Raw genomic sequence first — 102,500 nt, forward strand, 5'->3', positions numbered from 1 at the left:
TTGTTCAATGCCTTCTCCGTAGTTTCCCGGTGAATGGTGTTCTTAAACGCAACGAGCACCGCGTCGTCCGTGGCCGAAACCAGTTCGCCATCCGTAAACCAAGCATGAACGGTAATCTTGGTTTCCTTTACCCGCTGCAATGTCTTGCTCCACTGACCCAAGATCTTCTGTACATCCGGATGATCCTTCGCCAATACATACTCATCCAGTTTAGCCGTTCGCAGCGTACTCGGCGCAGATGCCCGAACCGTGGACCTCGGCTGATTCTTCGCCTCCGCGGAAGCGTTGCCGATATCCCCGCCCGCAAGCTTGACGCCGCTTTGCAGCAGTTGTTCAATCTTCTGCTCCAAGGCATTTACTTTAAGCTCAAGACGAGCCACTTCGCCTGCGCCGGCCGAAGTTCCAGCTTGAACATTGGAGCGTGCAGATGAGGCGCCTGGCTCCGGGAGGTCCAGACTGCAAAGCTTCATCATCGCGACTTCAAACAGTGTCTGGGGCTGAACGGAGTATTTCATCTCCGCCTGATAGTGATTCAGGATATCAATGTACCGAAAGATCCGCTCTTTATCATACAGGTCCAACACGTCCCCGAATGCTTCAACATTGAGGAGACGATCCGTCATTCGGGCCGCATTCGGCAGAAGCTTTAGCATTAGAATATCCCGATAGCAATAGATAAGATTCTCCAGCAGCTTCTCAGCGCTCTTCCCGTCTTGCATGAAGACGTCAATCTGCTCAAGCACATCGCCTATCTCCTGCCTGGCCACGGAGGCGGCAAGCTTGGCAAATTGCTCTGAGGCCACGCCCCCAGATACATCCAGCACGTCTTGATACGATATACGGTTTCCCGTGAATGAGATGATCTGGTCGAGCAAACTCACCGCATCCCGCATCCCGCCATCCGATAATCGCGCAATGTACTCGAGCGCATCCGCTGCCGCTTCGATACCCTCCTGCTTGGAAATCAGGCTTAGGCGGTCCACTTGATCCTGCAGCGAAATCCTCCGGAAATCAAATCTCTGGCAACGCGATATAATTGTAGCCGGCAGGCGGTGAGGCTCCGTAGTGGCCAGAATAAACATGACGTGCGCAGGAGGCTCTTCCAATGTCTTCAGCAGAGCGTTGAAAGCTTCTGTTGTTAACATGTGGACTTCATCGATAATGTAAACTTTGTAGCGCACTTCCGTTGGCGCGTACTTCACTTTATCGCGAATATCCCGAATTTCCTCCACGCCCCGGTTGGAAGCCGCGTCAATCTCAATCACATCCATGACGGAGCCCGATGTGATTCTGATACAGGCGTCACACTCATTACAAGGTTCCTCCGCAGGACCCCGCTCACAATTCACGGCTTTGGACAGAACCTTGGCGGCGCTCGTTTTACCGGTTCCACGCGGCCCGCTGAAGAGGTACGCATGCGTAACCCGGCCTTCCCGGAGCGCGTTCTGCAGCGTCTGCGTAATATGTTGTTGTCCTACAATTTCTTGAAACCGTTGAGGTCTCCAAGATCGGTATAGTGCTATGTGCGCCATAATAGTTACATCTCCAGAACGAATTAAAGCATGATTTTAACTTGATTGCTATTCCTAATTATACTATACATTGAAATACAAAAAAACAGCCACCCGAACAGCCGCTGTTTTATTGATCATTATAAGGGATACTGACGGTAAAGGTCGTGCCGTACCCTTTGGAAGAAACCCGGATGACGCCCCCGATATCATGGATGATGCGCTGACAGACGGAAAGCCCCAAGCCCGTCCCGTTCTCCTTGGTTGTAAAAAACGGATCAAATATTTTGTCCACGAGGAAAGCGGGTATACCCGGACCTGTATCATGGATATCGATGTTGACCCGGCGAACGTCATGATCCCGCTCTACCCGTTCGCTGATCGTCAAGGTCCCGCCCGATGACATCGCTTCAATGCCGTTTTTGCAAATATTCAGGAAAACCTGTTTCAGCAGTTCGCGGTTCGCAACCACCCTGGGAACGTCCAGGGTTGATTGAAACTGCACCGCCGCCCCGTGCAGAATCGCCTCATTATTAATGATGGGCAGAATTTCACGCAATACTGTAGAGACCTCGACCAAGTCAAACGATATATTCTTAGGCTTGCTCAACAGCAGGAATTCACTCACCAACTCATTAATTCGATCTATTTCGGAAAGCATAATCTCTGTATAGCTGTGCTCCTTGTCCATGCCTTTGTCTTGCAGGGTCTTTTTGAACATTTGCAGAAAGCCTTTAATGGATGTTAACGGATTCCGGATTTCGTGGGCCGTCCCCGCCGCAATCTGCCCGATCATGGCCAGCCGGTCGCTCCGCTGAACTTGCTCTTCCAGGGATCTGAGGTTAGACACATCTTTAAAGATCACATAGGCGCCAAGGATATTCCCCTCATTGTCTTTAAGCAGATTGGAGTCCATAAGCAATTCGTACCGCTTCTGATCATTCATCCAGGATACCGCGTGATTTCGCACAACCATTCCGTCCAAAATCGTCCTTTGCACCAGTTGATGACCCACCGGTACCGCCGCAAACACATCTTCCATCGTCTGGTTTAAGATAGCTTCCCTTTCGACACCCAGGATACTGCATGCTTTATCACTAATCTCAATGACTGAAAAATCCATGTCGAAAAGCATGATGCCCAGATTTACGGTCTTCATGAACGTTCCGGGAAATTGCTGCAATAAGATGGGCTCAAGCTCTTTCCTGACCTCTTTCAACACGAGCAAGTAAACTGTATCCTGACCTGAGTGTGTTCGGTAAATATAAACCTGCTTGCGCTCACCCTGTAACGTATCCACGATTAACATCGGCGGATTTGACTTGTTATCAGCACTTTTGAAAAACTCTTCATAAAGTTCCGGCACCGTTCCGCTCAAGGTCAAAATGTTTGTTAAGGGCCAGCCCACTAAATCCCCGGGCAGCATAGATGACGTATGTAATCGGGTAAACGATTCACTAGCCATCCTTATTCTTCCTTCCGTGTCCGTAACGACCATTGTCCCAGTCTGAATCTGGGTTATCAAGATCGCAAGCGCGTCCATCGGCTCCCGGAGTTCGTAAGCGGTCGTGTTCACTTCAACTCACCCCCTTCAATCCAACAGAAAAAAACGTATTTTATACCATTCTCTTACATTCGATTAAGGGCATTAAAAATCCTTCATAAAACAAAAACACTGAACACAAATTCCGAAAAAATTCGGAACATGTAGTCAGTGTTTATGTTGTACCTAAACTTAATAAAAGTAATAAGTACCGCGCACCTCTCATTGATCGTTGCGATCCGAGCGTTACTCCTATCGACGGCTCAAATCAGGCAACCCTCCGGCACATGGAACTTCCTGCTTACGGCTGCTTCCTTCCGGACCTGACCGGGTTCACAAGCTTCCATTGCGGAGGACCCGACTCTCAACACCACGTGTAAAAGTCGACCTCACATCACAAGACCTCTTCGAGGAATTGTGTCCCGCTGTAGCGGATTGCGGGTTACAGGGCACCGCTACCTCCCCACCTAGCACGGTAAACAATAGTATAGCCCAACGCATATGAAATAGCAACCACACGGTATGAATTGGCAACCTTAACGCAGGACATGGTCAAAATAGTTTAAATGACTTCGTTCCGGAGGTGACTTTGAATTCATATCTGGGCACATTAAAAGACAATAAGGAGTATGCCCTATTCTCGATCCGGCGCGTTTCTTCCGGCGAAAGCTGGTCTGCGATCTCCAAGTTTACAAAGGCATGGGGACCGTTTACCGTAATCTTGGCGTCCTTCACTTCCGGAATGGAAAAGATGGCTTGCCTCATCATATCCAGATCCCGCTCATTGGTCCGGGCCGTAGGGCTGATTCTTAAATTCGGATTGGCGCTGGACATACCCAGGTAACCATCATCCGCGTATCGCTTCGTATTCGAACTGGTGCCGGAACAGGATGCTGTAAACAACAAGGCCGCACCTGCCAACAATGCAAGTTTTCCACTGCGCATAGAAAAAAACCTCCCTCTCGGCGGCTTCGCTTTCGCGAATGCTGCCGTATCCATTAGGATGACCGAGGGAGGTTTGTTTATGCGGCACAGAGTACCTTAGATGTTGTATTTCTTTTTAAATTTATCCACGCGACCACCAACATCTGTAAACTTCTGCTTACCCGTGAAGAATGGATGGCATGCGGAGCAAATCTCAACACGAAGATTTTGCTTGATGGATCCAGTTTCGAACACGTTACCGCAAGCACAAGTTAGAGTTGTGATGTTGTAATTAGGATGAATTCCTTGTTTCATTCCATTCACCTCTTTCCGCCCTAAGCTTTCATGGAAGCCTAGAGTTATATAGACACATGATCGTAGTATATCACGAGCTCTTTATTTACGCAATATCCTGCGTCTTACAATTATTACAAAGCTTTGACAGGAGGAACATGCGTATACGATCCGATAACAACGCCCGGTAATTCCTCTTGAAAGATTTCAATCATCTGATTCATCCCCAAGATGTCGCCTTGCGCTTTAGGGATCAGGTTAAGATAGCTTTCCGGATCAATATTCAGATTACGCATCTGAATGAGTTTCAGATCCGTCCGGCGTGCGAATTCGATCATGGCTTCAATCTCTTCTTCCCGATCCGTTACGCCGGGGAAAATCAGATAATTAATGGACGTGTATACGCCTTTAGCGGCCGCGTAAATCATGGATTTCTCCACATGCGTTAAATTGTACCCGCGCGGTTTGTAGTACGCATTGTAGTGATCATCCAGCGCGCTGATGGTGCTCACACGCATCAAATCAAGACCTGCGTCCACAATGCCTCGGATATGATCAGTCAGTCCCGCATTGGTGTTGATGTTAATGTAGCCCAGCTTCGTCTGTTCCCTCACGGTCCGAATGGACTCGATAATGGTCTTCGCTTGCGTGGAAGGCTCGCCTTCACAGCCCTGCCCGAACGATATAATGCTCTCGGGTGTACGCAGATGCTCCAACATAATCTGGACCAGTTCGTCCACATGAGGCTTAAAGTTCATACGCGTCTGCGGCGCGGGAAAACCGCTGTCGTCCGGCTGCTCGGAAATACACCCAAAGCAACCCGCGTTACAAGAGAAGGATACGGGCACGGCGCCTTCCCAACGGCGCAAGAACGTGTTGGAAGCCGTCAGGCATTCATAACCTAACGCGCAATTGGACAAATGTGCGTACAACCGGTTATCCGGATACTTCGCTGTCAGCCGGTCAACTTCAATCTTGAGCTCTCCCGGGTCGCAATTCATCGGGTTCCACGGCTCGGGATCGTCGGTTTGGCGGGCTGCCACATAGAAAGCGCCGTCTTTCCAGACGACGGCCGTGTACCCGAACAAAGGGAATTTCTTCTCCTTGTCCGTCTTCACGTAGCTCGGTATGGACAATCGGGTAAACCCTTGCGGAAGCAGGGCGCCTACGGCATTATAATCACCCTGAAGCGGCACCATCTGCCCTTTCTTGGAGTCAAACCCGATGGCGCGCGTATCAGGAAGACTTACTAAAGTAGCTCCGTCCGGGAGCGGTATCAGCTCTTCTTCGAGCAGCTCTGTAATCATATCACCGCTGCGCCCCAAAGCCAGCAGCTCAGGGTGATCGAATACGTTCCCCTTCGGATCGGCATAGACTAAATGCATGTCTGTGTTCTCCTATTCATGTTGTTTCGATACTCTGTCATGATCCGTTATGGATTATGAGGCTGAATGATTCACTTTCTTGGATACAGAGTTGCTGCTGCTACTGCTGCGAGTCGCCGGCTTCTTCGCTGGCGCGGAGGCGGCAGGCGCCGTATCCAGACTGTCCAGGAACTCCTGATTCGTCTTCGTATCGCCAAGCTTCTTCAGGAATCCGTCTATAAACTCCAGCGAGTCATTCATATTCTTGCGAATGGACCACAATTTATCCAATTCCTCTTTTGTTAACAACATTTCTTCCCGGCGTGTTCCGGAACGACGGATATCGATCGCCGGGAAAATGCGGCGTTCCGCGAATTTACGATCCAGATGCAACTCCATGTTGCCTGTACCTTTAAATTCTTCATAAATCACGTCATCCATTCTGGAGCCTGTTTCCACCAAAGCTGTCGCCAAGATCGTGAGGGAACCGCCTTCCTCAATGTTTCTGGCCGAGCCGAAGAAACGTTTGGGACGATGGAACGCTCCCGGGTCAATACCGCCTGACAATGTTCTTCCTGTCGGAGGCACAACCAGATTATAGGCGCGCGCCAGTCTTGTAATGGAATCGAGCAAAATAACAACATCTTTCTTGTGCTCCACTAAACGCAACGCGCGCTCCAACACAAGCTCGGCCACTTTAATATGGTTCTCCGGCAATTCATCGAACGTGGACGCGATGACCTCACCATTAACTGAACGCTGCATATCGGTAACTTCCTCGGGACGCTCGTCAATGAGTAACACAATAAGTTCAATGTCGGGATGATTGTGAGAAATGCTGTTGGCGATTTCTTTAAGCAACAGGGTTTTGCCTGCTTTGGGAGGAGCAACAATTAGGCCGCGCTGCCCTAAACCAACGGGGGCAAGCATATCCATAATGCGGGTCGAAAGGCGATTAGGGGAAGTTTCAAGTACCATCTTTTTCTGTGGGTAAAGAGGTGTTAAAGCCGGGAAATGAAGCCGTTCAGCCGCTGTATCGGGATTCTCGCCGTTTACTGCATTAACTTGAAGCAGCCCGAAATAACGTTCATTTTCTTTAGGCGGCCGGCACTTGCCGGATACCAGATCACCGCTTCGCAGATCAAATCTCCGAATTTGGGAGGCTGATATATAGATATCCTCTGAACTCGGGAGATAGTTGATTGGGCGCAGGAATCCAAATCCTTCAGACAAGATCTCAAGTACGCCTTCCATAAACATCAGTCCGCTTTGTTCCGCTTGCGCACGAAGAATCGAGAAAATTAATTCTTTCTTCTTCATCTGGTTATACGAAGTAATTTGGTGCTTCTTCGCCAGTTTATACAGTTCTGTCAGTTTCATTGCTTCTAAATCGGCAATTTGTAAATCCATTAGTATATACCACCACACTATTCTATTTTCAAATCTATTAGGCTAGCTTAGCCAAACACGGTTCAATCTATTCGACTTTACTCTTATGAAGGTAAACCTCCGTCGAACCTGTCTCGGGAGGTTAACCGCCAAGCTGTTTACGAATCTTCCCGCCAAACTTCAGCGCCTAAATTGCGTAAATTATCCACAAGATAATCATACCCTCGGTCAATGTACTCGACACCGGTAATTTCCGTAACTCCCGAAACTGCTGTCAATCCGCCAATGACTAATGCAGCTCCTGCCCGTAAATCGGATGCTTTCACTTTAGCACCGTACAGAGGGCTGCCTTCTATAACTGCCGAGCGGCCTTCCACTTTAATCTTGGCCCCCATGCGTACAAGCTCGGGTACATGCTTAAACCGGTTATTGTATACATAATCGGTCAAGATGCTCGTCCCCTTGGCCTGGGTCAGCAATGAAGTCATGGGCGATTGCAGGTCCGTCGCAAAGCCCGGATACACCAGCGCTTTTACATCGATGGCCGTGTATTCCGGACGACCGATGACCCGAATCGCTTCATCCATCTCCACAATCCCGACACCCATTTCTTCCAGCTTGGCGGTAATGGCTTCCATGTGCTTAGGAATCACGTTATCAACAATCACGTCACCCCGGGTAGCGGCAGCCATAACCATGTAGGTTCCCGCCTGGATACGGTCGGGAATAATGGAGTGTCTGCAGCCGTGCATTTCCGAAACCCCTTCGATGCGGATCGTTTCGGTGCCGGCGCCCTTGATCTTGGCTCCCATGGAGTTCAACAATGTTGCTACGTCTATAATTTCAGGCTCTTTAGCCGCGTTTTCTATCGTTGTGAAACCTTTAGCTCTTGAAGCCGCAAGCATAATATTAATCGTTGCGCCCACACTGACAACATCAAGGTAAATTTTCGCGCCTTGAAGCTCTTTGGCCCGTATGTGTATACACCCGTGGTCATTCGTCACTTCCGCGCCCAGTGCTTCGAAGCCTTTAATATGTTGATCAATCGGTCTCGGCTCGAAATTACAGCCGCCGGGAAGTCCGATCACCGCTTCACCGAATCGTCCTAGCATCGCTCCCATCAAGTAATAGGAGGCTCTTAATTTCTTTACGTTTCCGTTAGGCAGAGGCTTGGATTTAGCCTTCGTCGGATCAATGACCATCTTGTCACCGAACCAGTTTACGGAGGTTTCAAGCTCCCCTAGAATCTCGGTTAAAATGCCTACATCGCTCAGCTTAGGCAAGTTATCCAGTGTTACAGGCGTTTCAGCCAGTATGGCTGCGGGAATCAGAGCTACCGCGCTGTTCTTCGCGCCACTGATCTGCACGGTCCCGCGGAGTGGTCTGCCGCCGGTTATCATCAATTTTTCCATGGATCTAGCAATCCTCCTACTTCAGCCGCAAAAGAAGTGAAAAGGAAAAACACCGCCGAAACGGTGTATTTTCCTTCTTGTCATGCGTTGCTATCATTCGGGATTAAGCTTGGTTGGAACTTCCGAACAAACGGATTTTCTCTTGAACGACTTCAACCATTGCGTTACGCGCAGGTGTCAGATATTTACGAGGATCGTAAACTTTACCGTCTTTATTCAAAACTTCGCGGATTGCGTTCGTGCAAGCCACTTGGTTCTCAGTGTTCACATTAATCTTACCGGCGCCAGCTAAGATCGCTTGGCGAATATCATCATCAGGAACGCCGGATCCGCCGTGTAATACAACCGGTACCGGAATAGCCTTAGCTACTTGCTGGATAATGTCAAACTTGATGTCCGGCTCGCCTGCGTACATACCGTGTGCGGTACCTACTGCAATCGCAAGACAGTCTACGCCTGTTTCTTCGTAGAAACGGATCGCTTCTTCCGGTTTAGCCAGGGAAGCATTCGCTTCGTCAACGGAGATGTCATCTTCCACGCCGCCGATTGTTCCAAGCTCGCCTTCAACGGAAACGCCCATAGCGTGAGCCGCTTTAACAACTTCCTTCGTCAGACGGATGTTCTCTTCCAGAGAGTAGTGGGAACCGTCGAACATGACGGAAGAGAAGCCCGCGCGGATACATTGCATAGCTACTTCAAAGCTGCTGCCGTGATCCAGGTGAAGCGCGATCGGCAATCCGGATTTCTTAGCAGCCGCCTGAGCGATTGCTACGGTAAATTCCATACCCATATATTTCAGTGCGCCTTCGCTGACACCATAAATAAAAGGGGAATTCTCTTTCATTGCGGCTTCAACGATCGCTTGCGCAAATTCTAAGTTGTTCATGTTGAATTGACCCACCGCAAACTTGTTCTCTTTCGCTTTCGGTAAAAACTCGTTCATGGAAACCAATGGCATGTCTTTCTTTCCTCCTGTATCCTTCAATTGTTTCTACTGTAGTTTGTTCAGCGTTATTATAACATATTAACTTCACAAAAAGGAAACAAGCTTAAGCTTGTCCCGTCCTTATGACTATAAAAAAAAGGATCCTGAACTCAGGATCCGAATGCAAATCGGCTTTGATCTTTGCCTAACTGGGTATTCACAGCTTGAATCATTTCATCAATGTCAAACGGCTTGGTGAAATGCATTAACGCGCCCAGCTCCGTGGATTCTTTAATCATATCCAACTCGCCGTAAGCCGTCATCATGATGACCTTGATTTCTTGATTCATCTGCTTGATGTGCTTCAGAATTTCCAGCCCGTCCATGCCCGGGATCTTCATATCCAACAGAACCAAGTCCGGTGATTCCTTCCGCACAATCTCCAAAGCCAGTTTTCCGTTCGAGGCTTGGAATGTGTTATACCCTTCACTGCTGAACACTTCGAGTAGCAGGACACGGATGCCGTTCTGGTCGTCAACAATCAGCACTTTCTTCTTATCCAAAACTATTCCCTCCCGAGAAATGCGAAACGCCGCCCTATCTCAAGGATTCTTTGCTGACTGAAAACTGCACGTTGGGGCTCATTCGCGAATGTAAGATGTAAAGTATGCGTTGCAACACCTTTCGGTATATAATTCGCTCTTGATTTCCAAATTCCTGCTGTTTCTCTCTATATTCCCAAATAAAAATTATTTGTTAAGATTGTAATCAAATGCCGCTTGCACAAACCCTCTGAATAATGGTTGCGGGCGGTTCGGTCTGGACGTGAATTCCGGGTGGAACTGCACCGCCAAGAACCAAGGATGATCCGGAAGCTCAACGATTTCCACAAGGCGTCCATCCGGGGAAGTACCCGAAATTTTAAGCCCTACGCTCTCGATTAACTCACGGTATTCGTTATTAAACTCGTACCGGTGACGGTGTCTCTCGTAAACCAGTTCATCGTCATAGCATTCCATGGCAAGCGAACCTTCGCTAAGTTTGCAAGGATACAGACCAAGGCGCATCGTGCCGCCGAGATTTTCAATATCCTTTTGCTCAGGAAGAAGGTCAATGACAGGGTAGGATGTTGTAGGGTTGATCTCCGAAGAGTTCGCTCCGTCCAGTCCGGCAAGGGAACGCGCATACTCGATTACAGCCACTTGCATGCCCAGGCAGATGCCGAAGAACGGAATTCGCTGCTCGCGGGCATAGCGGATGGCCGACACTTTACCTTCAATACCGCGATCGCCAAAACCGCCGGGAACCAGAATACCTTGTACGCCGCTCAACAACTCGCCCGCATTATGATCGTAGATTTCTTCGGCATTCACCCAACGAATTTTAATTTCGGAGTCACAGTCAATTCCTGCGTGTCCCAAAGATTCTACAATACTCAAATAAGCATCATGCAACGCGACATATTTACCGACAATGGCGATTTCCGTCGTGTGCTTCAACGATTTCACGCGCTCTACCATCGATCTCCATTCGGTCATATCCGGTGCCGGGGTTTCCAGCTTCAAGTGGTTCACAACGATCTCATCCAAGCCTTGTTCTAAGTACATTAAAGGCACATCGTATAACGTATCCGCGTCCAAACCTTCTATAACCGCGCCAGTATCGATGTCGCAGAACAAGCCGATTTTGCGTTTCATGTCATCGGTCAGTTTATGCTCTGTCCGGCATACGATCACATTCGGTTGTATTCCGATGCTGCGCAATTCTTTAACGCTATGTTGAGTCGGCTTGGTTTTCACTTCACCGGCTGCTTTTAAGTATGGAATCAGTGTAACGTGAATGTACATCACATTCTCGCGGCCTACGTCACTCTTAATCTGACGAATGGCTTCGAGGAAAGGCAAGCTCTCGATATCGCCGACCGTACCGCCGATTTCCGTAATGACGACATCGGAACCGGATTCCTTGCCCGCGCGGAACACTCTGTCTTTAATCTCGTTGGTGATATGCGGAATAACCTGTACCGTACCGCCCAGGTATTCACCGCGTCTCTCCTTGGTGATAACTGAAGAGTATACTTTGCCTGTCGTAATATTGCTGTTCTTCGATAAGTTAATATCAATGAAACGCTCGTAGTGACCCAAATCCAAATCCGTCTCCGCCCCGTCATCGGTAACAAACACTTCACCGTGCTGGTAAGGGCTCATCGTTCCCGGGTCCACATTAATGTAGGGGTCAAATTTCTGGATGGTTACTTTCAAGCCTCTGTTCTTCAACAATCTCCCCAGCGATGCGGCCGTGATTCCCTTCCCTAAAGAAGACACAACCCCGCCTGTTACGAAAATATACTTTGCCACTTCATTGTTCCTCCTCTAGAGTTATGGATCTATTTTTTCCTAATTCAAGCGATTCATGAAAAAACATGCAAAATAATTCCTTACCCACAAAATTACACACAAAAAAAAGAAAGCGCACCCGTCGAAACGGGGCACTTTACAGGGTATTTATATAAGAAAATTGTAAATGTAATTTTTTAGCCCGAAGCATAGTTTACCTCGTACTCCGAGTGATGTCAAGAAGAAGCCTTGAGGTCAAGAGAGTCTTGGATTACTTGTCTTCCTCTTCATCTAGATCCGCTTCTTCTTCATCTTCCTCCGCATCGTCTAACTCTTCATCGATTTCGGCGTCAGCATCTTCGTCTTCAATCTCCGCGTCCTCGATGGCTACGTCGTCTTCCGCTTCTTCGACGTCTTCATCTTCACCATAGAGCTCTTCGCCCTCTTCGTCGAAGCTGTCGTCTCCGCTGTATGCGTCTTCCTCTTCAGCGAACATGTCGTCGTCATCCAGATCGTCGTCCTCATCGTTGATGATCCGCGGACGCTTGGCTCCGCCGGTCACGTTGTCGTCACCTTTCTCGACAGGATACCAACGCTTCAAGCCCCACAGGTTGCTGCCTATGCAAGCGAAACGGCCGTCAATATTTATTTCCGTATATATTTGTGCGATGACCTGCATCACTTCTTCTTCGCTCAGACCTTTAATCTTGGAAATCTCCATCATCAGGTCACGATAATAAAAGGGAGTATTCGCCGCTTTCAGTACCTCGAAGGCCAAGTCGACCATAGGCATTTCTTTGGCTTGCTCCGGGTTGATTTTTAACGCGTAAGAGCTGCTCATCCCTGACACATCCTTTCACATTCACAATTAGGCATATTTATTAAACTATCCATTATCTCACTAAGTAAAACCTATTTTATACAAAAAATCAACTTTCGGGACAAAAAAAAAGATGCGAAGGAAAAATCCTTCGCAGGTGACTGTATCCTCTGCTATGGCGAACCCTGTTTCACCATAGCAGATTGCCTAGAAAGAGCATATGCCCTTACTCCATACTATGAGCGCCCGACAGGAATGACACGGTCCGGAGCCTATTTATTCCAATATCAGGCAGTGTCCCCAAGCCGGAATAATGCCCCCCACATAAGATAGGTTAAATTGTTAATTGTACAGGGGGTATTCCCATTGGACCATGTCGGGTTCTGGCATTTGTTGCATGATGAAATCAACGAGAGTCCGATCCAGCAGCCGCGACATATTATTCGCTTCCACAATCCAACGGAATATGCCCGGTGTATCGGACAACTTAAACGGCTTCAGCCCACCCTTGCCAAACTTGTTGAAGTTCAGGACATGAAGCTGATCCATGGCGTGTCCTGCAATCTTCATTCGGTTTCCCACATTATCAAAGCCCATAGCCGGCACCTATATGTTGAAGAGGATGTCGTCGCCAGGGTGCATGAATCGTCTCCGTTGACCTCCTTCAGCAATAAGCGCTTACCTTGGGGCGTGCGTCAGATTAAAGCCCCCGCGGTGTGGAACAAATCCACGGGCAGCCGCATCCGGGTAGCCGTTATTGATACAGGCGTTGATCATCAACACCCGGATCTTCGGCACTGCCTGTCCAAGGGTGTCAACCTGATCCAACGCCGGATGCTGCCCCATGACGATAACGGCCACGGCACCCACATCGCCGGAACCATTGCCGCAGCCGGACAGCAGCACGGCCTGGTCGGTGTCGCGCCGCGGGCAAGCATCCATGCCGTGAAATCATTCGACAAGAACGGCGCCGCGTTCATATCCGATATCATCCTTGGTATCGATTGGTGCGTCCGCAACGGCATCGATATCATCAATATGAGCTTCGGCATGAAAAGCCGCAGCGACTCGCTGCTTCAGGCGGTGCGCGGCGCCTATCAAGCCGGTGTTATCATTGTCGCGTCCTCCGGAAATGAAGGCAAAAAGCTGACCATGGACTATCCGGCCCGCTACCCCCAGACCATTTCCGTCGGCGCGATCGGCAAGGACAACCGCGTCGCTCCTTTCAGCAACCGAAGCAAAAAAATCGATATTTACGCGCCCGGCGAAAAGATCATGTCCACCTGGCTGCGGGGTAAATATCACGAGCTGAGCGGCACCTCCATGGCCACCTCGCATGTCAGCGGTGTCATCGCCTTGCTGCTATCGGCCAAACCGGGGCTCAAGCCTGATGAGATCCGCAAGCTGCTGAAGAAAGGTTCGATCCCGCTTCGCGAAGCGAGAATAAAAGGAACCGGGCGCATTGATGCCGCCCGGCTCTTCCGTGCTATGAGATAGCCGGTTTCGCTCCCGGCTGCTGCGTTAGTGTTGGGTGTTCCGCTCTTCTTCGGTGTCTGTTTCCGCCGTACTATTCGTCATCTGATCCGGCGCGGATACGCCGATCAAGCCAAGAACGTTACGAATCACAACTCGCACGGCATCCAGCAAGGCCAGTCGGGCTTGCGTCTGCTCTTGGTCATCCGTAATCGCCTTGTGCGCTTTGTAATAGCTATGAAGTTGTCCCGCCAATTCGTATACATAACGAACGAGGCGATGAGGCGCAAAACCTTGCGCGGCAACGGCAATCTCTTCAGGCAGCACGGCCATCTTAAGCAGCAAGTCATACTCGGCGTCAGCGGTTAACGCATGCAGATTCACTTCGCTAAGCGGAAGCAATTGAACGCCTTGCTCCTCCGCTTTGCGGAAAATACTGCAAATCCGGGCATGCGCGTATTGCACGTAGAACACCGGATTCTCGTTGGAAGTGGAAATCGCCAAATCCATGTCGAAATCCAGATGAGAATCCATGCTGCGCATCGTGAAGAAGTAGCGGATGGCATCCACGCCGACTTCATCCATAAGATCTTCCATCGTGACGGCTTTCCCCGTCCGCTTGGACATCTTGACTTTCTCGCCGTTCTGGAACAGGCTGACCATTTGCGCGATCAGCACGATGAGTTTATCCGGGTCGTTCCCCAGCGCCGACATCGCCGCTTTCATCCGCGGAATGTACCCATGATGATCCGCGCCCCAGATGTTGATGATTTGATCGTAACCGCGGGCATACTTGGTTTTGTGGTAAGCAATATCCGGCGTCAAATACGTATAACTGCCGTCGTTCTTGATCAGAACACGGTCTTTGTCATCCCCGTAATCGGTCGTGCGCAACCAAGTCGCTCCGCCGTCCTCGAAAGTCTGACCTTTCGCCTTCAGATCATCCAGCGCTTCAATGACTTGCCCGGACGTGTAAAGTGATGTTTCACTGAACCACTCCTGGAAATGCACGCCGAACCGGCCAAGGTCCCGTTTAATCTTATTCAATTCTTTCTCTAAACCGTATGTTCTAAAGAACTCAAGACGCTCTTCTTCAGGCATATCGGCGATGACATTACCCTTCTCGGCGATCAGGTCCTTGGCGAAACCCTTGATGTCCTCCCCGTGATAACCGTCCTCAGGCATATCCACTTCCTGGCCAAGCGCTTGCAGGTAACGCGCCTCAATGGATTTCGCCAGGTTCATCACCTGATTGCCCGCATCGTTAATGTAATACTCCCGGGTAACTTCATAGCCCGCGAAATCAAGCACGTTGCATAACGCGTCGCCTACCGCCGCCCCGCGGGCATGGCCCAAGTGCAAGCTGCCGGTCGGATTCGCGCTGACAAACTCCATCTGTACGCGTTGCCCTTCGCCCATTTGGACACGGCCGTAATTCTTTTGTGCCTCCGCGACTTCCTGCAAAACGTTGTACAGGTAGCTGCGGTCCATAAAGAAGTTAATAAATCCAGGTCCGGCAATTTCCGCCTTCTCGATTCCTGCCGAAGACTTATCCAAGTGTTCCAAAATGCTCTCGGCAATCTGTCTGGGATTCTTCTTCGCCAGCTTTGTCAGTTGCATGGCCGCGTTCGTGGAGAAATCGCCGTGCGCCTTCTCCTTCGGCACTTCCAGCGCAACTTCCACCGACGTTCCGGCTTCCACGATGCCTGATACGGAAATAGCCGCAGCAATAGCATCTTTCAAGCTTTGTTTCATTTGTTCCAATGCGCTCATTTAAGGTCAAACCTCCTGGTAATTCATCTTTATAGTATAATTCCCGGCAAGCTCGCCGTTCACATATAGATCATAGTTCAACTGCAGCTTCCCGGTATTCTCGGCAATATCCGCTTCTATGCGTTGGGTATCTGTCTCCAGGGACAGCGCGGTGAATGGTGTTCGGTACGTTCCCGGCAACTTTCGGCCTACCATGAACATCTGATCGGACTCCACTTCGCCATGACGGATAATCTTCACTTCCATCGGCACAATCTTCACAGTGGTCATCGTTCGGCCCATCGCCTCGTCCGTCTCCGGGTAGCGCAGATATACGGTGCCTTCCTTGCGGTAAAGACTGCCTTCCACCTGCTGTACATAGGTTTCCCCGTCATGCCTGCTCTCTACGGTCAGTTGCACGGTTGTCCCGGTAGCCATAACATTCTACTCTCCTGTCTCCATAAATCCTTACGACTATAATATACACTTCCCGTTTAACATTCAAGGAAGCGCAGCGAAATTGATAAGTGCATGATTCGCCGTTCGATAGCGCAAAATATGCCAATCTTAGATTATTTCGGGAGTTGAACCTATGAATGCCGCTTCAATGCCTACATCCGTTGATACCGACCTCAAGTTGAATGAGCAAACTTTACGCGCTAGAGTTCATCATACGGCCGACCTGGATATTAAGAAGTTTGCGCTCTCCGCATCGGATACTCCGGCGTTCGTCGCCTATATGAAAGGTGCTGTCGACGAACAGAAACTCTATAATTATCTGCAGCCTCTGTTATTAAACAGCTTCCCGACCGCTCATCCCCGAGGGGACGCAACGTTCGGTCAAATTAAACAATCCTCAGAATGGGAAGTTATCCAGTCCTCCCTGTTCGAAGGCATGTCCTGCGTATTCATTCAAGGCGAATCCCAGGTTATCCTCTTAGATACGACCTCGTGGCCCGTAAGCCCAGTCACGGAGCCGCAATCTGAGTTTACACTGAAAGGCGCTCGAATCGGTTTCAATGAGTCCGGCGCATCCAGCCTAGCCATGATTCGAAGCTATCTGCCCACATCTGATTTGCGAATTCGCAAGATGACCGTTGGCACTGCAACCAAAACCCAAGTCTATCTTCTTTCCATGAAGAATATCGCTGATGAGGAAGACATTGAAGTATTAGCGGACCGCATTGCCCGTACGGATACCGATGCGATTCTGAATACAGGAGAGCTCGTGGAGTATATTGAAGATCGGCGCTTTACCTTATTCCCTCAGTTTGTTCTCACGGAGCGTCCGGATTGGGTAGCGACCAACCTGTTAAACGGTAAAGTAGCCCTTGTGGTGGACCGCTCGCCGCATGTGCTCCTTGGTCCCGTCTCGTTCCTTTCCTTCTTTCATTCCGTCGACGATCACAACATGCGCTGGCCTGTCGCTACGTTCTTCCGATTGTTAAGATTCGCCGGCTTGCTTATTGCCGTATTGCTGCCTTCCTTCTATATTGCGGCCATCTCGTTTCATTATGAAATCATCCCTATTGATTTGGTTTATTCCATCGGCATTTCTCTGGAACAGGTTCCGTTTCCGCCGATTATTGAAGCGCTGTTCATGGAAATCACCTTGGAGATGCTGAGGGAGGCTGGCTTACGCCTGCCATCCAAGATCGGTCAGACGATCGGGATTGTAGGAGGTATCGTCATCGGACAAGCCGCCGTGCAAGCTAATTTTGTCAGCAATATTATGATTATCGTAGTCGCCCTGACCGCCATCGCCTCCTTCATCCAACCGAATCAAGATATGGGCTCCGCTCTGCGCCTGCTGCGGTTCCCTTTCATGTTGGCCGCTTACTTCATGGGCTTGATCGGCATCGTCATCGGCATCATGATCGTTGTCATTCATGTGCTCTCCCTTCAATCTCTGAATAAATCGTATACCGCTCCGTTATTTCCCGTCCGATTGGGCAAATGGAAGTCCGCTATCCTGCGTCTCCCCTTAACAACGTTGAAGAGGTCGTCCAAATGAAAATCATGAAGAGAGACGAAATGAACCTGACGCAGTATATCCTCTACATCTACAAGACGCAGATCGGTATCGGTATCCTGACGTTGCCGCGCCTTCTGATGGAGGAGGGGAATACAGACGGCTGGATCTCCATTATCATCAGCTATGTTATAACCATAGCCGTAAGTTACATGATCATCCGCATCATGGAACGTTTTCCGACTATGACGTTATTCGAGGTGCTGAATTGTTTGTTCGGCCGTTGGATCGGAGGATTGCTTCGGTGGGTTTGGGTCATCTATATGTTCTTGGCCGCCTTTACGGTGCTGTTCACAACGATTTTCATTATTCATGTCTGGATTTTGAGAAATACAGCCTCTTGGATCGTGATGGCCGCCTATCTGGTCCCCTTGTTTCTTGTGGCCCGCAGCCCCATGCAGATTCAGGGTCGGTATGCGGAATTTGTATTTATTTCATCCCTGTGGATGTATCCGATGCTGTTCTTCCCGTTGAATGACAGTCAATTGTTGAATTTGTTACCTGTTTTTAAGGAAGGACTTCTCCCCATTATGAAAGCAGTCAAGATCTCCATCCTGCCTTACCTTGGATTTGAGCTGGCCTTCTTCCTATACCCCTTCCTGATCCAGAAGAAATCCGCGTTCAAAGGCATTGTGATAGCCAACACCATGTCCTTAGCCCTCTATTTACTGGTTACCCTTGTGGCTTTCGTCTATTTCAGCAATGAGGGTCTGAAGGATTATTATTGGCCCACCCTACAGCTGCTGAAGACGATCAAGTTCACTTTCATTGAACGATTCGAGATCGTGTTTCTCTCCTTTTATTTAATTACACTGTCTCAAACCATCGCGCCGTATCTACATTTCTCTACCGTCGGCATGTCCTGGGGACCCCGATTCCGTTCCAATCAGGTATCTCTGGTGTGCTCCGCGGCAGGCATGTTCACGCTGTCTGTATTCTATAGTCCTTCCTATCATGAATTGGAACAATTATCCTCGCTGTATAATTACACTGGACTCGTGATGGCATTCGGTTTTCCTTGTTTACTGGGGTTGTATTTATTGTGCGTACCGGGGGCCGCAAGAAAGGGGGAAAGACGAACATGAAGCTCTGGTTCCAAGCGGTCATCGTCGCTCTATGCTGTATCCTGACCGGTTGCGCCGACCGGCTCGACCTCGAGCATACATCGATGATATTGATTACCGGCATTGATGTGTCGGAGGAGGACAATAATGACATTCAGGTGTTCTCTAAAGTGTTGCAATTCGACGAAGACGCCAGTAAAAAGGAAACGAATCTCTCTAATCAATCAAAAACGTTGCGCGAAGCCCGGACTAACTTCAATTCAGAGAGCAGCGGCATCGTCGTCGCCGGCAAAACACAAATTTTTGTAGTGAGCAAAGCCCTGTTAAGAAAGAAAGATTTATACCCCTATCTGGATGTGTATTTCAGAGATGCCAAAAATTCAAACAGCGCCTTGATTTCCGTCTGTGATTGCTCCATTAAGACATTGTTCGAGTACAAGACTCCCCAACAGCCTGTCCTGACCGAGTATATTCGCAAACTCATTGAATTTGGGTATGCGGAAGAAATTACAGTGATGACCACGATGGAGAAGTTTCATTACATGCGATTCGAGAAGGGCTTGACGCCTTCCATTACTGAAATTAAACCTGTGAAGAACACCATTAAAATTATGGGGACCAGTTTGATTAACAGCAACGGTAAATGTGTCGAGCTCTTGAATTTCAAAGAAAGCGCATTGCTGTTGTTATTGAAGAACGATACAACCAATAATATGTCATATTTATTCAATCTGAAGATTCCTCCAAGGGACGACACTATACAGTTGAACATGAATATGAAACAAGGCCGGCCGAAAATAAAGACCCGTTACCGCAAAGGGAAATTTCACTTTGATATCCGGATCCCTCTAGAGATGGAGGTAACGGAAGTCAATGTTCATATTGATTTCGAGAAGCAGGAAACCAAGCTAATCCGTATGATTGAGCAGCAGTTGAATCGGGATCTCATGAAGTTGATTCACAAAACCCAGAAACGGAAAATAGACCCCGTTGGTATGGGGGTCTACGCCAGAGCACAGCAATACAATCACTTCAAGGGGGTCCAGGACCATTGGACCGATGCCTACGGGGATGCTGAATTCCATATCACAACGGATGTGAAGATTAATCGGTATGGCGTGATTAAAGGCTTTGTTCCGTAGAAGCGAGCCCTCTTATGAGTCAGGGAAGGAGGCTTTCGTAAGGGAACAATTCGGTATGGTCGCCGTTTGCATATGAAAGGCGCTTAGTTGAATCAAGAAATAGCAGGTTTCCGGTTGATGGTGCTCCAGAAAACGCAACGTAGTCCGCGACAATAATCTCGTACCCCGATACTGCGCGATAATCATCTCTACGTACTTATAGAATTGCACCGTCATCTCGGCCGCTTCCGCCGCCATCTGCTTCTGGACGTCGAAGCCAGGTTCAAGAAAGCGCAAGTAACCTTTAATCGCGTCGTTCTTCACGATGAGCGCCTGAAAGGCGGCAATGAAATCGTCGGTCTGCTTCAGCTTGCGGAGCTCCACCGGGTCGAGTATATTTCGAAGCAAGACGGCATGACCCAGCTGATCCCCAAGCCAAAGGTCAAATAAGCCCGTTAAAGGTAACGGCGTATAATCCTGACCTTGCATATAGAAGGTTAGAATTCGCAGATATTCCAAATTCTCTTCCAGTGTGCCGTTTAAGTAAGACGGTGTTGTGTTAAGGTTCACCTCGTTCAGAATTCTCCGTCTCTGCATCTCCCCTTCAAATCGATAATAACCTAAGGCGATCGGATAAGATGCTTGGGCGAATGCGATCATGGAAGCGTCCGTCACGGTCGACATCCCGGGAATCGTCCCCAGCTGCCGGAGCAATTCCTTGAACGCATCTATATACGATTGCGCTGCACGCACGGCATCCGTTTCCATAGGAGATAGGAAATCGCGTATAAAAATCGCATGATCTTCCAAAATCTGCAGCCAGAACTGATGTTCTTGCCACGGCGAAATGCCATGTATGGATAGTGTCATGTTAAACCCCCTGTCCCAATTAGCTTCTACATCAGCATTATATGGTGTTCGTCCAGGGATTCATGACATAAATATATAAAAAGAGTAAAGCCATGCAGTTGGACTCTTATCCGTCTTCTCTGTAAGGATTCTGCAATTCCGACAGACTTTCGAGCTGGTTCTTCTGAAATTCATGCGCTCGCTCATTCTCCCGTTCCGGCGAGCAGATCCGTCTAAGTTCCTCTTCGAGCTCCTGTGCCTTGTCGGGATGGGCTTCGTACACATTCCTACGTTCATCGGGGTCTTCACTCAGGTGGAACAGCTGATGAGGGGCTTCCATGTAATAGATCAGCTTCCACGCACCCTTGCGAATCATGTAAGCGCCGGATCGGGTACCATGCCCGTGGTATTCGGAGAAAATTACCCGATCCTCATCCTGTGCCGCAATGGTTTGCAGCGGCTCCCCGACCCAACTTGCGGGCCTCGGCACTTGGGCCGCATGGAACAGCGAAGCTTGCACATCATGCAGGTCGACAGGAGTAGTGACCTCCGCCGCCTTGGCATACCCCGGGCCGGCGGCCAGGCAAGGAATGCGCACCGAATCCTCGTATAAGGAGCATTTCCACCACATCCCGAATTTACCGAGCATCTCCCCGTGATCCGACGTATAGATGATTTGTGTCGTATTCAGGAGACCTTGCGCTTCCATCTTGTCCAGCAATCTTCCCAGTTGATCGTCCACGAAAGCCACATTCCCCGCATACCCTCTTCGAAGCCCCCGAATCTGTTCTTCTGTGAATAGATCCGTTTCGAAATGGCCGCGCAAATCACGCGCATATTCATGTCTAGCACTTTCCTCATCTCTACCCCATGCCGGCAAATCCGCGGCTTGCGGATACAAGTCCCAATAAGGGGAGGTGTTCCATTGCGGGAAGTGAGGATTTACCAGGTTGATCGTTAAACACCAGCGGCTTTGAATCGTTGGAGAGACTTCATCCAGCCAACGCAATGCGGCATCCATGACCTTCAGGTCATTGTTGAAGGCATCTTGCTTTACGCCGTATCCGTCCGCTCGTTGAGCTGCGCCTTTCCGAATGGATAGCGGGCGGCGCCCAAAGTGGGCATCTCCGGGCACAGGCCGATCCTTGCTGTAATGCATTTCTGAAAACCCCAGTTGCTCTCCTGGCGCATACACATCCGTTTTGCCGAAATAAGCCGTGTACACGCCCTGTTCCCTTAACACATCGCCATACGTTGGAGCATCGCTTGGAATGCCGAGGTTACAATTGCTGTAGTTCTGCAGCTCATGTACCCGCTTTCCCGACATGAAAGCGCTCCGGCTCGGGCTGCACAAAGGCGAAGGACAATACGCATGCCTGTAGACCGTTCCTTGGTCCCGGAGACGTTCCATATTCGGAGTACGTATGTAAGGGTGGCCGTATACCGAGGAATACAACGGGTTATGCTCATCGGATATCATTACTATGGAATTGTTCATGGCAGCTGAAACTCCTTCATTATCGCCGCGCTTCGGCTTCGGTGACCCGCCGTTGACCGCTGCGTTTCTCTTCCGCCGGCAATATGAGCGCCTCTTCCTCCCCGGCTTGAACCATCCTCTTCAGCAGACGCTCCCTCAGCACAGCCTTCACTTCCCGATGGGACTCATAATGAATCAAATTATGAAGCTCGTAAGGGTCGGCCTGAAGATCATACAAGTATTCCTCTACATAAGTATCGGATGAGGCATCCGTCCGATTCGGTTCGGGCGATGCTACGGAATACTTCCATCGCGACGTACGAAGGGCTCGGCCGATTTGAGCTTCGCTGATCTGTACGTAAACATCGTCAGGCCAATCCTCCGTTTCCCTGCGCAGCAAAGGCTGAATCGGACGGCCCTGCATGGCGTCCGGCACCGGAATTCCGGCCGCTTTCAGCAATGTCGGCGGTATATCGATAAGACTGATCAGCTCGCGGATTTGGCCTCGACTGTCAAAGCCGGGTCCGATGAGCGCAGTCGGTACCCGAATGGAACTTTCGTGGCAAGACCGTTTATATTCGGCGTTGCGCGTCTTGAAGTGACAGGCATGGTCCGAAGTAAACAGAATAATCGTGTCGTCTGCCAGGTCCAGGCTCTTTACGGCATCCCAGACACGGCCGAGCGCTTCATCAAGCCGCTTGACCATCCCGTAATATCCGCCCAAATGCTGGGCACTCGTTCCCCCGAGCGCGGCCAGGTCCGGCGGCGCCCACCTGCCCGTATAGCTTTCCTGATAGACGTCCGGCGAAGGATAGTCGTCGCGATGATTCTGGTGATGCGGCTCCAGGAAAGACAAGAAGAGAAAGAACGGATCGTTCTGTTCCCTGTCTATAAACCGGATCGCGTCATCCGCTAACGCATCCACCCGATAACCCGGTAACTTGACACGCTCGTTATCGTTATTGAACAGGACCGCGTCGTACGCGTCGGACGTCATTTCCAACGCGTTCGCCCCCAGCCAATAATCATAGCCCCCTCGCTTCGCCTCCGGCACCGGATTCTCATCCGCAAGATGCCACTTGCCGATATAACCCGTTCGGTATCCGGCTTCCCGGAAGTAATGAGCTAACGTTCTTGTGCCTTCCGGAAGCGGAATCTGATTGCGGTGGCATCCCGTGGTGGTCGGGTAAAGCCCTGTCTGCATCGCCGATCGCGCAGGACCGCAAACCGGCTGGCAAGTAAACGAATGGTACAGATGGGTACCCCGCACAGCCACCCGGTCGAAATTCGGGGTGAGTCCCAGCGGGTTGCCATGTACCCCGGCCGTATCCCACCGCTGCTGGTCTGTGAAAAATACGATGATGTTCGGTTGCGTGCCTCTTCGTGCCATCCGGATCGTCTCCTCGCAATCTTTTTGAAGAACACATGCTGCTCTCTATGCTCTTAACGCTTGTAATCCGCAGCCGTGAAATCTTTGGTCGCATCCCAATGCGGGAACGTAAAATCTTTGCGGCTCACTTGAACACCTTCCGCCGTCACTTTCTTCAATGCATCGTCGAGCCCTTTGTTTAATTTCTCGTCGTACGCTTTGAGCAAGGCTGGCGCGTCTTTCTCTGCGCCCGTCAGCACCGATTGCAGAATCTCGTTAAATCCCGGCTTGACCTTCGGCTGACCCAACGTGCCGAGCTCTAGAACGACCTTGGATGTCTGCGGATTCTGAATAGCATAGTCCGGTCTCAGGCGCAGCACTTCTTTATGCAGCTTCAAGAAAGACTCGAATTCCGGGTAAGGATACAGCGCTTGGTTCTCGTTAATGCTCTGAATCGGCGTCAAAGCAACACCGCTGTTTAGGTATTTCTCATAGAACCATGGCGATGCGAAAGCTTTCTCAATGAATTCCGCCGCGGCTTCAGGGTTCTTGGATCCTGCGGAGATGATATACCCGTTGGGCTGGGCCTGCACGTAATGATGCGTAGGCTGACTGCCCGTCGGCGTCGGCACGGGTGCAAGCCCCAGCTTGACGTCCGGCGTATCCCGCTTGGCGATCCACATCCGGGCGCGCCCGTCAATGAGGAAAGCGGCCTTTCCTTGACCGAACAAGACGCTCGCCTCCGCAGCTTTAATTGTATAAGAAGAAGGAAGAATGCTGCCGTCCGCCTTTAGCTGCGTCACGAAATCGAAAGCGTCCAGCACCGCCTTGGAACTGTACTCATACTTTCCTGTGTTGTAGTTGAAGCCATCCACGACTTGCGGGGAGATGCCGGCGGAAAGCGAATGTACGATCTTGGTAATGCCTGCCGCATCCCCGTTGTCGCCGCCTCCGAAGACAAATCCGAAGACGTCACCTTTTCCTTGATCCGTGACCTTCTTGGCGGCTTCCCGCAGCTCCTTCCAGGTGGTCGGCGGTTTCTCCGGATCCAGCCCGGCATTCTGGAGCACATCCTTGTTATAGTACAAGATTGAACCGAGAACCGGTCCTGTCAGCGGCCAGGAGTATGTCTTCCCGTCAATTACGTTAACGCCTTCGGCGAACGACCCTTCAATGAACTGTTTCTTCCATGCATCCGTAACCAGACCGTCTAACGGCTGAGCCAGACCATTCGCCACCATACCGCGAATATCCGTATTCTGCGGCGTCATCAGGATATCCGGCAGTTCGTTCGAGGTTGCGGCCGCCTGCACCGCCGTATTGTATTCCGCCCATGGCATAAACCGAGCTTCCACACGAATGCGGCCTTTGTTCTTCTCATTAAATTCTTTAATCATCCGTTGACCGGGACTTGCGTCTCCTTTCAAGAAATCATTGCCGCCCCATACCGTTACGAGCGTCTCTTTCGCTTGCGGCTCAGCTGTTTCATTCTTAGCCTCACCCTTATTCTCACCCTTGTTCTCTGCCTTTGCCTGCCCCTTAGGCTGGGAATCCACGTTATTTCCCGCACAACCGCTAAGCGCAATCACCGAGGCCAGCGCTATCCCCGTCACCCATCTCAAACCATACTTACGTTTCATCAACACATCTATTCCTCCCCATATTTTACTAGCATCCTTCAACCTTTGACCGCACCGGCGACACCTTCAATAAAATAACGCTGCAACATGATAAATACGGCCAAAATAGGGACAAGCGAAATGCTCGCAGCCGCGGCCATACCGGTCCAATCCATGGTGTTCTCCCCCACGAACTGGAACATGCCGACACCCAAGGTCCGCAGTTCAGGTTTGCTGAGCGTGAGTGTGAGCGGCATCAGGAACGCGTTCCAAGACCACATAAACTGCATGATGGCCGTCGTGGCGATGATCGGTTTGGCCAAGGGCAGCATAATGGTCGCGAATGTTCGAACAAAACCGCTCCCATCCACCTCCGCGGATTCCTCCAATTCCTTCGGCAAACCCCTAAAGTAAGCCACGAACAACAGAATAAACAGCACATGCCCTCCGCCGACTTCCGCGATAATGATCCCCCACAGCGAGTTATTCAAACCCAGCGCATTCACGAGCGAATAGATCGAAATAATCGTGTATCCCTTGGGCATGAACAAGGTCGCCGTAATAGCCGAAACAAACAGCAATCGTCCCCTAAACCGGAATCGGCCTATGGCGTAACCCGTCAGCGAGCACAGCGCGATGATGATGACGACTACAGAAACGGTGACGATGAGCGTATTCCAGAAATACACGGAAAAGCGCGCCGTCTCCCAGGCTCTCGCGAAATTCGAGAATTGAATCTGCTGCGGTACCAGGTTAATGCCCGATGTAATGTACTCGTTATTCGTCTTGAACGAAGCCGTGATCATCCAGATGAAAGGAAACACCCAGATGAGACCAAGCCCGAGCAATAACGTGTGTACAACGAGTACAGGGGCAAACTTAAGCTTCTTCTTCATCGTGACACCTCCTAAGCCGCTCCCGATGCTTTACGGCCTCCGCTCCATTTCACCAACAATCCCAACAGGACCGAAATCAACATGACGACAATTCCGTACAGGACGCCCGCGGCGGAAGCGAATCCGATGCGCGCCTCCCCGCTGCCCGAGAAGGCATACCGATAAATGTATAAGTCCACCATGTCCGTTTGGAAAGCGGGGCCGCCGTCCGTCATCGTTTTCACCAGATCAAATACATGAAGTGCATTCACGGCCGATATGAGCAAAATAACGCTTCCCACAGGAATCAACAACGGAAGTGTGAGGTAACGCAGCAGTTGCCAAGGGGATGCGCCGTCGATACGAGCCGCTTCGAACAACTCTTTGGGCAACGATTGAATGCCCGCGAGCCAATACACCAGCTTCATCCCGAAACTCTTCCAGATTCCGACCAGGATGACAATGGTCATGGCGGTTTCCGTCGACCCGAGCCAGTTGACAGGCGTATCAATCAAACCCAGTGTGAGCAACACCTCGTTCAGCAGACCTTTGTAAGCACCAAATACGAACCGCATCACCAATCCGACGACCGCAGTCGTGGTCACAACAGGCAGAAAGTAGAGCGTCCGGTAGAACACTTTGCCCCTTAGCCAATTCGCATCCAACAACAAGGCCATCAGAAGCGCCAGGGGCACTTGAATCGCGACCAACGCTACCATGAACAGAAGACTGTTCCGAAAAGCATTCCAGAAGTAGGGATCCAGCAGCGTTTCTTTGAAATTGGCCAAGCCTGCAAAGTCTTTAAGTGAACCGTACCCGTTCCAGTTAAAAAAAGCGTACACATAGCTCATGATGGTGGGATACAGCGTAAACAGAATAAACAAAATCAGCTGCGGAGCAATAAACGCAAGACACCAGAGTTCCTTGCGCGTTCGATAATGCAGTCTTGCCCGATGCGCCGGCCTGCGTAATGCTTTGGGTACAATCGTCTGCATGGTTCACCTCCCTCCATGTTAGAAGCCGCTGTGCTTCACAACCGCCCACGTTCGGTTTTCAATGGCCGATTCCACGGCTTCCACCACTTCCTGACAGCGAAGACCATCCACGCACGTAGGCAGCGCCGGTGTCAGCCGACGGCCGGATACGGCATCCAGCACATCCTTCACGAGGTGAACAAATGTATTCTCGAAGCCGATCACATGCCCCGGTCCCCACCATCCTTCGGCATACGGATGAATGCCCGGACGCGTGACCGTAATCTTGCGGTAACCCTGCACATGGGACGCGTCTTCCGTAGTAAAATACTCCAGCTCATTCAATTGTTGAAAGTTGAACCGCACACTCCCTCGGCTTCCCGAAATCTCGAATTCGTTCGTACATTTATGGCCCGTAGCGTAGCGCGTAGCCTCCAACGTACCCAGTGCCCCGTTGGCAAACTGCAGCAAAGCCGCCGTAGCGTCATCTACCGTCACCGAATGAAGCGCATCGCTGCCGGGAACGGGACGTTCATAGATGAACGTCCGAGCCGTCGCCGAAACCTCCGCAATATCCCCGACCAGGTAACGTGCCAGATCGATGATATGGCTCCCCAGATCACCCAGGGCGCCGGAACCCGCTTCTGTCTTGTCTAACCGCCAGGTGGCCGGGGCATTGGAATCTACAAGCCAGTCTTGAAGGAATCGGCCGCGAAAGTGATAAATCTGTCCAATCTTGCCTTCATCGATAAGCTGTTTCGCCAGCTGAACCGCCGGCACGTAGCGATAGTTGAAGCACACGGCGTGACGCATGCCGAAGTCCTGTTCAGCCTTTAGAACGGCTTCCGTCATGGCGCGGGCACGATCCCCATTCAGCGCAATCGGCTTCTCAACCAGCACATGCTTGCCGAAGCGCGCCGCTTCCACGACAATCTCGTCGTGAAGACGATTCGGCGCGCAGATGTCCACCAGATCCACTTCCTCTTGCCGGAGGAGTTCCTTCCAATCGCGGGTGATTCCCTTCCATCCAAAGTTTGCCGCCATGGAAGCCAGCGCTTCCGGATCTCTCCCGCAAATCCATTCCATTCGCGGCACGGCCGTTTCGAAGAATGCATTGACGTTGCGGTAAGCGAAGCTGTGCGCTCTTCCCATCTTCTTGTAGCCAACCAATCCTATGCCTACGGTATTCATCGCGTAAACTCCTCAATCGATATAGATACCCGCGTATTTCTTATTGATTTCATCCGTTATTTGCTGACCTCCCGATTGTTTCCACAGGGTCACGAAGTCATCAAAGCCCTTCTCCAAATCGATTTCGCCTTTAATAAATTTGACGATATATTCATTCTCCAGCTTGTTCAGATCCGGATACTCGGTCATTGCGGGTACGGACACTTTGAGCTGTTCTACCGTTGTCACACCTTGACTTAGCTGATCCCGGAACGTTTCGACTTCCACCGGATAGTCGTATTTCTCCATATGCTTCGATTTATTCCCGAACAGACCGTAGAACGTTCCTGCGCCGATTTTATATTTGAGGGCTTCACTTGCGTACTCCGGCTTCATGATCGGCTTGCCGTCCTGAAGTTCGTAGTGGTCGCCTTCCAATCCGTATACTGCGGTTAGATAGGTACTGTCGTCACTGGATAAAGCATGAAGGATCTCCAAGATGCGCTGTTTCTTCTCCGGGGATTCAGCAACCTGCGCACCCAGCGCGACAAATCCGTTCTTCGAGCCATAGGAGAAGGCGGTGCCCGCCCCGTTTGGCCCCGTAAGCGGTTTGCCGATCACGATAGGCGTGTTCGAGTTCTTGGCCTTAAACGGGACACCGATGAGTCCCATCTGGGTATTGAATTGAAATGACATCCAATCGGCCGCGCCCAGTTTCTGATTAATGAAATCGTTGTGGAAGTCCTTGGGCTTCTTAGTGATGAATTCTGGATCGAGCAGACCCTCTTTGTACCACCGATTCAGCACTTTAAGCGCCTCGCGCGAAGCATCCGAGATGAGACCGTTGACAATGATGTTATCTTGAACCATCCACCCGGGTATGGTCTGAAATGCGCCGAATACGGCGTTGAAGGATCGCTGTTCCACCCCAAAGGAGGAATACCCGTAAGTATCCTTGACCCCGTTGCCGTCGGGATCATTGTTACGGAATTTGTGGATGACGTCCTCAAACTCCTCCAGCGTTTTCGGCGGCTCAGTGTACCCGATTTTTTTGAGCCAATCACCGTTATATGCGGGTAGAAAAGGAAGACTTCCCAATGGCCAATAGATGGGCAGCGCATAGCTTTTGCCGTCGACAAGGGCGTACTTCCACAGGGATGGATCGACCTCGTCTATGGACTTAGCGTAATCGGGAAGAGCTTGACGAATATCCTGTTCGGATAATTCCGCCAGAACGCCTTGCTTTGTAAACATCTCCACTTGTTCCGGGTTATCCAGCCACAATACGTCGGGAATTTCACCGCCGCTCAGCTTGATATTCAGTTGCTCGCTATAGTTCCCTCGTTCGAGGCGAATATTGGTGAACTTTACGTTGAACTGTTGCTCGAGCGCTTTCTGCACTGGCGTGTCATCCGTATCAGGCGGGTTAAAGCTTACCCAGGTGATCGGGATGGGAGCCTGTTTCTGTTTGTTATCTGTGCTAGTCGTCTCCGGCGATTTAACGGCCTCTCCGCCGCTGCAGCCGCTTAACGCCGCTCCTGCCAGCACGCTGATGATCATCGCCGCCTTCAACATATACTTGCTTGCAGCCATGTTACTTCCTCCTTCAATTAGAAATAATTCTTAAATAGTTTAAAGGGCTACCCTTTGAGAGAGCCGACAAGAACGCCTTTGACGAAATACTTCTGAATAAAGGGGTATACGACCATGATCGGCACAATACTCACCATCAACGTTGCCGCCTTGACCGTTTCGGGAATAACGGATTCCACACCGGAAACCTGATCCATCAGCGCCTGTGTTTCCACCGTCATGTTCTCGACAACCAATCTGCGCAAATAAGTTTGGAGAACCATCAGCTTAGGATCCTGAATATAGAGCAGACCGTCATACCAGGCATTCCAATGGTGTACCGCGGTCCAGAGTCCAATGGTTGCCAGAATCGGTCTGGATAAGGGAAGCACGATGGAGAAAAGGATGCGAATATCGCTTGCTCCGTCGATCTTGGCGGAATCCTCAAGCTCCTCCGGCAAACTCGCGAAGAAATTACGCATGATGAGCATGGAGAACGTACTGATCAGAAACGGCGGCAGAAGGATGTATGCCCAACGAGAGTCGATCATCCCCAAATTTTTCACAAGCAGATACGTAGGAATGAGTCCTCCTTGAAAAAACATGGTGAATACAAAGAACATGGTGTAGAAACTCCTGTGGGGCAAATACTTCTTGGACAACGGATAGGCCGTCGCAGCCATGAACAGAAGCGCCAGCGGTGTTCCGACCAAGGTGCGGAAGAGGGTGTTTCCGAAACCGATCCAGACGCGCTCGGATTGAAATACTTTGCGATAAGCTTCCAGGGATAGCTCCTTAGGAAACAGATGAATGCCGGGACGAATCGCCTCCGGAGGCGTGCTGAACGAAACCGACATAAGATGGATAAACGGGTAGACCATGGAGATGCAGAGCAGTGAAATGAGTCCGACGGCAGTCACCTGAAACCATCGTTCCCCTGTCGTCATATGAACAGGCATGCACTCACCCCCTAGAAAAGGCCTTCTTGACCCGATTTTTTGACCAGATAGTTAGCAGACAACAGCATGAGAAAGCCTACCAGATTCTTGAACAAGCCTACCGCAGTGGTGAAGCTGTATTGCATCTTGGTAATGCCCACCCTGAACACATAGGTGTCAATAATGTCCCCAACTTCATAGACTCCCGCATTATACAGATTGAACACTTGATCAAACCCCGCATCCATTAAGTCTCCCACTCTCAAAATAAACATGATGGCGATAATGGGCAGAATACCGGGCAGCGTTATATGCACGAGTTGCTTCCAACGATTAGCCCCGTCCACATGAGCGGCTTCGTACAGTTGAGGATTGATCCCGGCTAAAGCGGCTAAGTAAACGATCGTTCCCCAGCCGATTTCTTTCCATATGGATGAAACAACCAGTGTAAACCGGAAATACGCAGGATCGCCGAGAAAATAGATCGGCTCCATGCCGAACAGCGAAAGCAGCTGATTGACAATCCCGTGGTTGGGTGACAACATCGTGAGCAGCAGGCCCGACAACACAACCCAGGATAAGAAATGCGGCATATAGGAAATGGACTGCGCGATGCGTTTGAACAGCTTGAATCTGAGTTCATTGAAAAGCAATGCCAACACGATGGGTGCCGGGAAACCGAACAGGATGTGATAGAAGCTGATGATCAGCGTGTTTTTCAGAATCCGTCCGAAATCATTGGTGGATGAGAACATTCGTTCAAAATGTTTGAGGCCGACCCAGGGACTTCCCGTGATCCCGTCAACAATCCGAAAATCCTTAAAAGCCAGTTGGATTCCGTATAAGGGGCCGTAGTAAAACACCGCGTACCATACGAGTGCCGGAAGCAGCATCAAGAACAGGTACTTGTGTTTGTAATAGAGCTTTATCGTATCGGCAAGCTTCCTGGGCAGCGATAATTTCACAGCGGTCAACCCTGACGTAGAGGGATGTTTGTTACCTTCCATAGCACCCTCCTGATTACACGTTGAGTTGCTGTTTCAAATAGTTCCGGCTCATGGAAGCGCTAAGGAACGGATCCCGGTCTGTGAAGTCCTGTTCCACCGTCCACCAAGGCAACCGGAGATCGGCTAACCTGTGCAGCAGCGGCTCCAGGTTCATCTCCCCTTCTCCAAGTTCCTTCCACTGCTCCCCCAGCGTATCTTTGACATGAACATATCGGATGTCCTCACTGTAACGGTCTATGAAGTCGATCACATCAACTCCCGCCCGATGTACCCAGGCCAGATCTACGGCCAAGGGCACGTGATACGACTTCGTCAGAGTGTCGAAGAACGACGCCGTGCCGCCTGTAAATTCAGCAGCGTGATTGTGATAACACAATGTCGTTCCTTCCTCGCCGCATAGCTCCCTGACCTGCGCGGCGAGCTCGAACCACGGCTGCTGCTGCGGCTCATAGCCCATGCTCACTATCAAGTATGGAATCTCCAGCTCGTTCATCCCTTCAAGCAATCGCTTCAGCCTCTCTTTCCCCTCCTGCTTCTCGAACGCCAGCAGATTGGCGTGAAGAGCCGCCAACGAGAAATCGGGGTTACGCTGCAAATAACGCTTTAGCTGCTGCTCTTGCTCCAACAAGATCGTGTACCGAACCTCAACGCCCGCATACCCTGCCAGAGCCGCCTGATCGAAGACGGCGGCGAAATTCTCCGCCACTTGCGTAAGCCCCCATAACCTTGCCTGTATGGCCACTTTGGTGTTACTCATCGAATTGCCCCCTAGAGATACTGCTCGAGATGCCTCTTGGCATGCAGCAGCCCTTGTTGAATTCGTTCATCCGAACCGGACCAGACCGGATCCTCGTGCTCGATGCTAAGGATGCCGCCGTAGTTAACCTCCTGCAGCGCGGTAATGAATCGGCCCCAGTCCACGTCCCCCTGGCCCGGAATGCGATGACGCCACCAGCGGCAGGTCAACATACCTTCCTCGCGCAGAACAGACGGCAGCACTTCGGTGTCCTTGGCTTGCGCCAGGAAGATACGGTCTTTGAATTCGTGAACGGCATGGGCATAATCGATACCCTGCCATACGAGATGCGAAGGATCTAAATTCAACCCTAAGGCGGGAGACGGCACAAGCTCAAACAAGGATCGCCACAACACGGGTGAAACCGCTATGTTATGAACGGGCGGCCAGAATTCATACATGGGACAGTTCTCGAACGCCAGCTTGACGCCTAACTTCTCCGCCTCCTCTGCGATAGGTGTAAATACCTCGGCATAGGGCTCCAAATTCGCTTCCAGCGTCTTGCTTGGATCACGCCCCGTAAAGGTGGAAACGATCGGAATACCCAGGCGATGTGCCGCACGGAGCAGAACGGCTATCATCTCCCTCGCTTCGCTGCGGTCCGCCGGGTTCGGAGACAGAAACGGAATGGCCCCGAACATGAGACCGGTGATGGGCAGCTCATATCGGTCTTGTATGCTTAACAAGCGATCCAGATCCTTGCCTTCCGCAAGCTGCCGCCAATTCAGATGTTTGTAGCGGGGACCAGCATGCAGTTCTACGCCGGCAAACCCATGCTCCTTGGCCCACTGAAACGTACGCTCAACCTCCCAATGCAACAGGCAGGAGTTGTAGATCCCTACTTTCATGCACTCAACTCCCGGGAGAAACGCTCGAAGTCAATCGCTTCACCGGTCTCGATTGATTTAAAGATGGCAAGCGTGAGGGTCAGCACATCCCTGCCGGCCTGGAATCCTGCGCTTGCTGCGCCTTGTTGCTCGATCGATTGAACGAACAACTGAAACTGCTCCTGATGCAAGGACGGGTAGACGTGCAGCGGTACTTCCTCCACACCGTCTTCTTCATAGACGGTGATCTTGGACGGGTTGGCGTTGAAGCCGCCTTCAGCTCCGCCCCGGGGTCCCAGGATGCGGTCCTGGTGTCCCCGCAGCTTCGTCTGAGGCGGCATCCCCCAACTGACCGTGAATGTTCCGATGTCACCGGACTCATATTCCACGGTCACGACGGCGGAATCAATCGCCAGTTCCTCGATATGGGACAGCTCCCGGCGTTCTCTAGCCAGCACGCGGCCTTGCGCGTACACTGTCTTCGGCGACGAATTAAATACGGTCTGCCACATCATGTAGTAATGACAGCCCAGGTCCATCAACGGTCCCATATTGCCGTTCGCATCGTGCATGATTCGCTTGGGGCGGATTTCCGCTATAGAGTCACAAGCGAAGAGTACAGGTCTCCCGAGCCGGCCGCTCTGCACCAAAGCCCGCGCAGCCAGCACGCCTTGCGACAGATTTCGCTGCAAACCTAAACCGAATTGAACGCCTGCCTCCGTCACGGCCTTCTCCATCGCATCCGCGTCCTCGAGGCTTCTTGTTAACGGCTTTTCGCAGAAAATATGCTTTCCCTGATTCGCTGCGAATACCGTAACCTCTCTATGCAAGGGAAGCGGCAAGCAGATGGACACGATATCCACATTCCCTTGGGGAATGGATTCTTGGTAGTCGGTATAAACCCCCGGCACTTGAAATGCTTGGGCTAGAGCTTCCGCCCTCCCTTGGTCTACATCGGTAACAGAGACAACTTGGTGCCCGGCGAGCTGCCAGCCCTTGACATGCTGCCTGCCCATGTCACCGGCACCGATTACCGCAATGTTCCACACTTTGGTCATTGAACCTTCTCCTTAGAACGGGCTGCGGCCTGCACATCGGCCAACAGCTCCTTAATATATGCAACACTGGTATGAAGTTCGGTCAACCCCGCTTCCTTGCACTCAAATCCAAGCGGACCGTCGTAACGGACCTTATGAAGCACATGAAGAACCTGCTGGAAATCAACTACACCCTGTCCAGGCAACTTGCGCTCGGAATCGGACAGATGTACGAGCCCGAGTGCTGAGCCTAACTGAGCGGTAACATCCGTCACATCCTGCTGCTCCACAAACATGTGATACGTATCAATCATCGTCTTCACATTGGGGCGCCCGACCTCGCTTACAAGAGCCAAGCCCTTCAGAGGATCGTGCAAAAACTCGCTTTCCCTGCGGTTTAACGGTTCCATGATGAGCGTTACGGGGATCCCCGCAGCCCACTCGGCCAACTCATCCAGCATCGTAATGAGCACCCAATCGGATGCCTCCGGCCTCAGTTCCGACTTACCGAAACGCGGTACAAAGATCAATCGTCCGGCTCCGACCTCGGCAGCCAGCTCTATACGCTCTTTGAACAAATCCAGAGCTTGAACGCGCGCAGCCGCCGTCAAATCGATTAATGAGCTGCCCGCCTTTCCCAATTGCCCGTAGACTGCGGCAGACACGAGTCCGGTATCCCGCAACGCGCTTTTCACCTCGATCAACTGTTGCTTGAGCACCCCTCCCATAAGATCGATGCCATCAAAACCCGCGTCCTTCACTTTCCTGCAAACCTCGCTCATATTCAGACCCTGAATCATATTTTCCTTGCAAGTCAGTAACATAGTTATGAAACTCCTCCTCTTTCTGAATACAGAAAAACACCATATCGGCGAGTTGCTCAAACATGCGCATAACGTTAATGCACGCGTAAGGGGCTTCGTTTCCATGGTGTCTCCAGTGGTCCGGTCGACAATTCCTACTAATCATATAGGATTTATTATGTTAAAGTTATATTATCAAGGCGGATGCGGATCGTCAATGTCAGTTTGCGTGCCAATACCATTTGTCACTTTGTGTGCTGCCTATATTAACCGAAAGAGGGAGATCCATTGTGTACGAACAGCATAATCAATTTATTGAACGACACTTCTTTACACCCTCCGAACATGAAAAGATCAGCGGGGTATGGCCGGTAAGGCTGGGCAGAAATCGGGCTAAGCCCAACTATTACATCGGTCCCAAGGTATCCTCCCTATGCAGCTTGCATTTCGTATTGAAAGGCAAAGGTATGTTCGTTCAAGACGAGATTCATTATCCTATTGCCGAACAAGACTTATTCTGCTTATTCCCGAAGAAATCGTCGGTATACTATACCGATCCGGATCATCCTCTTGAGATGATCTGGGTCGCATTCGACGGCAAGCATACGATACGCACCTTATATCGAGCGGGCATTAAGCCCAACGAGCCTCACACGAAATCCGCCCTGACTCCGGAAGTAAAAGCAACGCTGCAAGAATGGTTTCAACTTGCTGAAGGGGGTGAACGCCTAAGCGCGGATTACTTCCGGCTTGCATTAACCTTCAAGTTATTCGGGCATTTGACGGTAAACTCGCATGAGAATACCCCGGAGCACAGAACGGAAGCCTCCACGGATTGGCTTGCCATGGCTCAGGACTACTTAAAAAGCCATTACATGGAGGGAGTAAGCGTTGACAAGGCAGCGCAGTTCGTGGGCATTGATCGGAGTCATTTCAGCAAGAAATTTCGACAGACTTACGGTTTGTCGCCCATCCAATACATTCAAGGGCTGAAGATGGAACAAGCCAGGCAGATGATGGCCGAAAATACATATTCCCTTACAGAAATCGCGCTATCGGTCGGCTATCCCGACTTATTCAGTTTCTCCAAAGCGTTCAAGCGACACTATACGGTTACACCCACAGCTTATGCGATCCAGTTGAACAACAAAGATGCCCTTACATCGGAGTGACGACCGCCGCCTTCCCTCATTCGTTCTTTCCCGACTCACAAAAAAAGACCTCCAAGAGGAGGTCTGTTTAGATCATTCATGAGGTTGGGAAGAAACCCAGTTCCCTCCATCGGTTTCGAACCACACGTCGGGCCGATATTTGGTGCTCCAGTACTCCACATCCGGATAGCGCGTATTCAACCTGGCTTTTAATTGTCCGCTGTTGGTAAGATCATTGGAAATTTGAGTAATGATGACTTTATGGGTCTGTTTGGCGAACACATAATCAAGGAACGTGTTAGAGTTGGAATCGTTATAACCATGATGTCCCGCTTTGAGAATATGATTATCATTCAAACCATGATTTAATCTCAAATCATTCAGCGTATCGTTTAAGGCGTCCCCCGTAAAGAGAATGCCTTTATTGTTATATTTCAAAGAGAATACAAGGGAGTAACTGTTAGCGGTATTCCCTGTTCCGGAAGCGTTTAGAACGACCCCGGTTCGCGGTGAAAGCACTTTGGCGGATAAACTGTAGCCGTTCACGGTTGTGGTTGGGAACAGATAATCATTGGCTACCTTCTTCTCGATCGTAATGCCCTTCGCACTAGCTGCGGTTTGCATGGCAATATAATCCGGAGAAGTGTCCGGTGCGCCGTCGCCCGGGAAGAAGATTTGTCCGATATCGAATTGATTAATAATCTCCGAATGGTTGCCGATGTGATCCAGATGCATATGTGTGGCGACAAGATAATCGATACGCGTAACGCCTAAATCCTGAATCTTCTGAAGCACAATACTTTCTTCCTCGGCAATACCGGAATCAACCAGCATAATCTTGTTGTTCGGGAGTTGAACCAGAATGGCGTCCCCCGTTACTCCCAGGACATGTACTTTCAGGGAAGGGCCCACCGCGAATCCGCGATTAGGGGCGATGTACAGGAATGCAGTCACAAGCAGAGCAAGAGCGAACAAACTTACCAGGCCGGATTTCCTAAATCTTTTCATCGTCATCATTCATTCCTCCTGATTAATAGATAGACCCATTAATACCCACTAATTTTATAGGGTTTATTGGATATAGAGATCATACCAAGAGTTGATGCACCTTGAAATGTCAATCTGGGTGTTCCTTTATTTGTCATTTTAGGTGTCCATCCGCACAGCGTAAGAAAACCTCTATCGAGCGAGGTCTCTCAGGGTAGGCGGCCGTGTTCTTGGCTCTGTTGGAAACTACAGAGTTCGCGCGCGGAGCTGGATCATGTTGCTGGCTGGGTCAACTACCACGTAATAAATGCATTTCAGCGTCGATGCTGGGTTATCCCCAAGAATCAGGTGAACATTATATTCGTTTCGATGCTGGGTTATCCCCAAGAATCAGGTGAAAATGCTATCCGTTCTTTCCAAAAAAATTTGTAGTAATTAACAAATAACTTAGTTATTGGGATTAATCCAACATCATTTAAACTCATGTCAGTCCTTCTGTTCGAGTTCCTTTCGTTCATTATGGTTACAGAAAGCATAACGCTTGCGACACATTAAATTACATTTGCGATTCTGTTCTTTGTTAGAAGAAACGAGCAATTTTTTATATTTCCTTCTCCACATTTTCCATATATCACTGCATTGCCTACTTCTATCACACCACTGAGCCTTCGGGATAACCCAGCATTCCAGTTCTTCGATCATACCACTGAGCCTTCGGGATAACCCAGCATTCCAGTTCTTCGATCATACCACTGAGCCTTCGGGATAACCCAGCATTCCAGTTTAACTAAACAAACCTAGTTATCACCCATAATTTATATACTTTCTAATATATTAAAAAAAAGAGCAAGGCCTAAGCCCTGCTCCCCCACAACGTATATTTTACTTCACAAATCCAAGCAGCATTTCGCGAATCAGCTTGGCAGCCACAATTTGTGTTTGCTCGCTATGGTCGTAGACCGGAGCCACTTCCACCACATCACAGCCCACCACGTTAGCACCGGATGCGGCGATCGCATGCACAGCGCCCAACAGTTCCTTGGACGTGATGCCGCCGGCTTCCGCCGTGCCTGTGCCCGGCGCCGCGGACGGATCCAGGACGTCGATGTCAATTGTCACGTACACTGGACGGCCTTCAAGCTCAGGCAACGCCTGCTTCAACGGCTCCAACACTTCGAACGGGAAGAAGTTGATGTTCTCGCGTCCGTACTTGAACTCCTCGCGAGAGCCCGAGCGAATGCCGAACTGATAGATGTTCTTGCCTCCCATCATCTCCGCCGCCTTGCGAATCGGCGTAGAGTGGGACAGCGGTTCGCCTTCATAATTCTCGCGTAGATCCGCATGCGCGTCGATATGAATGATGGCGAGATCCGGATACTTCTTGTAAACTTCTTGCAGCACCGGCCAAGTTACCAGATGTTCGCCGCCCATGCCGACCGGGAATTTCCCGTCCGACAACAATCCGCTCACGTACTCCTGAATAATATCCAGGCTGCGTCCCGCGTTGCCGAAAGGAAGCAACAGATCGCCAGCATCAAAGTAAGTGATTTCTTCCAGACTCTTGTCGAGATACGGGCTGTATTCTTCCAGTCCAATCGATACCTCGCGAATCCGGGCAGGTCCGAACCGGGAACCCGGACGGAACGATACCGTGTAGTCCATCGGCATGCCGTAAATGACCGCTTTGCTGCTCGCATAGTCGTCAGAGCTTAAGATGAAGACGTTGCCTGAGTATGTTTGATCCAAACGCATGAAGTCTTCCTCCTATTTACACAGATCTTCTACAAATTTAGGCAATACGAACGCCGCTTTGTGCAGACGAGGCGTGTAGTATTTTGTGTCGATTTCCGCGATTTGCGTTTCGTCCACTTGCAGCGGATCATATTTCTTGCTGCCCATCGTGAATGTCCATAGTCCGCTTGGGTACGTAGGAATATTCGCCGCATAAACACGGGTAATCGGGAAAATTTCTTTTACGTCTTTATTCACCTTTTGGATCAAATCCGCTTTAAACCAAGGGTTGTCTGTTTGAGCAACGAAAATGCCGTCTTCCTTCAGCGCTTCAAAAATCCCTTGATAGAACCCGCGCTCGAACAAAGGCGCCGCCGGGCCCACAGGCTCCGTGGAGTCAACCATGATCACGTCATATGTATTCTTATGCTCATGGATGTGCATGAAACCGTCATTGACAATCACTTCCACACGCGGGTTGTCCAGCTCTCCTGCGATTTCCGGAAGGTACTTTTTGCTATACTCAATAACTTTACCGTCGATTTCAACCAGAACTGCTTTCTCCACGCCCGGATGCTTCATAATTTCACGAATGACACCGCCGTCGCCGCCGCCGACAACCAATACATGCTTCGGATTCGGATGTGTAAACAGGGCAGGATGAGCTACCATCTCGTGGTAAACAAACTCATCTTTAATCGTGGTCATGACCATGCCGTCCAATACCAGCATACGCCCGAACTCTTCTGTATCAATCATGTCCAGCTTCTGAAAATCCGTTTGCTCCGAAACGAATGTTTGTGTGATTTTGGCTGTGATGCCGAACGATTCCGTCTGTTTCTCCGTGTACCATAATTCCATAGTGAACCCTTCTTTCTTCTTCGTGATTTGTGATGTGATTATTTTACCAAAAAGAGACCCGTTCATCCCTTGCGTCATTTGAGGTTTAAGGACCTTCCGCCCTGAAGGGAAAAAGCCTGTGCCAGGCACAAATTGTATTATAGTCGAACCCTGTCAAAATGCAACCATAAACAAGCCGCTCATGAAAATTTTACAAAATAAAACCCGCTCCTTGAATAGCTCCGCCCATAACTTTCCATACTGTTAACTAAGCGGTATTAACGAAAGGAGTGCGGATCATGAAACGAGCGGCAACCCATCCCCCTGCAGACCCTTCGGACGGACAAGAAAACCAGCCTATGGTCAGAGCTTATATTCGGTTTAAAAAGTTCATGTCTTTCCTGTTCAAAACCGCGGGTGTATTGGTTGTGCTGTCTGTCATCGGTCTCTTATTTTTGCGCATCCAATCGCTCCCTGCCTCTTCCATCACCCAAACCTCACAGATTTATGATACGAACGGCGTGTTGATCGACAGCTACCATTCCGGGCAGAACCGTCAGGTCGTGCCTATGAAAGATATATCCCCATTTCTTGTCCAAGCGACGCTGGCTATCGAAGACAATCGGTTCTACAACCATATGGGCATTGATTTTCGAGGGTTAGCCCGGGCGATTGTCGTGGACATTCAGCATATGGCCAAAGTACAAGGAGCCAGCACAATTACGCAGCAGCTTGCCCGTAACCTTTATTTGACGCAGGAGCGCACCTGGGAACGCAAAGTGAAAGAAGCCATGTACACCATTCAACTGGAAATGAATTATTCCAAGGATGAGATACTTGAGAAATATCTGAATCAAATTTATTACGGTCATTCCACATACGGTGCAGAAACGGCCGCACAGGTTTACTACGGCAAGACCGCTAAGGAATTAACGCTTGCGGAAAGCGCGCTTTTGGCAGGCGTACCTAAAGGTCCCAAATATTATTCTCCTTATATGAACTTGAGCAACGCCTTAGGGAGACAGAAAACCGTGCTGCAATCCATGGTGAAGTACGGATATATTACCCAACGCCAGGCGGATGAGGCAGCGGGTGTGCCTATGCAATTTAAACCGCTGACTGCCGCCAAGCCCGCGCTGGCGCCTTATTTCCGCGATTACGTGAAGCAGGTCATCACAACCAAGCTGGGAATCGATGAGAAGCTGCTGGACGCGGGAGGTTTCAAGATTTATACGACGCTGGATGTGAAAGCGCAGGAAATCGCGGAGAAAACGATCCGCGAACAACTGGCGGGCACGCAGGAGCTTCAAGCGGCCTTGATCTCGCTGGACCCGCGCAATGGCTACATTAAAGCGATGGTCGGCGGACGCGATTATAACGAGAATCAATATAATCGCGTCTTTGCCGAAACGCGGCAGCCGGGCTCCGCGTTTAAGCCGTTGTTGTACCTGGCGGCATTGGAGAGCAAAGCGTTTACGCCGATGACCCGCTTCCGCAGCGAGCCGACGACGTTCACCTACGACGACGGCAAGCAGACGTACACCCCCCGTAACTACGGCGGGAAGTACGTCAACGATCTGATCGATATGCGGCAGGCGATCGCCGAATCGGATAACATCTACGCCGTAAGCACGATTCAGCAGCTGTCGCCGGCGAAAGTGATTGAAACGGCCCGCAAGCTGGGTATCGACAGCGCCATGAAGCCGCTGCCTTCCCTGGCTCTAGGGACGTTTCCGGCGAGCCCGTTCGAGATGGCCGTAGCTTACGGCACCATCGGGAACCATGGCGTGAAGGCGACGCCTACCGCCGTGGTGAAAATCGTGGACGGCCAGGGACGGGTGCTGTACGAGTCGCAACCTGTGGAGGAGCAGGCCGCGGACCCCGCTTCCGCTTACGTTCTCACCAATTTGATGCAAAGCGTATTTGAAGAGGGCGGCACGGGCAATCGGGTGTCGAGCTACCTGAAGCGGCCCGTCGCCGGTAAGAGCGGCACCACGAATTCCGACGCCTGGATGGTCGGATATACGCCGGAGCTGAGCACGGCTGTGTGGGTTGGACATGACAAAGGCCGTGCCATCACCTCCATTGAATCGAGAAAGGCGGCTCCCATTTTCGCCGAGTTTACGGAGGGCGCACTCGCGTCCGTACCGCCGAAGATGTTCGAGATGCCGGAGGATGTTGTCAGCATCTATGTGGATCCGGTCAGCGGTAAACTGGCTACCGCGGCCTGCGCACAATCTCGTATGGAAGTGTTCGTGAAGGGCACTGAGCCTAAGGAATATTGCGGAGACGGTACGGCGCCGATCACACCTGCCGATGATAAGCACCACAGCTCTTGGTGGCAGGATTTGAAGAAGTGGTGGACGAATTAGTATTCGTAAAATTATATTGAAATAACGCTTAGTAACACTTAGCATTACCACATATTAACTTGGAAAATTTCGCGTCAACCTCTACTAAGTTAAAATATTCTAATTGTTTTCTAATAATAAAGCGGGACTCCTTGAGGGTACCCGCTTTCTTCATGCCTTGGTAAATGATGGGCAGATTCAATATGCTATACTTCGGGTACGGCTCCAGAAGCCAGAATCCAGGAGGAACAACATGAATCCACTTCACAAGAACATCCTTAAGAAACTGGCTGTCATCAGCATCAGCTCAACGATTTTCCTTACAGGCACAACCGCATACATAGCGCCGTCCGTCGAGGCGGCAAGCTCCTCCCGCGATCGCGTCATCTCGATCGGCAACCAATACTTAGGCACGCCTTACAAATTCGGAGCGCAATTCGGCGTAACCAGCCGTTTCGATTGCTCTTCTTTCACGAAATGGGTATACAGCCGCGTAGGCAAAACCCTGAAACGCGCTTCTAAAGATCAAGCGAGACAAGGCTACTTCGTACCGCGCAGCCAATTGGTGAAAGGCGATCTCGTCTTCTTCACCACGTCGAGCAGATCTGGCATTTCCCACGTAGGCATCTATGCGGGAAATAGCCGAGTGTTACATACGTACGGAGCCGGCGGCGTAAAATATTCCTCCATGAAATCCGGATGGTGGAACTCCCATTACGTTACAGCGCGTCGCGTACTGTAATATCCCGCAAGAAAATAGAACCTGCCCCCGATTCACTCGGGAGGCAGGTTCTTTGCATTCCTATGCCAAGCCTTGCTTTAATTCCTCGCTGGAAGCCGCCCACCACTCCGGGTTGTGCGCCATCAGCAGACTGCGAAGCGAAGCCTTTTCTTCCGGGCTGAGCCCCTCCAGGATGAATCGGCGCTTCAGCGCGTAATCCAGCTTGTTCACATGGTCCGCAAGGATCTTCCACCCTCTGCGGGCTTCCGCATCCACCAGCATCTCGCAAGCGGTCGCACCCCCGTAGCAAGTGCCTACTTCCATCCGGTCCACAGCGACCCAGACAACCCAGCACTTCTTGCCGTTCGGCACATCCTCTTTATTCATCGAGAACTTAATCCCGCGTTCCACCTTACTCTTCGCATGCATCGCCCCGTCATCGATATACGCCTGTCCGTCTTCAATAATTACGCAAGAGACGTTGCTGAGATCAATCGTTCCCGCGCCAAAGCCCCGGTGAGGTTTATTGCTTACCACGTTGAGCGCAATTTGCTTCTTCTCTTTCTTCGCCGGTTCCGCGCCTGCGCCTGCGCCAGCACCAGCTGCTTGTCCTTCGTTATTGCCCGTCGGTTGTTCTCCGTTCGTCATCTATATTACCTCCCTGTATCACGCTGTTAATTATAGTGTGACCTTCTATTGTTTATTTTAGCTGAGAAATATTTTGCGGACAAGACACATATACATGCGATAGACGCTTGTCAAGCTTGTCAACGGGAGGAAAAATTGTATGAACCATCGGCTTACCCTGCTACTTCTGCCCCTGCTCATCATCATCGCCCTGATCGGCATTGTTCTATATGACCCGGCCGAGCCTTCCAGATCCGCTCTCAGCGAGGTCAAGCCATCAGGCAAAGGCGCGAATGCAAACAAATCCAAGCAGCAACCGAAGGCCAAGCCCCAACCGCCTTCCGCTAAAGCGCCCTCCAAAGGAACTTCCGCTCCCGACCTTCCCGTGGTAAAGAAGCCGGAGCCTTTGAGCAAGCGCGTAGTTGAGTATCATATTCATGCCAAGTGGAATCCGGCGAATAAACAGATTAACGGCACCCAGACACTCACTTGGACGAATCCCGGCAAGAACGCGGTCAGTGAAATGTATTTCCACTTGTACCCCAATGCGTTCGAATCCATGGACACCACGTTCATGAAAGAGTCGGGAGGCAAGTTGCGTTCGGACCAAATGCAGGCGGGCAGCTTCGGGTTCATGAACATCACGGCAATGAAAACAGCCGAAGGAACCAATCTGCTGCCGCGGCTGCAACCCGTGCAGCCGGACGACGGCAACAAGAACGACCGAACGCTGGTTAAGCTTCGGTTGCCGGAGCCGGTGCCGCCGAAAGGCAGTATTACCCTGCGCATGGCTTTCGAGGTTCAGCTTCCGCATACATTCGCCAGAATGGGCTACGCCGGCGATTTCGTCATGGCGGGTCAATGGTTCCCGAAGGCCGCCGCCTATGAGTTGGCCGGTACCCGGGGCCGAAGCGCGGAGGGTTGGAACGCCCACCAGTACCACGGCAATTCGGAGTTCTACTCCGATTTCGGCATCTATAACGTGAAGGTCGCCGTACCTTCGAATTACGTCGTTGCCGCGACAGGCTTCCAGACCAAGCCGACCGCGGATAAGAACGGCATCCGCACCTATCAGTTTTACGCGGATGATGTTCATGATTTCGCCTGGTCCGCTTCCCCGCACTTCGTCTATGCGGAGGAACCGTTCTCCGCGCCGAATGTGCCGGGCGTGCGGATCAAGCTCTATTTGGACCCGAAGCATAAAGATTTGCAGGATCGTTATTTCCATGCCGCCAAGTCCGCATTGACGGAATACAGCAAGTGGTATGGCCAGTATCCCTACAGCACCTTGTCGATCGTGGTTCCTCCGGAAGAGGGGAACGGCGCCGGCGGCATGGAGTATCCGACCCTTGTGACGGGTTTCGGGGCATCCACCGAGGATCCCGGCCTCGAGCTTGAACGTGTCGTGGTTCACGAGATCGCGCATCAGTACTGGTACGGTATTGTGGCCAGCAATGAATTTGAGGAAGCTTGGCTGGATGAAGGCTTTGCCTCCTACTCGGAAGACAAGGTCATGGAGAAGGAATACGGGGTCGCGCCCAATCTTCCGGTGGAATCAAGTTACATCACTTCACCCGCTCCGCTGAAGCAGCTGTCGTGGAAATACAACAGCCACAATCATTACGCGGAGAACGTGTATACGCGGGCGAAGCTGGTCCTGTTGGGCATTGAGAAGGAAATCGGGCAGAAAGCGATGAGCCGGGTGATCCGGACCTATTTTGCCAAATGGAAATACAAGCATCCGTCCACTTCCGACTTTCAAGCCGTGCTCGAGCAGATTACCAAGAAAGACTGGGACCGCTACTTCAATCAGTATGTTTACGGCAACATGATGGCGGATTACGCCGTGGAAGATATTCGAACGGAGCGTGTGCGGCAGAACGGAAACACGGTCTATGAACATCGGGTGTACATTCGCAAGCATGGGGCGGATTTCAGCAAAATACCGATCGTATTTCAGTTCGAGGACGGAACCTCCATGAAGAAAATGTGGAACGGAACCGAAGCGCTGACGGAATACAAAATCACGAACGCCTCTCCGCTGGCTTGGGTCGCCATTGATCCGCAATACACCATCGTTGTGGAGAACAAACATATTAACAACTTTATGAAAGCCGATGTGGCAACGGATTCGAACATTCGCTGGAATCTTAGCATTACCAAAATCGTGGAAGCCTTGATCGGCTCCCTGGCATGGTGAGGTGAACCAAGATGATGACGCAATGGGTAAAACAAGGATGGTTTTCGGCCATTCGACAATTTTCGATCATTTTGCTGTTATTTATTTATCAATTATTATGGGGACTTGTGCTCTATCGGTTTATCGAATCCATTGTTTACCCGCTCTTGCGGAGGTACCCCGGAGACGCTTTGGAAACTTCATCCCTGCACTTATTCTTCGCGGAAAGTCAATTTCAGCTTACGAAAACCGGAATCAGCTATTCCTATATCGCCATTCTGGGCGCCCTGTTGTTGATCCGTCTCATCGCTTCACCCCTGATCCAGGCGGGACTCTTTCATTGTATTCACTTGGCCGATGTGAGAGACAAGCGCAAGTTTCTGCATGGCGTGAAACGCTGGGGTCTGTTCTTTATCGGAATGTATTGGCTTCAACTCTTTCTCACCTTGCTGCCGGCCTACTGGATTCTGCCTCATGCGCTCGTCATTTACGACAGTCAGCCGTCCCTGACCCCGATGCTGATGCACTTCAGCCCTTGGCTTGCAGGCTGGATCCTGTATGCGTTCGTCCTGCATCTGATCTTCCTGTCCATCGGGATCGGCAAGGTGAGCGGAGGCAAGCTCCTGCATTCGCTTAAGGTATCCTTCCGTCACCTGATGCCTATGGCGCTTGCCGCGTTGCTTCTGCTATCCATTGCCGGCGGCATCTACGCCGTAACGACGGCCGTGTCGTTGGTCTGGGCCGGGTTGCTTGCGCTCATTATGCATCAAATGTACCACCTGGTCCGTACCCTGCTTAAAGTATGGGGCGTGGCCACACAATACCACCTCTGGCACGCCAAAAGCGGGCTGTAGAGATTACGCGAAAATAAGCCGTTCCTGTAATTCGGGGACGGTTTTTTTGCTGTTTCACGAAAAAAAATGTGACTAATTTGTGACTAAAGGAGGATTTACGAAAAAAAGATCGAATTGTAGGAGAGGAAAAAATAATTAAACTTATCTTTGCCGAGTTCCCGCAAGGGAAACGGGGGATCCATTTTTGGGTGAATTGACCTCGCAACAAAGTGGTCATAGGGAACCTTCTCACCGAACCCTCAAGCTAACCTCGTAGGCACCGGAAGGGGCATCTTTGTTTTGAGAAAAGTTTCAGTGTTCGTACTAGGACTAGCCGTTTCACTATCTTTACAGGTGGGCATGGTTTCAGCCCAGACATCGCTCGACAAAGAAGTGTCGAAATTAGTCGGAATTGATTACAATTACGGCGGAACGACCAAGAGCGGCTTCGATTGCTCCGGATTCACATCTTATGTGTTCGACCGGTTCGATATTGATTTGCCGCACTCTTCCAGATCGCAAGCTCAGCTTGGCTCGAAAGTGAGCAAGGATGAATTGCGCGAAGGGGATTTAGTTTTCTTTGATACAGGCGGAGACGGTATCTCCCATGTTGGTGTTTATGTAGGAGATGGCAGCTTTGCACATGCTTCAAGCAAGAAAGGCGTCAGTATCAGCAAGCTAAGCGATTCTTATTATGTGAAGAGATATGTGACCGCTCGCAGAGTTCTGTCGGAGACTTCCTTTAAACAGGTCATCGCAGAGTAAGTAGTCGGTCTTCCATCCGCAGGCGCCGAGTGCGAATCGGTTTACCTGCCATTCATTAGAGAGCTTCGAAAAGGCGCCGTTACCGCGGACAAGCCTTTCGGGGCTTTATTTTTTCCTGCCGGATACTAAAGGAGCCATTCCAATGTACTTGTTTATGCATAGAAAAGATTTACGAATTGAAGATTTGCGAGCGTTCGACAGACTGCGGGATCAGGGCCAGCCCGGGATACATCTGCTCATTCTGGATCCGGTGTTACTGGATGAAGAGCGGGCTAACGATCACAGCGGCCGTACTTTTCTGCGCGCGGCGGGTCAGCTGATTAAGCAGTATGAACAGGCGGACCGGCATTTAAATCTCCTCTACGGAAATCCGGCCGAGGTGCTTGCTGCGGTGTTGCGCGCGCATCCCGTTACAGAAGTTGTCTTCCACGAAGACTATACTCCCTATGCTCGTCGGCGGGATGGAGCTTTAGCTGAAGCAGCCGCTGCGCATGCCGTACCGGTTTACGCCGTACCTAATGCTACGTTAGCGGATATTGAGTCGTTTCAACAATATTCGGGGAAAAAAGATCCCTATAAAGTATTTACACCATTTTACAGAAAAATGAAAACGTATCTGGAACTTTTTTATTCGCCGGCGTCGGCGGTTTCATTGAAGGATTTGGATACAGTTCGTCTGAACGAAGAGGTGCTGCGTCCCTATGCCGTTCCTCCTGAGGTTCAAGCCTTATTGGAAAGAGCTGCGCCTTCTGCAGAGGAGCCTTCCGCGGAATCGGTGCTTACAACGTTTCTGGAGGAGCGCCTGGAGGATTACGACGCTAAACGAGATGATTATCGCGGCGATTTCACGAGCGGAATCAGCTCGTTGCTGAATACGGGAGCGCTGTCGATCCGCCGCGTGTATGAGCGGCTCCTGGACTGCGAACACCGCGACCCGTGGCTGCGGCAACTGATATGGCGCGAGTTTTACCTGTACCAGGCTCAGCTGGACCCGTTCTTCTTCCGATATGAAGAACAATACGATATGCGTGAGCTGTCGGACGTTCACTTGAAAGCTTGGCGCAGCGGCACGACGGGGATTCCCATCATCGATGCGGCTATGCGGGAGCTGAACGCGACCGGGCGGATGCCGAATCGTCTGCGCATGGTCACAGCCATGTTCCTGACGAAGAACCTGCTCTGCCCGTTTCCGCTGGGAGAGCAGTATTTCCGGCGGAAGCTGGCGGATTACGACCATATTTTGAACCGGGGGGGATGGTTGTGGAGCTCTTCCATCGGTTTCGATGCCGCACCTTACTTCCGGATTATGAACCCCGTCTCGCAATCTGTGAAGTTTGATCCCCGGGGAGAGTACATTCGGCGCTGGCTGCCCGAGCTCGCTCATCTGTCCGACAAGGAGATCCATCAACCCCGGCCTGAGGCCATCGTGGATCTGAAGCTTTCCCGCGCCGTAGCCATCGACCGCTACCGCAGCTTGTTGGCTACCCGAGTAAACCTTGCGGACGCGGATATGGTAGACTGATAGAATCCTTTTGCTCATAGAAAAGGATAAGTTCTGATCAGTAAGGAGAATGAATGACATTGAAGCTGGTATCTTGGAACGTCAACGGCTTGCGAGCCTGTGTGAATAAAGGGTTTATGGACTACTTCAGGGAGATGGACGCCGATCTGTTCTGCCTGCAGGAAACCAAGTTGCAAGAGGGTCAGATTGCGCTGGAACTGGATGGGTACTACCAATTCTGGAACTATGCGGAGAAGAAGGGGTACTCGGGAACGGCGATTTTCAGCAAAAAAGCCCCTCTCTCGGTACGGAACGGCCTCGAAGGCGAACCGGATCCCGAAGGAAGGGTTATTACGCTGGAATTTGAGCATTTCTATCTCGTGAATGTCTATTCGCCCAATGCCCGCCGCGACCTCTCCAGACTGGATTTCAGATTGGATTGGGAGGACCGTTTCAGAGCTTATCTGATGAAGCTGGACGCAGATAAACCCGTGATGGTTTGCGGAGATCTGAATGTCGCTCACCAGGAGATTGATCTGAAGAATCCGAAGCCGAACCTCGGCAATTCCGGATTCACCCTGGAAGAGCGGGGCAAGATGACGGAGCTGCTGGGATCCGGCTTCGTGGATACGTTCCGACATTTCTATCCGGACCGGGCGGAAGTTTACTCTTGGTGGTCCTATATGCCCGGAGTCCGGTCCCGAAATGTCGGATGGCGTATCGATTACTTCTTAGCTTCCACACGTTTAGAGGATGCGCTGGTTGATGCGGGAATTGATTGCGATATAACCGGAAGCGACCATTGCCCGGTTGTATTGGAGATTACAATTTAAGGCTGGTAGTTTCCGATACGCCACTGTTGATGACTGCCGGCTGCGGATGCGTAATTCGGCTGGTAATGGTCCTGTGCACGCTGCTCAAGATACTCTAACTGTTCCGTACGTTGCGGAACCGGCGGGCCGATCAAGACGGATTCTGTAAGCGGCGCAAGCACTTGCTCCAGCTCTTCCCCGTTAATGCCGTAGGCGAGTTGTAACACATCTTTCGGCGTTTTCAGGAGCACATCGGACTCGAGTACGGTTTCCGGCAAGCTGTTATCGAACACTGCCAAAAATTGCGTATTGTCCTCCATAGCCACCTGCCAGTGGAACCAGCCCATCGGAATGTAGACGGTTTGCGCCGCTTTCAACCGGTAGCTGAGCAATTCTTTGGTGTTCGGGTTTAGAACAGAAATGACGATTTCACCTTTGACAACATAAACGAGCTCTGCGGAATTCGGATGCCAGTGCGGCTCAACAATGTTCCCTTGGCTTAAGTAGATGTCCAGCAAGGCCAGGTCTTTCAACACGGGCAATTGCGTTTTGGTCAGGGCGTAGATGAAGTTCTGGTCATTCTTCTTGAAGAGCACGGTGTTCTTCATATCGTAAGCTAAATTGAGTTGAGGGGAAGCCAAATCCATTCCTTCATAACGTTCGAACATGGGGATTCCTGCCTTTCGGTATTGGGCTATTGTCACCATACTCTATGCATCTGCCCAGAATGAAGTGCTTGTGTACTATAAGATCTATAAGAAAACCTCTATCGAGGCTGGATCATGTTGCTTGGTCAACTGCCAAGTATGATTGTATTTCAACACCGATGCTGGGTTATCCCGAAGAATCAGGCAAAAATAATATCCGTTCTTTTCAAAAAAACACTTGATACAAGAGCATTTGTTTGGTATTCTATAACATATTAAGAACGCTTGTTCCCATTTTATGGGTGATGAAGTGAGGATTATGTCTACTTGTGAAGTAACTTTCGATCATACCACTGAGCCTTCGGGATAACCCAGCATTTCAGTCCAAATAAGGTTCAGCAACACCCCATAATTTATATACTATATATTAAGAAAAGGACCAGAAAGCTCTCTCACGAGCAGCTTCCGGTCCTTCTTCATGTTATGCGAATTGCGCCCCGCTCAACCGCGCATAGGCGCCGCCCGCCGCGAGCAGCTCCTCGTGACGGCCTTCCTCTTCGATGCCCTTCTCGGTCACCACCAGGATCCGGTCCGCATGGCGGATGGTCGCTAACCTGTGAGCGATAATCAGCGTCGTCCGATTATGCGACAAGCGCTCCAGCGCCTGCTGGATAAGCTGCTCCGTCTCGGTGTCGAGCGCGGATGTCGCCTCGTCCAGTATCAGAATCGGCGGATTCTTCAGGAAGATTCGCGCGATGGACAGCCTCTGACGTTGCCCGCCGGACAGCTTCAGCCCCCGCTCCCCGATGAACGTATCGAGCCCTTCAGGCAGCGATGCAATCAGAGAGTCAAGCGACGCCTGGCTGGCGGCGGCCACAATCTCTTCCTCGGACGCCCCCAAGCGGCCGTAAGCAATGTTCTCGCGAATGGTTCCGTTAAACAGGAACACATCCTGTTGCACAACGCCGATCTGGTTGCGCAGCGACGTCTGCTTCATCTTGCGGATATCCATCCCGTCGATGGATATCTCCCCGCTGTCGATTTCGTAGAATCGCGGAATCAGGCTGCACAGCGTGGACTTACCGGCGCCGGAAGGCCCGACCAAAGCTACCGTCTCTCCGGCGTTCAGCTTCAAGTTCATGTTGCGGAGCACATGCGCGTGATTCTCGTACCCGAAGGTGACGTTACGGAATTCAATGTCGCCCCGCAACCGGGCAACTTCCACCGCATCCTTGGCATCCTTCACGTCAGGCTCGGTATCCATCAGCTCGCAAAACCGTTTAAACCCGGCCATCCCCTTCGGATACAACTCCAGCAAAGCATTAATTTTCTCAATCGGACGCAGAAAAATATTCACATACAACAAGAAACCGACCAGCTCACCGTAGCTCAATTTCCCTTGGTAAGCGAACCAGGTGCCGAAGATCAGAACGGTCAGCGTAATGAACCGCGTCAACATGTAAATGCCGGACAGGCTCAACGATATCGCAAGATAGGACTGCAGCTTAGCCGAGCGAAACGCCTGGTTGTTCTTGTCGAAACGAGCTCTCTCGAACGACTCGTTGCCGAACGATTTCACCACGCGGATGCCGGAGATGCTGTCTTCCACGCGCGCGTTGACATCAGCGATTTTTTCGAACATTTGGGTGGCGGCTTTGCTGAGCTTCTGGTTGAAATACACGATAATCCATGCCAAAATCGGCACAACAATGAACGTGATGCAGGCAAGCTCCCAGTTGACCATGAACATGATGCCGAAGGCGCCGACCAGCGTCATGATCGCAATGAACAAGTCCTCCGGACCGTGATGCGCCATCTCGCCCAGATCGAAGAGATCGTTCGTCAGGCGTGACATGATCTGCCCCGTCTTGGTGTTGTCGAAGAACCGGAACGAAAGCTTTTGCACATGGTTGAAGAGCTGTTTGCGCATATCGGTTTCGATGTTGATCCCGAGCATATGACCCCAATAGTTCACAACGAATTGCAGCCCCATAGAGATGAGATACATGACCAGCAAACCTACGCACACCCACACAATCTGAGTCCAATTCCCTGTCGGCAGCAGCTTGTCGATCGTCCACTGAACACCGATGGGAAAACCCAATTCCAGCAGCGCGGCGAATACAGCACAGGTGAAATCGAACAGGAACAGTTTCTTGTAAGGCACATAATAGGCCATAAAGCGGCGGATTTGAGACATTGTGACACTCCTTTTTGCGGTGTAGCGTTAGCATGAGCATTTGGTACTCATCGTACACGTTGGCCGGATTTTCGTCCAGGTAACAATTAAGTTATAGTCGCGACGATGATTCCGACTGAACCAATATTTACGGCTTTCGGACGCGGTGTTACAATAAAAGACCTATGCTTGTGACCAAAAAATTAACATTCTGTTAGGAGAGATTCTCATCGGCACTACCTTGCGCAAAATTCTATTCTACCTCTTCGTTTTCGTGCTCACTCTTCTCTTAACTTGGCAGGATGTGCACATTGGCCTCATTCTCGGAATTGTGTTCGCCTTGTCTTTTCTGATCCTGATTTTCCCCGACCTCTATATGATGTTTCTGGAGACAAGAATTGACCGGTTGGAGAGGTATCTCCTTGGGCAGCGTGCTAAGCCCACCGTCAACCTGATCTATGCTATGGCGAATAAACAGGATGAGGAAGTGGAAGAACTCTACAATCTTATGCTGGCCAAATATAAAAACAAACAGCGGCAAGCCTTATTGATCTGCTCTTATGCGGCTTATAAAGACCAAGTCAGCACGGTGAAAGACAGCGTACGGGAAATACAATCCGCTGCTTACCGGATATATTATGAGACCGCCATACTACTGGAAGAGAGACGTCCCGATGAGGCCAGAGCCTTGGCGGAGCAATTGACGAAGCCGTGGATGAAGCATAGTATTCTGGCCGAAATCGAGCTTAAAGCGGGGAACCGCAACGAAGCGATGCGGCACGCCGGGGAGGCGATGAGGACTGCCAAAGGCGCACAGCGATATGTCCTGTACAAGCATTATGAACGGGAATTGCCAGAAGGGCTTGTCCGCATGTAGCTGATACGCGTCATTTATGTAATTTATTCCTTTAGAAGGATTGACTTTTATTCACGCGCTCATTATTGTCTACATTGAGACTACAAAACATGGGAGGCGATCCATCAATGGCAGCAACAGGAACGGCAACGGTTACGGTCGGCAATGCATTCAGACAATATGAAGTGGCTGAAGGGTGGGCGAAATTGCCCGCTACCATCACACTGGGGTACACGCATGGTGTTGAAGTGGACTCGGCTGGGAATGTATATATATTCCATATGAACAAGCCGAGTGTTGTTAAATTCGACAGCGAGGGTAACTACCTATCTTCCTGGGGCGATGAATATGAAAGCAGAGCGCATGGTTTTCTCTTGCACCAAGAAGACGGCGAGGAGTTCTTCTACCTGACGGATATGTCCGGCCGCGTCGTTAAGACTACGTTGGACGGTAAGGTTCTGCTGGCGATAGAGACACCGGATCTGCCTGACATTTACGATGCGGATCGCAAGTTCATTCCTACGGACGTTGCCGTAGCGCCAAACGGGGATATTTACGTTGCGGACGGTTACGGTCAACACTATATCCATCAATATAATCAGGAAGGCGCCTTGCTGCGTTCCTGGGGCGGAGCAGGCTCCGACATCGGCAAACTGAACTGCCCTCACGGCATTTCAGTGGACCTGCGTCATAGCGAGCCTGAGCTGTATGTAGCGGATCGCGGCAACCACCGGATTCAGGTGTTCACATTGGACGGTCAGTATAAACGAATTATTGATGAGAACATGGACGCGCCTTGCAGCTTCTACTATCATGGCGATGAAGTGATTTTCCCTGATCTGCACAGCCGGGTCACGATTCTGGACAAGAACGATCAACTGATCGCGCATCTGGGTGAAGATCAACAGGCCTACAAGCAGCAAGGTTGGCCGGATCTTCCGCTGGACTACTTCCGCACGAACCGCTTCAGCTCCCCGCACGGCGTATGCTTCGATGCGGACGGTAACATCTACGTTGCCGAGTGGACGCAGCACGGTCGCATTACAAAGTTACTTCGTAAATAATGAGCAAGGCCTGAACAACCCTCAGGGTTGGTTCAGGCCTTTTATTTTGATCAAAGGCTCAGTGCCTCTTTAATACTCAGCTCCAGCGGCGAATACCCTTCATTTCCGGTGCGATCAAACTCCATCCGGTCCTTTAGCGGCGTTGTACGGTTGCACATAAATCTCGGCGTTCCGGCGTGATTGGCTGAGGGCGCGTGGTACAGAAACGGGTGGCATAAGATGACATCGCCCGGTGAACCGGTCGTTTCCACGACACGAAGACGGACTCCTTCGGCATCAATCGTCTCGGTCATGAACTTCTCCACACGGCTCCGACCATCTCCGCTCTCCTCGCTCTCCCCCGTCAGTTCAGCCATCCAAGGATGACTCCGATTCACCGCGCCAATCGCGGGTCCTTGCTCTGTGCCGTCCGGAAATGCGGACAAGTACTTGGCGACGATCTTGTGGGAGCCTTCCGCAACCAATGTGCCGCCTCCGCGCGTGCCAATTTCCGAAAATAAACACAGACACAACAGCCCTTGCTCCGGGCTATCGACGTAATGTCGGAAATGCTGTCCGTCCCAATGCCATCCGCCCTTCGGCACATCCCACGCCTTATCGCTTCCCAATGCGAAGTTAACCGGCCACCACCCATAAGTTGCGACAAGCTCCGTCTCACCGCAGACACTTCGTTCCGCCCAACGGCCGGCACCGATTAAATCTTCTATGGCATCCGCCAAGCGCTTCGTATTGCACAGCTGGAAGTCGTCGTGCGAATAGGCCTCATTGATCTGCACCATCGGTTTAGTCCATGTGGATGAATCATCCTTCAGCATACCCATAGGCTTCATGCGCTCCCACACCAGGTCCTGGCAAGCCAAGGCAACCTCCCTCGGGAACCCTTCCGCAAGCTTGACCCAGCCGCGCTCTTTAAACTGCTCCACCTGCTCATTCGACAACACGGAATAACTCACCTTACTCCACGCCCCTTCATACGTCACTCGATTCACTGGCCAGAATGAGAACCTTTTCTTATCGAATTATATCCCAATCAAAATAGCTTTACGAGGGGTCTTTCTTCGGGTACGGGTGCTATTTTTCGGGTCAGATCGCGAGAGATTTAAACAGCATGTTAATATAGAAGGAGATTATGATCGGTCTTGCGATTGTCTACCTGAATTCCGTCAAATACATTGTTACTGAGCATATCTATTAATTATGGATAGAGGGAGAAGATTACATGTCAGGAGTTAAACAACGGGCCGTTTCCTTGGATTTAGCCAGAGGGTTCATGCTGCTGCTTATTACCCTCGCGCATGCCCCTCTCTACTTGTACGGCGCCGAGCCCGGAATGCTGCAAAGAGTGGCTGGCGCCTCCTTCTTCGATCAAATCGTAAACCTGTTCGGTATACTCTTGATTGACAACCGGGCCAGAGCGATGTTTGCCGTGCTCCTGGGCTATGGAATCGTGCTTGCTTTCCAAAGTCAAATCTCCAGGGGATTCAGCGGGAAAGAAGCTTTAGCCATCCTCCGGCGGCGTTCCTGGGTTCTCATTCTGTTCGGGATCGCCTTGGCGGTCCTGATTGGCGGTCAGGATATATTCATGGCTTACGGCATTGCCATCCTTCTCGTTGGCTGGCTGTTACCTCGAAGCAACCGTGCGTTAATACGAACATTTATAATTGTCACCGCATGTTATGCTGTGGTGATCCCAATCCTATGGGGATTTAATATGCAAGATATCGGCAGTTACAGCTTTCCTCCGGAATTCGCCGCCACGGATACCTACCTCAGTTATACCTTGGAGCGATTGTTTACGTTTCCGATTACTCCTGTTCTGATCCATCTGATGTTCCCGGTTCTTCCGCCGGTGCTGCTTGGCATGTGGATCGCCAAATTCCGGCTGTTAACCAACCCTGAGCTTCGGTTAAAAACTCTTTATTTTATCGCATCTATAGGCTTATCGGTATCCTTAGCCGGAGCGTTGCCTCTTACCTTCGTGGGTACGGGCTGGCAGCCTCCATTATTCACAGTCGGCATCCTTTACGGCATTCACATCCTCACCGGCTTTGCGGGAGGGCTGGCATATGCGGCACTATTCGGTATCATCGGGGCCAAATTAACACAACCCGGACGGTACACCTTTACGCTCACGGCTTTGGGGAAACGCTCCCTGACGTTCTACGTGTGGAATGAGGCGATTCTTGTCCTGCTCCTGTCGCCGGTCGCTCTCGACTTAGGCGGGCGGACAAGCAACGGAACCGCGACGTTGATTGCCTTGGGGGTCTGGGGACTCTCTGTTCTTTTGGCCGCAATGATGGAAAAGCGCAATCGGAACGGACCTTTGGAAGTGTTGTTGCGGCGGTTGGTTTATCGTCGTTCTTAAAATTGCGGGCGGGCATCGCTTAATTACGTCGATTTGGCCCGTGAATAGAGGATGACAGGGATAAGCATCAGCGAGAGCAAGCTGCCTGTAAGGGAAAGGAAAGCGTAACTGGTGTGGGATACGATTACACCTGATAAAGCGCCGCCGGACGCGCCTGCCAATGCGACTAACACCTCGATGGAGCCTTGCGTTTTGGCGCGTGTATCCGGGGTTGTAGCATGAATGATTTGTGCTGTGCCGCTGATCAGACCGAAATTCCATCCGATTCCCAGCAGCGCCAAAGCTGTCACCAGTCCCAGCATGGAATGGGACGGTACGATCGCCCCTAGCGCGCCTGCAGCAAGCAAGGTTCCTCCCGATGCATAGGACATTGCCGTATACCCGAATTTATCCGTCAGCGCTCCGGTTACTAAGGAAGGCAAAAACATGCACGCGATATGTATACCAATGACCAAACCCACCTCACTTATACTGTGTCCGTGAAGCCTCATGTGGACGGGCATCATGGTCATCAGCGCAACCATGACGATCTGGGTCAATACCATAACGGTCGTCCCGATGAGAAGCCCGCGGTTACGGGTAATCTTTTCGCTTCCCTCTGTGTTTAGAGCAACACCTGCTACAACTTTATCCTTATTGGCTATAGCTATTGCAACAAGTAAGGGATCCGGCCGGAGAAACGCCCAGATCATCCCGCCAGCCAACAGGAACGCGGCGGCCGCAAGCAGGAAAGGTCCAGCCAAGGCCGGTATCCCGAGAGACTCTGCAAACTCCCCCGTAACATGGACCAGATTGGGTCCTGCCACAGCCCCGAATGTCGTAGATACCATAGCTATGCTAATCGCCCTCGCCCGTTCCTTCGGCTTCGCCAAGTCTGTTCCCGCATACCTAGCCTGCAAATTTGTAGATGTTCCAGCACCATACACAACGAGGGAAATAAAGAGCAGCGTCAGATTGTCGGCGACTGCCGCAAGGACGACTCCGGCCGCGCCTGTACCTCCTGCCAAGAACCCCGCGCTTAGCCCCGTCCTTCTCCCCCACCTCTGGGAAAGCCGGCCCACAATAAAGGCCGCACCTGCAGACCCTAACGTAATCAACGCGGAAGGCAATCCGGCCAAACTGTCTGTTCCCATCATATCCAGAGCAAGCAACGCGCCTACAGTCACGCCTGCCGCCAGACCCGCACCGCCAAAAATCTGCGCAATGACAACGATCACCAGACTTCTTCGGTAAAGTTCCCGCTGTTTCTTTGGAGAATCGTAATAACTTTGGATCTGTTCCTGCATCAGCCGCCCCGCCCTTCTACTATAGTTTCCAGTTATTTTGATGGTATCTTATTTCCCCCTAAATTTCACGTGTTTCCATGACGTTTTTTGAGCAAAGTAATTTATTTGAAATAGTACCTTGACAGTCACAGTAGTATGCCGTATTATACAGATATGGAGGTGATGGTATGAGCGAGAACAAGATCACATCCGACCTGCTGCGCGGACATACGGATACGATGATTTTACGGATCTTGTCTGAAGCTGACCGCTATGGCTACGAGATTGTCAAGCTGATTGCCGAGCGCTCGGACGGCGAGTATGAATTAAAGGAAGCTACAATGTACTCCAGCGTTCGACGGCTTGAAGCGGAAGGCGATATCGAGTGGTATTGGGGAGATGAATCCCAGGGCGGACGACGGAAGTATTTCCGAATTACAGATAAGGGCAAGACGACATACGAACAGAACAAGAGCAACTGGGAATATGCCAAACGTATTCTTAAAAACTTATTATAAGGAGTGTTTCGATTATGAATCAGAAATTAAACAACTATCTAAACGGTGTTTTCACACCATATGACGGGGTAAAGAGCGTCACTGAATTAAAGGCAGACCTGCTGTCTGATTTGCAGGAGCGGTTTAACGAACTGAAAGCCGAGGGCAAGGACGATGAAACGGCTTTTCAGATGACCATTGAAAGCATCGGCGACATTGAGCAAACGATCCTAGAGGTCGCCAACCTCTCGCGCTCACTGGAGCGTCAGGTAGTGACAAACTTCAGCGCGAGTAATCTGGCGCAGAGCGATTTCGCAGGCGTTACCGCTCACAAAGGTCAATTTAACGCAAGCGCGTTACGCGGTACCGACTTCGCGGGCGCGGACTTAACCGGAAGTTCGTTTAAGAGCAGTGACATGCGTGAAGCCAATTTTGACGGGGCGAATTTGACGGACTGCCATTTATCCTCACTTGACCTTTCGAATGCAAGCTTCCATGAATCGATTCTGGTACGCACTAACTTCAGCAGTTCCGGATTGGAAGGATCGCAATTTAAAGGCGTTAAGCTGAGAGACGTCACGCTAAGCAAGACTGATCTTACCAAAACCATCTTTGAAAACTGCACGTTTGACGGCGTAGACTTTAAACATTGCGACTTGAGCGGGCAGCGTTTTGACGGGCAGACCTTTATCGGTGTTAAATTTGACAAGTCGGCTGTAAACGATGTTTCGTTCAGGGGCGCTACACTCAAGAATGTTTCGTTCCAAGCGTTCTTCTCGCTGACCAATAAGTATTACCGCGGGATCAAGACCATCTGCTTTGACGGCGCGTTCATGGATAAACTGACCTACGCCTCGCTTAAAGGCATGGGAGCCGATTTGTCCAAAGTTACGGTTCAATAAGGAGGAGAAGCGAGATGAACAATAAATCCATTCAAGTGAAGGGATTGCAGAAATCCTACAAGCAACTGCAAGTGCTGAAGGGTGTGGATTTCGAGGTGGAGAAGGGCAGTATATTCGCACTGCTCGGCTCCAATGGAGCGGGTAAGACAACGGTTGTCCGAATTCTCACCACGCTGCTGAAACCGGATAGCGGAACAGCCGCCGTGAACGGATACGATGTTGTGACCAATCCGGACGGCGTAAGGCAATCCATCAGCCTCACCGGGCAGTTTGCGGCAGTGGATGAGATTTTGACCGGCCGGGAGAATCTCATCATGATCGCCAAGCTCCGCTACCTCCCCAATCCGCGACAGGTTGCAGATGACATGCTTAAGCGCTTTAATCTGACAGATGCTGCGGACCGCAGGACGTCGACGTATTCAGGCGGTATGCGCCGCAGGCTTGATATCGCTTTGAGTCTCGTGGGAAAACCGCAGATCGTGTTCCTTGACGAGCCGACTACAGGCCTTGACCCCGAATCGCGTATCGAGGTTTGGAAGATTGTGAAGGAGCTTTCCGAAGGCGGAACCACCGTGTTCCTCACCACTCAGTATTTGGAAGAGGCTGAGCAGTTGGCCGACCGGATTGCCATTTTGCACGAGGGAAAGATTATTGCAGGCGGCACTTTGGCGGAGTTGAAGAAACGGTTCCCACCGGCGAAGGTGGAGTATGTTGAGAAACAGCCGACATTAGAGGAAATATTCCTCGCGATCGTTGGCAAGAAGGGGGCATAAGTAAATGGAAGCAGCAAAAAAACACTTTATCAGCGACTTGAGCGTTATGCTAGGACGCTCCATGCGCCATATTTCCCGCAGCGTGGACACAATCATGACGGTGACTATTACGCCGATCGCGATGATGCTGCTGTTCGTCTATGTATTCGGAGGCGCCATTGAAACCGGAACGGATAACTATGTGAATTACCTGCTGCCCGGCATCCTGCTGATTGCGATTGCCAGCGGTGTGGCGTACACGGCTTTCCGGCTGTTCACCGATGTGCAACGGGGCATCTTGGAGCGGTTTCACACCATGCCGATTTCAAGCTCCGCTCTATTGTGGGGGCATGTGCTAACCTCGCTGGTCTCCAATGCGATTTCGGTTGTCGTCATCATACTCGTAGCGTTAATCATGGGCTTTTCCTCGTCGGCTGGGCTGCTGTCCTGGCTTGCCGTAGCCGGTATCCTCACATTGTTCACACTCGCCTTAACCTGGGTCGCGGCCATTGCCGGACTAACCGCCAAAACCGTGGACGGCGCCAGCGCCTTCTCCTACCCGATTATCTTCCTGCCATTCATCAGCTCGGCGTTTGTACCTACCGATACGATGCCGAAAGCCGTTCGCATCTTCGCCGAGAATCAGCCGGTGACTTCTATCGTGGAAGCCATCCGCGCGCTTTTGTCCAGTCAGCCGGTGGGCAATGACATCTGGATCGCTCTTGCATGGTGTGTGGGAATTACGCTCGTGGCTTATGTTTTTGCAATGAGGGCTTATAAGAAGCGGGTTTAAAGTGCGGGAAGTCACAAACAGAGCATTGGCAATTGACGCCGATGCTCTTGTGGTTGCCACTTACTTTCTCGGAAGAGACTTCGTAACAGACACTAACATCAGCCCAATGACCAATATGAACGCCCACGCGCCAAACGAGGCCCAGCCTTCCGGCAATAATCCCAAAAATGTATAGGAAACCGGCTTACCAAAGATCGCTCGAATCAACGGTTGAGCAATTGTTGCCAGCCCGATAAGGCTTAACACGATACCTAACACTTGCAAGCCGTCATTGCGTATTTTCCTCATGTCCATCCCTCCTCGTCGCAAGAATAAAAGTTCGTACCGTCTCTTCTATCGTTTCGTCCATATCCTGGATTTCGTTGTTTACAATTCTGTTGCTAACCGCATCGATTGCACTTCTGACGAACATCGCCATTAACGCCGGGGCAAATATTCTGAAATTCTTTTCTTCCATCTGACCATAAAGAAAAATTTCAATAAGAGGTTGGTATACGTGGTTATCTGTGCCCGAGAAGACCAGTTCGCCCGCCTTATTCCTATGGTTTCCGATAATCTGAATCATAGCCATTGTCCGTATAGCGTTATCGGAAACGAAGTGCAAATTGGTAGAAATATAGGACTCTAGCGCTTTAGGCGCGGTTTCGGTAATGACCATGTGTTTTGCCATGTATTCAGCGGCATCTCCGAAATACGTTTGTACAAGTTCGCTAAACAATATATCCTTCTGAGCAAAATGGTAGGTCAATACGCCCTTGCTAATCTCCATATGTTCGCAAAGCAAGCCAAGAGAAAACCCCGAGTATCCATATTTGGCCAAAAGCTCTTGAGCTGCATGCAGGATATGTTCACGGGTATTGATAAGCTTCACTCCTTTCCGTTGCGTTCAGATGCTGGTTATATATAAGCTCATATTTATATTTTAGTACGACCGTACTAATTAATCAAGTCTATTCAAAATTCATGCCACATCAAAAAGACCGAGGTATTCCACGAGGGTGGGTCCCGGTCTTTTTGCAAGTAAAATATAAATTAAACTTAGGCCTGATGAATATTTAGAAATTATTTATTTGCGGCTTGAATAAAAGCCTTAATTAACGGATGTACAATTTTGTTCAAAGCAGACCGCTCAGGCTGAAATAATGCTCCGACATAGAAGGGATGCTGGCTATATTCCATAATCCGAGTTTCACCATTATGATCAACTCCGACAATCCGAATACCAGCCTTTTCTAAGTGTGAAGCAAAATCCGGATTTAACCCATAATTACAAGTGCCATATTGCTCTGAAATTTCATTCGTTCCGTACACTGTTGCAACTTTTGAATCTGGAGCGAGTCTGAATTTTTGCGTTTTTTCACTGACCGAGCATGTTAGAGGAGCAACCAGCAGAACGGATGCATCTGGGTTTTCCTCGGCATGATCTGCTTCATGCAGTCCCAGCGCATTTCTGGCGAATTCAATGATCATGTGTTGAAATCCGCCGCACGTCCCCAAGAAAGGCACTTGATTCTCACGAGCATACCGTATGCCGTTAAGAGCTCCTTGCATACTGGCATAAGGACTTGCAGGAACGGTCCACCAGATCGCCTGATACTTCGCCAACCTCTGTTCGAAACCTTCTTCCAGTACAGTAGTTGCAATCCACTCGAAGTCGACAACAATTCCAAGATCATTCGCCGCTAATTCAATAGCCTGAGGAATTGCCACATGCGCTACGACCTGTGGATCATAGTCACCGATTAACGCTACACGAATCATCGCTGCTCACCTCGCTAATCAAGAGTTTAATGAAGAACATATAAAATGAGATTTTATGCTAGATAATGGATATTTGTCAATCTGATTTCATAAGCTTTTACGCAACAATTATGGGTTATATGCGTTATATAAGGTAATTCAATATCAGGAGGAGATTGTCTATGCTCGCGTTCCATCGTGTCTTATCCCGGCGCACAGCCCTTGCAGCTATTGCTGTTGCAGCCTTGACGGTTCATGCCGGCAGTGCGTTCGCTCTTGCATCCTCTGGTCCGGTTGCTGCCGCATCCGCGGTCACCGTATCCTCGTCAGCCAAAGTGTACAACACCTTCAACACTCTGTTGCGTAAGCCCGGCGGGTTGCCTCAGGCCATTACCTACCTGAACGCGCATATTCATCAAGCAACCAACTATCAGGCGACGGCGATGGTGCTCCAACTGGAGAATGCACTGAAGGCGGAGCTGCCGCGGATGGAAGCCAGGTTCACTCCACAAGTATCGGAGAAGTTGATGAAAGTGTATGTGTACAAGGAGGATTTTGCTTCGACGCTAAGTCGTACACGTGACCCGCAGTTGCGCAAGTTGCTGCAACTGGCCGCTTCCAGCGGGTACCGTCAGCACTCCTCTGAAGGAATCATTTATCCGGTGGTAGATTACACAGATCTGATCAAGTACAAGAAGTATGTTACGGCGGACCTTCAAGCGTACATCGATATTATGGCAGCTCAGACTCTCCGTCCTTCAACCAACGACGCCGCGCTCGCGATTGGCTACCAGGAGTTGGTGAACCGCGGACTTGCGCTGGAGCAATTCATGGCGAAGTATCCGAAGTCGAACCGCTACGTACAGGTCGCCAACCTGTTCAGAGAAACGAAATACATGATCTTCTACAGTCCGAGCAACACACCGCTGTTCGACTATGACGGCGAAGAGGTTATGCGCGCGAATGCCCGGATCGGTTATAGTGCCGTGCTGAAACGCAACCCGGCGACGGCTAGCCCGCTCCTACAGCTGTTAGCTACGTTCATGAGCATTGCTGAAGCTTCCGATTTCAAAAAGTCCGAAGCGGTTGAGACCTTCCTGCAGGAGAAGGTATCGCTGGATTAATGATAGAAGGCTTCGCAACCCTAGGGCAGCGAAGCCTTCTTTGTTACAACGCCAAGCACATATGGCCCGCTAGTGGTCGCAACCAGCGACTGGCTATGGACGAGGGTGATTCGACTTAATGTTGTCTGTCGCTAGTGCCACGGTCTGCTCCACTCGCTTCTTGCGCGTTTCCGGACGCTTGGCATTCTGAATCCATTCCAGGATGCCTCGCTTCGAGGATCGAGAGAAGGCGTCAAAATGGTTCCACGCCTGCTCGTTAGCATTGAAGGCAGCCTTTAAGTCATCCGGAATCGTCAAATTCTCGACCTCATCCAGTGCCGTCCATGTGCCGGTCTCTTTCGCAAGCTTCACGGATGCCAGTCCGGAGGCAGTCATTCGCCCTTCTGCCGTCAGCCGCTCCACTTTCTCCTTGTTCACCTTACTCCAGTTACTCTTGGGATTTCTCCGTGCAAAAAACTGATAATAACTCTCCTCGTCCCGCTTCCGCGGCGTGCTGTCAATCCACCCATAGCATAGCGCCTCATCCACGGCTTCATCATAGTACACACTCGGCGTCTCACTCTGCTTGCGATATATAATAAGCCATACACTCTTTTCCTGATCGTGATGCTGCTCCAGCCAGGAGCGCCATGCCTCGCGATCTTGTGCGTGGAAGGCAGCTACGCCGTTGAATACTTCGTTAGTCATGAGTTTCACACCTTTTTATGAATCTGTGGCCAGGGCGTATAGGCTACTTCGCGATGTATTTACAATTTGCATACTGCTATGCTTTGCTCTGGTCTTCTTCATTCCCCACAGCCACCGGATTCCCCTCATAACTAATCCAATCGCTCCAGCTCTCGGATTTCTTAGCTAACCAATTTAAAAAGTCCATATCTAATCAATACCATTATGTAAAGTCTCTTTATATTCGCAAGCCAAACAAAAGCTTGATTTAAATCTTCTGCTCAGAATTTTTCTATCATGACCCATAGAAGATTGATAACCGAACTTTCTACAAACAAACTTTCTGTTTGGGTTAATTAAATACATCGTTTCAAGGCTAAGTGTGTGTTCAAGGTCTTGGTGTGTATGGAGATGTCGACAAAAATTCAATCCAGAGACTTCATCATCTCGTAACCAAAAATATTCTATTAATAAGTTAGGCAATCTATCGTCAGATAAACCAAGTAGTTCTAACATTTGCCGTGCATATTTATTTAGTTCTTTATCAGATAGGTCAGATAAAAAAATATTGTCCTTCATTGAATCGTTAATTAATTTTTCAAAGTTAAATATAAATATCCCATCAAGAAAAGCCTTGCAATAAGAAACAACTTTCACCAATCCTATGCTATCTGCATTCTCCATTACATCATTAACAATACCAATCGCTTCATCAGGTAACCCAAGTCCTTGATAACATTCAGCTAGTGACATATAAGCACGTAATAACTCATGTAGGTATCCATTACTTCTTAAGATCTCTATATTATACAGAAGCGAGTTTACGATTGTTTTCAACATCTCGTTTCCATTATCAGTACTATCCTTATTGCTCATTCTTGCGCTAGAAATGAATTGCATTTGAAGATTGGCATAGGACGTATAAAGTCGAGCTTTTATTATATCATCTGCTACTGTTTTATATAAGAATTCGAATCGCATCAACCATTCAATATTTCTCTTGATAAACTCATTTGCACTATCAACTCTTTCACTTAATGACAATGGATGTCCTATCTTATCACGACCATCCATATTAAACCGAGCAAAATTTAACTCTCTTAGTAATAGAAAACCCGTAATCTCCCACTCGTTAATTTCTAAATTTATTAATAAAATAGAATTCGTAGATTCATGATTTCTTATAGTTAATACAATATTTTCAAATTCCTTTTGAAGTAATCTAAACTCGTTTTTTAGTGTATGATCTGCTTCGACTAGTCTGTCTTTATATTCAAAAAATCTATGTTGTAATGTGATGAGTGATTTTGGGTACTTCAAGCAAAGTCTATCAAACTGAACTGAATATATATCTGGACTACAAATGCCTAATAGTAGCTTTAGTGTTAATTCAATGTACTCAGACACTTCCATTAAGTTCTCAGAAACAACATTAAATCTTCTTCCCTTTGGAATCCAAGACATCGCATCGTAATATTCACCATTACAATATTTTAAGTATGCTACAACTACACAATAATCGGGATCCTCTGACTTGAATATATTTGGTACCCTGGAGATCATCTCATAGAGCAAGTTATATTCTCCACTATTTGAAAATGCAATTCCATACTTTTTAATATCCGCTACTATATTCTTTACATCTGTAACAGACTCAGAGATAATATTTAAACTTATTTTTTCACTCGCATTAGATATTTTAATATACTCTGATATTTGTTTTACCAATACTCCCGAATGATTAATTTGTTTATGTATTTCAGTAAAATCGCTTAATCTAAGTTCTCTTATAAAATGATAATTAAGCGTTTGATTGTTTGTTGTTGTAATATCAATATTCTGGGCAGTTGCATATTGCGCAATTTCTATGATCCATTCCCACATGAAGATGTTCTCGGATTCAATATAAACAACAAATAGAGAGTTTGGTTGGTTTAATAAATAACTCAAGGTTTTTATAGGAACTGAAAATGTGATAGAACCGTTAGCACTTCTTGTTTTAGAAGTGCATTTCAACTGTATATGGGAACGAAAGTTTGACATATGTGTACCTACTAATTTCAATTCTAAAATCTTATCAACACCATAATCTCCGCCTGCTTCATCACGAACCAGAAATAAATGGTCTGGAACGATTAGGTCAAAAGCTAGTTTCGATCTTCTTTCTTTATCATGTGATTCTGCGCTTTTGGGAAGATTATCCATTATTTTGTCCTCCTTAACCATTTTGTCCATAATATAACACAGGTTCTTTTAAAAAAACTTACCATCTTTATTCGTTTTACAGTTCCAATGATCTAAAGGTCTACTGTTGAATTGTCGTTGACCATTTTCTTCATATGTAACGCTTGTTGATTTTTTACGAATCCCATGTCCAAAACTGATATATAGTGGGTTTCGTGCGGCACTTCTTGGTATGTATTCTCCAATAGAACCGTCGCTTGTAATTGCATGCAGACAAGTATTTTCACCGAACCAGTGTTGACTCTACGTTGATTTTACTCCATAAAAAATACAGAGTGACGGCGACAAACTCACCTTGCTCTTCTTTAAAATTTATATAATGTTATACATCCTTGGGTTTCTCTTCGTCTCCGATAATAACGGGATTATCTTCCCAAGAAATCCATTCGCTCCAGCTGTCGAACTTACTTTTCATACGACTCTCCAAGTTGTCTATAAGGGTAAGTTAAAAAGCAATTGAAATCGCCAATCTATTATGGTATTTTTTTACTATACTATTGGGAGAATTGGGGAGATTACTTTTGCCACAACCTTTACTTGAAGATGTATACAAACGTTCTGGAATACCAACATATACCTTTGTTAGACCTACCGAATACCAAAGACTTTACGTCGCTCTTCGCACAAAGGGAAGAGGTCTTGTTGTTGAAGGACCTTCTGGTATTGGTAAAACTACAAGTATTATTAAAGCCATAGAAGAACTGGGCACAGGTTCTACAGTTATTAAGCTCTCAGCGAGAAAGAATGAAGATAGAGCAAGGATTGAAAATTTGCCAAATGAAAAAAATTTCGGCACTGCTATTATTGATGATTTTCATAGATTAAATGATCAGACAAAACAAGCAATAGCTGACTTCATGAAAACTCTAGCTGACGAAGATGCTGAAAACAGTAAGATAGTCATTGTTGGCATAAATAAGGCAGGTGATTCTCTAGTAAGTTTCGCCCCTGATTTAAATAACCGTATTGATACAATTAGGTTTGAAACTAATCCTATTGATAAGGTTATTGAATTAATTACTAATGGCGAAGGTGCCCTAAAAATCAATTTAAATACTAAGGAAGAAATTGCAAGAGAAGCAAATGGTAGTTTTCATATTGCCCAGCTTTTATGCTACGAAACTTGCCTTGCTGCTAATATCCTTGAAGCTGAAACTGAACATAACCATGTAGAAATAAGTTTCGACCTGGTTCGTGAGAAAGTTTTTGAAGATTTGGGACGTCAATTTTATTTAGCCGCGCGAGAATTTGCTACAGGACCAAAGTTGCGACGAGAAGGTCGTGCACCATATCTTCACATTCTACATTGGCTTGCCGTTGGTAATGAATGGACATTAGATTTAGTGCAGGCGATTCGCGATAATCCAGAACAAAGAGGTAGCGTTGGTCAAGTTGTTGACAAGGGGTTTCTAGATAGTTTTTTAAATGGTGAGCACAAAGATTTATTTAGTGAAGTTTTGCACTTTGATAACCTCACGAATACCCTTAGTGTGGAAGACCCAAAATTTGTTTATTATATTAGAAACATTCTTTGGAATAAATTTGCTCGTCAAGTTGGATATAGTAGCATTACTTTCAAAACCAGTTATGATTTTGCTTTATCTTTTGCAGGATCAGATAGAGATGTAGCAGAGGCCATTTTTGAAGGACTCTCCGTAGAGGAGTTGTCCGTCTTTTATGATAAAAATGAACAAGCTCGTATACTTGCGGAGAACGTTGAGGATTATTTAAGTCCAATTTATCGTACTGAAGCCCAATTCGTTGTAGTTTTACTTGGTCCAGAGTACCCAAAAAGGATTTGGACAAAGTTTGAATCCGAGCAATTCAAACACAGGTTTGGTGAAAATTCTGTAATTCCAATTTGGTTCTCGTATGCTCCTCCAAGTCTATTTGATGAAACAAGAAAATACGGCGGCATTGAATACAATCGAGATAAAGATCTTACTGAACAAGCCAACTATATTGTTGATAAATTAATTCAAAAAATTGCTGAAGTAAGAATATCAGCAAACAGTGAACAGTAACGCAGAATAAAGATATTAGACAAACGTCAAAATGGAGAAGCCCATTTAGGAGCTTCTTTTTTATTACCACTTTGTCATATGTCAATTAGGTATATAAAATAATAATAACAGCCTTGAGTAAGGTGCCTATATGGGCGAAAGTTGCAGTTGAAGCGATGAAAATGCCGGCTGATTCACCGGCAGGAAGTGAACTTTTAATAGTTAATTACATCCACACCATACATAAAAGGGATTCTATATCATGTCCTTCAATTGTTTTGCTATTTCTGAGATTTCATGAATTGAAGAATTCAATGCCAGTTTGTTTGCTACGTAGGACTGTAATTCATGACTTCGGTTTTTGAAACCTTATGCCCGGCCTTCCATTTCCCTAGCAATCAATCCATCAAGTTCGTAGGCAGGCCAGCGTTTGTTTATAATCGACGAGGATATGACAATAACCCCATACTTAGAGTTGGCCAATCCTCTATCTATGGATTGCCGCAAACTATCTCCCCATATAATTGAATGCACATCATACAAAACATTTACACCAATTCGACTTAACTCTTCCGCAAGTGGCCGAACAAATTCATCTTTATCTTCACTAGCATGAGAGATAAAGACATCGTACATGGGTTCATGTTTTTCAATCATTATCACATTCGTTGCCACGACTGTATTAGGAATGATATTGTTTTCCTGAATTATATTTCTCTGATATTCTAATTCTCTAGTTAGGTTCTGTTGGGTAGAAATCAACCTTTGTTCCATCTTCTTTTGGGCAACAAGGTTGCTTTTTGTTCTCGTATTCTATTTCTTTTGCTAATTGTTGCTGGTATCTAAGTAGCTCGAACCGAACAAGGCATAGCAGTGTGTAAATAGTGAATACATCGCCATATGGCTTATATGCCCTGGCGATGTATTTTTTGTGCCCCGAAGTCAACCCCGAGTCAACACTCGGTTCGTGAAAATACTTACAGGACGGGTCGGGCTCCTTTATCCCCGACGTCTATGGGGTTGGACACGTAACTAATCCAGTCACTCCAGCTCCCCGCATACAGCTTCACCTTCGTGAAGCCGGCGTCCTGCAGCGCCATCACGTTCGGGCACGCGGTCACGCCCGAGCCGCAGTACACGATCAGCTCGCCATCCTTGGACAAGCTCGAGAACCGCTCGGCCTGCGCCTCCGCTGATTTCCAGAGCCCAGCGGCATCGCGCCCCTCGCCCCAGAAATAATTCCGCGCCCCCGGGATATGCCCGGCGACTGCGTCAATCGGCTCCACCTCGCCGCGGTACCGCGCGCCTTCGCGCGAATCCACCAGCGTCACACCCTCGCGCCCAATGGCTCCCTGCACATCGTACATATCCGCCAGCAGATTATGCTGCACGGATGCCACGAACTGTGCCGGAATCGGCACCCGCACGTCCGACGTCGTCGGCAACCCCGCGTTCTTCCAAGCGGAGAAGCCCGCGTCCATGACGTACACGGTCTCATGACCGAGGTACTTCATCAGCCACCACAGCCGGGACGCCATCGCACCGCCCTGGTCGTCATAAGCAACGACCCGCGTCTCGTTGCTAATGCCCGCGCGGCCTAATCGGCCAGCCAGCGTCGCCGCATCCGGTAACGGATGACGACCCCCGCTGCCGTCCTCTTCCTTCGGACCGGATAGATCCCGCTCCAGGTCCAGATACAGCGCGCCGGGAATATGCTCCTCTTCATAAGCTGCTTGCCCTGACTCCGGTTTACCCAAAGCAAACCGACAATCCACAATCACCACATCCGGTTCGTACATACGCGCCAGCACCCAGTTGACCGAAACCACATTTTGACTCATAACAATCATCCCCTCTTCTTTCGCATCATCATTACACACCATGTCATTTACTTGACCTTCAGGTACCCTAGCCGAGCTCACACCAGCCGTCTAATCCGCCCCTGCCAAACCCGCTTCTTTCCTCCAAACATACCTTATCCCACCGGCAAACCGCAAGTTTTACCCCACGTTACCACTCCGCCTTACAAAACCCTTCCGATACTCACTCGGCGCCTCCCCGGTCCAACGCTTAAACTGACGGCTGAAGTGCCCCGTCGTCTTGTATCCCAGCAACAGAGAAATTTCATCGATCGAGACGCTAAACTGCCGCAACATAAACTGGGCTTCCTTCAGCATCAGCGACGACATATACTGCCTGGGCGATTGCCCGAGTACCTTGCGAAACGTGCGGTTCATATGCGATACACTGATGTTCAAGTCCCCTGCCATCTCGGCAAGGGTCACGCGGTCGTTCTCGTTGCTTCCGTGGAGGAGGATGTTCTGGACGGACGCTTCGATCTTTTGCGCGATTAGACCTGCCAGCCGTTCCGACTCGGACCGTACCTGGAGATGGTGCTGAGACAACTGTTCCCCCAGTGCGCCAAATAACTCAAACACCGCCGCGTAAGCTTTCATCTGCTGATGCACCGGCAACCCCGCGCCTTTGTTCTCCCGAGCGATGGTACAGAGAGACTCCAAGGATGGCGTAATTTCTACGGCAAAATCAGACCCTCTTGGAAAATAAACCTCCTTCTGACGCAATAAAGCTTCCAACAAAGCCTGATCATCAATCTGAAAATGCACACAGAAATACGTCGCCCCCGCCGGTTGAACGCTGACACAGGAATGAGTCATCCCCGGGTGAATCACCAGCATATCGCCTGCGCCCTGATCATATCGCTTTCCGTTTACCACCATGCCGTGCGTCCCCTCAACAATCCAGTGAACCTCAAACAGGGGGTGTTCATGCGAAGGATAGGTCCAATCCGAATCCACCTTGCGTACATGCAGACCCATAAGCCGAAACGATACGCGCACATCGGGCAAATGCCCCAATTCTTCAACGTACTTCTCCATGACCCAACCCTTCTCCAACAAGATTCTACCTCTATTCTAACGCTCAGCTCAAAAAGGGTAAATGCTGAATCGATTTGAACATGGTTCACCTCGAATTCCCATGGTAACTTGGAGGTATCACATCCAATAACGGAGGTTATTTTCATGACCAACAAATCCATATTCTTCAATGCGCATCATTCCCCGATCGGCGCTTTTGCCAGTTTGACGTTGGGTTACCCCGGTGCCAAAGGCGGTCTCGGTCTGGAGCTCGGCAAACCGGCGGATCAGAATCTGTTTATCGGCGTAAAGTCGGATCAGGGACAATATTATGAGGCTTTACCTTTTTTCGAGGCGGGCGAGGATGAATCTTTGCGCTATAGTTCGGAGCATTTGGGTGAGGGTGAAGCGTTTGCGCCGTTCATCAAACCTTTTGCCAAAGAAGCGATAACACGTAACTTCCAACTGGGCACGGATTCCTGGACGGCGGGGCCGCTTACATTAACAATCTTCTCTCAGGTGCGCGGTGTTCCCGATCCTGCACAGGGTGAACATGATGCGCTGAAAGAAGCTCTGCTTCCCGCCTTGCTGGCCGAGCTTACAATCGACAATTCGACAGGTACCGGGTCCAAAAGAGCCTTCATCGGATACCAAGGTAACGATCCCTATTCGGCTATGCGCAGGTTGGATGATACGACGGATGGCAAGCTCCGCGGTGTTGCTCAAGGCGCGGTTACGGCGATCGCCACAAGTGACCCGGAGGTGCATTCCGCTCTTGGATTTTCGATGGAGAAAATTCTGGCTGAACCTCTGCAGGAGAATTGGGCTTTCGGGTTGGGCGGCGTCGGCGCTTTACTTGTGGATGTGCCTGCGGGAGAGGTGCGTACGTACCGGCTCTCCATCTGCTTTTATCGCGGAGGAGTAGCTACGACCGGACTGGAAACAAGCTACTACTATACACAGTACTACAACCGGATTGAGGAAGTGGCGGAGTACTCCATGCAACATTTCGACAGGATCCGGGAAGTGTGCGAGAAATCGAATGCCATGGTCGATGCGCCTCATCTCTCCGATGAACAGAGATTCATGCTGATTCACGCCATCCGGAGTTATTACGGCAGTACTCAGTTTCTTGCCTTGGACGGCGAACCACTCTGGGTCGTAAACGAAGGTGAGTACCGGATGATGAATACGTTTGATTTGACGGTGGATCAGCTCTTTTTTGAAATGAAAATGAACCCCTGGACCGTTCGCAACGAGCTCGACCTGTTCGCTTCCCGCTACTCGTATGAAGATCAAATATTTTTTCCTGGCAAACCTGACGAGCTGTATCCCGGAGGCATCTCATTTACGCATGATATGGGTGTGGCGAATGTGTTCTCGCGCAAGGGATTTTCCGCTTATGAAAAGCATGGAATCGATGACTGCTTCTCGTATATGACGCACGAACAGCTCGTCAATTGGGTGTTGTGCGCGGCGGTTTACACCGAAGGTACGGGTGACCATGCTTGGATGGCGGAACGTATGAACTTGTTGGAACAATGCTTCGAGAGCATGCTGCATCGGGACCATCCGCAAGCCGAGAAACGGAACGGGATTATGGGGCTGGACAGCTCGCGGACGATGGGCGGGGCGGAGATTACGACCTACGACAGTCTGGACGTGTCCCTTGGACAATCCAGGAATAACATCTATATCGCGGGCAAAAGTTGGGCGGCTTATCTGGCGCTGGAGAAGCTGTTCACGCAATATAACCGTAACGACAACGCCTCGGAGGCGCGCCTGCAGGCAGAGCGTGTTGCGGCAACGTTAACCTCACAGGTCACAGCCGACGGTTGGATTCCCGCAGTCATTCAGGAGAATAATGAGTCCCGGATCATTCCGGCGATTGAGGGTTTGGTGTTTTTGCAGCACACTGGTCGGAGCGACGCTTTAGATGCCGAGGGGTCTTACGGTGCGTTCATTGGCGTTCTGAAAAAGCATCTGGACGTGGTGTTACGGGAGGGGATCTGCCTCTTTAATGACGGCGGTTGGAAGCTTTCCTCCACAAGCAACAATTCCTGGTTGAGCAAAATTTACTTAAGCCAACACGTAGCCAGGCACTGCCTGGGCATGCCTTATGACGAGGCGATGTTACGCGCGGATGCCGCGCATGTTTCGTGGCTGTTACATCCCGAGGAGTCCTATTGGTGCTGGAGCGACCAGATGATTAACGGCGTGGCCATCGGCAGCAAATATTACCCGCGCGGCGTGACCGCGATTCTCTGGTTGGAGGAAACGGGTACTCGGGTCGGCGTGCAAAGTATTTCATCAGCGGCCGCAATTTCTTAGGAAAAGCAGCATGATCGCTTCAATTTTTATATAATAAGTGGTATCTTGCTTTACCGAAAGGATTTTAACCGTGGACAATATCGAGAAAAACCCCAGTCCCCAGCAAACCAGTGGGACAACCGTCACCGCCTTCGTATTAGGGATTCTATCCATTCTGGTTCCTTACGTAGGATTTGTTCTAGGCATTATCGCAATCATCCTTGGCAAGAAAGCCCTCAACCGCATCAAACAAACCGGAGAACCCGGACACGGACTGGCCCTCGCAGGATTTATTTGCGGTATCGTGGGCACAGCTCTGTATGCGCTAATTATTGGATTCTTTGTTGTGGCGTTTATCTTTTTTGAAATGAGCACCTCTGATTTGGAAGAAGTATCGATTGTTACCAACCTGTTGGTTGCGGTCTAATGCACATCACCCATCCCGATTCTCCAGAATCTTACACCCTTCGACCTATGACGGTGGAGGATGCGGAAACTGTTGCCGCATGGAGATACTTGCCTCCTTACAATGTCTATAACAACCCGGCTTGGGAAGACATGCTCGCAAGTTCATTTGAGTTTGCCGATGCTGAGATTCGCGCAGAGCAATATCGCTCTGTTGTAAATGGGAATGGAACGTTGATTGGTTTTGCGCAGTTTTTTCCGTTGGAAGGGTGGACTCGGTTAGGGTTAGGGCTTCATCCCGATCGATGCGGTCAGGGCAGCGGGGTTCACTTCGTTCATGCGATTGTCGCCTATGCAAGGCATCTTTCGCCGGAGAATAGCATTGATCTTGAAGTTTCCACGTGGAACAATCGGGCGATCCGGACCTATCTAAAGGCGGGGTTCGAGATCACCGATTCCTATGAGCGGCTGACACCTACCGGCAAGGGCATGTTTCACTGTATGGTCTGCACGGGAAACGGTACTCAGGAGGACAATGACACCTGAAACACCGAATATGCGACTACTTCCTGATGTAAGGTAACACATTACGCTCATCGGTTGCTGAATTACGCTATTCCCGCTAGATTATGGTTGTAACCAAAAAACAAAGAAACGAATTTCCCTCGTGTGCAGTCTCGAGCACACATGAAGGAAATTCGTTTCTTTATTCCTGAACATCTCACCGTCTCATCCCAAAATAACGAAAATCGGCATTCCATCAACGAAATTGATTACTCTATGCATGTTCCGTGTTCCGGGACCGCGGCAACATCCTCCCGTACTCTACCCGCGAACCAGCCAACAGTTGTCTACATCCCTACTCCCTCATCCCATCTCCCTACTATCCAGCGCGCGAGCGCCCTACATCCCAATCGCCCGCGTGCCCTTATCCCTAAGCTCAAGCCAACGCGATCTGCACCAAGAACAACAGAGAGAACAAATAAAGAATCGGATGCACCTGACGGGCCTTCCCGCGCAGTATTTTGATCAGAACGTAGACGATAAAGCCCACCCCGATCCCGGTTGAAATGCTGTAGGTCAGCGGAATGAGCAGCAGGATCAGGAATACCGGGAACGCTTCCTCCATATCTGACCAATTGAGGTGCTTCAGCCCCTCCATCATCAGGAAACCAACGATGATTAACGGCGGCGTGGTGACCGCGGGAATAGCGGAAAGCATATTGGCCACGGGCGCGAAGAACATCGTGAGCAGAATCAGCCCGGCGGCAAAAACACCCGTCAAACCGGTCCGTCCGCCCACCGCTATACCTGCCCCGGATTCCATGTAGGCGGTCGTCGGGCTCGTACCCAATACTGAACCTACGGTCGTACCAAGCGCATCCGCCAGATACGCGCCGCGGGAACGGGGAAAGTGCTCCCCCTTCATCAACCCCGCCTGCTCCGCCAAACCTAACAAGGAACCCGTCGTCTCAAACAGAATCACCAACAGATAAGTGAACACGATTGCGTATAATCCATGCTCGAACACACCCGTGATATCCAGTTGAAACGCCGTCGTCTCAAAGCCCTGGGGCCAAGCGAACAAGCTGCCCGGCAGATCCATCATCCCCATCGCATAAGCAATAATCGAGGTAATGATCATACCGATAAACAGCGAGCCCCGTACCCGGAACACGAGCAGCACCACGGACAGAATCAACCCGATCATCGACAGCAGCGTCACCGGATCGCGAAAATTACCTACAGCGACCAAGGAAGACGGCGAGTCTACGACAATCTTGGTGCTCTGCAACCCGATAAAAGCGATAAATAGCCCGATTCCCGCCGTAATAGCATATTTCAAACTCGCGGGAATTGCATCAATCAGCATGGCGCGTAAAGGAGTCAGGGAAATGATGACAAACAATACACCCGTAACAAACACAGCTCCCAAGGCGGCCTGCCACGTGAAGCCTTGCGTCAAGACAATGGTGTAGGTGAAATAAGCGTTCAACCCCATTCCCGGCCCGATCACAATCGGGTAATTCGAGAACAGCGCCATAATCAGCGTCGCCAGAGCTGTTGTCAGAATGGTCGCCATAAACACGCCGTCGAAATTCATACCCGCGTCCGCCAAAATCGCCGGATTCACGATAAAGATATAAGCGATCGTCAGAAATGTCGTAAGCCCCGCTAACAACTCCGTGCCGACGGTGGTCCCTCTTTCTTTTAGCCGAAAAAACTTGTCCAACACTGCTACCGCCTCTTTTTATCCCTTAATAATCTCGCATAAGTTCTACTATTCTGTAGTATGCGGCTTCCCTGGTTTTCCCATACAGAAGCCTACCTTAGTACAGCCGGACCCGGTTCCGCCAATAAATCCTCCAGCCATTGCGGCTGCATCGGCAACATATTCTCCGGCAAGTCATCCGGCGCGAAATACCGCATCTCCAGCGACTCGTCATCCGCCTCTTTCAACGTACCGCCCACCGCGACACCTTCCAGATAAATGGTGATGAAATGAACCGTCTCCCCCTGAGGGTAATGAAACACCTGAGCCGCAGGATCCGAGTACACGCCGATGACCCGCACAATCCGCACGTCCAATCCCGCTTCCTCTTTCACCTCGCGCACCGCGGCTTCCTCCACCTTCTCACCGGGCTCGATATGTCCCGAAAGGACGGCCCATTTGCCTACATCCGCTCTTTTTTGCAGCAACAGACGACCCTCTTCATCCCGAATCATGACGGCCACCGCCGGTTGAATCTCCATCTGCCACCCCTCCTTTTCCATGTGCAAAATAAACCCCAACAAGCAGCTCCGCAAGCTCTGTAGCCTGCTTCACATGCTTCTTGGGGCATTCCAATCATTAGTATCTATAATGTCTTCGTTATCATATAACTGTAATGGGCGTGCAGGTCAATCTCATACGGCGAGGCTACGTCCGTCCCGTCCGCTTCTTTCAGGATGCGAATGGTGGGCCGCTGGACCGAATTCGGGTTTACTGCGGATACCACGCCAACCTGACCGGTGTTCAACTCCACGGTTGAAGCGATCGGATAGATGGAAATATGCCGACAGAATAACCGGACCAAGTCCAGATCGAAATATTGATTACCCGATGCAAAAAGAAACTCGATCGCCTCGCTGGGCGAATAACGCTTACGATACAATCTTGGCGAAGTTAAGGCATCATACACATCCGCGATGGCTACAATCTGCGCATATTCGTGCATATCCTTCCCGCTGATTCCGCGCGGATAGCCGTGGCCGTCATACCGCTCATGATGCTGCAGCGCGCAATGCGCGGAGAGCAAAGAGACGTCAAACTGATTACGAAGCATGTTATAGCCATCCTCGGCATGGCGTTGAACCAGCCCCCGTTCATCGTCAGTCAAAGGACCGTTCTTGTTCCACACTTCCTTCGGGATATTCATCATCCCGACGTCGAACAACAGGGCTCCCACACCCAAGTCCGCCAGCTGACTCTGGTTGTATCCCTTCGCAATTCCGATAATGCCGGACAGTACAGCGACATTCACGGAATGATGAAACAGATATCCATCCATCGTATGCATGTTGGACAAGTTCACCAACACCTCTTTACGCGTGGAGAGATCCTGCATGATTGTTCCGAATACTTTGCGGAACGTGTTGCCGATTTCCGGAACAGACGCGCGGCCTTTCACGCTCTTCACATCCATAAGACCCGTCATGGTCTTATGCACCGCTTCTACCGCCTTGTTGCGTGTTTCGTCCCGAATACTGTCTTCAGGAAATAAATCCTCCGTATGGACATCTTCAATATAGACTGTATCTATTCCTAAGTTCTTCAAGCGTTCGATATATCTATCATTCAACTCTACACCGACGCCTAGCAAGACGCTCCCGGTTTCCGTAAATAGGGGCTTGGCAATCTTCTCGCCAGGCCTTACGGAAGATATATGGACTTTCCTCACGATTACCCCGCCCTTAATCTAGTACCTATACACCATCATTCTATCAGTTCCATGCCAATAAATCGACAGATTTATGATGCATATCGGAACGCTCAAGTTTAACTCAGATTTAAAGCTCAGCCTGCAGAATATCTCTTATCCCTTGCCACCGCTCCAACTTAACCGCATAAGGTACCGTGTGCGCGGGACTTGATGAAGGCAAAGTGTGCAACACATACCCCGGCGCTCTCGTCTCCCCTGAAGAAAATTGCACGCTTCGCCGGAACAGCGCCTCCGCCTTCGCCCCGTTAAAGAACAGATGGCGGATTGAGTTGCCGGGACGGGCGAAGAATGTCTCAAAATCATTAACTACCGGATGGCGAATCGCCGTATCCAGGCTGCCTTCCCGCTCGCAGGAAGCGAGCACGTCCCACAGCGCGATGCCATGCGCGGTTGCGAATGCCAGCCTTTCTTCATAGACAGGCGAAGGTTCCTCGCCGAATAAGCCGTATATTAAGCGCCAGAATTGATTCTGCGGGTGGCCGTAATATCTCTGCTGCTCCAGCGATTTGCGTCCGGGCATCGAGCCCAGGATCAGAATCCGGCAGGAAGGAGACCACACCGGCGGGAAAGCTTTCAGTCTTTCTTCATCTTTATCCTTCTCTGCCTCGGCCCCCGCATTTTGCCCGTCCAACATCCCGTTCCCCATCCCATTCTTCGTCTTTACACTAATTTAATCACCTTTACGGTCTGATCGTTAATCTGGACTTCAATGAGATGAAAGTCCTGGTCATGAAGGATGAATCCCTCGCCCACGGCGATCGGAGAATTGGCGCCTAAACCGTAAAATACATCGTCCGCCAACGCTTCAAGTACTTCTTTCTGATCATTTTCACTTAAATTTACCCATTCTTGCGAGTTCATCTCAAAAAATTCATAAAACTTGCCGATATCTTTTATAGCATCCATTAATTCGACAATAATCGCTTGGTACGATCTGGCGTGCTTAACACCCATATGTGATTCGCTCCTTTTGGGCTAGTCCCGTTTGCTTTCATTTATACTATACTAAAACTTATCTGCCTATTCGATAGGGTCATATACATATTCTAAGATTCAGAGGTGCAACAGTGGAGAAATCGACATTTATTGGCATTTTTATGGGAATATTCGCGGTAGTAGTAGGGATGGTGCTGAAAGGCGCGGCCCTGAGCAACTTTATTAACCCTGCGGCTTTCCTGATCATCATCGTCGGGACCTTCGCGTCCTTGTTTGTGGCTTTCCCGATGGCCGAGCTGAAGAAGTTCCCTACACTTCTCGGTCTTGCGTTTAAGGGGCAGAAGCTGATCCCTAAAGTCGACATTATCCGCATGTTTATGGAATGGGCAACGATTACGAGAAGAGAAGGCTTGCTGGCGTTGGAGAGTAAAGTCGATGAGATCGAAGATACTTTCCTGCGGAACGGTATGCGCATGATTATAGACGGCAATGATCAGGATTTCGTCAGAGACGTGCTGATGGAAGATATCGCGGCCACGGAAGACCGTCATAAGGGTGGCGCGTTAATCTTCTCGCAAGCAGGGATGTATGCTCCGACCCTGGGCGTTCTGGGTGCGGTTATCGGCCTGATCGCCGCCCTGTCGGATATGAGCGATATGGATAAGCTGTCCCATGCGATTGCCGCAGCCTTTATGGCTACCCTGCTGGGGATTTTCACCGGATATGTCATTTGGCATCCCCTGGCTACCAAGATGAAGCGGCTGTCGAAGAAAGAAATCGAAATCCGCATCATGATGGTGGAAGGCTTGCTGTCCATTCAGTCCGGCGTATCGACGATTGCCATCAACCAGAAGCTGTCCGTCTTCTTATCGGCAACCGAACGCAGAGCGATGAATGAGAAGGAGGAAACCTCCGGTGAGCAAACGTCATAGGAAAGAAGAACATGAAGAGCACGCCGATGAATCCTGGCTGATTCCTTACGCCGACTTGCTGACCCTGTTGTTGGCCCTGTTTATCGTCTTGTTCGCGTCCAGTCAGATCGACAGCGCCAAATTCGATGAAATGAGCAAGGCGTTCAGTATAGCGCTGAATCCGGGTAACGGCGTGCTGGATCAACCCACCGTTGTCAAGGAAGGTACTAGCAATCTGAAGAAGAAATCAGATGATGCCGACAAAGAGAAGAAAGCGGAGGACCAGGAGCGGTTCAAGAAGGAAACCGAGGACCTGCAGCGGTTGAAGCAGAAGCTGGACAAATATATTAAAGATAACGGATTATCGACGCAATTGGTGACGAAACTGAATCATAGCGAATTGATTATCCGGATTAGCGACAACGCGCTCTATCCTTCCGGCAGTGCATCCCTTAAGCCGGAAGCACGGAATCTGGCTGTAGCGATATCCACCATGCTGGGTCAGTATCCGGAGTACGAGGTTATTGTGGCCGGCCATACGGATGACCAGCCGATCAGTAACTTCGAGTTCGACTCGAACTGGAATTTAAGCTTTGAACGAGCGCTTAATTTCATGAAGATTCTCTTCTCGAACAATAAGCTGGATCCTAAGCAATTCAGCCCGATCGGTTACGGTGAACAGCGTCCTATCGCATCCAATGATACGGATCTGGGACGCGCCAAGAACCGCCGTGTCGAAGTCGCGATTGTGCGGAAATTTCAGGAAACCGGTGACGTGCAGGATACACCTACCGCGCCCAACACCCCTTAACTAACGCATACAACAACAACAAAGGCATGTGTACACCCGGCGTTCCGGCTACACATGCCTTTTATTTATTTCCCTGTCGGATCGGCGTAAGAAATCTGCTCAAACAAAACCTTTTTTTCAGATTCCGTCAGATCACGCCAAGCCCCTTTTTTCAAATCGCCCAGCACAATATTCATAATTCGGATTCGTTGCAACCGATGTACCCCATAGCCGAACGCGGAGCACATCCGGCGAATCTGTCGATTCCGGCCTTCGGTCAGCAGAATGCGAAACACCCGCTCGCCAACCCTGTGGACCTCACACGGCAACGTAAGGCTCCCGAGCACCTTAACCCCCTGTGACATGCCGCGAATGAAAGAATCCGTTAACGGCTTGTCTACGGTCACAATATACTCCTTCTCATGCTTTCCTTCAGCGCGCAGAATACGATTCACGATATCTCCGTCATTCGTCAGCAGAATAAGTCCTTCGGAGTCCTTGTCCAACCGCCCAATCGGAAAGATCCGTTCCCGATGCCCGATGAAATCCACAATGTTCCCCTCAATGTGCTGTTCGGTCGTGCTGGTAATCCCTATAGGCTTGTTCAATGCTATATAAACGTGTTTGCTCTTCTCTTGAATCGGCTCTCCGTTGACACGAACATCGTCCCCTTCTTCCGCCTGACTGCCGAGTTCCGCCAACTTCCCGTTAATGGTTACTTTTCCTTCGGCTACGAGCTTGTCCGCTTCCCGCCTTGAACAGTAACCCGTTTCACTGATGAATTTATTAATTCTCAAATCGTTTGTTCACTCCATCCGTTATTAGCCTGCATTCCCTACACCTTAGCACAATTGAATTCGGTTTTCAAAAAGGAGCTGTTCACGGTTCAAAAAGAGAACGGCAGCATAATTTCCACCGTAGTCCCCACGCCTACATCACTCGTAATATGCATATGTCCGTGGTGATTTTCGATGAGCCTTTGGCTCACCATAATGCCAAGGCCCGTACCGTTCTCCTTGCCCGTATAGAAAGGGGACCCTACCTGCTGCAAATCCTCCTCAGGGATGCCGATCCCTTCATCCACGAAGCGTAAGCGCAGTGCATGCTTCCCTTCAGGTTCCAGGTAAATGGTGATGTTCCCACCCTCGGGCATGGCGTCGATCGCATTTTTCAATACATTGATAAACACCTGCTTTAATTGATTCTCCTCGCATTTCACCAGAGGCAACTCTTCCTCCGATATGACATGAAACTCAATATTATGTAACAAGGCCTGCGGCTCCAGCAAAGACAGTACACTTCGCAAAATGCTGTTAATCGACTTATATTGGTAATTGACCGCCTGGGGTTTAGCCAACACGAGAAACTCGCTCACAATCAGGTTAATTCGATCTAATTCGGACAGCATCAGGGTTACATGCTCCTCCGTTGCTTTCTGATATCGCTGCAGCTGAACAAAACCTCTCAGTGTCGTCAGCGGATTCCGAATTTCATGAGCCACGCCGGCGGCCAATTGTCCCACTACCGTCAGTTTATCCGACTGCCTCAGTAATTCTTCCGTTTTCAGCCGTTCTGTAATATCCCGGGAGATGCCGACCAGAGCAATAATCTTTCCCTTCTTGTCACGGATGGGCGATACGGTCAGCGAGACATGGAATAGGGTGCCGTCTTTGCGTTGCCGTACCGTCTCAAATCCGCTGATATTCTCTCCCCGCATCACTCTCCTGTGCAGCGTCCAAGCCTCCCCTGTCAGATCTTCGGGGATCACTTCCAGACGACGACCTACGGCATCCTCCTTGGACCATCCATAGAGCTGCTCAAACGCTCGGTTGATCCGTATGACCTGATGCTTCATGTCCACGACATCTATGGCATCGGAGGTGTGATTAATGAAGGAGTCGAGGAAATCCTGCGTCGTTTTCAGTTCCTCAAGCGTGTTCTCCATCGCCTCCGAATATTGAACCAGGCTTTTCGACATCGTGTTCACTCTAAGCGCCAACAGACCCAACTCATCTCTGCGCTGGATGGGTACCCGGATATCGAATTGCCCTCCCGCTATATCCGTCAAATGACCAAGAATGGTTCGGATGGGGCGGACGGCATACCCCGACAGTGTATAAATGCCCAGGAATAAACCGAAAATCAACAACAAGGAAATCACCGCGTTGGTCAGGGTGTATTTCATTAATGTGCTTTCTACGACCGACAAGTCCAGCACGAGCCCGATTACACAAGGGAAATAGGTTTGAGCATAGAAGCTTTTGATGACACGCTTATCCTGAATCGTCTCTTCGTACATAATTTCTTTGCGGGTCTTGAGCGTTTGTTCAATGGCTTGAGCATCCTTAATATAATGGCTGTAGTTGTACGTTCCAAAATAAACCGGTCCTGCATAATGAGAGGAAACCAAAGGCATTTTTTCTTTATTGGCGGGATTTTGCATGAAGAATTTCGTGTTGAAGGCGGATACTTCAAGTAAAGCAGGAAAGTTTTTCATCGCTTTTTGCAGCATTTGTTCCGGATTTAAAGTTAAGCCAAAGCGCTTGAGATCTGTTTCGTCAAAATAGATATGTATAATGTAGTTCGTTGTTCCGTCATAATAGTATCCGGACTTCGATATCTTTCGGGGGTCCTCGTTCGCATAACGAATCGGCTCGCTCCAGAAATCTTTCAATTGTCCGTGTTGGAGTGTGGCTTCACGATCTTGCATAAGCTTTGTTACAGCACGGTGTGTTAAACTTTGAGGCATAATCATGCTGTTTAATTCGGATGGGTTTGTTGATTGAACGGCTTTAAACCCCCGCTGGTCCGGGATGTATATCGCCATATGAGAGATATTAAATTTATCGCTGATTCGAGTTAGCATGGTCTGAGTAACTTTGGCCGCATCCGGACCCATCTCTTGTGAGGCGCCAATCGCCGCGCTTCGCAGATGTTCGCCCAGAATATGATGAATATATTGGGTGCTGCTCTGCCATTGTTGAAAATCCATGCTGATCTGTTTGGATGTCAGCCTCATCTGATTATGAAGCTCCCGTGTCAGGGTTTCCCGATTGGTGAAATAATTCGCAATATTATTCAGGGTTAGAATGACGGTTACAACCATTACGATGATTAAGCTCAGCTTCGTCTTCAAGGACATTGACAACCCTCCTGGTTATTATTGTAATAGACAGGGAGTCGATGTGCCAAGTGTTTGGGCGCTAAACTTGCTTATTCTTAATCCATTGCTTTTCTCACCTGATTCTTCTACAATTATGGCTGATTATAATGTTACTTTGTGTATAGTGTGCATAGTTTGTTGATAAGTTCAAACCCCTCAGGGTAGTTATCCACAATTCTATCCACAACATGTTAACAAGAATAAATGTTCGATGCATAACTACACTATCCAAGGAGGTTTCTCCCTTCCATGCAAACCCTGGAGGAACATGAACGATGGATGAAAGAAGCCATCGCGGAGGCCTATAAGGCGGAGGCCTTAAAGGAGGTTCCCATCGGGGCCGTCATCGTCAAAGACGGCGTCATTATCGGCCGCGGGCATAACCTGCGGGAAACGACCTTCGACCCCACCGCCCATGCGGAGATGATTGCGATCCGTGAGGCGTCCGTCGTACTGGATGCATGGCGACTGCTCGATTGCACACTCTACGTGACACTGGAGCCATGCCCGATGTGTTCGGGCGCTATCGTGCAATCGCGCGTCCCGCTGGTTGTATACGGCACGCCCGATCCGAAGGCGGGCTGCGCGGGCACTTTGATGAACCTGCTCCAGGAGGAGCGGTTCAATCACGAGGCGGCGATCGTCAGCGGCGTGTTGCAGCAGGAGTGCGCGATGCTGCTCACGAACTTCTTCCGCCGCCTGCGCGGGAAGCCGCCTTTGCCGCTAGAAGCGGCAGGCTCGGCGGACGAGCCAGACACGCTTTAATGGCACGATTCCATCCCAGCTTGCTTATTTCATGCTATTAACGGAGGAACTCAGCCTTTCCGTGGCAATTGGAAACGAAATTCCTTCTGACGGGCGGCATTTTAATTGTTTTGAAGGTAATTTAGGTGGCTGGTATCACATAAAGTAATCATTTTCCTTCATACGCAGTCGCCAATACACTTAATAGTAACTTGTTACTTTATCACCAAGGATTACACTAAAGTTTAGATTTATAACGTAAATCCACAACACTTTAACGTAACTAGTTACCATAACGAAAATCAACCACAACCGATGAGCATCACCCGTCACCTTAGCGTATATCCACAACTGTTGAAACATAACGGTTACCACTCCCCCCCAAACCCAAAAAGAGCCGTAAAGTATCCACATGTGGATAACTTTACGGCTCTTTGACTACCTCGTTTACTGCGCGGTATACCCGCCGTCCACCATCAGGCTTGAGCCCACGACAAACGAAGCGTCGTCGCTCGCCAGGAACAGCACCGCCTTGGCGACTTCTTCCGCGCGCCCCAAGCGGCCGATCGGATGCGCCTCCTCGAGCGCCCTGCGCTCAGGCTCGGACGCGTCCGCCAGCATCGGCGTTTCCACGTACCCGGGGCATACCGCATTAATGCGGATGCCTTCTTTGGCGTACGTGACGCCGAGCGAGCGGGTCATGTTCACAACGCCGCCTTTAGCTGCCGCGTTGGACGTCACGCCGTTCTGGCCCACATGGCCCAGAATGGACGCGTTATTGATGATGACGCCTCCGCCCTGCTTCATCATCTGCTGAATCGCGTATTTATCGGAGAGAAATACGCCCGTCAAGTTCACGTCCATGACGCGCTGCCATTTCTCCAGCGGCACCTCATCGGCGGGGGAAGCTTCGCCGATTCCCGCATTGGCGAACAGCACGTCCACCCGGCCGAACCGCGACACGGCCGCTTCCATGAGACCGCGAACCTCCGCTTCTTTGGACACGTCCGTATACACAAACATCGCCTCATGACCTTCACGCATGAGCGTGTTCACAACCTGTTGCCCTTCATCAGAGGTGTCTCCGATCACCAGCTTAGCGCCTTCTTGCGCGAATAACCGAGCCGCCGCAAGGCCAATTCCGCTGGCACCGCCGGTAATCACCGCTACTTTATCTCTTAATTTCAATCGTTCCACCCCTGATTCGTATTTCGTTCCTATGCCTATTTTGAACCCGTACCCTATATATACCCTTGTCCCCTCTTATTGAAAACGGGTCTACAGGACGAATTTTCTAACTCTGCTCGGGAACGCCAAAAAGGACCTTGCGGTCCTGAAGTCGCATCCTTTGTGCCATTTGTCTCTCTTTTGCCATGTACCTTTTGCCGTGTATCGGAGTGTGGTATAATCAATGGTACTCGCGTCTCCGTAGCTCAATCGGATAGAGTAACCCTCTCCTAAAGGGTAGATCTCGGTTCAATTCCGGGCGGGGACGTACCTCATTCAAACCATCCTTTACGCTTGAACCACGTGAACATCCCCAACCCCAGCGCCGCCATTAATCCCACAATTAACGGGTAACCGAAAGACCATTCCAGCTCCGGCATCCAGTCGAAATTCATTCCATACACCCCTGCAATGAACGTCAGCGGCATGAAAATGACCGTTATAACCGTTAAGGTTTTCATAATATGATTCATCCGATTCGAGCTGATCGACAGATAATTATCCCTTAAATCCGCGGTAAGCTCCCGGTTGGATTCAATCATTTCCGATAATTTCAGCAGATGATCATAGATATCCTGGAAGTAGACCATCTGGGACTTTAAGCCCTCAATTCGTTGGGAATTCACTACTCGGTAGAGAAGATCCCGCATAGGCACAATGGTACGCCGTAACTTCAACAAATCCGATCTCAGCTTGAACACTTGGTCCATAATATCGTTGATTTTGCTCCCGGACCGGAATTCAATCTCGTTTAACTCATCTTCTATTCGATGCACACTAGGGAAATACTGATCCACCAGCTTGTCCATGACCATATAGGCCGCATGCAGCGGACCTTGCTTACGAAGTCCGGGTTGTTGCGTGAAACGGCTCCAGGCCTCTTCAATCTCGGCATTAGGTTCCAAATGAAACGTCACGATAAACCGGCTGTTCAGAAACAGGTCGACTTCGTTGGCCTCCAGCGTTACGTCATTCATCGCATGCAACACGAAGAAATGGGTCTCATCGTAATGATCCAGCTTCGGTCGTTGCAGGAAATGCACACAATCCTCAATGGCCAGCGGATGAAAGTGAAAATGGGTATCCAGCGTCAATCGTTCTTCCTGTGTAGCCGCCTCATAATCAACCCAGTACCAATCGATTCGCTCATCTTCCAGTTGTTCGAAAGGCACATCCATCTCCAGCATCCCGTCTTGGGTGACGGCTAATGTTCTAATCATATTGGATCCTCCGACCGGTCTCTTTATTTATGTATACCCCTCATTGCATAAGTGACACCCATTGGAATATAATATGAACTGCTGTCACAGGGGGTTTTATTCATTATGAAAAATATAATCTATGTATTCGCAGGCGCCTGCTCGTATGGTGTTCTGTCCATGTTCGTAAAGCTGGCTTATGATGACGGTTATGATGTGAATCAGGTGCTGGGTTCGCAAATGCTGTTCGGTTTCACTATGTTCATGCTGCTCCGTGTATTCCGAAGCTATCCGCGTCTTCCCGTCACCGCCGTATTGCAGTTGATGGGTTTAGGAGCGACTACAGGCTTAACCGGGGTGTTCTATTACAGCGCGTTACAAACGATTCCCGCTTCGATCGCCATTGTTCTCTTATTTCAGTTTACATGGATTGGTGTTCTGATCGAGTCGGTGTTACATCGGCAGCGTCCCTCTCGGGCCCAGATGTTTGCCCTTCTGCTGCTTATCCTGGGAACCGTACTGGCCGGCGGTGTATTAGGCCCGGGGGCGGGGCTGAGCGAGCTGGCGCTTTCTGGCATCCTCTTCGGATTGTTATCCGCCGTATCTTATGCTTTGTTTATTGTGTATAGCGGCAAAATATCGGCTTCCGCACCCGCATTACAACGCAGTGTGTTGGTGTCCTTCGGGTCACTGGTAACCTGCTTCCTGATCTTCCCGCCGACCTTCCTGTTGGACGGTTCCCTGTTCAGCGGAACATTGCCTATGTGGGGACTCTTACTCGGACTGTTCGGTCCGGTGATTCCCATCCTGCTGTTCACGAAGGGTGTACCGCATATCGGCGGCTCGCTCGCTTCCATCCTTAGTGCGGCAGAGCTTCCCGTTGCCGTAATTACTTCTTGGCTCGTGCTGAAGGAAACGGTGACGCCATTGCAATGGTCGGGCACGATCATCATTCTGATCGGTGTCGTGCTTCCGGAATGGCTTTCCTATCGCTCCCAAGCCAAGCGTACCTCAACCGATACCCTATAATCAAGCAGGTGCATCCCATTCTCCGTCTTGATGAAAGAAAGGACATCCCTTAGTGGATGTCCTTTTTCTTGAAACGGCCGCCTTTCACATCATGGATGTTACCGATGGCCAGAAACGCTGCCGGATCCAGCTCGTCTACGATCGACTTTAACTTGGCTTCCTCCAGCCGGGTAATCACACAGAAGACGACATTCTTGTAATCTCCGCTGAAGCCGCCCTCTCCGTGCAGGTACGTCACTCCCCGGCCTAGACGGTCCAGAATAGCCTCTCCGATTTCGCGGTTATTCTCGCTGATGATCCACACCGACTTCGACTCGTCGAAACCTTCCAGCGTAATATCAATCATTTTGAAAGCGATAAAGTATGCAATTAAGGAGTACATCGCCCGGTCCCATTCAAAGACGAACCCCGCGCTGCTCAGAATGAACAGGTTGAAAAACATAACCATCTCGCCAACCGAAAAAGGCGATTTCTTATTTAGCAGGATGGCTACGATTTCCGTACCGTCCAGTGATCCGCCGAAACGAATGACAAGTCCGACACCGATACCGATAATAATGCCTCCGAACACGGCTGCAAGCAGATCGTCTTGCGTGAACGGCTCCCAGGAATGGAAGAAGTTTGTACCTAGCGACATGACCGTAACGCCTAACAGTGTGGATAGAGCGAAGGTTTTTCCAATTTGTTTGTACCCCAGAAACAGGAAAGGCAGATTGAGTACGAATAAGAACAATCCGAGCGGCCACCCGGTTAAATGGGATGCGATAATCGAGATGCCGACAATGCCTCCGTCGATGATGTTATTGTTAACGAGGAAGAATTCCAGACCGATTGCGACAAGCAGAGCTCCTGTAATGATGAATACTACTCGTTTCAAAATGTCTTTCCGCGAAAGCTCCTTATGCTTATTCTTTGGTAACTTATTCGGCATGGGCAGTTGGTTCACATTGACCTTTTCTTGGTTCATCGATCGTCCCCCTTGTAGTCGGTTCATGGCCCATATAACAAGTATATAAGCCTTTCCTCCTATTATAACAAAAAGTGCCCTATTAAGGGCACTTTAACTAGTGTTTATGTCGGATTTAACTTCCCTCTGCGTGATTATGCCGAGAATGATTCCGGTTTTTGACGGTTTTGGAGCCCGCGGCCGCTTCAGGACGATGATCTTCGTGGTCATCCCGCGAGTTTTGCTGTCTTTTTTCCTCAGGGCTGGTAACCGATTGAACCTTTGGTTTCATCTTATAAACCTCTTTTCAGTTAGATGATGAATAGTGGGTGATTTGCTGCAAGTTCTGAGCGCATTCCCGCATGTGGCGGACGTAATCGTGAATCATATTTTGAATAATCTCCGTATGTTCGTCGACATGAATACCGTCTGCTTCCACATCTACCAGTTGGGTATCAATCTCTCTGGAGTCGGTGTAGGTCACCTTGAAATCGAAGCTGTATTGGGTACGCCCCGAATTGGCGATGGCTACACGCAGAGAACGCGGGTCCGCCGCGTCGGCTTGGACCGTGGCCTTGTCCGAGCTCCCCAGAATCGTTGGCAATGTGTTGTTCCATTCCTCTGTCAGCTTCTGCTGGTCTAGCGTTAACTGGTCTTTGTCAGGTTTCATTGTTCACACCTCCACTTGTTTAAAGTGTGATGGAGAGGTGGATTTTATACGTTATATTTGGAATGGCAAAAAAAGGCCCCATGCTACGTACTCGCATGAGACCTCAGTTAAGTAATGTGCGGGTAACGGCTTAATGCGCTGCCGAGTACTCCCCTTCTTCCGCATTCGGATCCATTTTCTCGCCGCCCATGGCGAAGGAGGCTATCAAGGCGAGAACCGCCGGGATAATCGCCCAGGTAAAGGTCGTGACAATGGAGGAAGACAGTGTGTCTGTGATGGTTTCCAGCACCTGCGGCGGGATTGCTTTACGCCCTTCCTCGGAGAGAAGTTCGCGCACATCACTGCTCATGCCTTCAGGCATAGCGCCCATGTCGGATTCAGCAAAAGCTTTGGACAACTTGCTGCTGAACAAATGACTTTGGATAATACCGAACACGGTAATTCCCAATGTCATGCCCAGGGAGCGCAAGAAGTTCAATGTCGATGTAGCCGATCCGCGCTGTCTGGCCGAGAAGGAATGAATGGCCGCGTTGCTCAGGACGGAGAAGGAAGCACCGATCCCGAGGCCGACTAAGATCATCATAATGGTGATCATCCATCGCGGCGTATCCGGGTTAAGCGTGGCCAGCAAGCCCATGCCTACAACCAGAATAGCGAGCGTCGGCACCATAATCGTTCTAAATTTAAACCGATTCAAGAAAATACCGCCTAGTGAAGCTGTTACAACGGAACCTACCATCATGGGAAGCAAGAGTAATCCGGAGTTGGTCGCTTTACCGCCCAGAACCCCTTGCACATAAATCGGGATATATACGGACGCCGTAATGAATGCCGCACCGCTTAGAATCGCGATCAGGTTACTTGAAGCATACAACCGCTGTTTAAACATACCGAACGTGATAATCGGTTCCTCCGCGCGTCTTTCCACGAAGATGAAGACTAGGGTTAATACTGCGAAAGCCGCGAACAATCCAATGATTTGTACGGAATCCCATGCGTATTCCTTGCCGCCTAACTCCAAGGCGAACATGAGTGCGACTATACCGCCGACCAGTGTGGCCGCGCCGACCCAGTCGATTTTTTGCTTTGTATGGATGGCCGATTCTTTGTAGAAGAAAGCAACCAAGACGAACGCGATGGCGCCCAGAGGCAAGTTGATGTAGAAAATCCATTCCCAATGGATGTAATCTGTAATATATGCGCCTAACAATGGACCAAAAATACTCGACAAACCAAACACCGCACCGAACAATCCGCCGAGTTTACCGCGATCCTGCGGAGGAACAACGTCGAACATGATGGTGAACGCTGTCGGAACCATCGCACCTGCGCCGATCCCTTGAATCGCGCGGTATATGCTCAGCTCCACGATGGAGTCTGCCGTACCGCACAGGATCGAACCGAACATGAACACAATAATACCGAATACGAAGAAACGCTTGCGCCCGTACATGTCGGACAGTTTACCGAAGATCGGCATACCCGCCATCTCAGCAACCATATAAGCCGAGGTTACCCAAACGAACTTATCCAAACCGCCCAATTCGCCGATAATCGTCCCCATCGCTGTCGCGACAATGGTATTATCCATGGAGGCCATCAGAATCCCTAACAGCAACCCTGCTAGGACGACGCCCATACTGTTGTTTTTGTTACCTTTTGCTTTTGTTGTCATATCCACCCGATCCCTCTCTATACCCTAATATCCGTTTCCGTTTGTAGCACTGTTTCAGTATAACCAATCCTTCCTCTGATGAAAAGCACCGATAGGTGTAGACTATTTCGGTCTGTGGACCGAGGCGCTTTGATGCCTTTAGTATAATACAAAAACCCTGACAGCATTATGTCAGGGTTATCGAATCTGCAAGAAATCTATACGGAGAGTTGGGGTGGGGTACTCCCTCTTCGAGGGAGACTGCGATGTAACGCTGCCGAAGCTTATGCTCCGACGCCCCCACTGTCCGTGGGTTCGAATCTCGACGATGCCTTTACGGAGAGGGTGGGATGCTCCACTACGTGGAGAATGCGAAGTAATCCTTCCGAAGCTTATGCTCCAGCGAACCCAGGAAACCAGTTCGAATCTCGAAGAAGCTTATACGGAGAGGGTGGGATTCGAACCCACGGAGACCTTACGACCTCGGCGGTTTTCAAGACCGCTGCCTTAAACCACTCGACCACCTCTCCAGGTGCCCCCGCAAGCGAGGGAGTGATACTATGATTGATCTTATTGTAAGCCAATGACTTTCAAGTTATTCATGTAAGGTTGAAGGACTTCCGGAATTAAAACCGAGCCATCTTCCTGTTGGTAATTTTCCAGAATCGCAGCAACTGTACGGCCGACCGCAAGGCCCGATCCATTCAGGGTATGCACGAACTCCGGCTTGGCCTTCGCATCCCGACGGAAACGAATACCCGCGCGGCGCGCCTGGAAATCCTCAAAATTCGTGCACGACGAAATTTCGCGATACGTCCCGCCGCTTGGAATCCAAACCTCGATATCGTAAGTTTTCGCCGCGTTCGCACCCATATCTCCTGCACAAAGAGTTACAACCCGATACGGCAGCTGCAGCAGCTGTAATACCTTCTCGGCATTAGCTGTTAAGCTTTCCAGCTCTTCATACGAATCTTCCGGTTTCACAAATTTGACCAGCTCAATCTTGTTGAATTGATGCTGGCGAATGAGTCCGCGCGTATCCCGACCGGCCGACCCGGCTTCGGAACGGAAACAAGCGCTGTAAGCGCAATAATATCTAGGCAGAGATTCTGCGGTCAGAATCTCATCCCTGTGGTAGTTGGTGATCGGAACCTCCGCGGTAGGAATCAAACAATATTCTGTTCCTTCCAATTTAAACAGATCTTCTTCAAACTTAGGAAGCTGCCCTGTACCTCTTAGGCTGTCACGATTAACAATCATCGGAGGCAAGAATTCCTCATAGCCGTGATGATCCGAATGCAAGTCCATCATGAAATTGATCAGCGCGCGCTCCAACCTAGCCCCTAAACCTTTGTAGAATACAAACCGGGACCCCGTCACTTTAGCCGCTGCTTCAAAATCAAGAATACCCAAAGCTTGAGCTACTTCCCAGTGTGCCTTAGGCTCGAAACCGAAGGACGCCGGCTCTGACCACTTCCGCGTTTCCACATTATCTTCTTCCGATAACCCCGCCGGCACGCTTTCGTGAGGGATGTTCGGGATCGCCATAATGATTTCATCCAACTTTTCCTCTAACACACGAATTTCTTCATCCAACTCTTTAATTCGATCGGAAACGGTCCGCATCTCTATGATCAACTCATCGGCATTCTCGCCGGATTTCTTCATTTTCGCTACATCTTGGGACACTACATTCCGACGGTTCTTTAATTGTTCGCTCTCCTGTAACAATTCTCTGCGCCGCTTATCTGCTTCCGTAAATCCTGCCAGCTCGTCCGTCGATTTACCGCGGCTTTTCATGGCTTGTTCCACACGTTCTATATCGTTTCTTAACAGCTTTACGTCCAACACCTGCAACGCCCTCCGAACGGTAAATTTATTATAAATATTAGCATTACTATACTATATCCTTACGAAAAAAGCACTTTCCAACCCGCATCGGGCTGAAAAGTGCGTGTTGTTATTGTCGTGTGGCGCGAATCATATCCAGAAAATAAGCATGCATCCGGAAGTCATCCGTTAATTCGGGATGAAATGAAGTAGCCAGAACGTTTCCTTGCTTGGCGGCAACAATCTCATCTTTGTATGTGGATAGTACTTCAACCTCGGGGCCTACCTCATTGATTAAAGGTGCCCGGATAAACACCGCTCTTACCGGTTCTGAGATGCCCTTTACAGGAAGGTCCGTCTCAAAGCTTTCGCGTTGTCTGCCGAATGCATTTCGGGATACTTTCATATCCATGAGTTGCAAGTGAGCTTCATCTTGTCCGATAATCTCATCCGCTACCACAATCAGTCCGGCACATGTGCCGAAGACAGCTTTACCTTCATTGGCGAACTGTTTAAGCTCCTCCAGAAAGCCATACTTGCGTATGAGTTTTCCGATGGTAGTGCTTTCGCCGCCAGGAAGAATGATCCCGTCCAACTCGCCCAGTTGCTCGGTACGCTTTACGGCAATACCTTCGCCACCGGCGAGCTCAATCATGCGTATATGTTCAGCCACGGCTCCTTGCAGAGCCAATACACCTATTTTCATTGTATACCCACCTTTATGCCGTACAGCAAACCCAATTGATTCTTACCAACCGCGGTCTTGCATGCGCTCATGAGCGTTAAGCTTGGAGATTTCAATCCCTTTCATCGGTGCGCCCAGATTCTTGGACACTTCCGCAATCAGCTTGTAATCCTTGTAGTGTGTTGTAGCTTCAACAATGGCGCGAGCGAACTTCTCAGGGTTGTCCGATTTGAAAATACCGGATCCTACGAATACGCCGTCTGCACCTAATTCCATCATTAATGCCGCATCGGATGGTGTAGCTACGCCGCCTGCCGCGAAGTTAACAACCGGAAGCTTACCATTCTCATGAATGTATAGTAACTGCTCGAAAGGAGCGCCAAGGTTCTTAGCTTCGGCATATAGCTCGTCGCGGGACAAGCTTTGGATATGACGAATTTGACCTTTAATCAGTCGCATGTGACGAACCGCTTCAACAATGTTACCCGTTCCCGGTTCACCCTTCGTACGAAGCATGGAAGCACCCTCATTAATCCGGCGAAGAGCTTCACCGATATCTTTGGCGCCGCATACGAACGGAACTGTAAATTCACGCTTGTCAATATGGTATACTTCATCCGCTGGAGTCAATACTTCGCTCTCATCGATGTAATCCGCGCCCAAAGCTTCAAGTACGCGAGCTTCAACGATATGTCCGATTCTGGCTTTAGCCATAACGGGTACGGATACTACTTTCATCACTTCTTCAAGAACAGTCGGGTCCGCCATACGGGCTACACCGCCGGCTGCGCGAATGTCGGAAGGTACTCTCTCCAATGCCATTACCGCTGTTGCTCCTGCCGCTTCTGCGATCTTCGCTTGTTCAGCATTCATGACGTCCATGATGACGCCGCCTTTTTGCATTTCAGCCATACCTCTTTTTACACGTGATGTACCTGTTTCCATGTCCCGATATCCCCCTGATCTATTATGAAAAAATAAGATGTTATCGTTGCTTTTTTTCAAGCCTTATAAGAAGTCATTTTACCGTAAGACACCTAAATATACAACCCATTTGGTTGGAATTATAGTGCTTTCGAATGCGCATGAAATGAACTAGAAAAGATTCTTGATGCCGCTGAACAGCTCACCGAAAAATTCTTTAATTCCACGGAAAAATAACTTCAATCCGCCAGCCTTGCTCATGTCCTCTTTGGCCACTAGTTTCATCGTTTGTTTCGAATCTCCGTAAGTTAAGGTTACTATGCCCACTTCTTGCCCTTTTTTAATCGGAGCGACTAATTTGTCGGCAGCGGTTGGCGTTGTGGTAATCTTCACACTTTCCGGAGTGTCGCCCTTACGCATCACAACACTTATCGCTTTCTCGGCAACAACAGGAATTTCAAGCTCCTTGCCTTTCGTCACCTTCGCGGTCTTCACATCAGGCAGTTCAGCACCTTCAGCCACAATCGTTTTCAGTTCAAAATTGTTAAATCCGTAGTCCAATACCTTCTTCGTCTCAATAAAACGCTTTGGTTCGGTCTTAGCGCCCATGACCACACTGATCAGACGCATTTCGCCGCGCTTAGCCGTGCCTGTAAAGCAGTAGCCGGCTTGGCTAGTATGACCCGTCTTTAGGCCGTCAAGCCCTTCATAGACGTACTTGCGGAAGTTCTCGTTATCTTTGTTGCCTTCGAGCATCCAATTGTAGTTAATCATAGGTTTCGTATCGCGCTCGCGGAACTTGTAAGAAGGAATCTTCGAAATTTCCAGCGTTTCCGGATGGTCCTTCACGATATGATACGCCAACTTGGCGGAATCCATAGCCGTCATCAGCGTTTCTTTATCTGCCGCCTGCGGACGGAATGCATCCGGCATATCGCTGCGACTCAATCCCGTTGCGTTAATGAAATGGGTCTTGTCCGATAAACCCAATCGCTTAGCCGTATCGTTCATGAGCTTAACGAACGTCTGCTCCGTACCCGAGATTTGCTCAGCCAACGCTACGGTTGCATCATTCGCTGACCCTACAGCCATTGCGGTATAAAGGTCTTTAACACTATGTTGATCGCCTTCAGCCAAGAAAATTCTCGAGCCGATCTGGGCAGCCGCGTTCTCTGTGGTAGTCACACTTTGTTCCCAGGTTAGCTTACCGGATTGAATGTGCTCCATCACTATGTATTCCGTCATCATCTTGGACATACTGGCCGGTGGATACGCAACATCCGCATTCATGCTATATAACACCTGTCCGGTGCTTTCTTCAATTAATACAGCCGAGTTGGCGTCCAATTGCAGCGGTGCCAGAGGTGCAGGCGCAGCGTTCGTGGGGCTTGGTTGCAGCGTAAAAGCCATATTCATCATTAATGTAAAACAGAGGATCATTATCATTGCTTTCAACTTGCGGTAACCCATCATTCACACTCCCAGTCCGAAATAGTCGTTGTTGTCCTATTGTAACACACCCCCCAATGCAAAAAAAGACAAGGCAGATAAAGTAAATCCGCCTTGTCTTCGGGGTAATGCCTATACAAACTGTACAGTTACAGCGAGTAGTTAGGCGCTTCTTTCGTGATTTGAACATCATGCGGATGGCTTTCGCGTAAACCAGCCCCAGTAATTCTTGTGAATTGCGTATCATCCTTCAACTCTTGGATGCTCTTCGTGCCGCAATAGCCCATACCAGAGCGAAGTCCGCCGATTAATTGATGAATCGTATCGGCCAACGGCCCTTTATAAGGAACGCGGCCTTCAATCCCCTCAGGAACCAGCTTATTCTCATTCTCTTGGAAATAGCGGTCCTTACTGCCTTCTTTCATCGCGCCCATGGAGCCCATACCTCTGTAAACTTTAAAGCGGCGTCCTTGGAAAATTTCCTGTTCACCAGGGCTCTCCTCCGTACCTGCGAAGATGGAACCGATCATGATCGCGCTGGCTCCCGCCGCTATCGCTTTAACGATATCACCGGAGTATTTAATCCCGCCATCGGCAATGATCGGGATATTATATTCGCGAGCAACGGACGCGCAATCATAAATAGCCGTTACCTGAGGTACACCGATGCCGGCGATGACACGGGTTGTGCAGATGGATCCCGGTCCAATTCCCACTTTAACGACAGACGCGCCTGCTTCGATCAAGTCTCTTGTCGCTTCGCCTGTAGCCACATTGCCGGCAATGATGGTAAGATCCGGATATTGCTCTCTAAGCTTCTTCACTGTATTGATGATGTTAATGTGATGGCCATGCGCGGAATCAACGACCAAGACATCAATCCCTGCTTCAACTAAGGCTTCTGCCCGTTCAAAAGTATCTTTCGAAATTCCTACAGCAGCTCCGACCAACAGACGTCCGTGACGATCTTTAGCCGCATTCGGGAACTGTATTGCCTTCTCAATATCTTTGATGGTGATCAAACCTTTAAGCTCGTTATTATCATCCACCAAAGGTAATTTCTCAATCTTATGCTTTTGCAATAGATGCTCCGCTTGATCCAAAGTCGTTCCCACCGGTGCGGTAACCAGGTGTTCATGGGTCATAACGTCGCTGATTTTGATGGAGTAATCATGAACGAAACGCAAGTCACGGTTTGTGATAATACCAACCAGACGGTTCTCCTTGTCAACGATGGGAACTCCGGAAATACGGTACTTGCCCATAAGAGCTTCCGCGTCATAGACATGATGCTCAGGTGTCAGGGAGAATGGATTTGTGATTACACCGCTCTCTGAACGCTTCACCCGGTCCACTTCTTCGGCTTGTTGCTGTACGGACATGTTCTTATGGATGATGCCGATGCCGCCTTCTCTTGCGATGGAGATCGCCAATTTGGATTCCGTAACGGTATCCATGCCGGCACTGATCAAAGGTATGTTAATTTTGACAGTCTCGCTTAATCTCGTGGAAACGTCTACCTCTCTTGGCAGAGTCTCCGATTTGCGCGGAATCAAAAGAACGTCGTCGAACGTCAAGCCTTCTTTAGCAAATTTCGTTTCCCACACTTCGTAAGTTCCTCCTTTTATGATCTTTCTTAGGTCTTGTCCCAAAACTGTTATTGCTCATCTTATCAGAACGGCTTTTTTCGTGTCAAGCTTGGCGTCATGTCCTTTATTATGCGCCATCCGTGTGTTTCGCCCTATTTCCATTATAAGGCGTAAAAAGAGTTGCTCCTTAGTCCGCTTTCAGACCAGAAACAACTCCTTCACAGCTATGCGCATTATGCTAGTTATAAATTAAATCTGCCCATTCCGGGTGATCAATGAACGGATTCCGGTTATTTTGATATTTCGTATAGATCGTATCATTTCTCTTCATTTCAAAACTGTCCACGGGGTCCAAGCGATTCCATTCCAGCAGGGTAGACAACTTGCCGTGGTAGGGAGCTGATGTGCCGCTGTTGTTATTATTGTTAACTTCCAGGTTTAGTTCCCCGGAATCACCCTCATATCTAACGGCCATATAGAGAATCATGCGCGCGACATCCCCTTTTACCGCATCCCGCGGTTCCCAGGAATCACTATCATATTTACAAAGCGTTGCTTCGACATGCGGCGACCCGCCCCAATCAAAGTCGAGGTTGCCTCTCGCGGAGTTAACAGATACATCGGTGGGACGAAGATGATGGAGATCGGTACCCGGTCCTATCGCTGTTCCAAAGTTACCATGGGATTTCGCCCATACGTGCTCTCTGTTCCAGTCGTTCACGCCGCCGCCGTTCGTTAATTTACTTTGAGACCGTCCTGTGTACAAAAGGATGACATTATTCCTGTTGTTAGGATCTTCATCCGTGTAGCGCAGCGCATCCCATACCGCGTCATAGGACAACTTTCTGTGATCGTCAATGATATTGTGGAGGGCTGATTTTAACGCTGCTCCAGTCTTGTTAAGGGCGGAGTTATAGTAGGTGCTGTCGTATGGAGAGGTAGTCCCGGTGCCGGTGCCTCCTCCGGGTTCTTCTCCGGGTTCTCCGTGAGTCGCGGTTTCCATCCTGGTTACATTCTTGGATCCTTCATGCGTGAAGTAGGCTGTGAGTTGCCCAGTTACCTTGATTTGTGTTCCTTTAAGCGAGGGGTTAGACTGCAATCCGAAGGTTGCGCGGTAATTAGAAGGAATTTGAACATATAACATGTTTGAGGTTTGAGTTTCGCCTGGGGATTCTGCAATGGCAAGCGCGTAATCATTAGGGTAGTTGCTGGTAATCACCGTAGATGCCGCAGTGGGTTGGCCGACGATGTAGCCTTGAACGGTTTGTATGCTATTGTTCTGTAGATCCATGGCTTGCGTCACGGACAATGGAGATTCCCAGGTGCCGTTCCCTGTTACAGCAAATGTTGCATTTGTGAAAAACACAGAAAAGAGTAATGAGAATATAGCGGCCAAAAGGGTACTTCGTTTACGCATGGTCATAAATTCCCTCCATCCCAATTTGGATTACAACAGGAGATTACCATGAGGTATAACGATGGGACAAGTTAACTTTAAGTAAAAATAACCGGAATGTGCGCACCTTAAAATTCTAACGAATCGTAGTAACGCTTAGACGTCAGCTAACGCCATTTTTAATTTCTAAAGAATCGTAGGCATGCTTAGAGGCCATTTGTTGATCTGTTTTGCTCTGAATAGCCCGCTAAGAGCTGTGTAGATTCGTTATAATCTCAAAACTTAACATATGGGCTTTTAAGCGTCTTTACGATTCGTTAGAACATTTTCAATCTGGAAAAAGAAAAGAACCTGACTTGTCTCAGAGACAAGTCAGGTTCTTCCTGTTACTTTTGCTTGGCAACGTCCTACTCTTCCAGGACCCTGCGGTCCAAGTACCATCGGCGCTGAAGGGCTTAACGTTCGTGTTCGAGATGGGTACGCGTGGTTCCCCTTCGCCATTGTTACCAAACTGTTGAAGGTTTGATCCTTCAAAACTGAATGTGAATGAATGAGAGCTTTGCTTGCAAAGCTAGCTTCGTAAGCATGCTCAACGCGTTAACCTGTTAATTCAGGTAATTGGATAAGCCCTCGACCGATTAGTATTCGTCAGCTCCATGCATTGCTGCACTTCCACCCCGAACCTATCAACCTCGTCGTCTTCAAGGGGTCTTACGAATTGGGAAATCTCATCTTGAGGGGGGCTTCGCGCTTAGATGCTTTCAGCGCTTATCCCGTCCGTACATAGCTACCCAGCGATGCCTCTGGCGAGACAACTGGTACACCAGCGGTACGTCCATCCCGGTCCTCTCGTACTAAGGACAGCTCCTCTCAAATTTCCTGCGCCCACGACAGATAGGGACCGAACTGTCTCACGACGTTCTGAACCCAGCTCGCGTACCGCTTTAATGGGCGAACAGCCCAACCCTTGGGACCTACTTCAGCCCCAGGATGCGATGAGCCGACATCGAGGTGCCAAACCTCCCCGTCGATGTGGACTCTTGGGGGAGATAAGCCTGTTATCCCCAGGGTAGCTTTTATCCGTTGAGCGATGGCCCTTCCATGCGGTACCACCGGATCACTAAGCCCGACTTTCGTCCCTGCTCGACCTGTATGTCTCGCAGTCAAGCTCCCTTATGCCTTTGCACTCTTCGAATGATTTCCAACCATTCTGAGGGAACCTTGGGGCGCCTCCGTTACTCTTTAGGAGGCGACCGCCCCAGTCAAACTGCCCACCTGACACTGTCCCTCGCCCGGTTTCACGGGCGCAGGTTAGAACTCCGATACGATCAGGGTGGTATCCCAGCGGCGCCTCCGGCGAAGCTTGCGCTCCGCCTTCTCAGGCTCCCACCTATCCTGTACAGATCGTACCAAAGTCCAATATCAAGCTGCAGTAAAGCTCCATGGGGTCTTTCCGTCTTGTCGCGGGTAACCTGCATCTTCACAGGTATTAAAATTTCACCGGATCTCTCGTTGAGACAGCGCCCAAGTCGTTACGCCATTCGTGCGGGTCAGAATTTACCTGACAAGGAATTTCGCTACCTTAGGACCGTTATAGTTACGGCCGCCGTTTACTGGGGCTTCGGTTCACAGCTTCGGATTGCTCCTAACCGCTCCCCTTAACCTTCCAGCACCGGGCAGGCGTCAGCCCGTATACTTCGCCTTACGGCTTCGCACAGACCTGTGTTTTTGCTAAACAGTCGCTTGGGCCTTTTCACTGCGGCCCCCTCGGGCTATTCACCCTACCGAGGCACCCCTTCTCCCGAAGTTACGGGGTCATTTTGCCGAGTTCCTTAACGAGAGTTCTTCCGCGCGCCTTAGAATACTCTTCTCGCCTACCTGTGTCGGTTTGCGGTACGGGCACCATCACCTGGCTAGAGGCTTTTCTCGGCAGCCAGAGTACATGTTCTTCGCTACTTATATTTCGCTCCCCATCACAGCCCAGCCTTACGATGTGCGGATTTACCTACACATCAGCCTCACTGCTTGGACGGACACTTCCATCAGTCCGCAACGTTCCCCTTCTGCGTCACCCCATTGCTCATAACGGCTTACGGTGGTACAGGAATATCAACCTGTTGTCCTTCGACTACGCCTTTCGGCCTCGCCTTAGGTCCCGACTAACCCTGAGCGGACGAGCCTTCCTCAGGAATCCTTAGGCTTTCGGCGGACAAGATTCTCACTTGTCTTTTCGTTACTTATACCGGCATTCTCACTTGTATGCTGTCCAGCGCTCCTTACGGTACACCTTCAACCCACATACAACGCTCCCCTACCACTGATCTTACGATCAATCCATAGCTTCGGTGGCGTGTTTAGCCCCGTTACATTTTCGGCGCAGAGTCACTCGACCAGTGAGCTATTACGCACTCTTTAAATGGTGGCTGCTTCTAAGCCAACATCCTGGTTGTCTGTGCAACTCCACATCCTTTCCCACTTAACACACACTTGGGGACCTTAGCTGATGGTCTGGGCTGTTTCCCTCTTGACGATGGATCTTAGCACTCACCGTCTGACTCCTGGCTATAAGTCTATGGCATTCGGAGTTTGACTGAGCTTGGTAACCCTTGGCGGGCCCCGCACCCAATCAGTGCTCTACCTCCACGACTCTAGAATCCAAGGCTAGCCCTAAAGCTATTTCGGGGAGAACCAGCTATCTCCGAGTTCGATTGGAATTTCTCCGCTACCCCCACCTCATCCCCGCATTTTTCAACATGCGTGGGTTCGGGCCTCCAGTGAGTGTTACCTCACCTTCACCCTGGACAGGGGTAGATCACTCGGTTTCGGGTCTACACCCACGTACTTAGTCGCCCTATTCAGACTCGCTTTCGCTGCGGCTACGGCTTCTCACCTTAACCTTGCACGTGAACGTAACTC

General features: G+C 49.9%; 90 protein-coding genes, 2 tRNA genes, 2 rRNA genes, 1 other RNA gene and 1 riboswitch (2 of these 96 only partly in view). Of the genes, 29 read left to right on the forward strand and 66 right to left on the reverse strand.

The window, feature by feature from the left end:
- From dnaX to rpoE, 12 genes are all read right to left on the reverse strand, one after another.
- A protein-coding gene (gene dnaX / locus SY83_RS05820) for a DNA polymerase III subunit gamma/tau (protein ID WP_068605123.1) crosses the window boundary here: on the reverse strand, nucleotides 1-1,532 show its 5' portion. 229 nt of this gene lie to the left of the window's left edge; 1,532 of the gene's 1,761 nt are visible here — the first part of the coding sequence; its start codon is at nucleotides 1,530-1,532; the stop codon falls past the left edge of the window.
- A gap of 109 nt (nucleotides 1,533-1,641) precedes the next feature.
- Nucleotides 1,642-3,087, reverse strand: a complete 1,446-nt coding sequence (locus SY83_RS05825; RefSeq protein WP_331709987.1) for an ATP-binding protein — start codon at nucleotides 3,085-3,087, stop codon at nucleotides 1,642-1,644.
- Nucleotides 3,088-3,265: 178 nt separating this feature from the next.
- An RNA gene (gene ffs / locus SY83_RS05830) (signal recognition particle sRNA large type) lies at nucleotides 3,266-3,530 on the reverse strand.
- A gap of 76 nt (nucleotides 3,531-3,606) precedes the next feature.
- Nucleotides 3,607-3,999, reverse strand: a complete 393-nt coding sequence (locus SY83_RS05835) for a hypothetical protein (RefSeq protein WP_068605125.1) — start codon at nucleotides 3,997-3,999, stop codon at nucleotides 3,607-3,609.
- Between the two features lie 96 nt (nucleotides 4,000-4,095).
- Nucleotides 4,096-4,293, reverse strand: coding sequence for a 50S ribosomal protein L31 (gene rpmE / locus SY83_RS05840; RefSeq protein WP_068605127.1), 198 nt, complete (start codon nucleotides 4,291-4,293; stop codon nucleotides 4,096-4,098).
- Between the two features lie 113 nt (nucleotides 4,294-4,406).
- Nucleotides 4,407-5,657 carry a radical SAM family protein gene (locus SY83_RS05845; protein WP_068605129.1) on the reverse strand — a complete coding sequence of 417 codons (1,251 nt, stop codon included), beginning with the start codon at nucleotides 5,655-5,657 and terminating at the stop codon, nucleotides 4,407-4,409.
- Nucleotides 5,658-5,711: 54 nt separating this feature from the next.
- Nucleotides 5,712-7,046 carry a transcription termination factor Rho gene (gene rho / locus SY83_RS05850; RefSeq protein ID WP_068605131.1) on the reverse strand — a complete coding sequence of 445 codons (1,335 nt, stop codon included), beginning with the start codon at nucleotides 7,044-7,046 and terminating at the stop codon, nucleotides 5,712-5,714.
- A 137-nt stretch (nucleotides 7,047-7,183) separates the two neighbouring features.
- Nucleotides 7,184-8,437 carry a UDP-N-acetylglucosamine 1-carboxyvinyltransferase gene (locus tag SY83_RS05855; RefSeq protein ID WP_068605134.1) on the reverse strand — a complete coding sequence of 418 codons (1,254 nt, stop codon included), beginning with the start codon at nucleotides 8,435-8,437 and terminating at the stop codon, nucleotides 7,184-7,186.
- A 103-nt stretch (nucleotides 8,438-8,540) separates the two neighbouring features.
- Nucleotides 8,541-9,395 (reverse strand): class II fructose-1,6-bisphosphate aldolase, encoded by an 855-nt coding sequence (fba, locus tag SY83_RS05860; RefSeq protein ID WP_068605137.1) that lies wholly within the window; start codon nucleotides 9,393-9,395, stop codon nucleotides 8,541-8,543.
- A 137-nt stretch (nucleotides 9,396-9,532) separates the two neighbouring features.
- Nucleotides 9,533-9,925: a response regulator gene (locus SY83_RS05865; RefSeq protein WP_068605139.1), complete on the reverse strand. Its 393-nt coding sequence runs from the start codon at nucleotides 9,923-9,925 to the stop codon at nucleotides 9,533-9,535.
- Nucleotides 9,926-10,111: 186 nt separating this feature from the next.
- Nucleotides 10,112-11,719 (reverse strand): CTP synthase, encoded by a 1,608-nt coding sequence (locus SY83_RS05870; RefSeq protein ID WP_068605140.1) that lies wholly within the window; start codon nucleotides 11,717-11,719, stop codon nucleotides 10,112-10,114.
- 250 nt (nucleotides 11,720-11,969) lie between these two features.
- On the reverse strand, nucleotides 11,970-12,539 hold the full coding sequence (gene rpoE / locus SY83_RS05875) for a DNA-directed RNA polymerase subunit delta (protein ID WP_068605141.1): 570 nt from the start codon (nucleotides 12,537-12,539) through the stop codon (nucleotides 11,970-11,972).
- 345 nt (nucleotides 12,540-12,884) lie between these two features.
- Here rpoE and SY83_RS05880 point away from each other — a divergent pair, with 345 nt between their 5' ends.
- Entirely contained in the window at nucleotides 12,885-14,015 is a 1,131-nt protein-coding gene (locus SY83_RS05880) for a S8 family peptidase (protein ID WP_068605142.1), read from the forward strand.
- 24 nt (nucleotides 14,016-14,039) lie between these two features.
- Here the strand turns inward: SY83_RS05880 and argS are convergent, their stop codons facing one another.
- Nucleotides 14,040-15,764 (reverse strand): arginine--tRNA ligase, encoded by a 1,725-nt coding sequence (gene argS / locus SY83_RS05885; RefSeq protein WP_068605145.1) that lies wholly within the window; start codon nucleotides 15,762-15,764, stop codon nucleotides 14,040-14,042.
- A 6-nt stretch (nucleotides 15,765-15,770) separates the two neighbouring features.
- On the reverse strand, nucleotides 15,771-16,181 hold the full coding sequence (locus SY83_RS05890) for a YwiB family protein (RefSeq protein WP_068605147.1): 411 nt from the start codon (nucleotides 16,179-16,181) through the stop codon (nucleotides 15,771-15,773).
- Nucleotides 16,182-16,335: 154 nt separating this feature from the next.
- On the opposite strand from SY83_RS05890, the gene SY83_RS05895 reads away from it, so the two are divergent.
- Genes SY83_RS05895 through SY83_RS05905 form a run of 3 tightly spaced genes read left to right on the forward strand, consistent with a single transcriptional unit; the run spans nucleotide 16,336 to nucleotide 19,981 of the window.
- Nucleotides 16,336-17,757 (forward strand): spore germination protein, encoded by a 1,422-nt coding sequence (locus SY83_RS05895; RefSeq protein WP_068605149.1) that lies wholly within the window; start codon nucleotides 16,336-16,338, stop codon nucleotides 17,755-17,757.
- Nucleotides 17,754-18,860: a GerAB/ArcD/ProY family transporter gene (locus tag SY83_RS05900; RefSeq protein ID WP_068605151.1), complete on the forward strand. Its 1,107-nt coding sequence runs from the start codon at nucleotides 17,754-17,756 to the stop codon at nucleotides 18,858-18,860. The genes SY83_RS05895 and SY83_RS05900 overlap by 4 nt, the downstream gene beginning before the upstream one ends.
- Entirely contained in the window at nucleotides 18,857-19,981 is a 1,125-nt protein-coding gene (locus tag SY83_RS05905) for a Ger(x)C family spore germination protein (protein ID WP_068605154.1), read from the forward strand. Before SY83_RS05900 ends, SY83_RS05905 begins: the two co-directional genes overlap by 4 nt.
- Before the next feature lie 12 nt (nucleotides 19,982-19,993).
- Here SY83_RS05905 and SY83_RS05910 read toward each other — a convergent pair whose 3' ends face one another.
- The 14 genes from SY83_RS05910 to SY83_RS05975 form a co-directional block, all read right to left on the reverse strand.
- On the reverse strand, nucleotides 19,994-20,830 hold the full coding sequence (locus tag SY83_RS05910) for a DUF2935 domain-containing protein (protein WP_068605156.1): 837 nt from the start codon (nucleotides 20,828-20,830) through the stop codon (nucleotides 19,994-19,996).
- Between the two features lie 106 nt (nucleotides 20,831-20,936).
- On the reverse strand, nucleotides 20,937-22,307 hold the full coding sequence (locus SY83_RS05915; protein ID WP_068605158.1) for a sulfatase family protein: 1,371 nt from the start codon (nucleotides 22,305-22,307) through the stop codon (nucleotides 20,937-20,939).
- Nucleotides 22,308-22,326: 19 nt separating this feature from the next.
- A complete protein-coding gene (locus tag SY83_RS05920) occupies nucleotides 22,327-23,676 on the reverse strand; it encodes a sulfatase family protein (RefSeq protein ID WP_068605160.1) in 1,350 nt (449 codons plus the stop codon).
- A 53-nt stretch (nucleotides 23,677-23,729) separates the two neighbouring features.
- On the reverse strand, nucleotides 23,730-25,295 hold the full coding sequence (locus SY83_RS05925) for an ABC transporter substrate-binding protein (RefSeq protein WP_068610926.1): 1,566 nt from the start codon (nucleotides 25,293-25,295) through the stop codon (nucleotides 23,730-23,732).
- 38 nt (nucleotides 25,296-25,333) lie between these two features.
- Nucleotides 25,334-26,170 (reverse strand): carbohydrate ABC transporter permease, encoded by an 837-nt coding sequence (locus tag SY83_RS05930; RefSeq protein WP_068605162.1) that lies wholly within the window; start codon nucleotides 26,168-26,170, stop codon nucleotides 25,334-25,336.
- Between the two features lie 11 nt (nucleotides 26,171-26,181).
- Nucleotides 26,182-27,144, reverse strand: coding sequence for a carbohydrate ABC transporter permease (locus SY83_RS05935; protein ID WP_068605164.1), 963 nt, complete (start codon nucleotides 27,142-27,144; stop codon nucleotides 26,182-26,184).
- An 18-nt stretch (nucleotides 27,145-27,162) separates the two neighbouring features.
- Entirely contained in the window at nucleotides 27,163-28,314 is a 1,152-nt protein-coding gene (locus SY83_RS05940; protein ID WP_068605166.1) for a Gfo/Idh/MocA family protein, read from the reverse strand.
- Between the two features lie 12 nt (nucleotides 28,315-28,326).
- Complete coding sequence (locus tag SY83_RS05945; protein WP_068605168.1) at nucleotides 28,327-29,886, reverse strand: type 2 periplasmic-binding domain-containing protein; 1,560 nt, start codon at nucleotides 29,884-29,886, stop codon at nucleotides 28,327-28,329.
- Between the two features lie 47 nt (nucleotides 29,887-29,933).
- On the reverse strand, nucleotides 29,934-30,824 hold the full coding sequence (locus SY83_RS05950; RefSeq protein ID WP_068605169.1) for a carbohydrate ABC transporter permease: 891 nt from the start codon (nucleotides 30,822-30,824) through the stop codon (nucleotides 29,934-29,936).
- A gap of 11 nt (nucleotides 30,825-30,835) precedes the next feature.
- Nucleotides 30,836-31,810, reverse strand: a complete 975-nt coding sequence (locus SY83_RS05955; protein ID WP_082882354.1) for an ABC transporter permease — start codon at nucleotides 31,808-31,810, stop codon at nucleotides 30,836-30,838.
- 13 nt (nucleotides 31,811-31,823) lie between these two features.
- Nucleotides 31,824-32,567, reverse strand: a complete 744-nt coding sequence (locus SY83_RS05960; RefSeq protein ID WP_068605171.1) for a sugar phosphate isomerase/epimerase family protein — start codon at nucleotides 32,565-32,567, stop codon at nucleotides 31,824-31,826.
- 11 nt (nucleotides 32,568-32,578) lie between these two features.
- A complete protein-coding gene (locus SY83_RS05965; protein WP_068605173.1) occupies nucleotides 32,579-33,454 on the reverse strand; it encodes a sugar phosphate isomerase/epimerase family protein in 876 nt (291 codons plus the stop codon).
- Nucleotides 33,451-34,491 (reverse strand): Gfo/Idh/MocA family protein, encoded by a 1,041-nt coding sequence (locus SY83_RS05970; RefSeq protein WP_068605175.1) that lies wholly within the window; start codon nucleotides 34,489-34,491, stop codon nucleotides 33,451-33,453. Before SY83_RS05970 ends, SY83_RS05965 begins: the two co-directional genes overlap by 4 nt.
- The gene (locus SY83_RS05975) at nucleotides 34,488-35,294 is read right to left on the reverse strand and encodes a sugar phosphate isomerase/epimerase family protein (protein WP_068605177.1); all 807 of its coding nucleotides are present in this window, start codon (nucleotides 35,292-35,294) and stop codon (nucleotides 34,488-34,490) included. The genes SY83_RS05970 and SY83_RS05975 overlap by 4 nt, the downstream gene beginning before the upstream one ends.
- 269 nt (nucleotides 35,295-35,563) lie before the next feature.
- On the opposite strand from SY83_RS05975, the gene SY83_RS05980 reads away from it, so the two are divergent.
- Nucleotides 35,564-36,445 carry an AraC family transcriptional regulator gene (locus SY83_RS05980; protein ID WP_157279801.1) on the forward strand — a complete coding sequence of 294 codons (882 nt, stop codon included), beginning with the start codon at nucleotides 35,564-35,566 and terminating at the stop codon, nucleotides 36,443-36,445.
- A gap of 72 nt (nucleotides 36,446-36,517) precedes the next feature.
- On the opposite strand, the gene SY83_RS05985 is transcribed toward SY83_RS05980, so the two are convergent.
- The 3 genes from SY83_RS05985 to speE form a co-directional block, all read right to left on the reverse strand.
- Nucleotides 36,518-37,438, reverse strand: a complete 921-nt coding sequence (locus SY83_RS05985) for a ComEC/Rec2 family competence protein (protein ID WP_068605179.1) — start codon at nucleotides 37,436-37,438, stop codon at nucleotides 36,518-36,520.
- Between the two features lie 855 nt (nucleotides 37,439-38,293).
- Nucleotides 38,294-39,163, reverse strand: a complete 870-nt coding sequence (gene speB / locus SY83_RS05990; protein ID WP_068605180.1) for an agmatinase — start codon at nucleotides 39,161-39,163, stop codon at nucleotides 38,294-38,296.
- Nucleotides 39,164-39,175: 12 nt separating this feature from the next.
- Entirely contained in the window at nucleotides 39,176-40,003 is an 828-nt protein-coding gene (gene speE, locus SY83_RS05995; RefSeq protein WP_068605182.1) for a polyamine aminopropyltransferase, read from the reverse strand.
- Nucleotides 40,004-40,281: 278 nt separating this feature from the next.
- Between speE and SY83_RS06000 the strand changes: the two genes are divergently transcribed.
- On the forward strand, nucleotides 40,282-42,354 hold the full coding sequence (locus SY83_RS06000) for a transglycosylase domain-containing protein (RefSeq protein WP_068605184.1): 2,073 nt from the start codon (nucleotides 40,282-40,284) through the stop codon (nucleotides 42,352-42,354).
- Between the two features lie 232 nt (nucleotides 42,355-42,586).
- Nucleotides 42,587-43,075 (forward strand): C40 family peptidase, encoded by a 489-nt coding sequence (locus SY83_RS06010; protein ID WP_068605188.1) that lies wholly within the window; start codon nucleotides 42,587-42,589, stop codon nucleotides 43,073-43,075.
- A gap of 60 nt (nucleotides 43,076-43,135) precedes the next feature.
- On the opposite strand, the gene SY83_RS06015 is transcribed toward SY83_RS06010, so the two are convergent.
- Complete coding sequence (locus SY83_RS06015) at nucleotides 43,136-43,702, reverse strand: YwhD family protein (RefSeq protein ID WP_082882358.1); 567 nt, start codon at nucleotides 43,700-43,702, stop codon at nucleotides 43,136-43,138.
- Nucleotides 43,703-43,841: 139 nt separating this feature from the next.
- On the opposite strand from SY83_RS06015, the gene SY83_RS06020 reads away from it, so the two are divergent.
- The 5 genes from SY83_RS06020 (at nucleotide 43,842) to SY83_RS06040 (ending at nucleotide 49,792) form a co-directional block, all read left to right on the forward strand.
- On the forward strand, nucleotides 43,842-45,881 hold the full coding sequence (locus SY83_RS06020; protein WP_068605189.1) for a M1 family metallopeptidase: 2,040 nt from the start codon (nucleotides 43,842-43,844) through the stop codon (nucleotides 45,879-45,881).
- 11 nt (nucleotides 45,882-45,892) lie between these two features.
- Entirely contained in the window at nucleotides 45,893-46,714 is an 822-nt protein-coding gene (locus tag SY83_RS06025) for a hypothetical protein (protein WP_157279802.1), read from the forward strand.
- Nucleotides 46,715-46,852: 138 nt separating this feature from the next.
- A riboswitch (cyclic di-AMP (ydaO/yuaA leader) is annotated at nucleotides 46,853-46,988 on the forward strand.
- Between the two features lie 5 nt (nucleotides 46,989-46,993).
- Nucleotides 46,994-47,458 (forward strand): C40 family peptidase, encoded by a 465-nt coding sequence (locus tag SY83_RS06030; protein WP_068605194.1) that lies wholly within the window; start codon nucleotides 46,994-46,996, stop codon nucleotides 47,456-47,458.
- 142 nt (nucleotides 47,459-47,600) lie between these two features.
- Complete coding sequence (locus tag SY83_RS06035; RefSeq protein ID WP_068605196.1) at nucleotides 47,601-48,980, forward strand: cryptochrome/photolyase family protein; 1,380 nt, start codon at nucleotides 47,601-47,603, stop codon at nucleotides 48,978-48,980.
- Between the two features lie 59 nt (nucleotides 48,981-49,039).
- Nucleotides 49,040-49,792 (forward strand): exodeoxyribonuclease III, encoded by a 753-nt coding sequence (locus tag SY83_RS06040; protein WP_068610934.1) that lies wholly within the window; start codon nucleotides 49,040-49,042, stop codon nucleotides 49,790-49,792.
- Here the strand turns inward: SY83_RS06040 and SY83_RS06045 are convergent.
- Both SY83_RS06045 and SY83_RS06050 read right to left on the reverse strand, forming a co-directional pair.
- Nucleotides 49,789-50,439: a cupin domain-containing protein gene (locus SY83_RS06045; RefSeq protein WP_068605198.1), complete on the reverse strand. Its 651-nt coding sequence runs from the start codon at nucleotides 50,437-50,439 to the stop codon at nucleotides 49,789-49,791. The two genes, SY83_RS06040 and SY83_RS06045, sit on opposite strands and share 4 nt — an antisense overlap.
- Nucleotides 50,440-50,899: 460 nt before the next feature.
- Complete coding sequence (locus SY83_RS06050; protein ID WP_068605199.1) at nucleotides 50,900-52,618, reverse strand: ABC transporter ATP-binding protein; 1,719 nt, start codon at nucleotides 52,616-52,618, stop codon at nucleotides 50,900-50,902.
- A gap of 220 nt (nucleotides 52,619-52,838) precedes the next feature.
- Between SY83_RS06050 and SY83_RS06055 the strand changes: the two genes are divergently transcribed.
- Nucleotides 52,839-53,474, forward strand: coding sequence for a hypothetical protein (locus SY83_RS06055; protein WP_068605202.1), 636 nt, complete (start codon nucleotides 52,839-52,841; stop codon nucleotides 53,472-53,474).
- A gap of 107 nt (nucleotides 53,475-53,581) precedes the next feature.
- Nucleotides 53,582-54,517 carry an NHL repeat-containing protein gene (locus tag SY83_RS06060; RefSeq protein ID WP_068605203.1) on the forward strand — a complete coding sequence of 312 codons (936 nt, stop codon included), beginning with the start codon at nucleotides 53,582-53,584 and terminating at the stop codon, nucleotides 54,515-54,517.
- A gap of 50 nt (nucleotides 54,518-54,567) precedes the next feature.
- Here SY83_RS06060 and SY83_RS06065 read toward each other — a convergent pair whose 3' ends face one another.
- Nucleotides 54,568-55,470, reverse strand: a complete 903-nt coding sequence (locus tag SY83_RS06065) for a phytanoyl-CoA dioxygenase family protein (protein ID WP_068605205.1) — start codon at nucleotides 55,468-55,470, stop codon at nucleotides 54,568-54,570.
- 266 nt (nucleotides 55,471-55,736) lie between these two features.
- Here SY83_RS06065 and SY83_RS06070 point away from each other — a divergent pair, with 266 nt between their 5' ends.
- Nucleotides 55,737-56,882 (forward strand): DUF418 domain-containing protein, encoded by a 1,146-nt coding sequence (locus SY83_RS06070; RefSeq protein WP_068605206.1) that lies wholly within the window; start codon nucleotides 55,737-55,739, stop codon nucleotides 56,880-56,882.
- Nucleotides 56,883-56,905: 23 nt separating this feature from the next.
- Here the strand turns inward: SY83_RS06070 and SY83_RS06075 are convergent, their stop codons facing one another.
- Nucleotides 56,906-58,168 carry an MFS transporter gene (locus SY83_RS06075; protein ID WP_068605208.1) on the reverse strand — a complete coding sequence of 421 codons (1,263 nt, stop codon included), beginning with the start codon at nucleotides 58,166-58,168 and terminating at the stop codon, nucleotides 56,906-56,908.
- A gap of 167 nt (nucleotides 58,169-58,335) precedes the next feature.
- Between SY83_RS06075 and SY83_RS06080 the strand changes: the two genes are divergently transcribed.
- From SY83_RS06080 to SY83_RS06095, 4 genes are read left to right on the forward strand one after another with little or no spacing between them, the layout of a single operon-like run.
- On the forward strand, nucleotides 58,336-58,665 hold the full coding sequence (locus tag SY83_RS06080; protein WP_068605210.1) for a PadR family transcriptional regulator: 330 nt from the start codon (nucleotides 58,336-58,338) through the stop codon (nucleotides 58,663-58,665).
- A gap of 14 nt (nucleotides 58,666-58,679) precedes the next feature.
- Nucleotides 58,680-59,546 (forward strand): pentapeptide repeat-containing protein, encoded by an 867-nt coding sequence (locus SY83_RS06085; protein ID WP_068605211.1) that lies wholly within the window; start codon nucleotides 58,680-58,682, stop codon nucleotides 59,544-59,546.
- 14 nt (nucleotides 59,547-59,560) lie between these two features.
- On the forward strand, nucleotides 59,561-60,319 hold the full coding sequence (locus SY83_RS06090; RefSeq protein WP_068605213.1) for an ABC transporter ATP-binding protein: 759 nt from the start codon (nucleotides 59,561-59,563) through the stop codon (nucleotides 60,317-60,319).
- Between the two features lie 4 nt (nucleotides 60,320-60,323).
- Nucleotides 60,324-61,091, forward strand: coding sequence for an ABC transporter permease (locus tag SY83_RS06095; RefSeq protein WP_068605214.1), 768 nt, complete (start codon nucleotides 60,324-60,326; stop codon nucleotides 61,089-61,091).
- Nucleotides 61,092-61,151: 60 nt separating this feature from the next.
- Here the strand turns inward: SY83_RS06095 and SY83_RS06100 are convergent, their stop codons facing one another.
- From SY83_RS06100 to SY83_RS06110, 3 genes are all read right to left on the reverse strand, one after another.
- Complete coding sequence (locus SY83_RS06100) at nucleotides 61,152-61,379, reverse strand: hypothetical protein (RefSeq protein WP_068605216.1); 228 nt, start codon at nucleotides 61,377-61,379, stop codon at nucleotides 61,152-61,154.
- Nucleotides 61,360-61,962, reverse strand: a complete 603-nt coding sequence (locus SY83_RS06105; protein WP_068605218.1) for a TetR/AcrR family transcriptional regulator — start codon at nucleotides 61,960-61,962, stop codon at nucleotides 61,360-61,362. The genes SY83_RS06100 and SY83_RS06105 overlap by 20 nt, the downstream gene beginning before the upstream one ends.
- A gap of 191 nt (nucleotides 61,963-62,153) precedes the next feature.
- Nucleotides 62,154-62,852, reverse strand: coding sequence for a CTP synthase C-terminal region-related (seleno)protein (locus SY83_RS06110; RefSeq protein WP_068605220.1), 699 nt, complete (start codon nucleotides 62,850-62,852; stop codon nucleotides 62,154-62,156).
- A 161-nt stretch (nucleotides 62,853-63,013) separates the two neighbouring features.
- Here SY83_RS06110 and SY83_RS22620 point away from each other — a divergent pair, with 161 nt between their 5' ends.
- Nucleotides 63,014-63,955 carry a hypothetical protein gene (locus SY83_RS22620; protein ID WP_082882360.1) on the forward strand — a complete coding sequence of 314 codons (942 nt, stop codon included), beginning with the start codon at nucleotides 63,014-63,016 and terminating at the stop codon, nucleotides 63,953-63,955.
- Between the two features lie 93 nt (nucleotides 63,956-64,048).
- Here SY83_RS22620 and SY83_RS06120 read toward each other — a convergent pair whose 3' ends face one another.
- Both SY83_RS06120 and SY83_RS06125 read right to left on the reverse strand, forming a co-directional pair.
- A complete protein-coding gene (locus SY83_RS06120; protein WP_068605221.1) occupies nucleotides 64,049-64,642 on the reverse strand; it encodes a YdeI/OmpD-associated family protein in 594 nt (197 codons plus the stop codon).
- A 189-nt stretch (nucleotides 64,643-64,831) separates the two neighbouring features.
- The gene (locus tag SY83_RS06125; RefSeq protein WP_068605223.1) at nucleotides 64,832-66,826 is read right to left on the reverse strand and encodes a DUF4365 domain-containing protein; all 1,995 of its coding nucleotides are present in this window, start codon (nucleotides 66,824-66,826) and stop codon (nucleotides 64,832-64,834) included.
- A gap of 560 nt (nucleotides 66,827-67,386) precedes the next feature.
- Here SY83_RS06125 and SY83_RS06130 point away from each other — a divergent pair.
- On the forward strand, nucleotides 67,387-68,889 hold the full coding sequence (locus SY83_RS06130; RefSeq protein ID WP_068605225.1) for a TIR domain-containing protein: 1,503 nt from the start codon (nucleotides 67,387-67,389) through the stop codon (nucleotides 68,887-68,889).
- Nucleotides 68,890-69,237: 348 nt separating this feature from the next.
- Here SY83_RS06130 and SY83_RS06135 read toward each other — a convergent pair whose 3' ends face one another.
- The 3 genes from SY83_RS06135 to SY83_RS06145 form a co-directional block, all read right to left on the reverse strand.
- On the reverse strand, nucleotides 69,238-69,642 hold the full coding sequence (locus SY83_RS06135; protein WP_082882362.1) for a toll/interleukin-1 receptor domain-containing protein: 405 nt from the start codon (nucleotides 69,640-69,642) through the stop codon (nucleotides 69,238-69,240).
- 203 nt (nucleotides 69,643-69,845) lie between these two features.
- Nucleotides 69,846-70,709 (reverse strand): sulfurtransferase, encoded by an 864-nt coding sequence (locus SY83_RS06140; RefSeq protein WP_157279922.1) that lies wholly within the window; start codon nucleotides 70,707-70,709, stop codon nucleotides 69,846-69,848.
- Between the two features lie 159 nt (nucleotides 70,710-70,868).
- Nucleotides 70,869-71,765, reverse strand: coding sequence for an AraC family transcriptional regulator (locus tag SY83_RS06145; protein WP_068610940.1), 897 nt, complete (start codon nucleotides 71,763-71,765; stop codon nucleotides 70,869-70,871).
- A gap of 144 nt (nucleotides 71,766-71,909) precedes the next feature.
- Between SY83_RS06145 and SY83_RS06150 the strand changes: the two genes are divergently transcribed.
- The 3 genes from SY83_RS06150 to SY83_RS06160 all read left to right on the forward strand — a co-directional run bounded on the left by SY83_RS06150 (nucleotide 71,910) and on the right by SY83_RS06160 (nucleotide 75,005).
- On the forward strand, nucleotides 71,910-74,075 hold the full coding sequence (locus tag SY83_RS06150; protein ID WP_068605229.1) for a glycoside hydrolase family 52 protein: 2,166 nt from the start codon (nucleotides 71,910-71,912) through the stop codon (nucleotides 74,073-74,075).
- A gap of 70 nt (nucleotides 74,076-74,145) precedes the next feature.
- Nucleotides 74,146-74,481 (forward strand): DUF4190 domain-containing protein, encoded by a 336-nt coding sequence (locus SY83_RS06155; RefSeq protein ID WP_231891387.1) that lies wholly within the window; start codon nucleotides 74,146-74,148, stop codon nucleotides 74,479-74,481.
- Complete coding sequence (locus SY83_RS06160; RefSeq protein ID WP_068605231.1) at nucleotides 74,481-75,005, forward strand: GNAT family N-acetyltransferase; 525 nt, start codon at nucleotides 74,481-74,483, stop codon at nucleotides 75,003-75,005. Before SY83_RS06155 ends, SY83_RS06160 begins: the two co-directional genes overlap by 1 nt.
- Before the next feature lie 394 nt (nucleotides 75,006-75,399).
- Here SY83_RS06160 and SY83_RS06165 read toward each other — a convergent pair whose 3' ends face one another.
- The 5 genes from SY83_RS06165 to SY83_RS06185 form a co-directional block, all read right to left on the reverse strand.
- A complete protein-coding gene (locus SY83_RS06165) occupies nucleotides 75,400-76,695 on the reverse strand; it encodes an NCS2 family permease (protein WP_331709988.1) in 1,296 nt (431 codons plus the stop codon).
- A gap of 89 nt (nucleotides 76,696-76,784) precedes the next feature.
- The gene (locus SY83_RS06170; protein WP_068605233.1) at nucleotides 76,785-77,213 is read right to left on the reverse strand and encodes an NUDIX domain-containing protein; all 429 of its coding nucleotides are present in this window, start codon (nucleotides 77,211-77,213) and stop codon (nucleotides 76,785-76,787) included.
- 104 nt (nucleotides 77,214-77,317) lie between these two features.
- The gene (locus tag SY83_RS06175) at nucleotides 77,318-78,400 is read right to left on the reverse strand and encodes an HD-GYP domain-containing protein (RefSeq protein ID WP_068605234.1); all 1,083 of its coding nucleotides are present in this window, start codon (nucleotides 78,398-78,400) and stop codon (nucleotides 77,318-77,320) included.
- Between the two features lie 109 nt (nucleotides 78,401-78,509).
- Nucleotides 78,510-79,076, reverse strand: coding sequence for a DNA-deoxyinosine glycosylase (locus SY83_RS06180; RefSeq protein ID WP_082882363.1), 567 nt, complete (start codon nucleotides 79,074-79,076; stop codon nucleotides 78,510-78,512).
- Nucleotides 79,077-79,102: 26 nt separating this feature from the next.
- Nucleotides 79,103-79,396, reverse strand: a complete 294-nt coding sequence (locus tag SY83_RS06185) for a hypothetical protein (protein ID WP_068605237.1) — start codon at nucleotides 79,394-79,396, stop codon at nucleotides 79,103-79,105.
- 113 nt (nucleotides 79,397-79,509) lie between these two features.
- On the opposite strand from SY83_RS06185, the gene motA reads away from it, so the two are divergent.
- Together motA and motB are read left to right on the forward strand one after the other, a co-directional pair.
- Nucleotides 79,510-80,310, forward strand: coding sequence for a flagellar motor stator protein MotA (gene motA, locus SY83_RS06190; RefSeq protein ID WP_068605238.1), 801 nt, complete (start codon nucleotides 79,510-79,512; stop codon nucleotides 80,308-80,310).
- Nucleotides 80,294-81,100 carry a flagellar motor protein MotB gene (gene motB / locus SY83_RS06195; protein WP_068605240.1) on the forward strand — a complete coding sequence of 269 codons (807 nt, stop codon included), beginning with the start codon at nucleotides 80,294-80,296 and terminating at the stop codon, nucleotides 81,098-81,100. The genes motA and motB overlap by 17 nt, the downstream gene beginning before the upstream one ends.
- Nucleotides 81,101-81,165: 65 nt before the next feature.
- Here the strand turns inward: motB and rluF are convergent, their stop codons facing one another.
- Together rluF and SY83_RS06205 are read right to left on the reverse strand one after the other, a co-directional pair.
- Nucleotides 81,166-81,876: a 23S rRNA pseudouridine(2604) synthase RluF gene (gene rluF / locus SY83_RS06200; protein ID WP_068605243.1), complete on the reverse strand. Its 711-nt coding sequence runs from the start codon at nucleotides 81,874-81,876 to the stop codon at nucleotides 81,166-81,168.
- A gap of 89 nt (nucleotides 81,877-81,965) precedes the next feature.
- Entirely contained in the window at nucleotides 81,966-84,221 is a 2,256-nt protein-coding gene (locus SY83_RS06205) for a HAMP domain-containing sensor histidine kinase (protein ID WP_068605245.1), read from the reverse strand.
- 270 nt (nucleotides 84,222-84,491) lie between these two features.
- On the opposite strand from SY83_RS06205, the gene tadA reads away from it, so the two are divergent.
- Complete coding sequence (gene tadA, locus SY83_RS06210; protein ID WP_068605247.1) at nucleotides 84,492-85,007, forward strand: tRNA adenosine(34) deaminase TadA; 516 nt, start codon at nucleotides 84,492-84,494, stop codon at nucleotides 85,005-85,007.
- A 426-nt stretch (nucleotides 85,008-85,433) separates the two neighbouring features.
- Here the strand turns inward: tadA and SY83_RS06215 are convergent, their stop codons facing one another.
- The gene (locus tag SY83_RS06215; protein ID WP_068605250.1) at nucleotides 85,434-86,174 is read right to left on the reverse strand and encodes an SDR family NAD(P)-dependent oxidoreductase; all 741 of its coding nucleotides are present in this window, start codon (nucleotides 86,172-86,174) and stop codon (nucleotides 85,434-85,436) included.
- A gap of 234 nt (nucleotides 86,175-86,408) precedes the next feature.
- Between SY83_RS06215 and SY83_RS06220 the strand changes: the two genes are divergently transcribed.
- Nucleotides 86,409-86,481: transfer RNA gene (locus tag SY83_RS06220), tRNA-Arg, on the forward strand.
- A 4-nt stretch (nucleotides 86,482-86,485) separates the two neighbouring features.
- On the opposite strand, the gene corA is transcribed toward SY83_RS06220, so the two are convergent.
- Nucleotides 86,486-87,433, reverse strand: a complete 948-nt coding sequence (corA, locus tag SY83_RS06225) for a magnesium/cobalt transporter CorA (RefSeq protein WP_068605252.1) — start codon at nucleotides 87,431-87,433, stop codon at nucleotides 86,486-86,488.
- A gap of 105 nt (nucleotides 87,434-87,538) precedes the next feature.
- Between corA and SY83_RS06230 the strand changes: the two genes are divergently transcribed.
- Complete coding sequence (locus SY83_RS06230) at nucleotides 87,539-88,441, forward strand: EamA family transporter (protein ID WP_068605253.1); 903 nt, start codon at nucleotides 87,539-87,541, stop codon at nucleotides 88,439-88,441.
- A gap of 49 nt (nucleotides 88,442-88,490) precedes the next feature.
- Here the strand turns inward: SY83_RS06230 and SY83_RS06235 are convergent, their stop codons facing one another.
- The 13 genes from SY83_RS06235 to SY83_RS06290 form a co-directional block, all read right to left on the reverse strand.
- Nucleotides 88,491-89,372 (reverse strand): YitT family protein, encoded by an 882-nt coding sequence (locus SY83_RS06235; protein ID WP_068610948.1) that lies wholly within the window; start codon nucleotides 89,370-89,372, stop codon nucleotides 88,491-88,493.
- 151 nt (nucleotides 89,373-89,523) lie between these two features.
- On the reverse strand, nucleotides 89,524-89,679 hold the full coding sequence (locus SY83_RS23025; RefSeq protein ID WP_157279805.1) for a small acid-soluble spore protein P: 156 nt from the start codon (nucleotides 89,677-89,679) through the stop codon (nucleotides 89,524-89,526).
- 15 nt (nucleotides 89,680-89,694) lie between these two features.
- Nucleotides 89,695-90,057, reverse strand: coding sequence for a hypothetical protein (locus tag SY83_RS06240; protein WP_068605255.1), 363 nt, complete (start codon nucleotides 90,055-90,057; stop codon nucleotides 89,695-89,697).
- A 130-nt stretch (nucleotides 90,058-90,187) separates the two neighbouring features.
- A complete protein-coding gene (locus SY83_RS06245; protein WP_068605257.1) occupies nucleotides 90,188-91,732 on the reverse strand; it encodes an MDR family MFS transporter in 1,545 nt (514 codons plus the stop codon).
- A gap of 422 nt (nucleotides 91,733-92,154) precedes the next feature.
- Nucleotides 92,155-92,241: transfer RNA gene (locus tag SY83_RS06250), tRNA-Ser, on the reverse strand.
- A gap of 40 nt (nucleotides 92,242-92,281) precedes the next feature.
- Entirely contained in the window at nucleotides 92,282-93,511 is a 1,230-nt protein-coding gene (serS, locus tag SY83_RS06255) for a serine--tRNA ligase (protein ID WP_407944625.1), read from the reverse strand.
- A 160-nt stretch (nucleotides 93,512-93,671) separates the two neighbouring features.
- Nucleotides 93,672-94,247 carry a pyridoxal 5'-phosphate synthase glutaminase subunit PdxT gene (gene pdxT, locus SY83_RS06260; protein WP_068605261.1) on the reverse strand — a complete coding sequence of 192 codons (576 nt, stop codon included), beginning with the start codon at nucleotides 94,245-94,247 and terminating at the stop codon, nucleotides 93,672-93,674.
- Nucleotides 94,248-94,289: 42 nt separating this feature from the next.
- A complete protein-coding gene (pdxS, locus tag SY83_RS06265) occupies nucleotides 94,290-95,171 on the reverse strand; it encodes a pyridoxal 5'-phosphate synthase lyase subunit PdxS (RefSeq protein ID WP_068605263.1) in 882 nt (293 codons plus the stop codon).
- Nucleotides 95,172-95,321: 150 nt separating this feature from the next.
- Complete coding sequence (locus tag SY83_RS06270; protein ID WP_231891388.1) at nucleotides 95,322-96,569, reverse strand: D-alanyl-D-alanine carboxypeptidase family protein; 1,248 nt, start codon at nucleotides 96,567-96,569, stop codon at nucleotides 95,322-95,324.
- A 179-nt stretch (nucleotides 96,570-96,748) separates the two neighbouring features.
- Nucleotides 96,749-98,206 (reverse strand): IMP dehydrogenase, encoded by a 1,458-nt coding sequence (gene guaB, locus SY83_RS06275; protein WP_068605265.1) that lies wholly within the window; start codon nucleotides 98,204-98,206, stop codon nucleotides 96,749-96,751.
- Nucleotides 98,207-98,426: 220 nt separating this feature from the next.
- Nucleotides 98,427-99,611, reverse strand: coding sequence for an endonuclease (locus SY83_RS06280; protein ID WP_068605267.1), 1,185 nt, complete (start codon nucleotides 99,609-99,611; stop codon nucleotides 98,427-98,429).
- 367 nt (nucleotides 99,612-99,978) lie between these two features.
- Nucleotides 99,979-100,095: ribosomal RNA gene (rrf, locus tag SY83_RS06285) — 5S ribosomal RNA — on the reverse strand.
- Nucleotides 100,096-100,202: 107 nt separating this feature from the next.
- Nucleotides 100,203-102,500, reverse strand: a 23S ribosomal RNA gene (locus SY83_RS06290); it runs 629 nt beyond the window's last position.

It is taken from the genome of Paenibacillus swuensis, from assembly GCF_001644605.1.
GTDB classification, from domain to species: domain Bacteria; phylum Bacillota; class Bacilli; order Paenibacillales; family DY6; genus Paenibacillus_N; species Paenibacillus_N swuensis.

Coding starts and splice junctions, on each gene's coding strand:
- SY83_RS05925 (WP_068610926.1), bottom strand. CDS start 25,295: ATGAAACGTAAGTATGGTTTGAGATGGGTGACGGGGATAGCGCTGGCC.
- SY83_RS06140 (WP_157279922.1), bottom strand. CDS start 70,709: ATGAGTCAAAATGTGGTTTCGGTCAACTGGGTGCTGGCGCGTATGTAC.
- pdxT (WP_068605261.1), bottom strand. CDS start 94,247: ATGAAAATAGGTGTATTGGCTCTGCAAGGAGCCGTGGCTGAACATATA.
- SY83_RS06205 (WP_068605245.1), bottom strand. CDS start 84,221: ATGTCCTTGAAGACGAAGCTGAGCTTAATCATCGTAATGGTTGTAACC.
- rpoE (WP_068605141.1), bottom strand. CDS start 12,539: ATGAGCAGCTCTTACGCGTTAAAAATCAACCCGGAGCAAGCCAAAGAA.
- SY83_RS05915 (WP_068605158.1), bottom strand. CDS start 22,307: ATGAACAATTCCATAGTAATGATATCCGATGAGCATAACCCGTTGTAT.
- SY83_RS06185 (WP_068605237.1), bottom strand. CDS start 79,396: ATGGGTGTTAAGCACGCCAGATCGTACCAAGCGATTATTGTCGAATTA.
- SY83_RS05890 (WP_068605147.1), bottom strand. CDS start 16,181: ATGGCTACCGGGACAACCGTGCAACTGACCGTAGAGAGCAGGCATGAC.
- SY83_RS05965 (WP_068605173.1), bottom strand. CDS start 33,454: ATGAAAGTAGGGATCTACAACTCCTGCCTGTTGCATTGGGAGGTTGAG.
- SY83_RS06125 (WP_068605223.1), bottom strand. CDS start 66,826: ATGGATAATCTTCCCAAAAGCGCAGAATCACATGATAAAGAAAGAAGA.
- SY83_RS06010 (WP_068605188.1), top strand. CDS start 42,587: ATGAATCCACTTCACAAGAACATCCTTAAGAAACTGGCTGTCATCAGC.
- fba (WP_068605137.1), bottom strand. CDS start 9,395: ATGCCATTGGTTTCCATGAACGAGTTTTTACCGAAAGCGAAAGAGAAC.
- SY83_RS06095 (WP_068605214.1), top strand. CDS start 60,324: ATGGAAGCAGCAAAAAAACACTTTATCAGCGACTTGAGCGTTATGCTA.
- SY83_RS05985 (WP_068605179.1), bottom strand. CDS start 37,438: ATGACGATGAAAAGATTTAGGAAATCCGGCCTGGTAAGTTTGTTCGCT.
- SY83_RS06025 (WP_157279802.1), top strand. CDS start 45,893: ATGATGACGCAATGGGTAAAACAAGGATGGTTTTCGGCCATTCGACAA.
- SY83_RS06035 (WP_068605196.1), top strand. CDS start 47,601: ATGTACTTGTTTATGCATAGAAAAGATTTACGAATTGAAGATTTGCGA.
- corA (WP_068605252.1), bottom strand. CDS start 87,433: ATGATTAGAACATTAGCCGTCACCCAAGACGGGATGCTGGAGATGGAT.
- serS (WP_407944625.1), bottom strand. CDS start 93,511: ATGAAAAGCCGCGGTAAATCGACGGACGAGCTGGCAGGATTTACGGAA.
- speE (WP_068605182.1), bottom strand. CDS start 40,003: ATGGAATTATGGTACACGGAGAAACAGACGGAATCGTTCGGCATCACA.
- SY83_RS05950 (WP_068605169.1), bottom strand. CDS start 30,824: ATGCCTGTTCATATGACGACAGGGGAACGATGGTTTCAGGTGACTGCC.
- SY83_RS06235 (WP_068610948.1), bottom strand. CDS start 89,372: ATGCCGAATAAGTTACCAAAGAATAAGCATAAGGAGCTTTCGCGGAAA.
- SY83_RS06245 (WP_068605257.1), bottom strand. CDS start 91,732: ATGACAACAAAAGCAAAAGGTAACAAAAACAACAGTATGGGCGTCGTC.
- SY83_RS06075 (WP_068605208.1), bottom strand. CDS start 58,168: ATGCAGGAACAGATCCAAAGTTATTACGATTCTCCAAAGAAACAGCGG.
- SY83_RS05855 (WP_068605134.1), bottom strand. CDS start 8,437: ATGGAAAAATTGATGATAACCGGCGGCAGACCACTCCGCGGGACCGTG.
- SY83_RS06135 (WP_082882362.1), bottom strand. CDS start 69,642: ATGGAACAAAGGTTGATTTCTACCCAACAGAACCTAACTAGAGAATTA.
- SY83_RS06110 (WP_068605220.1), bottom strand. CDS start 62,852: ATGATTCGTGTAGCGTTAATCGGTGACTATGATCCACAGGTCGTAGCG.
- rpmE (WP_068605127.1), bottom strand. CDS start 4,293: ATGAAACAAGGAATTCATCCTAATTACAACATCACAACTCTAACTTGT.
- SY83_RS05930 (WP_068605162.1), bottom strand. CDS start 26,170: ATGAAGAAGAAGCTTAAGTTTGCCCCTGTACTCGTTGTACACACGTTA.
- SY83_RS05975 (WP_068605177.1), bottom strand. CDS start 35,294: ATGTTACTGACTTGCAAGGAAAATATGATTCAGGGTCTGAATATGAGC.
- SY83_RS06085 (WP_068605211.1), top strand. CDS start 58,680: ATGAATCAGAAATTAAACAACTATCTAAACGGTGTTTTCACACCATAT.
- speB (WP_068605180.1), bottom strand. CDS start 39,163: ATGCGTTTGGATCAAACATACTCAGGCAACGTCTTCATCTTAAGCTCT.
- SY83_RS06080 (WP_068605210.1), top strand. CDS start 58,336: ATGAGCGAGAACAAGATCACATCCGACCTGCTGCGCGGACATACGGAT.
- SY83_RS05905 (WP_068605154.1), top strand. CDS start 18,857: ATGAAGCTCTGGTTCCAAGCGGTCATCGTCGCTCTATGCTGTATCCTG.
- SY83_RS06015 (WP_082882358.1), bottom strand. CDS start 43,702: ATGACGAACGGAGAACAACCGACGGGCAATAACGAAGGACAAGCAGCT.
- SY83_RS06145 (WP_068610940.1), bottom strand. CDS start 71,765: ATGGAGAAGTACGTTGAAGAATTGGGGCATTTGCCCGATGTGCGCGTA.
- SY83_RS06070 (WP_068605206.1), top strand. CDS start 55,737: ATGTCAGGAGTTAAACAACGGGCCGTTTCCTTGGATTTAGCCAGAGGG.
- SY83_RS06280 (WP_068605267.1), bottom strand. CDS start 99,611: ATGACCATGCGTAAACGAAGTACCCTTTTGGCCGCTATATTCTCATTA.
- SY83_RS05955 (WP_082882354.1), bottom strand. CDS start 31,810: ATGGAAGGTAACAAACATCCCTCTACGTCAGGGTTGACCGCTGTGAAA.
- SY83_RS06020 (WP_068605189.1), top strand. CDS start 43,842: ATGAACCATCGGCTTACCCTGCTACTTCTGCCCCTGCTCATCATCATC.
- SY83_RS06240 (WP_068605255.1), bottom strand. CDS start 90,057: ATGAAACCTGACAAAGACCAGTTAACGCTAGACCAGCAGAAGCTGACA.
- SY83_RS05845 (WP_068605129.1), bottom strand. CDS start 5,657: ATGCATTTAGTCTATGCCGATCCGAAGGGGAACGTATTCGATCACCCT.
- SY83_RS05895 (WP_068605149.1), top strand. CDS start 16,336: ATGAATGCCGCTTCAATGCCTACATCCGTTGATACCGACCTCAAGTTG.
- SY83_RS05935 (WP_068605164.1), bottom strand. CDS start 27,144: ATGCAGACGATTGTACCCAAAGCATTACGCAGGCCGGCGCATCGGGCA.
- SY83_RS05835 (WP_068605125.1), bottom strand. CDS start 3,999: ATGCGCAGTGGAAAACTTGCATTGTTGGCAGGTGCGGCCTTGTTGTTT.
- argS (WP_068605145.1), bottom strand. CDS start 15,764: ATGAGCGCATTGGAACAAATGAAACAAAGCTTGAAAGATGCTATTGCT.
- SY83_RS06000 (WP_068605184.1), top strand. CDS start 40,282: ATGAAACGAGCGGCAACCCATCCCCCTGCAGACCCTTCGGACGGACAA.
- SY83_RS06270 (WP_231891388.1), bottom strand. CDS start 96,569: ATGATGAATATGGCTTTTACGCTGCAACCAAGCCCCACGAACGCTGCG.
- SY83_RS05945 (WP_068605168.1), bottom strand. CDS start 29,886: ATGGCTGCAAGCAAGTATATGTTGAAGGCGGCGATGATCATCAGCGTG.
- SY83_RS06060 (WP_068605203.1), top strand. CDS start 53,582: ATGGCAGCAACAGGAACGGCAACGGTTACGGTCGGCAATGCATTCAGA.
- SY83_RS05970 (WP_068605175.1), bottom strand. CDS start 34,491: ATGACCAAAGTGTGGAACATTGCGGTAATCGGTGCCGGTGACATGGGC.
- SY83_RS06045 (WP_068605198.1), bottom strand. CDS start 50,439: ATGTTCGAACGTTATGAAGGAATGGATTTGGCTTCCCCTCAACTCAAT.
- SY83_RS05900 (WP_068605151.1), top strand. CDS start 17,754: ATGAAAATCATGAAGAGAGACGAAATGAACCTGACGCAGTATATCCTC.
- SY83_RS06150 (WP_068605229.1), top strand. CDS start 71,910: ATGACCAACAAATCCATATTCTTCAATGCGCATCATTCCCCGATCGGC.
- SY83_RS06100 (WP_068605216.1), bottom strand. CDS start 61,379: ATGAGGAAAATACGCAATGACGGCTTGCAAGTGTTAGGTATCGTGTTA.
- SY83_RS05920 (WP_068605160.1), bottom strand. CDS start 23,676: ATGGCACGAAGAGGCACGCAACCGAACATCATCGTATTTTTCACAGAC.
- rho (WP_068605131.1), bottom strand. CDS start 7,046: ATGGATTTACAAATTGCCGATTTAGAAGCAATGAAACTGACAGAACTG.
- SY83_RS06090 (WP_068605213.1), top strand. CDS start 59,561: ATGAACAATAAATCCATTCAAGTGAAGGGATTGCAGAAATCCTACAAG.
- SY83_RS06170 (WP_068605233.1), bottom strand. CDS start 77,213: ATGGAGATTCAACCGGCGGTGGCCGTCATGATTCGGGATGAAGAGGGT.
- SY83_RS05960 (WP_068605171.1), bottom strand. CDS start 32,567: ATGAGTAACACCAAAGTGGCCATACAGGCAAGGTTATGGGGGCTTACG.
- SY83_RS05940 (WP_068605166.1), bottom strand. CDS start 28,314: ATGAATACCGTAGGCATAGGATTGGTTGGCTACAAGAAGATGGGAAGA.
- SY83_RS06230 (WP_068605253.1), top strand. CDS start 87,539: ATGAAAAATATAATCTATGTATTCGCAGGCGCCTGCTCGTATGGTGTT.
- SY83_RS06180 (WP_082882363.1), bottom strand. CDS start 79,076: ATGTTGGACGGGCAAAATGCGGGGGCCGAGGCAGAGAAGGATAAAGAT.
- SY83_RS23025 (WP_157279805.1), bottom strand. CDS start 89,679: ATGAAACCAAAGGTTCAATCGGTTACCAGCCCTGAGGAAAAAAGACAG.
- SY83_RS05910 (WP_068605156.1), bottom strand. CDS start 20,830: ATGACACTATCCATACATGGCATTTCGCCGTGGCAAGAACATCAGTTC.
- SY83_RS06050 (WP_068605199.1), bottom strand. CDS start 52,618: ATGTCTCAAATCCGCCGCTTTATGGCCTATTATGTGCCTTACAAGAAA.
- SY83_RS06120 (WP_068605221.1), bottom strand. CDS start 64,642: ATGACTAACGAAGTATTCAACGGCGTAGCTGCCTTCCACGCACAAGAT.
- pdxS (WP_068605263.1), bottom strand. CDS start 95,171: ATGGAAACAGGTACATCACGTGTAAAAAGAGGTATGGCTGAAATGCAA.
- tadA (WP_068605247.1), top strand. CDS start 84,492: ATGCAAACCCTGGAGGAACATGAACGATGGATGAAAGAAGCCATCGCG.
- SY83_RS06160 (WP_068605231.1), top strand. CDS start 74,481: ATGCACATCACCCATCCCGATTCTCCAGAATCTTACACCCTTCGACCT.
- SY83_RS22620 (WP_082882360.1), top strand. CDS start 63,014: ATGCTCGCGTTCCATCGTGTCTTATCCCGGCGCACAGCCCTTGCAGCT.